The following is a 115,343-nucleotide window of genomic DNA, read 5'->3' as shown; positions in this document are numbered from 1 at the left end:
AAAGGTGCAAGTATTATCACATGCTACTAGAATTAATGCTCTGTGCTTGCTGTACCTACGTAGATAGAAGTTGCTAAAAACTCATTTGAGTAGCGGTGTATACTTTTGAAAGTTGGGTAACTATAACTTTCTAATTATTTAGGTTAGATTTTATCAAGGTTAAAATCTTAAAAATATAGTGTAGCTCAACACTTGTTATTTCTAAGCCGGGTTATTATGATAGCGCGTATCGAAATAATCAACTACTAAATAAATCAAGTGTTTAGATGTATTTATTTAAGGTTTGTCGACACTATAGTGAATCATTAACCCTGACAACCTACTAACCACAAAGCTCCGCGACTTTGTTTGCTTAATTGCGGCGTGGTCAGCGGCGCAGCTGTCGTGCGTAACATGCCAGATGAGTCAGATAAATTATCTAAACTAATTCCAGCGCTCGCGAGTAGGGCGGATAATAACTGAAATTTCACCGCATAGTTCATATTTTGTGCATGCTCATGGACGAGGCTGGACGTTACCATGCCGATAACTTCGCCAGTCGGCAGTAATAAAGGGCTGCCACTAGAGCCTGGCTGAATAGGCGCAGTAAATTGCAGATAGCGAATATCATCGCCAAACCCTGTCAGTCCTGAGATGCAGCCTTGCGTTACTTGTAATTGGCTACTCAATCCTGATAACGGAAATCCCAAGGTGGTGATGGTTTCACCCAAATTATCAGTACAACGCTGTGCTAAGGGTAAATAACTTGGCAGTGGCTCACTTACTTTAATAATGGCTGAATCACTACCAATATCGCTGAGTACCACTTGCGCCTCATGATCGGGCTGCCCTTGCTGACGCACACCAATCATCGCCGCCGATTCAATGACATGATAACAAGTCAGTAAATGATAGGGATCGATAGCAAACGCTGTCCCTGTCCAAGTTTCACCATACTGAACTTGTCTGGGCGGACGCGCATCACTGTTAGGATAACCTTGCTGCTGTGCGCGCTGGGCATCTTGGATAAGGGCATGCGTATCTGGCGGACGCATATCAAGGCTCACTTGTACATGATGCTCAAGACTTGCCAGTCCTTGGGTGGAGCTTTCACCAAGGGCACGGCATTTAAATTGTCCATTGCGTCGGTATATCTCTAATATGATCGCCGCCTTGACATGGCGCTCACTTGTGGTAAATTCATAACAAATATCGCCCTCATTGAGGGTTAAGTTTACCTTGCTCAATTCAACGGCAGGTAAGTTTAGGCTTGGCTCATGATAAACATAAGCAATCAGTTGTAAAAAGCTTGCACCTTGTTTATCAAACAATGCAGGCAAATCCAATTGCCATGCATTTGGATTATCTTTGCTATTGAGCTGCGCCCATTCCTTCGGTTCATGAAGATAAGCAGGACTACAAGCGGCTTTTCGATGCTCATCCAAAGGCAGCCATAGTAGCCCAAGCTGCTCGCCAAACTTTGACTGATTTGTCGTCGAAAAGGCGACCGAAAAATTCGATGTCGCGATGACCGTATTTTCCCCTAACACTAACGTGGTTTGTGCTGTCATCGTTTGCCTCTTATTGAATATATTCGGTTGCCATGGATTTATTATTGTAGGTTTATTGCCGTCAGCTTTTTATATTATTATTTTGACTTATTCAGTGATGTCTTCTTCAACTTTTACACCGACCATAATAGAGCGTACTTGGCAGGGGGTTATTTGTTGCGCGATATCAGCCAGTATCGGTTTATCGGTTAAGCCCAGCCAATAGGCAAATCCAACTTGGGTCAAATCCACACCGCTATGGGTGGTGTAGTCGATGCCACCAGAAGGGCGACTATTAATCTCAAGCACACGGTGCTGACCGTCATCGTCGGCTTTGGTTTGGACACTGACGATGCCATCGCAGCCAAAGGCTTTTATTAGTGGAATGACGACATCCATGACCGCTTGCTCGTAGCCGATATGCTGAATTTTCCCCGTTTTATAACGGGTGACAGCAGCCAATACTTCGCCATATTCACAGACGACATCGATAGAGTACTCTTGCCCTGACAAATAAGGCATTAGCAGCATGGGAATTGGGCGTTCCTGCACCATGACACTGTTTGCATAGGCATTAATAAATTGCGTGGTATTGATTTTTTTATCTTCAGTAAAATATAAATGCTCAAAGCTATCGTACTGTTCCCCATCATTTTTTGCTAAATCTAGTCGCCAAAACCCTTGAGCGAAAATACCCGTAACCGGTTTGACGCATAATGGTTGGTGACCGTACGTAGCAAGTAATGCTTCAAGCTCTGCGACATTATCAAAGCGCCACGCCTCGGCAACGGGAATATCATGCTCATGACACTGCTGCATAAAGGCAAACTTATCATCTATCACTTCTAACGCTGCCACACTCGTTGCACCCGTCAATAAACGAATGCCAGCCGCGTTAAACGCCTCACGCTTGTCTTCGTAATCAATACCATTGCGTCCAGTGAGCAACACTTTTACATTGTTTTTCTGCGCTTGTTCTAACACAAACTGCCAACGCGGCATCAATGGCTCAACAGATTCCAGCACTGCTTGCTCATCGTTATCTGCGGTGCTAGTAGAAGGCTCGTGGTAAACGCTGTCAGCAAATTCAAAAATCTCAGGTCTATTGTGGCGGTGTGAAGCGATAATGTTAAACGGAGTATCAGCGTGATTTTTTAGGGTTTGCAGGCTGGCTAACATATCACGCTGGCTTGACTGACCTTCAGCTAACCAAACGGCAGGTGATGCGGCAGTTGATGTTATATGATCGTTATCGTTAGCAGGGGTTTTCATAATTCTCTCAGCATTATCGTAGGTTTTAGATATAATTGAATAATTCACTATCGTCATCGCAACACCATCAGGAATATAAGCAAGCCTCAAACAGCAATAAAAAAACAAGCCGTAATATTGCTAATAGTAGGGGCTATTATATACAAATGCTAAGCGTTATAAATGCTGCTGACAAAATAGCATGAAGGATTTGTAAAAATATTTTTTAGGGTCATTGGCATGTTATTGAACGGTCGTACGCTTTAAAAATCAGCTGCTATCCATGCTACTATATGACAATTATTAGCATAACAAACACACGCACATAATAAATAATTCAAAGGATGTATGATGAGCCAAATCCAACCTCAACAACTGATTGCTGGTGCCAATGCGCCACTGCCAACAGATCATATTAGCATTCGTATTTTAAGCCAAAGTGCAGTCGATTGCGCGGCATATCGCCTGACAACTGACGGTAAAGTACGCGGCGATGGCGACATGATATTTTATGGGCAGACACGTAGCGATGATGGCAGTGTGAGTTTCCGTGGTCATGATAGCGATGGGTTTTTTGATATTAATTTACCTGCGCAGCCTGCAAATATTGAGAAGATAGCGTTAGCGTTTTCTAGTGCGCAGCCGCTTGCGCAAGTTGGCGATGTCGATATTCAGGTATTGCAAGGCAGTCAAGTGCTGATGACTTGCCAATTAAGTGCAGCTGGACGTAATGAAAAAGCGATTATTTTAGCGGAATGTTATCGCCGCCAAGGTAGCTGGAAGTTCCGTTTTATTGCCCAAGGCTTCGAAGGAGGGCTGAAGCCTTTGTCTGAGCATTTTGGTGTAGAGATTGCTGATGAAGCGCCCGCTCAAAGCCCTGTACAAGACCAGTCACAAGGTCAAGCTCAGCCCATCAATACGCAGCGCCCAATTAATACGCAGAAAGCAGGTAGTGCACCTCAAACAAGCACGCCGCCGCCAATTCCTACAGCTTCTCCAAATCCGTCAATTAACCTAAGCAAAATCACTTTAACCAAAAATCAGTCTAGCATCAACCTAAAGAAACGTGATGACTTTGGTAAAATCTCTGTTAACTTAAACTGGAACCAAAATCCGACTGCCAATCAGCAAGCACCCAAAAAAGGCTTGTTAGGCGATCTTTTCAAACAACATAAAGCGGGCGGTATTGACCTTGATGTTGGGGCGATGATTCATCTAAAAAATGGTGAAAAAACCTTGATTCAGGCCTTGGGCAATCGCTTTGGTAGCTTAACATCAGCGCCTTACGTTTGTTTGCGTGCTGATGATAGAACGGGGCAGGTGAGCGGCGGTGAGTGGCTAGATATTAACGGTCAGCAATGGTCGCAGATAGAAGAGGTGTTTATTTTCGCCTTTATCTATGAAGGCGCACCCAATTGGGCGCAAACAGATGGTGTCGTGACCATTCATGTACCCGACCAACCACCGATCGAAACGCGTTTGACAGAAGGAACAGGTAATCTACCAATGTGTGCGATTGCGCGCTTGGTCAATCAAAATGGCAGTATCAACGTTGAGCGTATTAATGAGTACTTTAAAGGCCATCAAGAAATGGACAAAGCCTTTAATTGGGGCTTTAGTTGGAAGCGTGGTAGTAAGTAATAGCTTCGATAATATCCTGTAATGCAAAAAAGCCAGCCCATCTAATGATAGATGGGCTGGCTTTCTAAGAGTCATTAATTATTAGTTGTATTACTTGCTCTTTTTATTTTTTAGAAGTGTTTTTATTTTCATACCTATCTAATTGACTTTGTAACTGTGTTAGCTTTTTATTAATCATTTCACGATTTTTTGCTGACTTCATCCAATTGGGTAGTCTTGAAGGCATGCTGGCATTACCAGCATCGGCTGTTCTTTCTCTTAATGTTGCATTGATATAACTATGTAATTCAGTTAAATGGTTCTGATTAAATGCCCAAATTTTGCCAAATCGGCAGGGTACTTGTAAGAAAAGAGGAAGCCCAAAATCAGCGTCAATAGCTAACCTTGCATCATAACGTTGGTATTTATTCGCTCTTTCTACGGGTACTGTATTGGTTTTACCACAATTTGAGCAGTCAATAGCAATAGTAGAGGGTAAAGCTTGTTTATAGGAGGATATTATTTCTTCATTAGCAGTCAATCGTGTACCACAAAAGCTACACGGGCAATCTCCTATTAAATTACATTGACCTACCCAGTCGGCTTAATCTTCATTTTTTACTAATGATAATTGGCAGTGTTTACAGACAAATTTAGCACACCAAACTTTGCGTTCACTTTCTATTCTGTATTGATGTTCATTTTCAACTTTACCTACAGTGCCACATTCGATACAGCATACTATACTTTGCTCGGCATAATAAGTTAGCCTGTAACCGTTATCAATGTGTCTTGCTTGCATATCTCTTTCACACTCTGAGCTTATTTTATTCATATTATAATAATCAAAAAAACAGCTCAACGAAAGTCGTTAAGCTGTTTGTATTGAAAGTAATGAAATTTAAAAATAGATCAAAGATTATGCGTGCGGCGTGATGGCAGGCATCAAGTCATGAAAAGTACGACCAGAAGCCGTTTCACCAATTGCATGCATTTTCCACTCATTATTATGACGATATACTTTTGCCATAATCATCGCGGTATGCCCACCTTGCGCTGATAAATTGTAGCGCGCGACTTCCTGATTGTTATTGGCATTGACGATACGACAAAATGCATTTTCTACCGTTTCAAACGTTTGACCAGTGAAACTATTGACCGTAAATACTAGAGAGACGACATTGGCAGGGATTTTTGAAAGATCGACATTGATAACTTCGTCGTCACCATCGCCGTCACCAGTGCGGTTATCACCAGTATGGACGATACTGCCATCTTTTGATTTCAGCTGACTGAACCAAATCGCATCGATGGCTTGTTTATTGGTATCAAACATGATGCACGAGGCATCTAAGTCAATCGAGTCGCCGCCGCTACCACCACCGAATAACTTGCCCAGGAACCCACCTTTTTTATCTTGAGGGTTTTGAGCAACGTCCCAGCCTAGACCCAGTTTTACTTGGGTAAGCTCGCCGCCCGCTTCTTTGCTTAGGGAGATTTTCTGACCTTTTTGTAAACTAACTGCCATGTGATATTCCTTATACTACAGTGTTATAGTAATTGTGAGTAGAGGGTTAAATAAAGTCTATGATGACGAGGAGTCGTTGTAACATAAAGCTTTAAAAACATAATAATAGCTATAAGATATTGCCAAGCAAACTGTTATTGCCGCCGCGACCGCCTGAGCTAGTACCTAAGATGCTTTGTAGCCAGCCTTGGTAACTATCACGATTACGAGAGCAGATAATGACTTTGCCTGAGCCTGAGAAGTTTAAAACCATACCTTCGCCACTGGTGACCGAATTGATAATATTGCCCATGAAGCCTTTTTTCTTACTGGTGGCGACTGAGAGTTTGTATTCCAAACGCGAGTCCCAACAGACTACATGACCGTTATCAATGATGACGTCTTTACCAGGTTCGACATCAATCTCAAACAATGAGCCAAAACCCGATACCACTACCTGACCTTGACCTTGCGTCTGCATCACCATAAAGCCGCCAGTATCACCAAAGACTGCGCCACCTAGATTACGTTGAATCTTAGCCTTCACATCGACACCCGTTTGCGCTGCGACAAATGCGCCATCGCTTAATGTATATTGCTGCGCACCGCAATCAATGATTTGCATATCACCGTCGAGCGTTGGCGCAAGTAAACAATCGCCTTCACTGTTCACGGCTTCAATCTGCTGCTGAAACAAGGATTCATCATTGGCAAAACGGCGCATGAGTGATTGCATCAGACCGCCTTGCAGCTTACCTTTTAGCTCAAGGTTTGATTCCATCATCACCATTGCATTGGCTTCACAATAGATGGAGTCGCCTTTTTTGAGGTTACAATGAAGAAATGGTTCAATGGTACCGATCAAGCTAAACGTGGCGGTCATAGGGTGCGAATCCTTATATCAGTATTCTATATGTTTGTAAGTCATGTCTGTAAGTCGGCTTAACCATAGATTTTCGCTAGCCTATTACTTTTAAAGCCATCAAATGCGATAGTAGGGCACACTTGATGGCTTTTCGGGCTTATATTATTAGCGCTAAATGTTAGTCAGCTCTTAAACATTAACGCCATAAGAAGCCGCTAATGGTCCAAGACCACCGCTGAAGCCTTGACCAACGGCACGGAATTTCCAGTCACCACTATGGCGATATAATTCACCAAAAATCATCGCAGTTTCGGTGCTACCGTCTTCTGATAAGTCATAACGTGCGATTTCAGCATCGCCATTGTCGTTAACGACACGGATGTAGGCATCACCCACTTGACCAAAGTTTTGATTGCGGCTTTGACCTTCATAAATAATCGCACAGATAGCGACTTTGCTTACGTCAGCTGGAATGCTAGCAAGGTTGATTTTGATTTTTTCATCATCGCCGTCGCCTTCACCAGTACGGTTATCACCTGTGTGCTCAACCGCGCCATTGTCTGACTTTAAGTTGTTAAAAAAGATGAAATCTTGGTCATTACGTACTTTGCCTGCTTCATTGACCAAAAAGCCAATTGCATCTAAGTCAAACTCTTGACCGTCAGTAGCACGTGGATCCCAGCCAAGACCGACTGTAATATTGGTTAAACCCGGCGCTTCTTTTGATAAGTTTACGTTGCCGCCTTTTGTTAAGCTAATAGCCATATAAATATCCTTTTGATTAATAATTGAGTGGATTGAATGATAAAAAAAATAAACTAAAATAGTGCAGTGGTCGATATATAAATGCAAGCAATGAATAAATTTACTCGTATGCCACGCCCTGCATATCATTACGATTTACTATACTAAGCGATTGCTTACTAAGCAAGGCGTATTTTGTGTGATTACGATATGATTACTAAGGGACATATCAACGCTGCAAGTCTGATACTTTTTAACCGTCCGAGCAACAGTCGTTAAGGTGTTGTTATCAAAAAGTAAATTAGATCGTTAGGCAGTGCAACATAAAAAAGCACTTATTCAACGGGTGTCAAATAAGTGCTTTAGAGCAAAAACGGGTCATACCAACTGCTTTGGTACAACCCGTCTATTTTTAAACTAACTTTATCTATCCACTTTATACTGTTTGATATTAAAAATTTTTGCTTGGGTTTTTAACATCGAACGAGCATCAAGTAATTGATTTGGCTTCTCGCTTACGATAATTGAGTGAAGCGACAAACGCCCAACCAATAAAGGTAATACCAATCAGACCAGTGATAAGCTCTGGTACATGGAATTTCACTGATAGCAGCATGATGATAGCTAAAGCACCGATAGCATAATGCGCGCCATGCTCAAGATAGACATATTCATCCAAGGTGCCTTTGTCGACCAAGAAGATAGTCATCGAACGTACAAACATCGCACCAATAGCCAGACCTAGCATAATAACGATTACGTCATTAGTAATCGCAAATGCGCCAATCACGCCATCGAAACTGAATGAGGCATCAAGGACTTCTAGATATAAGAAACCGATAATACCACCTTTCATAATCGCGCTAGTTGCAGCACCAGTACTATTACCTTGAGCGTCTAGTTCTTCTTCAAGATCACCCTCTAACATACCAGAAACCACTTGTACGCCAAGGTAAACTAAGATGCCCCATACGCCAGCGATTAGGACCGCAGCTGATTGCTCAGGCTTGGCAAATGATACGGCAATCATCAAGACGATAAGCGCGACAAACACGCTCATGGCATCGACTTTGCCTAATTTTGCCAGACGGCTCTCAAGCCAATCGAACCAGTGTACTTCTTTTTCATCAAAGATGAAGTTTAAGAAGACGAGCAATAAGAAAATACCACCAAATGCTGAGATTTCAGCATGATGCGCCAATAGTCTGGCTGAGTATTCTTTAGGATCGTTCAATGCCAAATCGATTACTTGCATCATACCAAGGTCGGCAGTAACAGCGACGATAACAATAGGGAATACCAAGCGCATACCAAAGACGGCGATTAAAATACCCACCGTTAAAAATATCTTTTTCCAAAACTCATCCCAGCCTTTAAGGACTGAGGCGTTGACCACCGCATTATCAAACGATAATGAAATCTCCATGACGGCCAAAATAGCGGTAATAGATAGGGTGGTTATCATACCGCCCATACCGCCATGTGAATATCCCCACCATGCCGCGACCGCTAGGGCGATGGCGGTGAAAATAAAGTCTAAATAAAAATGTCTCATGACACATCCTGTCTGGTTGCATAAAGCTAAGGTCGGCCTACTATAGGCACAAACCACAAAAAAAGCGGTTATCGCTAACCACTTTTTTTGCATAATTCTAAACGAAACATAAAGCATTACTAGTCATTTAGCTATGAATAATTGTGACTATTTTGCAACCATATTTTACAGCCATTATCATTGCTAATGGTGAGTACAAATAGAGGGCTAATACTTGCTTTATATTTTGAGTTTAATGGTCATATAGTAGTCTAAGCATGAATAAGTTATCACATTAGATAACAACGCCATACTGTTGACACATGGCTTGCAAGCCGCCTGAATAGCCTTGACCAACGGCACGGAATTTCCACTCACCGTTGTGACGATAGACTTCGCCAAATACCATTGCTGTTTCCACAGAGTAATCTTCTGCCAAATCAAAACGTACGACTTCAGTGCCTGTCTCTTCATTCACGACACGAATAAAGGCATTGGCAACTTGACCAAAGTTTTGACTACGAGCCGCCGCATCATGAATAGTAACAGTGACGACAATTTTGTCCACATCAGCTGGGACTTGGGTGAGATTTACTTTAACGACTTCATCATCTCCATCACCTTCGCCAGTGCGGTTATCACCAGTATGCTCAACCGCGCCATTATCAGACTTAAGCTGGTTATAGAAAATGAAGTCATGGTCGCCGCGTACTTTACCTGCTGTATTCAGTAAAAACACACTGGCATCAAGATCAAACTCAGCACCAGAAGTTGCGCGTTCATCCCAACCAAGACCGATAAGCAGCTTGGTCAAATTTGGGTCAGTTTTGGTAAGCGATAAGTTACCGCCTTTATTAAGTGATAAAGCCATGGGGTTATCCTTGTTATTAGAGTGATTAAGGGTTTAATAGTTAAGTTATATAAATAAAAACAATCGCAATAGTGGGATTAAAGCGCTCGTAAATCTACGCTTCACGGTTGCTTAGCTATTACTTAGCTAGTATTTAATGACGCTCTATCATAACAACAAAAAATGACCCAATCAAAGCCGATTGGGTCATTGTTATGTGTACGACAAGACTGACTATAAAAGATGGCGTCTAAATGCGGTGGTTAACCTTTATATCCATCCATAAACCTAAATTATCAGCCCTGACGATGACGAATCTCAAAGCTTTGATGAATAGGCTTTTTAATATCAAAATCAAAACCAATGGTTTTTTGCGTGATATCAATAATTTCATAACGCTCAGTTAACTGCTCATCGAGCTCAAAGCGGGTAAAGTTATTTGAAAAATACAAAATCCCGTCAGAGGTCAAGCGATTCATCGCGCGGTTGATAAGAGCAGAGTGGTCGCGCTGCACATCAAAGGTACCTTGAAACTTTTTCGAATTCGAAAAGGTCGGTGGATCGATAAAGATGACATCAAATTGTTCAGTATTGTCTTTAATCCATTCAAAGATATCGGCTGCGACGAATTGATATTTATTGCGGCTAACGTCCAGACCATTTAATACAAAGTTTTGCTTACCCCAGTCTAGATAGTTCTGTGACAAGTCAACGCTGGTGACTTTTTTCGCGCCAGCAAGCGCTGCATGTACACTTGCCGTACACGTATAAGCAAATAAGTTCAGTACGGATTTATTACGACTGTTGTCTTTGATACGGGCACGCATATTACGGTGATCAATGAACAAACCCGTATCTAAATAGTCCGTAAAGTTGACGTAGAAATAAGCACCATCTTCACGTGCAACATGAAATTTACCACGCTTTTCTGTAGTGTTCTGTTTGCTATATTGGTCATTACCAGACTGGCGTGCACGGGTCTTGATAAATATTTGTTCACGGTTAATACCAAAAACTTCACGAATACCCATTAATGCCAAGTTGAAGCGTTTTTTAGCAGTCTCAGGTGGAATGGTTTTTGGTGGCGCATATTCTTGTACGTGCACATAGTCGCCATATAAGTCGACGGCGACTTTGAAGTCGGGCAAGTCAGCATTGTAAACGCGCAAATTACTAACCTTGTCTTTTTTAGCCAACTTCTTCAGCTTGGACAGGTTTTTTTGCAAGCGGTTGATAAAGTCTTGTCCCTCTTCCACTTCAATTTCACGTTTTTCGAAGCGACTAACGAGATTGCCCGTTTGTCCCGCAATCAACGTGCCATAGCGGAAATAAACGGTGATAGCACCATTATGACAGCGTAAGGTTTTTGGTTCTTTAATCGGTAAGATATCAACTTGCTCAACATTAGATGCCAATATGCCAAGCATCGGATCGACGCCGCTACCAGCAAAGCTATCTTGCAAAATAAGTCCAATCGCCTGATATAACGGCTTAATCATCTCTTCGTCACCCAAACGCTCACCATAAGGTGGGTTGGTGATGATTAGAGGATTGCTCAATCGACCGTCATCGACCAATGGCTTCAGGACAGTGCTCAGCTGGTCAAGCGCACGCGTCTCAAGATCAAGCAGTGGTAATAAATCTTGCAAACCTGCGGCAATCAGGTTTTTCTCTGTTGCTAAAATCGCGCCGCTATCAGCATCAAACCCCAAAATCAGCGGTAATGTATCTGGTTGCTCATTAGCAATTGCTAAGGCTTCGCGAAAACGTGTCTGGGCATCATCGATCATCTGTTGCCATAAGGCATCGTCATGATGCCGCCATTGGTAAAAACCAAATTGATTGGCGGCTTTATCGATACCCACAGCATAATCGCAATGCATGAGTAGTGCTTCAATAATAAAGGTGCCAGACCCACACATTGGATCAATTAGCGCATTATAAAAAGGTGCATTATCAGCTTCATTTTTCTTGTGCCAGCCTGCACTATATAGTAGAGCCGCTGCCAAGTTTTCTTTGAGTGGCGCTTCAGTCATTGCCACGCGATAACCACGGCGATGCAAACTGGTGCCTGATAAATCTAAATACAGCTCAGCTTGCTTATCATTCACAGTTGCAAATATCGAAAAATCTGGATTTTTACTATCGACGTTAGGACGGCTGTCGTAAACTTCATTGAACGTATCTGCAATCGCATCTTTGATACGTAGCATCGCAAACTGTTGACTGACGGCGACACGCTTGTCGACCGACAGACGAATGGCAAAGGTTTGCTCTAAACTAAACTGCTCAATCCAATTGACCGATTTTGCCAAGCCATAAAGTTGCTCAGCCACATCGTATTCGGCATTGATATTTTTGCGTTTAATGAGCATTAATACCCGCGAGGCGACACGTGACCACAAACAAATGCTATATAAGTCACGCAAAGTACCAGTAACTGCCAGACGGCCTGTACTTTTGATTTCACTTGCAATACCAAAACTTGTCAGCTCAGTTTGGAGTGGTGCCTCAAGCCCATCGGCACAGGTGATAATAAGGTCAAGCGACAATTCTGGTGAAGCTGCTGTTAGAGGTGCGGGCGCGGTTGTTTCGGTCATACGGATACCTGTGGGCTAAATTGATAAGTAATGCACATCATAAAATAAGATGTTTAACCGCCAATTTTACCATAATTCAGGGCAGGATGGTTTAAAGTGGTGGTGTTTATCAAAGAGAGATTCAGCAATGTCATCTTTCACAAAATCATGCTTATCATACTAAAGATGAAAACCTTGAGCCTAAAAATTGTGGGGTAAATTGTCCAAGGGATAAATAATCTAATGAGCTTATTTATCCGCTTTGCTCAGTGGTGGCGTTTCTGACACGACCTGCGTTGTAGTTGCAAAAGGTTTAGTGGCAATAGGATAATCCACATCCTTTGGCATAAGCAGACGCATATGAGGGTAAGGAGTAGAAATATTAGCGGCATCAAAGGCACGCTTGATATCTTCTTTTAGACCTTCTTTAATTTTGGGCATGCGCGCGACAGCAGCAGGCTTGACCCAAAAACGCACAATAAAGAACACTCCGTATTCACCAATTTCATCCACGGTGGCCGAGGTTTCAGGACGGCTGAGTACTACATCGGTATCAGTAAGCACCTGCAAAATTTCCTTGCGAGCAGTATCGACATCATCTTCAAAGGCGATACGCACACGAATATCGAAACGTATGAAGTTCTTGGAGGTTAAATTGGTCACCTCAGAGGAGGCAACGTTAGAGTTGGGAATAATGACGGTGATGTTGTCTCGAGTCAAAATATGGGTGGTGCGTAATGCAATGAGTACGACGCGACCCTCATTGTCATTGATATGAATCCAGTCGCCAACCTGAAAAGATTGTTCGAGTAAAATGGTAATACCCGCAATGAAGTTAGCAAGCGTTGATTGGGCAGCAAAACCGACTGCCAAACCCACAATCCCTAAACCTGCGACCAATGAGACGATATCGAAACCAAATTGCGCCATGACGCTGGCAAGTCCGAGTACCAATAGCAGCACTGACAAGATGTTTTGAAGCAGCTGCTCTATAGAAGCATTGAGACCATAATGCTGTAACACCTTATGGATAATCTGTCCAGATGACGCCCAAAGTACATAATAAATCCCCGCCCATGTACTGGCTTTTGCAGTGGCTTTGATAGTCTCTGGTTCAAAGTAAATCTGGCTCATAATGGCAATCAGGCTGGCAACTATCCAGATATAACGCAAGACTGAACGAACAATCTTGGTACGGCGCTCATTCAGGCGGATTTTTGTCCTACTTTGCTTAAGGATGTAAATGGCAAGCCAATAAAAAAATCCCAACACTGCCAGCAGTATTAGGATTTTGATGGCAGTACTAGCGAGCTCTACCGCTTGAGACGACCAATCAAGTGACTCTTCATCGACAGAGCCGCCAAGCGCAAGGTAGAGGCTAGTATGCAGGTCACGAACAATCTCTTTAAAAAAATCAGTAATACTAGCGATTGCCATTTTTTGGTCCATGCAGAGTTTTTTAAAGTATCTCAAGTCGTCAGTGCTACCAAACACAACATGAGTGATGATTAATACGAGACATCCTTGTTTTGAAAGTGTAGCTGAGCTGATGCTTAAAAGCTATCTTCCTGTGTGTCTTGGTACTGATAAGGTATTGCCATTTTGTGTTGAACATCGCGTAACGCGGTACGTAAGCCTTCTAATATCGTAGGATGATAAAAAGGCGTATCGAGCATGGCCTTAACACTCAAATCATTGGTAATCGCTGCCGCTAAAATGTGTCCAATATACTCGGCATCAGGACCCACCATACTAGCGCCTAAGATTCTATCAGTTTTTTTACAGCCATAGATATGTAGCAGGCCACAGTTGACGCCCATCACGCGACTACGGCCTTGATTGTCGAAGCTGACGCTACCGATGACATATTCTAAGCTTGTATCCTGCTGAATGTCTGGTAGAGACATGCCGACGTTAACGATTTGTGGTGAACAAAACACAATCGAGAAGGGCGTGGCGGGCGGGCGAATATGAGCGGCGTCTTCATTCTCGCAGACCATACTTCCAGCGCTATAGCCTTCATCGCTGGCCACATGCAATAGTGGAAGGTTGGCGTTGGCATCACCAACGATATAGACATCTAAATCACGAATCTGACCTGTTTTTTTATTCAAGTGCTTTGGACGATCTTTGTCGTCAAGCTCAACGCCTAAATGTTCGACTCCCAGCGGTTTGATATTATTACGGCGACCAGTGGCAACCAGTACATACTCACCTTGCCATTGTTGCGACTCTCCGGCACTGTCTTCATAATTAATAAACGCGGTTGAATGGTCATTATCCGTGGCTATTTGCACGCCGACATCGTTGATTTTGCTGCCCAAATGCATGGTCAATTCGCGGCTTAAGCAATCGATAGCTTTGTTATTGATATCATCGTCTTTGAGACCTGCAACACGTTTGACACGATTAAACAAAGTTACTTCTACGCCTAAGCGTTTAAAGGCTTGCGCAAGCTCTAATCCGATAGCACCTGTACCGACGACGGCCATTGTTTTGGGTAAATTTGTGAGCTCAAAGATCGTATCAGAGGTGAGCATGGTGTCACCAAGCTTATCTGCCCAGCCATCTGGAATAAATGGAGAGCTGCCCGTGGCGATAATGATTTTGTCAGCGGCAATCAGCGCATCATTGACTTCAATGAATCCTTGGTTATTGATATGAGCGCGTCCTGAGATTTTTTTGTGATCAGGCCAGCTATCTACTTGAGCTTTGATGTAGCTAGCAAAATGAGCACGCTCGTCCCGAACGCGCTGCATGATTTGCTTGCCATCTATCTGGACGGTGGCATGGACGCCAAATTCAGCAGAGTGATTGGCTTCATACGCACGATCAGCGGCGGCAATCAATAGTTTGCTTGGCATACAGCCGACCGCAATACAAGTGGTCGTCCAGAATCCGTCATTAATAATAACAACATCATCACGGGTTTTACTGGCTTGACGAAAAGCATTTTGCCCAGCAGTACCTGCACCGATAACGGCAACAGATACTTGGCGAGTAGCTTTGGATGCTGTGTTATCCGCTGCAGTATCGGATTGTTTATTCATATTACTCTCAAGTTATAAGATGTTTAGTATTCAGGGCTGTTTTTTAGATGAGTTTTTTAAGAGATTCCTCTGATAAGAGATTGCTCTAAAAGATAGTCATTCAAAAACTACTTTTGGCCTCTGTTATCCAGCGTTTATCGTAATGATTATTAGCGTCTATTTTAAAATTCTTTTTTATGACTCTTAGTTTTATTGGTTAAGGTGCTAAGGTTTCAAGCAAACGTTCAGTGTAGCCTTTGGCACGTAAATTTCGCTGAGCATGGGTCAGCTCGCCATCTTTGTTAAAAACGAACGCTGAGCGGACCAGCCCTAACGTTATTTTGCCATACATGTTTTTTTCCTTAATCACGTCAAAGTATTGGCATAGTTTTTCATCAGTATCGCTGATAAGGGCAATGTTTAAATCATATTTGGTGATGAATTTCTCATGAGATTCAACACTATCACGTGAGACGCCGATAATGTCATAGCCTAAATCATCAAACTCATGGAGATGAGCAGTAAATTCGGTTGCTTGAGTGGTGCAGCCTGGCGTACTGTCTTTTGGATAAAAGTACAGAATAAGCCCTTTATCAGTATTGGCAATCATCTCTTTGAGATTGATTTCATCATGGATAAAGTTGCCGGCAAGCTTTCGTACTATCGTCACTGGAAAGTCAGGTAAGGTTAGGTTTTCTGTGGTTGGTTTTGCCATTATAAAATCCTTATTCGTTTTTGTTTATGTCAGTACTTATATTCGTGCTTATGTCGATTGGTAATCTATACTGTGTTCTTATTATAAGCAGATTAGCAGCGATTCATAATCAGTTTTACACTTTGCGCCTGTATTGACAACAAAAAAGACTGGCAATAGCCAGTCTTTTGTATATCAAACGAGATGTGTATTATGCTGGTTTTTGTGGCTGTTTTAAATCTAAGCCAACAGTACATTGCTGCAAATCTTTTTGCATTTTTTTGACGTAAGGCAGTCCAGACGGATCTTTTTTGTCTTGGGCATAGCTCTCAATTTCCCACATCTGACCGATGGTCATGTTGCTACGCACACCAATAGTGCAATTGCATAGTTTGGTCGCATCGCCTTTGTCAGCGACTTTATATTTGACCGCACCATTAACGCAGGTATTGATGTTATTTTGCTTAATATCGGCAGCGTTTGCTTGTGGCATCACAAAAATGGCAGCTAAAGCTAGGGGTAATAATGGCAACAACTTCATAAATATCCTCTTACGGGTAACATCAATTTTCTAAATTTTGTACTCAAAGTAAAGCAAAAGTACTCATAGTCCGTTGACTAATGTGGTTACTTATATCTTGTGATAAATGCAATCGCTCATACCATAACAAGTATGTGAGTTAAAATACAACGGCGGCGTGCTGTGTTAATGCAAGCGAATGTTTCGCTAATGTTGATTGCTATCACGCTTTCATGCAAGTGCAATCCCATCATTCATTAAGATTGATAATGGGTTGGGTCAGTGATGCCAGCCTGAGCAAATCCTTGACGGCGTAAGGCACAGCTATCACATACACCGCAAGCAAGACCTTGTGCATCGGCTTGGTAGCAAGATATGGTTTGCCCATAATCGACGCCCAATGACAATCCAAGCTCAATGGTTTTTGCTTTTGACAGTTGCTGTAATGGCGTTTGAATGGATAAGTGATGACCGGTAACGCCCGCTTTGGTGGCAAGATTGGCCATATGCTCGAAGGCGGCAATATACTCTGGACGACAGTCGGGATAGCCTGAGTAATCGACTGAGCTAACGCCAATGACGATATGATTGGCATCGGTCACTTCAGCAACGGCTAGCGCATAAGACAAAAATATCGTATTACGCGCAGGCACATAGGTGTTGGGAATAGCGTCGTTATCGATCTCATCACGCTTTTTATTAGGGAACTTATCCGTATCGCCATCAGGAACAATCATACTGTGATCTGTCAGCGAAGAGCCACCAAGCTGAGCGATATCAATATCAATAATCCTGTGATTGACCTCGGCAGTCTCAGCGATGGCTTTTGCCGCGACCAGCTCACTATTGTGGCGTTGACCATAGTTAAAACTGACCGCAGTCACCGACGCATAACGTGCCTTGGCCCAATACAAACAAGTCACCGAATCAAGCCCGCCTGACAGCAGCACAACGGCATTTTGGCTTTTATGCAGAGCATTTAAGTCAGTATCGAAGGCTTGATTATTAGAGGCGCTTTGCGAAGTAACATTAGTCATAGTGGTATCTATTATTGGTTTGCGAAATTGGTTTGCGAAAAACGCCTATTTTAGCAAAAATACGCTCATTACAGAACCACGAAGCCATTATAAATACGATATGAAACCTTAATCAGCTCAAATAAGAAATTTTTTTATAAAAGTGTGGAGCTATCAGCAGTGCTATGGTCGAATGTTCACCATACCTTAAGCTAAGCCATAAAAAATACTGAATATTTAATCTGATAGTTTAGGGCGTGTTGAACATTCAAAGTTTCAACCAAAGATAAGCACAAGCGAGAGCCACCGTATTCTCATAACTTTGCTTGAGCTTATCAAATCTAGTTGCAACCGCCCTGTAGTTTTTTAACTTAGCAAAAGCATTTTCTACTAAGTGTCGAGCCTTGTACAAGTGCCAGTCCATATGGTTATTGGTGGACTTAGTATTCTGTTTTCGAGGAATATTATTGAAGCAACCTGCTCGTTCAATATGCGCTCGCAGTGGATCAGAATCATAGCCCTTATCGGCACATAGTATGTCTGTACTACTTAAATTAATCTCATCAATTAAGTCTGGAGCCACCTTTACATCGTGAGTCGTGCCATCTGATAGGATAAAAGTAATAGGGTTGCCATGAGCATCAACTGCTAAATGAATCTTGGTTGCGCGTCCTGCCACACTTTTACTAATGGCTTGTTCCACCTCATTGCTACCATTACTGTGCTGATGTGCTTTAATGTGTGTGCCATCGATAAACACCCATTCACAGTCTGAGTCTTTAGTTAATAAAGCGAACAGTGCAATCAGTTTATTGCTACGAAACCAGCGCTGATAAGCCTTGTAGACGGTATTAGGCTTACCAAAGTAAGGTGGCAGATCACGCCAAGGACAGCCAACACGCATCCGATATAATACGCCTTCAAAGGTTTGTCTAAGATTCCCTTTGTCATAGATATTAAGTTCTAGTAATATAGGTCTTAGTCTTGTCCAGTGTTGATCTTTGAGCATTGTACGAGGCATAGCAAACGATGTCTTTTTTGTGTGAGAACTTAAAGACTAACCGTTTGCTATTTTTTTGCTACTATTTTATTCCCAATGTTCAACACGCCCTAATCTCATCTTTTCAATCTGTTAGCAAATTTTGTTATAATCGCTGCTTTTAGAGCCACTGTGCTATTACCTCCTTGCTAAAGGCTTTATGCTTCCATTTTTTAGCAAAATTCCCTTGTAAAGATATTGAGTAACTTATGACCGCAGCAACCTTGTTTACGCCACAAATTACGCCTGAAACCGATGATATGTCAGCTGATACAGGTTTGGATAATCATGCTTGGGACACTGATGGCGATAGTATGGAATATGAGGATGTTGCTGCCGATCATACAAATGAAGACAGTATCGCCGCTGCACCGTCAACGTCTACTGAATCAGCAGAGTTCCGTAAGCTGCAAAAGAAGCTACGTAGACAAGTCTCTTGGGCGATTCGTGATTTTAATATGATCGAAGACGGCGATGTGGTGATGGTCTGTGTTTCAGGTGGCAAAGACAGCTATACCTTGCTGGATATTTTACTATTACTCAAGCGTATCGCCCCGATTAACTTTGATATCGTCGCGGTCAATCTCGATCAAAAGCAGCCCGGTTACCCTGAAGATATTTTGCCGGCGTATTTGAACGAGCAGGGTATCGCGCATTATATCTTAGAAAAAGACACTTATAGTATCGTTAAGAGCGTGGTGCCAGAAGGCAAAACTTATTGCTCGGCGTGTTCACGTCTGCGCCGCGGCTCGTTATACGGTTTTGCTAAGCAGATTGGCGCAACCAAAATTGCGCTGGGTCATCATCGCGATGATATGTTGGCGACTTTCTTTTTGAATTTATTTCATGGCGGCACTCTTAAATCGATGCCACCGAAATTGCTCAGTGATGACAAGCAAAACCTACTTATTCGTCCACTGGCTTATGTCGAAGAAAAAGACATCATCGAATATGCTCGCTTAAAAGAATTTCCAATTATTCCATGCAACTTATGTGGCAGCCAAACCAACTTACAAAGGGCCATTATCAACGATATGTTGCGGGAATGGGATGATGCTCATCCGCAGCGTTTGGCCTCTATTTTTAAGGCCATGCAAAATGTTGCGCCCTCGCAATTGGCGGATCGTGAGTTATTTGACTTTGAAACCTTGAGTCTTGATCGTGATGACAATGAGCGTTTGTTTGAAGGGGATAACATTCAAGCTGGGCAGACCGAGAGCTTGACTGAAATTGGCTTACCTGTATCGCCAAAAACCCAAGCGTTCAATCCGAAGTTTGATCGTAAGCTGCTTTCGACAGAGTCTGATAATTCAGCAGAAAATAAGCATACGAATCAGAAAATTCCAACAATAAATCCTGTTATTTAACGATTCGCTTATTCGATAATATTAAGTGACATTTATAAAAAATAGCATAAACCGTTAGTGTAAAAAACCAGCTCATTATTGATAAATGGCTGGTTTTTTTTATGTGTTAATAAATTGATTATTAATCATGGTTATAAAAGTAGTTTTTATAAAATCAACTTTCTGCAAAAACAGGTAATGGGTCAAAGCTAACTTTTGAACGTGGTAATTTCGCCACATCTTGCATGCGCCAGTCATCTTTACCATCACTACTTACTTGTAGATAATATTTTGCTTTTAAAGGATCTATATCTACCTGCGCACTGTATTTATTGCCTTCGACATGTTGAAGTACGACATCGTGATCTTTTTTGATATCGGTTGCATGCGAGATAGACAGCTCTAGTTTTTCAGGATAAGCCAGAGGACTACCATTCAGCAGTTTACCTGATTGCAGACTCTGTTCAGGATAATTTAGATAGAATACAACATCACCATTATCTGCAAACTGCATTTCGCCGTGCAAATCTAAGTCATAAGTCAGTTTGTCACGTGATACATCATGATAAAGCGTCTTACCATCCATATACCAGTCGTCACGTACCACGCTATCCCGAATTTGATAAGAGTAATAAACAAAAAAGATACAGGCCACTACGACAAATGCTGGCATGCCAATAACAAAAATAACCACCATGTAATTCTTATACCATGGCTGAGTATCTTGATGCTTAAAATTTGATGCTGGAGTAGACATAAAATACCTATTAATCAGATATCTGTTTATCAGATATCTATAAACTGTATCAATGGATAAGCTGACAGCGAAACAGCTGCCAGTTTAATGATAAATCGTCCACCTGCTAGCCACTGACTCACAGGTGAAATATAGAATTATATACTAGGGCGCATCCTCAGTCTGAATGAAAGCACCTAAATGGATTAAAAATGGTTAAATTTTGCCAAACAGCTGGTTAATATGCCGATATTATCTATACTATTTTCCCAGTTTGGCTGCCATTTATTGCATTTCTATTACCACTTTTAAAATGAGGACCTGCCCTCGCTAAGCTATTAATTGCTTATAAAAACCTACTGCCCTTGAGTAGTAAATACGTTTTGTTTACTGACTTTATACTGACCATCTTCACTGGTCACATTTAGGGTCACTGATGTTTGTTCAAAATCGATAACCTTAGGATCGCCATAAATACTCACAGGCATATCAAAGCTTTCACCTGCTTCTAATGGTACATCATTGAACCGCAGCTCCAAGCTCAAACCTTCTTGTGGAGCAAGGGTTATTGTATAGGTATGCGGCTCTTGTGTTTTATTAGTCAGCTTGACGATATAGCTGTTTTCAATCATGCCTTGATTATTCACTGAAGACAACTGATTACGGTCACGGCGAATATCAATCTCTAACGGTACACGGTCCGTCAATGCATAAATAACGCCACCACATAAAATAGTAATAACGGCTAAATAAGCAAATAGACGTGGACTGATGACGCGGGTATTTTCTTTTTCTGACAACTGTCGTTCTGTCGTATAACGAATGAGTCCACGTGGATACCCGACTTTATCCATAATTTCATTACAAGCGTCAACACAAGCCGCGCACTGTATGCAAGCGACTTGCAAACCATCTCGAATATCAATGCCAGTCGGACATACCTGCACGCACATGGTGCATTCAATACAGTCGCCTAAATGTTCAGGATGCGTGCCTTTTTTTCGTGCCCCGCGAGGCTCACCGCGTTCATAATCATAGGATACGACCAAGGTATCTTTATCAAACATGACGCTTTGAAAACGACCGTATGGGCAGATTTGGATACACATCTGCTCACGCATATAACCTGCATTGACGTAGGTAGCAAAGGTGAAAATAAACATCGACACCCATACCCATGTTGGCCAATCAGGAATAGGAATAAAACCAACGGTTTGCCAGCTTTGATATAAATAATCTGTTCCAGCGACATAACTGACAAAGGTTGCCGCGGTAATCACTGAAAATACCAACCAAATAAAATATACCAAAGAACGTTTAAAGGCTTTTTTTGCGCTCATCGGTTCTTTATCAAATTTGATACGCTTGTTGCGATCGCCAATCACCCATTTTTCAACATATTGATAAAGATGTGTCCAAATCGTCTGAGGGCAGGCATAGCCACACCAAACACGCCCCGCATACACAGTCACCATGAATAAAGTGAATGCGGCAATAATCGCAAAGGCGGCAATGAAGTAAAAATCTTGGGTCAAAAAAGTCATGCCAAAAATATAGTAATGCTGCGAGGGAACATCAAGCCATATTGCTTGCCTACCATTATAACGTAACCATGGCAACAGCAGAAAAGCGGCTAAAAGCGCATACATCGTGACGACACGAATGTTTTGATAAAAACCGGTGACAAACCTAGGGTGAACTCGATGCTTGGTCGCATCAAGGTCAATTTGCTGTACAGGGATTTTATTGGGTTGTGGTGCTGACATAAACGTGCCTCTTTTAAAAAAGAATCAGTTTGCTGGCATGATGAACAAACATCTTTAATCATCAGATGTATGAGTGTGTGATGTTATCAATGTCAGTAAGTAGCGGATAAAATATTGAACAGAAAAATATTTTAACCCATCTACCAAATGATCGATTGCAAATAGCTTAATGAGAATGGATGACTATCTTCTAAATTCGCCACTAATAAGTGGTTTTTAGGTATTATCATTTTAGCATTCTCCCTACTATAAATGGGGTAATAATCTTAAAAACCAATCAATATATCAGCATAATGATCGATATATTGGTCGTGCTCTATGTAGTATTTAGCTACATTTTATTTACCACTCAAATTTTGACAATGCGGTAGCAGTTAATAAACTCTCATCGAAGAATTTATAAAAAAAGGAGAACTGCAATAACAGTTCTCCCTTTATCAAATCTTATCCACTGATGCTATGACAACCATCTTTAAATATTAGTTAGCCGTCGTTTCTACAGTGGTTGCTACTTGAGTAGCGGTTGGTGCTTTAGCAGCAGGTTGAGGGGTTTTATCTGATAATGAGTAAACATAAGCTGCAATCAGCATAATACGCTCATTACCCAGTTTGGTTTCCCACTCAGGCATCACACCAGCACGACCATAACGTAAGGTTTCGCGGATGGTCTCACGATCACCGCCATATAACCAAATGTTATCTGTCAAGTTTGGCGCGCCAGTAGAAGTCATACCTTTGGCATCTGCACCATGACAAAGTACACAGTTAGTCGGCTCATTGAAGATGGCCTCACCTTGAGCGACTTGAGCTTTATCAAGCTCGTAACCAGGTTGGTTGCCAGATATTGACAGCACGTATTCAGATACCGCACGTACCCCATCTTCACCGATTTGATCACGCCATGCAGCCATACCACCAACTCGACCTTTATGTAGCGTGGTCAAAATGTTTGACGCTTCTCCGCCATATAACCAGTCATTGTCAGTTAGATTTGGATAGCCTACCGCACCTTTGGCGTTAGAGCCATGACAGACCGCACAGTTCTGTAAGAACAAACGACTACCAACCTTTAAAGCATTCGGGTTTTCTGAAAGCTTTTCTACATAAGGGGATAGTTCTGCAGTTTTCTCATCAATTTGAGCTTGCAGATCTGCTGGTGGTGTTTCACTGCGACGCATCGTTGCTTGTAACTCAGCAAGTGCCGCTAAGGTCTCTGTCGCACCACTAGCATCCGCTTTTGCTAAGATGTTTTTCTCAAAGTTATCCGTAAATACTTTGTTATTACTCTCAAGCTCGCTATATAGCTCGTTCTTAGAGGTCCACGGTACCGTTTCGCCATCGACTTCTACAGTGGCAATACCTTCCCATTTTGATGGGAAAATACCTGGGAAAAATACCCAATAGGCAACACCCCAAGCGATAGAGCCAAAAAATATTACGAGCCACCATTTAGGTAATGGCTTGTCGTACTCTTTGATACCATCATAAGCGTGGCCTGTTGTACCGTCATCTTCTAGTTCTGGCTTGTACTTCAATACCATTAGTAAGACACCGAGGATAGCAGCCCAACACATGATACTTAGTATGGTAATCCAAGAACTCCAAAAAAATGTCATCGTTTATCCTTATTGCGCTGCTCTTCAGACAGAGATTTTATATCCTCGTCATCAAGCGCAAGTTGTGCATCTTCTTCGAAGCGTTTTTTGTTTTTTGGCGAATACGCCCACCATGCAACACCTACGAAGGCAACAAAGGCAGAAACGGTCGCAATTGTTTGTAATTCACCAATACCCATTAGCGCTGTCCTTCCATCGCGGTGCCCAGTTGCTGTAGATAAGCAACCAAAGCATCAAGTTCAGTGGCACCAAGTACAGCATCTGGTGCTCCTTCGATATCTTCTTCAGTGTAAGGTACACCAAAGCGATCACGGAATAGACGCATTTTAGTTTGAACGTTTTCACCATTCACTTCGTTGGTAGCAAGCCACGGGAAGCCAGGCATTACTGATTCAGGTACTAGTGAACGTGGCGCAATTAAATGCTGCTTTTGCCAGTCTTCAGAATAACGACCGCCAACACGTGCTAGATCAGGTCCAGTACGTTTTGAACCCCAAAGAAAAGGGTGATCCCACGTAGATTCAGCAGCACGTGAGTAAGGTCCATAACGTTCAACTTCAGCACGTAGTGGACGAATCATCTGAGTATGACAAACGTGACAACCTTCACGAATATAGATGTCACGACCCTCAAATTCTAGTGCAGTCCATGGCTCCATAGAGGGCAGGGGAGCATTCACCCCACCTTCTTCAGGACCCTTGTTGTCATATATCAATGGTACGATTTCAACTAGCGTTGCAAAGCTAATAGCAATAACGATACCGATAACCAACAAGCCTGTATTTTTTTCAATAATTTCATGCGGTGTACCAGACATGATCGCTCCTTATACGTTAGCTGCTGAAGGTTTATCAACACTAGGTTCATGATCAGTAGGATCTGCGATATCGACAGGCTTACCTTCTGGCATTTTAAGTGTTTTATAAACGTTATATGCCATCACAAACATACCCGATACATACAATAGGCCACCAAAAGCACGACCAATATATGGGAAATGTGAGAACTCAACTGTATCAACGAAGCTATATACCAATGTACCGTCTGGATTAGTAGCCAGCCACATCATGCCTTGGCCAATACCTGAAATCCACATAGATACGATATAGAAAATAGTACCCGCTGTCGCCAACCAAAAATGCGTGGTGATTAAGCTGATAGAATACATCTTAGGTTTGTTATAGATACGTGGTAACAGTACATATAGCGAACCAATGGTAATCATACCTACCCAACCAAGTGCACCTGAGTGTACGTGACCGACTGTCCAATCCGTATTATGCGATAACGCATTCACTGTCTTAATCGACATCATTGGACCTTCGAACGTCGACATCGCATAAAACGACAATGCCACAATCATAAAGCGAATGATCGGATCGGTACGCAGCTTATCCCAACTACCTGATAGTGTTAGTACACCGTTAATCATACCACCCCAAGATGGCGCAAACAGGATGATTGAGAATACCATTGCTAGAGACTGTGTCCAATCTGGAAGCGCTGAATAATGCAAATGGTGACCACCAGCCCACATATATGACGCAATCAATGCCCAAAAGTGAACGATAGACAAACGGTAAGAATAAATAGGACGACCAATCTGGACTGGAACGAAGTAATACATCATTCCTAAGAAAGCTGCCGTTAGATAAAAACCTACCGCGTTATGTCCGTACCACCACTGCACCATCGCATCGGTCGCACCGCCAAATAACGAGTAAGACTTAAATGCGCTAACAGGAATCGCCATGCTGTTTACGATATGCAGTAATGCAATCGTAATAATAAAGGCTGCAAAGAACCAGTTAGCCACATAAATATGTGAGGTTTTACGTTTGATGAGCGTACCGAAAAAGACAATGGCATAAGAGATCCATACCAAGGCAATCAAAATATCGATTGGCCACTCAAGCTCAGCGTATTCCTTGGTCGATGTTAAACCTAAAGGTAGGGTAATAACCGCTGATACGATAACGGCTTGCCAACCCCAAAAGGTAAACCAAGCTAAATAAGGAGCAAATAACCTTGTCTTACAGGTACGCTGAACAATATAGTAAGACGTTGCGAACAGGGCAGAGCCACCGAACGCAAAAATGACCGCATTGGTATGTAGCGGTCTTAAACGACTAAATGTCAGCCATGGAATGTCAAAGTTAAGTGATGGCCATGCTAACTGTGAAGCAATGAACACACCAATACTCATGCCGACGATGCCCCATACCACGGCCATTATCGTAAAGAATCTTACGATAGTAATTTCGTACTCACGGTCAACTGGGGCGACTGCTGTGTTTTGTAAACTCATTGGATGATTCCTTTACAGCCCGAATTATCAACAGAATTAACTAACTCTCCGCGCTATCTGCATCATAAAAGTAATAGTCAGATAAAAATAGAATCGCGGCACATGCTGTTTTTTTTCTCGCTTATCACCACAATATTATTAACTATCAATCTAAGCTTTCGCTTTATATCAGCTGGTATTGAGGCATAAAGGCGTTTTAAACGCACGACACTCACAGCTGGTCGATAGTAGGATTGTTAATAAATCATTAAAGTGGATAAGAAGATGCGCCGTTTTTGAGCATCAAACATCTAAAGAGGTGAAGTATTTATCTTAATTATTACCAAAAATTCTGTACTAATGAAGATAGATACCAATATCCATAGGGCCATAAAAACTTACTGACCATAGACGTATGCTAGCGGCGGCTGACAAAAAAACATGTTTGCGTAATGTTTAGTTAAAACTCCCGACTCTGTTTAAGGGTATTGTAACGCAATCCTAATCAAATATCATCAGAACTATGCGGCAAAATACAAACTCTTTGGTAAAAATCTTAGCAAGCAACTTATTATAGCTTTGCAATTTGTATATTTTATACCCAATTTTATCACGATTCTAGAAATACATTTTGGTGATAGAGGGACAGTAATTACTACGCTTAGATATCATGACCAGCAGCATTTTTGTAACAATGGCCGCATAAGCACTCTAAATAAGTTTTACTTATCATCAAGTCGACCCTTATAATGAGGCTAAATATAAGTGATGATAGCAGTTTTTGTACTGCTATTATGAGCAACTATTTTATCACTTGATATCCAGTCAGGCGAGTGAGCCAAACAACGGTAGCCTGAAATAACATCAATTAAGGACAATAATATGGCAGTTTTTTTGACAGATGAGTGGTTTGAGCAAGTTGAGCAAATGGGTAATGAGGCAGGCGAGCTAAATTTGCCGCCAGCACTGGCGAATATGATCGTCAACCTAAAAGTCTCTGATACTGAGCAAGACATCGAAGCAAACTTTGCAAACGGTTTATTGCATCGCGGCTTGAACGATGCAGCGACAACTACCTTGTTGCTTGACCGCAGTATCTTGCAATCAATCATCACTGATTTCGATACCAATGAAATTATGGGTGCCTTTATGGGTGGTAAAATTCGCGTTGAAGGCGATATGTCACAACTGATGGCAGTACAAACGGCACGCCCAAGTGCTGAACAAAAAGAGCTATATACTCGTATCAAATCAATGACGACCATGGCTTAATTTCATATTTTCAGGGTTTTATCCCGACGATTGTAAAAAGACAAAAAGCCCCTAATGCTTATTAGGGGCTTTTTATTTGATGATACATTTAATGGTCATTATTAAAAGTAGCGGATGACTCGTAAAGTAGTTAACTGGCTTTTGATTGCTGCGCTGCACTTTGCTGGTTTTCTTTATAGATGGCAGCTTGTAGCCAGACGTTCGCTTGTACGTAGTCATGCACTTTAATAGAAGCCGTCTCTGGCGTGTTGAGCGCGCCGATACGAATCACGAAAGGATCGGCATCTTGTTCGCGTAGTATCACGACATCAAACAGAATAATGGATTTATCATTAAATACGGTTTCTTGCTTGCCGAGCACCTGACCTTGGCACCATGCTTCATCTTCTTGTCCCAAAGTATCACCAAATAGATAGGCGCACATGTGACCCAAGTTGATCTCAACTGGCGCCATTTGCGCTTTGGTCTCTGGTTTCCATTCTTTGATTTGCTCTTGCAGGTCATCGGGTATTTTTCCATCATTGGCGGCAACGATGTCGTTAAATGCACGGTGGTAGCGGATCGCTTCTTGATCTTCAACCATAATGACTTCGTTTTGCTCACTTAGCTTAATCTCATGTGCCCAAGCACTAAAGTTCACAAAGTAAGACGTGTCTCGCTGATATAAATGGCGATTGGTGGTGTAGAGCTGGTCAAAGGCGTAAATAATACTGCCATCAGCGGTACGCAAGCGTAATACAGCATCGTGTGAATTGTCATTGGCAATGATGCGCTCAATCTTACAATTGAGTCCATACGGGCTATCGACACAAGGATAAGCATTGATAAAGCATTCAGGCTTACCATTTTTCATGGCTAATACTTGATTGATATGACAAGGCTGGTTTTCAGACAGCAATAGGCAGCTGTCTTGAGCGCTGACATTACTATTGAGACCTTTAGGCATGGCCGCCTTTTCGATCATTTTTTGTAGCCATTCTGGCACGTCATGACTCATGTCATCGGTCAGAATACTCCAATGATCGGCGTGACCTGCAGATTGCTCATCAGTCATGGTGATTTTGGTGGGAGATTGGACGTTTTTATATTGATAATTAATGGTCATGAAGATACTCAAAATTAGTCAGCGTGAGGTTTGGACCTGAAACGGCTATTGCTGGCTATCATAAGGCTTTATTTAACACGATAGATTTATGATAGTTGGCAACGTTGTCATCAGTAAAGGGTCAACAAACCACAATGAATGGTTAATGACAATTGTCCTTAGCATACAATATATAGGTATTGACGCAAGTAATAGCAAGCCCCTCATAAAAAATAGTAACAAAAGCCAGTTTTTTATTAAAAAATACGCCCAGTTTTTGCTAATGACTGGCACATATCAGCCAAATTGTGTCAAACTAGCTCCCTTTTGACGGCTGTCTTTGGCTCGTCTGAAACCCTGTTTTTGTGTTCGATTTATATGTGACTATGGCAAGTGCAGGTGTGAGATGCATTTGCTGTTGCTCGTTTTATAGTATATATAAAGTCGCACGTAGATAAGATAAAGAGTTTGAATATGTTTCGTCCTTTAGCGTTGTTTATCGGCTTACGATACACCCGAGCAGAGCGTAGTAATGGTTTTATCTCTTTTATCTCGCTGATCTCGATGATTGGTTTGACTCTTGGGGTTGCCGTATTGATCACGGTGCTATCAGTCATGAATGGTTTTGATCGGGAGTTAAAAACCCGTATTTTGGGTATGGTCCCGCAAGCAACGGTCGTTTCCACCGAGATTATCAGTGATTGGAAGCAATTGGCTGATAAAATTAAAGAAGATCCTGAAGTGGCAGCTGTAGCGCCCTTTATTCAACTGCAAGGGATGTTGACGTCAAACGGTCAGGTTGCAGGGATTATGGTCACTGGTGTCGATCCTGAATACGAAAAAGATGTCTCTATTATCAATGAACATATGGTTCAAGGCAGTATTGATACTTTACAAAGTGGTGAGTTCAATATTGTACTGGGTGAAGAGATGGTACAGTCTCTAGGGCTGCAACTGGGTGATAAAGTGACGCTAGTGCTGCCAGAGGCATCGCCTTCACCAGCTGGCGTGATACCACGATTCAAGCGCTTTACCTTGACAGGTATTTTTACCATCAGTCCAGAAGTCGATAGCCTCATGGCATTTATCCCGATGGGTGATGCGGCAAAACTGTTGCGTCTGCCAGATGGCGCGCAGGGTGTGCGTATGAAGCTCAATGACATCTTTACCGCTCCGATGGCAGCAGAAAAAGCCGCCGCTATTGCCCCTCAGAAACTGTATCCTAATGATTGGACACAAACGCATGGCAACCTATTTGGCGCGATTCAAATGGAAAAAGCCATGGTCGGATTGCTGCTATTTTTAATTATCCTAGTGGCTGCTTTTAATATTGTCTCCAGTCTAGTAATGCTCGTAACTGATAAAAAAGCGGATATTGCGATTCTAAAAACTTTTGGTGCGTCTCCTCGTTTGATTACCCAAGTGTTTATGGTGCAAGGTGTGGTCATCGGTGTGATTGGTACGATTGCTGGTACGATACTGGGCGTGATATTTGCGCTTACAGTGAGTGATATTTTAGGCTTTATTAACCAAGTCTTTAATTTGAACTTGTTTGATGCGTATTTTGTTAATTATTTGCCATCAGAGTTGCGTGTACTAGATGTGGTATTGATTACAGGTGCGTCTTTCGTACTGAGCTTTTTGGCAACCATTTATCCAGCACGCCGAGCGGCTAAGATTCAGCCAGCACAGACGTTGCGTTATGAATAAATGATTTTATATGTCGCTTAAGTTTTTATATACAGTTTAAGTTATTACCAATGCTTGTTAGGTAAAATTAATTTTAATGCAAGTTTAGGCTGATATATTGTTTGTAGCACTGAATAAAGCATCAATACCAGTATAAATAGAATAAAGGAAAAGCCATGTCTGCCATTTTAGAGGCGAAAAATATCAACAAGATATATGATGAAGGGGCGGTTAGTACGCAAGTATTGACTGGCTTGGATTTGACCGTCCATGCTGGCGAGCGCATCGCCATCGTTGGCACCAGTGGTTCAGGCAAGAGCACTTTGCTACACTTGCTTGGTGGTCTTGATACGCCAACCAGCGGTGAGGTCTGGCTACATGGTCAATTGTTAAATAGCATGAATGAAACTGAGCGCGGTGCCATGCGTAACAAGCATTTGGGATTTATTTATCAGTTTCATCATTTATTAGCCGAATTTACTGCCATTGAAAACGTTGCAATGCCGTTACTGATGCGACCAGAGGTCTCAACGACTTCAGCAAGAGAGCAAGCAATTGCGATACTAGAAAGTGTCGGACTTGAGCACCGTCTGGCGCATAGACCTGGTGAGCTATCGGGCGGCGAGCGTCAGCGTGTGGCTATTGCCCGTGCTTTGGTTACGAAGCCGTCGCTTATTTTGGCAGACGAGCCAACTGGTAATTTGGACTATGACAATGCGCAAAGCGTGTTTGGACTATTATCAGAGCTGCAAAATACCATGCAAACCGCACTATTAATGGTGACACATGATCGCAATCTCGCGGCGCTGGCGGATCGTCAGTTATTGCTACGTAATGGTCATTGGGAGCAGTATTAACTGTTTTTTAACGCTTTAAGTTTAATAGCGTAAATGGTTATGGTTGCTAACTAGTAGGGTGTGTCCTGATTTAAGTCAATTGATATCTACATGGGCTAAACTTTATCAAACGTCGTTGAACTGAACTGCTGATTAATATTTACTATGATCTGTGTTATTTCTCTTGTTTAACGGTAATTTGTCTTGCTTTTATCATCATTATTAAATGAGGATATACCCTAGAAAGACAAGATTATGTTCAACAGACACTAAGTTTTTAATAAAAATAAACGCAAAATGGGGCTGAAAAATGCCGCCAATTTATTAAAGAAGGATTATTATGATGGATAGAGATGACGACCCAATCGCTGCTTTTGGCAGTGCCGAAGAAGGCAATGAACCGTTAAAACCCTATATGGATGTGACGTTATTCGAGACAATTGATAAACAGGAACAAATAGATCTATTAACACCCGTTTTTGATGCCATTACTTTGGCTGGCGTTGATTATGATCTAAAAGCTCAAGACAGTGCAACGGGCAAACGTTATACATTGCTTAAAGATGAAAAAGTGGTTGAAGTTTTCGAGATGAACACTAGCCTTACGGACAACATCCTTGCTGCCATAGAAAAGAATAAAGAAGCAGAGTGACTGGTATCAACAGAGAAAATGGCTTTTGTTTTTAAGTCATAGCCAGCTTAAGGTGATATCGAGACATAGCATAGAATAATCGAGGACAGATGGTAACCTAGATTGCTGGCGTTAGCGAATGGTTGAAAGTAAAGGGTGGTTCGCTACGTTATGGTTACCATGACTTGAGAACAGCAGCATATATTAGGTTTTAGGTGATTTATCAGAAGGTTCTTGCTGACGTTTTTGCCAGCTCACGACGGTTTTATATCGCCAAACAGCCTTAAATGCCAGTCCACAAACGATGCTGGTCACAATCGCTAATATCGTCAACCCTATGCAAAAAGCAGCAATCGATACCGTGCCGCGATAGGTAATAAATGGATTTGCACCATCTGATAGTGCCCATAAGCTAAAATCAGCAATCATCCTGCCGATAAGCCGCAAACTAATCATCGGTACGTCAAGGATTTTGGCACCGATATAATAGCCTGCATAAAAGATGGGCAAGCTCGTGAGTGGATTGGTAATCCAAGTCAAGCCGAGTGCCATGGGAACATTGGCACGAAAAATCAATGAGCCAACTAGAGCCAGTAGCATTTGCCCTGGCAATGGGAAAAATGCACTAAGCACCCCGATATAGACCGCTTTATTTAAGCTATGTCGATTAAAGTGCCATAATCGTGGATCAGCCAAATGCGGTGCGAACAGTTTTAAGGTGCGACTTTCTAAGATTTTCTCTGGCGTAGGAAGTAGGTCTTTCAGACGTTTTTGGGGCACAGGATCGCCTTTTGTAATCGTTAGCTAAAGTCCGCTCAATCTCATTGATGGTCTGCTATAAAGTAATATTATTCATAAAGTGTACAGCTGAGAATATAGAGGATAATGATGTTAGATTATCATCATCGCAATATGTCAGTCAGTATAGGGTAATAGTTATATAAATGCTATTGCATGACGTATCAGTTGTTGTTTCTGGTTTTAGTATCAATCTGTGTTTTAGCATTCCGGTACATTTTCGTCGTATTAAGTGGCTATTTATCATAATAAATGGCTTTATTTAGGCAAAAACTAATATTCACCTCATCAAGCAAGGAGCGCTGGTGTACTGGTTGATTGGTAGCTTGATTATTATCGCCATGATGGGCGTTTTGGCAGTCGCAGATAGTATGGCGATACCCACTAGTTCATCGTTAATGGATATATTGAATACTCCCACCTTATCTTTGTCGCTCATTATTTTTGCTATTATACTGATTGTTATTGCCCAGTTTAATGTACCTTCTGCAAAACCCAGCCATTTATCGCAACATACTGCGGGTCTCTCTTCACGTAATCCTTCATATAATATTTCACATAAATCTAAACTCTTCTTTCGTATCTTGACTCATGTTTTAGTTGCTGTATTGGCAATTGGATTAATCATTGGCAGTGGGCTGCAAGCCCTGATTAGCCATCAGCAAGCAGAACTAACAGAAATCACTGAGCCAATGCGTGTACAAGCATTAGTCACCATCGAAGGAATAAGTGACAGCGTTTATGACGTCGCCACGGACAGTGGCTATCGACAAGTTGCTGTCATTAGTGATATATCACCCTTGGTGTCGGCGTTGGCGGTTGAAGATTTAGATGCCATGACCAGTAACTTTCTAATAGATGAAAATAATAGCCTAAGCAATAATAGATTGTATGAAAATAACTTAAATAACAATAAAAATAACAATAACAATAACAATAACAATAACGGTAAGGATGGCACGTACCGTGTATTGCTCAATGGTTATCCAAAAAATCCATCAAAACAATCATCCAAGAAAAATTTGGACAACAATCCGTTTGACCGCTTAAATTACTTACAACCTGGCGATCAGCTGTTTATGAGTTTAGCCCTTGCACCACTGGCGACCTCTGAGCAAGCGTTGAGCAATCCATCTGGTTTTGACAGTTATCGCTGGCTGCGAGGTCGTCATATTGATGGAGTCGCTAATATATTGACCGTTGGCACATCAAATGTCACCAATACTGAGGTATCAAAGCCAGCATTTTCCTCTTCTTCATATCTGCAGCGTTTTCAGACTTATATCAACCAAGGACGTTGGCAATTACGCCAGTATTTTTATCAAGATTGGTCAACACAGACCACAGCAGCGCAACAGGCAAAAGCGGTCACTTTAAGTTTGCTCACAGGTGATCGCAGTTTAATCAATCGCGATACCAAAGATCTATATCAGCTGGCTGGTATTTCACATTTGCTGGCTATCTCTGGCACTCATGTATTGTTTTTAGCGATTATGCTGGCGGGTGCGGCGGTGTTGCTTTTTGATCGGTTATGGCCAAGGATTTATCGTTATGTACCGCGTTGGCAAGTGCGCTGGTGGGTGATGATCGCTGCTGCTTTTATTTATGCGTTATTTACTGGTTTTGATGTACCTGCTGCTCGTACCGCATGGATGTTATTCGCGATAGGTTTGGTACGTTTAACATTATTGCCGGTTAGTACGATGCGGGTGTTGTTTGCCTTGGCAGTGTTGATGGCATGGCTTGATCCCTATGTATTATGGCAGGCAGGGTACTGGCTATCTTTTATCGCAGTGGCATTACTCCTTAAATATGATGATGCATCATATACGCAATCAGCTGTCGTATCAGAAACGGCATCTGCTCATAATGCCAGTGTAGTAGAGACTGCGTTCAAGCATATTTGGATAATAGGCAAACGTGTATTCAAATTACAATTTTGGCTATTTATTACTTTATTACCTATTACATTGCTATTATTTGGCAAGGCGTCGCTGTGGGGTCTTGTCATCAATCTATTTGCTATCGGTTTATTTGGTTGGGTGATTGTGCCACTTAATCTGTTGGCAGGGCTTTGCTATCTTTTATCACCTGCTATTGCTGATAGTATTTGGCTGCTTGTTAGCGCCATTGTCGCGAAATTGCATGAACTGATAACGTGGTTAACCTCATTACCAGTATTGTCAGAAGCGTGGCTTTATACCCCCGTGAATGTCGCCATATTGCTGATGGTACTATTAAGTATGTTGCCATGGCTACTACCACGAGGATTTATCAGTCGTTGGCTGGCACTGCCGCCGCTAACCTTATTAATGATGACAGTATATGCCAATCAGCAATCACTAACGACGATACCGACCTTGTATATCTTACCAACGGGTGACCCCTATATAAGCGCTGCTTTGTTACAGTATCCTGTTACCAATAATAAGCAGTCATCCACAACAGATACGCATAAGAACAACATCAGCTGGCTATTTTTATCTGACCACAGACCCAATGTCGCACGAACGATGCCCAGTAATCTAACGGCGAATAAGCTGTCGATGACATTGGCGCAGCAGCTGGGTAGCTTGTCAGTTGATACATTAGAGGGTATGGTTGTGCAGAGTAGTAGTGCTGGATTGACGGATACGCTTGCTACTGATAAGAAGTATTTAGCTTCTAATGCTAATGCTTCTACTAATGCTTCTGCGCTGTTGCCTTTGACGGTTTTTCAGCTTAATCAGCGTTTACCTATTAGTCAGTATTGGCAAGCAGGACGCTCTGATCGTTGGTCTGCATTTCAGCAAGCCTATAAAGTCACTAGCCAATCCAAGGACATGACGAATATTAGTGTGCAACGCTGTGAACAAGGCAAAACGTGGCAGTTGGGCAATGGTGATTTGTCCATACAAGCATTGACAGGGTGGAGCAAAATAGACAGTCCGAGTGTTTGGGATTGTACGGTGGCTATAGATGCCAGCTTGTCCATAAGGGTGTTAAAATATAATGCGGCTGATCCACTCAAATCAACACCTGCTACTGTGCAAACACTCACATCAATTAGCCAGCCACCGACTCATCAAGCCAATATGCCTCAGGCACGTCTGATATTAAATGCAGATACCCATCAGCGTATTTGGCAAATGTGGATATTGTTATGTCCAGTTGAAATACCTGAGCAACCACGCCCTTTTCGTAATGTGATATGGCTAGGACATAGCACATCACAGATAACTGCTGAGGTGATAAATCGTCAAACCATCAATGAAATGATCACTTATGATGACAAAATGCCAGAAGCAACGTTGTCTCTCAATGCAGCAGTAGATACTACCAATACGACGCCATAAAAATATCGCTTATCTAATCAATGTTACAATATAGTGATATTTCCCAGTTATACTATTGAACCATGATTGAAATACCACCATACTTAGCAGCCTATGAATATAGATGACTGTGACCGTATTTGGAGTGAGAAGCAGCTCCTTATTACTGACTGTATTTCTATCTTCTCTTTTTATTGCTTTAGACTGTTTCTGACTTAGGAAGTTATATGCCCAACTGGCCACCAGACCCTAACAAACGTCCTGACAATTCGGCAAATCAGCCAGTACCGATGTCGCCGCCAAGCCAGCCGAGTGGACAAGAATGGCGATTGCTTGAAAACACTTTATTGGCTAGTGTGGTCGAGCAACGCCGCGCCCGTCGCTGGAGTATCTTTTTTAAACTATTGACCTTTGGTTATATTTTACTGATATTTCTGACGCTTGGTCGTAGTTGCAGCAGCAGCGCGCCAACGGGTTTAGATGGTGTTGACACGAGCAAGCCGCATTTAGCTGTGGTTGAGCTACAAGGTGTCATTAGTAGTGGCGATGTGGCCAACGCTTATGATGTCAATGAGGCATTGACCCGTGCTTTTGAAAATAGCAATTCAAAGGCGGTAGCATTGGATATCAATTCACCTGGTGGCTCACCAGTACAGTCTGATGAGATTTGGCAGACTATGATGGATTTGCGTAAAGAATATCCAGACAAAAAACTCTATGCAGTGATTGGTGATATGGGTGCTTCTGGCGCATATTATATTGCTTCTGCGGCGGATGAGATTTATGTGAACCCATCAAGTTTGGTTGGCTCTATCGGCGTGATTATGCCAAGCTATAACATCAAAGGTTTGATGGATAAAGTTGGCGTAGAAGATCGTACGATTACTGCTGGTGAATACAAAGACATCTTAAGTTTGTCACGTCCGTTAACGGACTATGAAGAAAAACATGTCGAAAAAGTATTGGACAACACCCACAAGCATTTCATTAATGCAGTGAAAGAAGGGCGCGGTGATCGTCTCAAAAATCCTGAACAAAATAAACTGTTCTCAGGATTATTCTGGACAGGCGAGCAGTCGATTGAGCTTGGCTTAGCCGATAAGAAAGGCAGCATCGCTAGCTTAGAAAAGCAGTTAGAGCTGGATAATGTCATCAATTATAGCCCAACAGATCCGTTCCAATTATTCATGGACCGCTTTGCTGTTAAATTGGGGGCGGGCATTGGCTCTAGTGTCAGCCTTGATGTTTTACCGCAAGAAGAAGGTAATGCGCAGATGCGTTAAGCGTTTTATGTTTGAGATTTACTGTGTATGATTGTTGAGGCTGAGCGTATGATTATGCTCAGCCTTAATTGTATATGAGATTCAATGATTATAAAAAATACCCTAAATAGCGACTTAAATCGAAGAGAGCTTGTCATGAGTGATGAAATTAATTTGCCAACTTTTACTGCTTTACCTGTCTCTACAATAACCAACAAACCTGTCCTGCATTTTGCTCATGCTAATGGGATGCCAAGTGCGGTTTATCAACCATTTTTTGAGAAGTTAGCAGAATTTTTTACTATTGAATATATTGCCATGCTGGGTGCAACGCCTGATTATCCAGTCGATGATCATTGGCGCAGCCTTACACAGCAGATTATTGATAGTGTCAAAAATACCTGTGAGAAGCATGGCGTGTCGCAAGTAGTGGCAGTGGGTCATTCGCTTGGTGCGATGTGTACCTTGCAGGCATTGTATCGTGCGCCGCAGCACTTTGCCCAAGCGGTACTCATGGATCCGCCTTGGATTTATGGCAAAGTGAGCTTGCTATGGCATTTGGCAAAGACGGCGGATAGATTGCCGATGATGAATAACCGCCTGATGGATAAATTGTCACCAGCTGGCGTGTCTAAGCATCGCCGTGATGTCTGGGAGAGCCGCGCAGATGCGTACGATAAGATGCGGCATAAAGGCTTTTTCAAAAACTTCGATGAACGTAGTTTTCAAGGCTATATCGAGCATGGGCTACACGAACGTGCGGATGGCAAAGTGACATTGGCGATTCCGAAAGCCAGTGAGGTCGCTGTCTTTCGCACCAATCCATCTTGGTATTGGCTGGCACCAAATCATGGACCAAAGCCGCCTGTTACTTTGATTATCGGTCAAGACAGTATCTTTTTAAAACGCCGATTTCCGCAACAAATAAAGTCGCGTTTGGATATTCCTTATGAGACCCATGTCGGTGGTCATATGTTCCCACTTGAGTATCCAGAGTCGGTCTCTCAGCAAGTATTATCATTGATTGAGCAGCAACTACCAACATAATCGCTGATGACTATTTCTGCTCATTATTGCTTATGCTAGATGCGATCTGACAAAATATCCGTTTGAGTAATGACTTTATGCTAAAAAATGCTACTGGTTCGCACAATCTTAATACACTGCCTAAGCGCACGCCGCTATTTTCACGATTGGGTGTATTGCTACTGACTATTGGTATACTGATGGCATTTTTTATCAGTCAGCTGCTAGGCGTATATATCGCTGGCAAGCTAGTATTACCGGCTTCTAAAAATTCAACCATGGCTGATATCTTCTTTTTTGGTAGTAACGATGGCACCGTGGTCAGCCTCTCTATTATCATAGGCTGCGTGCTATTGATTGCTATTAGCCTTTTAGTGATCCGTGTAAGAGGCGGCGATAGTGGGCAGTATTTAGCGCTAAAGCCGTTCTCATTTGCGGTGGGTATGGGATTGCTTGGGCTGCTATTGATATTTATGATTGGCAGTCAGGCATTGACTTATTTACTTGATAAATCGCCACTGCTCTTCGTTGACCCTTTATATCAGTCTGTCAGCTCAGTATGGCTGTTGATATTTGCAATGGTCATTGTTGCGCCAATCTATGAAGAGCTGATATTTCGTGGTCTATTATGGTCAGCGATCGCAGAGCAATTTACCTCGTCAACTTATTCAAAGCATCGAGGGGCGATCGTAGCAAGTGTCGTCACCAGCTTGATATTTGCGGTGATCCATGTGCAGTATGGTATTTATGAAATCAGTACCATCGTGGTACTGGCATTGATATTTTGCTACGCGCGTATCAAGTCAGGCTCGCTGTTGCTGCCGATATTATTGCATATCGTGAATAATGGGGCGGCGATGTGGCAATATATTGCGCAAACCGCCTAAATAAATAATGGTATTTCGGCGTTATTATTACACTTTTATAGCTGTCATCATAATGATGAATTTTCTTAAGCATCAGGATTTAGTAGTAACACCTCATCCGCTGCCCGTTTAATATCATCGATTGTTAGCTGAGGTTTGCCACTTAACGCCTGTCGCCATTTGCGCGCACCCGTCAGTCCTTGAAACAGCCCTAAATAATGTCTTGTCATCGTTGGCAGTGCTTCACCTTTAGCAATCTGCGCCTCCATATACGGATACAGCTGCGCTAGAATATCTGAGCGCTTAGGTGCTGGTTCGTTCCATAAGCTATTGGTTTCTGCTAATAGGTAAGGGTTGTGATAAAACGCGCGACCAATCATCACGCCATCCACATGTTGCAAATGTGCTTCGATGTCTTTAACGGTATCGATGCCGCCATTAATCTCGATATCAAGCTGTGGAAAATCTTGTTTGAGACGATAGACATCCTCATAACGTAGCGGTGGTATCTCGCGATTTTGCTTGGGGCTAAGCCCTTGTAGCCATGCAGTACGTGCATGGACAATAAAGCGTGTACAACCCGCTGCTGCCACTTTTTCTACAAAATCTACCATAAACTCATAACTGTCAAAATCATCAATACCAATACGATGCTTGACGGTTACTGGGATATCGACCGCCGCTTGCATGTGCTTAACCAAATCGGCAACCGTGTGCGGCTCTGCCATGAGGCAAGCACCAATCTTATTATGCTGTACGCGATCAGAGGGACAACCAACATTGATATTGACCTCACTATAACCATGCTGCTGCGCAAATTCAGCACATTGCGTCATCTCGCTAATATCTGCGCCGCCCAGCTGTAGTACAAGCGGATGCTCAAGCGTATCAAAGCGCAGATGCCGTGCTCGATTGCCATGTATCAGCGCGCCCGTACTGATCATCTCGGTGTACAAATAAACATGCGGATTAAAAAGCCGAGCAAAATAACGATAATCCGTCGTTGTCCAGTCGATCATGGGTGCAACGGAAAGACGTTTGTTGGTCATATCAACCATGGTTTTGAGCCTTAATATTTTAATATTGGTGTCTTAAATAAATGAACAAGGTGCAATGTATGAGACATACGATTGCACCTTAATTTTTAATTTCAATCGTTAAGCAGATAATAGGCAGCTATTAACTAAATAATGTGGTCGATTTTTTTGAATTCAGGCAAATTATAAAAATAAATACCCATTATTATGCCGATAAAACCGATAAATGCAATGTAGAGCGCTGGTGAGAAACTCACATACAAAGTGGCATAACCCAGTCCAAAAGGCACAAGCACTCCAACAATACCGTAGGCGATATTATAACAAAAAGCCATTCCTGTTAGTCTTACATTGGTCGGAAATAACTGTACAAGGATGGCAGGTATCATCCCAACGATGCCAGCACAAAAGCCTAAAAGCGCATACATAATGAGGATGTAGTCACCGCTGGCTTGCAGATGGTAGAAAAAGGCAAACATCTGAGCGATTAAAAGAATAGAGCCAACTGTCAGAATCTTACCGAAGTTTTGATGGTTGGATATTATCCCATAAAAAATACAACCAAAAACCATGAACACAATACCCAGACTGTGTGAGAATCCAAATAAATCGCTGTCTAAGGTAAAACGTAATTCAATCAAATCGGGTAGCAACAGCACAACAACGGTCGTGATGCTAGAAACAATAAGCGTGAGAACCATGCCGATAAATAGCGAATGTTTGCAATGCTTAAAGAGTAAATTAAAGGGTTTGGCAACATAATCGCTTGGTTTTGAGTTTTTCATTTCCAGAAAAAAGGGTGACTCATCTATCCATCGCCACGCCAGTAATGGCAATAAACTCAGAATAGCCGCGATGAAAAATGGCAAGCGCCAGCCGTAATTAGCCAATTGCTCAGTCGTCATAGAATTGGTTAACCAAAGAAAAAAGGCATTAGAAAACAGCACGCCTACATAAAAACTGGCGGTGACATAGCTACAAGATACTGACGAATATTGGCGCGGTACATGCTCTGCCACAAAAACCCAAGCGAGTGGCACATAAAGACCAAATGCCATGCCTTGTATCAGCCTCAAGACTATAAATAAGGTTGGTGCAATCAACCCCCATTGCCCATAGGTCGGTAAGCATGCCATCGCCAACAAGCTGACCGCCGTCACTAATATACTAATCAATAGTATGGGTTTTCGGCCTTTGATATCACCATAACGACCAAAGATGATACCGCCAAGTGGGCGTGCCAAATAGCCAATTGCAAATAGACCAAGCCCTTGCACCTTTGTAATAGCTGGGTCGATATTAGCAGGGAAAAAAGCGGTCGCCATGATATCTGCTAGATATAAATAAATCAAAAAATCAAAAAACGCGACTGCGCTGCTAAAGCAGATAAACAGTACGGTGTTTCTGTCTTTAGAAGACATCATTGCATATTGAGAACGAGAAGGCATAATAGGTCGCGCATCCACATATAATAGTATTCGTTAAGCCGATTATTATCTGGATAACCGGCTATAATAAAAAACGACAAATCAATATGAAAAATAATGATTTGCCGAAAAAATAAAGACGTTTGAGCTAAAATTTATTGAGCAACAAGCATCGGCATTAAGAGCACTTGAATGAAAAGTGCTCAAACTAAAAAGTGCTCAAACTAAAAAAAATGGGCAAAAGAATCACTCGATAACGCTGTTATTATGTACATATGACCAGGTTTTAGAGTATTTTTGATGGTGGCAGCTATAGTAACCAATCAATAGGTAGCCATGACATGATGGTCAGCCAGACATGATCGCTGATATCGACGCGTGGCTCTGAATCGTAAACCACTTTTTTATCGTCTTCCATAGTATGCCACTGTAGCTTACCATTATCTGATAGTTTGACTTCATAAGCTTGGTTTAGCAGGTCATCGCTCAGCGCACCATGCAATTGTTTTGCCAGCTCATCATCATTGATGATCACACCCATTTCTGTATTGATATTGGCAGAGCGAGGGTCGACATTATAGGAGCCAATGAATACTTGATAGTCATCAACGGCAAACGTTTTTGCATGTAAACTGGTTGAGGATTGACTACGAGCTTTCCAAAGCTTGTTTTCGCGTTTTTCTTCAGAGGCAGTGGATTTTAGCTCGTAGATTTTGACACCAGCGCGCAGCAAGTTAGGTCGCCATTGACTATAGCCAGAATGCACAGCAGTCACGTCGGTCGCATCAAATGAATTGGTCAAAATCTTAATCTCGATACCAGCTTCAGCCAATTGCACTAAAGTATTGACACCATCTTTGGTGGGTACAAAATAAGAAGAAATGATGGTTAGCTTTTTGGTTGGGCTGCCTAATAAGGTACGCAATTGATGCACCAAATTGGTATCCGCTGGTACCGTTTTAGTCAGCTTGCCCACATCATCACTCAAAAACTGCATGTCTGTCCAGCGAAAAGGCACGCGTTTATTGACCAAGTCACTGTCTATCGTTGACTCTTCTAGCGCTTCTTTATACACCGTCAAATGATTGTCGCTACCTTTTTCGTCCTGACCGAGCTTGTCCAGTGCCGCTAGGAAATCAGGCGCTGTATTGTTGTCAGGTTTCACTAGCGTTTCGATGTCAAATGACAAAGGCGACGACCAATAGCTTGAAAAACTGTTGTCAATATCTGCGACGACTTTACCGATGAGTAAAACATCCAAATCCGCAAATTGACTATTTTGGTCATTGCTTAAATATTCATTGCCAATATTACGTCCCCCAATGATGGTAATCTGCTTATCAAAAGTCATGCTTTTATTATGCATGCGGCGATTGATACGTGGCAGACCTGTGACGTAGTTTAATGTTTGAAACTTACGGTGCATCAGCGGATTGATGATTCGTACCGCGATATTCGGATGACTGGAAAAACGTAATAAATGCTGATCGAAAGTGGCATCATTATTAAAATCATCTAATAGTAAGCGTACAATGATGCCGCGTTCAGCCGCTTCCCACAGATCTTTCAATAGTAGCTGACCAGCTTGGTCATTATGCCAAATATAATACTGCGCATCGATATTACGTGTGGACATGTCCGTTAATATGCTGCGAGAAGCAAAAGCATTGGCACCAGTTACAATGGGGTGGTAGCCAGATAAATCTGGGTGAATATCATTCTGCTCGCTAATCGATGCTACCAAATCAACGTCATTGGTTGCTACTGTGTCACTTTGTCCAGTTTCTTGATTGTCTTCTTGCTGATATAAGTCATGTACTCGTGCTGATAATGCTTGGCTCTCAGGTAAGTGTGGCTGTTTTGGCAAAACCTGACATCCACTAAGACCTAAGGTTAGTCCGAGTGTTAGACTCAACGATAAGTTGCTTGGTTCTATACTGAACATCGACATAAATGAATTACCTTAGTGAGCCTTACATAAAGAAGTATTTGTTAGAAAGTAAGCGTGAGGGCATGTCCTCATTTTTAGTCCATTAAAAAGACTATCAATTGAATGAAAGACATGCGCTAGTGCATCGTTTATTTTACCGATGATAGCACTGATTACGAAGCGTATAACAATATCGCCCAAGGCAAAAATTAAATCGCCGCTAAGCTTATCAGCTGTCGTCATCTATGCCTATTATAAATACGTTATTTTTGTTAGATTCAGCGACTTATTCAATCATTATTTACTTATCGTCTCTCTTTCATCTGTTATTGAGAAAGAGATAGATGTGTATTCAAAAATAATATTTAGCCATCGCTTGAAACCAGCTGTGTGGAATAAGTTGACATGATATGATAACGCTGATGCATTCGGTCAATAATCAGAAGAATAAGCAGTCATTTTATATCAATCAAAATACCAATCAAAGCAACGGAATATTTATGAGTCAGTCGCAAGCCCATGATGATAAAAATGTAGATAAATTAGATCCAAACTGGCGCAGTGACGCGCTCAACTTAGATCTCGATTATGGTATGCAAACCATTGCTGTACGGGCAGGGCAACATCGTACCGATGAGGGTGAGCACTCAGAGGCTATCTTTACTACCAGCTCGTACGTGTATACCTCAGCGGCAGATGCCGCGGCACATTTTAATGGAGACAAGACGGGCAACGTGTACTCACGCCATACCAATCCAAGTGTGCGTACCTTTGAGCGTCGTTTGGCAGCGCTTGAAAACGGTGAGCGCGCAGTGGCGACAGCCTCTGGCATGGGCGCGATTTTGACCATGTGCTTGGCATATCTGAAAGCGGGCGATCATTTGCTTGCTGCCAATCAATTATTTGGCTCATCGATTGGTCTATTTAATAATTATATGGCAAAGTTCGGTGTGGAAGTCAGCTACGTTGATTGCTTCGATAATGAGGCGTGGGCAAACGCCGTTCAACCAAACACCAAAGTCATTTATTGCGAAAGCCCTAGCAATCCATTGGCACAGATTTGTGATATTGGCTTTTTAAGCCAGCTGTGTAAAGCCAATGATATCTTATTGGTCGTTGATAATTGCTTTGCTACCCCAGCTTTGCAGCGTCCGCTTGATTTGGGTGCCGATGTGGTGATTCATTCTGCAACTAAGTATCTAGACGGTCAGGGTCGAGTACTCGGCGGCGCATTGGTCGGCAGTGATAAGCTCATGCAAGAGGCGTTTACCGTGGTACGCTCAGGCGGTATCAGTATGAGTCCATTTAACGCATGGGTATTTACCAAAGGGTTAGAGACGCTGAAACTGCGTATGCAAGCGCATTGTCAAAATGCTAATCAAGTAGCAGAGTTTTTGGTCAATCATCCCAATGTTAGTGCCGTACATTTCTCAGGTTTGAGTGATCATCCTGCTCATGAGCTTGCGACGCGTCAACATCATATGACAGGTGGCTATGGTGCTATCATGGGTTTTGAAGTGAAACCGTCGGCTAGCTCTGATTCAAAAGCTGCCGCGTGGCATGTCATTGACTCGACCCAAATGGTCTCTATCACTAATAATTTAGGTGATGCTAAAACGACGATTACTCATCCTGCAACCACCACTCATTTTCGCTTGAGTGCAAAAGAGCGCGCAGAAGCGGGCGTCAAAGATGGTCTTATTCGTTTGTCAGTAGGCTTAGAAGATGTAGAAGATATCATCAAAGATTTGGCGCGTGGTTTAGACAGTTTGTAAAGATAACGGTATAATCGCAGTTAGCACTTTATATTAGGGCGTGTCCTTATTTCAAAAATGGTGATAAAAATGAAATAAATTGCCGTCAAACGAGGAAAATAGCTGGTTAATATCGGGATATTAACCAGCTATTTAACGATGTTTGGCAAAATTTAGCCATTTTTAGCCCGTTTAGATATGATCAATTGAATTGAGGACATGCCCTAGTAAAATATCAATCATTTATGATTAAAAAACAAAAGAGGTAACTATGAATATTCAAGCATTAATGCAACAAGCACAAACGATGCAAAAGAAAGTCGAAGCAAACGTTGAAAACGCTAAAAAAGAGCTTGCGAATAAAGAAGTACAAGCTGAAGCGGGCAGTGGTCTGGTAAAAGTCACCATGACGGGTCGCCATGTGGTTAAGCGTTTAACCATCGATCCAAGCTTGCTTGAAGATGAGCCAGATATGATCGAAGATCTTATCGCTGCTGCCATCAATGACGCCGTTCGTCAAGCAGATGCGCTATACGAAGAAACCATGGCTGGCGCGACCTCAGGTATGGGTCTACCACCTGGTATGCAAGGTATGTTCTAAGTCGTTATTTTTTAAGCCAAACACGACATATTAAAGACAAAATGGGGTTGTTATCGACACGATACGACCCCATTTTTATAGCTACGATTTATAAATTAAGTTAAATAAAGGAAGATGCTTTGCTGACAGCCAAATTTGATCAGCTGGTTAAACAGCTGCGTATTTTGCCGGGTGTGGGTCAAAAAAGTGCCCAACGTATGGCGCTGCATTTGCTCACCAAAAAACGTCCACAAGGCATGGCACTTGCCCAAGCGCTTGATGAGGCGATGCGTGATATCGTCGAATGCCAGCGTTGCCACAGCTTCAGTGATGATCAAATCTGTCCGCTGTGCCAAGATCCGCGGCGTGATGATGCCTTACTATGTGTGGTTGAGACCGCAGCAGACGTGATGGCTATCGAACAAACCGCAGGCTACCGTGGCCGCTACTTTGTGTTAGGTGGTCATTTATCGCCGATTGATGGCATTAGCGCTGATGATTTGAATATTGAACAACTGGTCTGGCGGGTCAAGCAAGAGCCTGTTGAAGAGTTGATATTGGCGACTGGTACGACTGTCGAAGGGCAGACCACCGCGCACTTTATCAGCGCAGCGGTTAGTCGTCATGTTAATAAGGTCACACGTTTGGCACAAGGTGTACCAATGGGCGGCGAGCTTGAATATCTTGATAGCATGACCCTTGGACAAGCGATGCAAAATCGTTCATTTTTATAGCACACTGACATTTTTTCTATAACTTCTTTATAAAAACCAAGTCTTGTCCATTTTATTTCATGAAATTGTTATAATTGATTCACTAGTATCTTATTATTTACTTTTGTTGAGACGCCCTTTAGCGTTTTATTTTTTCCTATTTATGCAGGTATCTGCCCGTGTCCAACCATGCTCCAACAGCTTCAACTGCTGCCATCCAATCAAACCTTGCAGACAACATTACCATTGCTGCTTCTGATGATTTATTAGAATCATCAATTAATTCTAAAATAGAGTCAGCAGATCTACCGTCAGAGCCAGATATTGATGCGCTGCTAGATAGTGCCGACGAAGCTGCTGTCACGTGGGTGCGTGCGCAAAATGGTTTGGCTGAAGTTATCGATGCATTGGCGACTTGTGGTCGGGTGGCGTTAGATACCGAATTTATCAAACGTGATACTTATTATCCGCGCTTGGCATTGGTGCAGCTGAATACCGGCAATCATATTTATTTATTAGATGCCCCGCAGTTGCAACTGACCGAACTGTGGCAGGCATTAGCCAAAGTTGATGTAGCGATTTGGCATGCCTGTGGTGAGGATTTAGGGATTTTTTATCTACTCTCTGGTTGTCCGCCATTGACTAATATATTTGATACGCAAATTGCGTTGTCTTACTTAACGGGTCAATTGCAAATGGGCTATCAGCAAGCGCTTGACGACCAGCTAGACATGCACATTGATAAAGAACAAAGCCAGTCTGACTGGCTGCAACGCCCATTATCAGATGAGCAAGAGCAATATGCGATTGATGACGTACGCTTTTTGCCAGCACTCTATTTGAGTCTTGAATATGCGCTAAAAAAGCAAGGTTTGTATGATTATGTATGGGCAGATTGCCAGCTTTATGCCAGTGATTTGTATGATGCTCAGCATGTTGAAGACAATGCAATGTACCTAACAATGGCAGATTATCGTTATACTTCACAGCAGATGGCGATACTGCAAGCGGTTGCGACGTGGCGCGAGGAGCTGGCGCGTTCGACCAATCAGCCACGTACGTTTGTGATTAAAAAACAAGCAGTACGTGAGATCATCACTGAAAGACCAAGTAATATGCGAGAGCTTGCGCACAAAACCACGATGCATCGCAGTATGTTACGCTTATACGGCGAAGAGCTGCTAAAAGTGATAAATCAAGCAAAAAACTTGCACCCTGCTGAATATCCTGACTGCCTATTACCGCCGTATCGCTCAAAAAATAAAGTACTGTCAAAAGCAGTGCAGCAAGCGATCGATGATCACGCACGAGCTATCGGCGTACCTGACAATGTATTGATGCGTAAGAAGTGGCTCGGACAATTGTATGAAGTAATTGCTTTTGATAAAGATTTAAGCGAGTTGCCAGAAGGCTTAAAAGGTTGGCGGAATGACTGGGTCATGAACACCCTGATTCCAGTCATCAAAAAACATAAAACTGAGTTGCAGCAGGGTATGGGTATCAATGTTAGATAAGCCATAAGATTCTATCATTGATAAAAGATGATGCTTTTCTCAAGACGTAAGCTTGTTATGCTCGAATTGTCCATGTTGTAAAAAGTACTTGGTTTGCGCGGCCACGGTTTTATCGACCAGCATCCCAGTATGCGACACTGGTAATACGATATGATCCGTGGCTGCCTCTATTTTGGTTTCTGCTACATATACGGTGCCATCATGTAGCAGATGTTCTACTGATGGCATATTATCTGCTCGACGCAGTTTGCGATTATGATACTGCAAAAACAACTGTCCTAGGCCATAAGGACGATTACCCGCAATTACGCCTAAGGTAATATGCTCGGGTAGGGGTGCGACCGTTCCATCTAGCGCATCGACGTACGAGCACCCCACCACAGCTGGGGTCAAGCGCCAAATGTAGTCAGCACATACACTCCCTACATGCGGTGTCCCAAGTGTCACGCAGCGTCCTATCTGCCATTGCGGATATGTAGTGACAAAATCACGAATAATCAGGCCGCCCAAACTATGACCGACCAAATCTATCGGTTGGTCAGGGTGATGATGGTTTTCTAGCCAGCTATTTAGGTGGGCACTATTGGTTTTGATACCGTCACGCATACTACGATAGCCAAATTGATGAGTGTTAAATCCTGCTGCTTGCAAGCGTTTGGCCAGTGGTCGCATGATCCAAGCGGTTTGGTGCAGACCATGAATGAGAATGACGCAGTTTTTTTGTGGCATGGCATTTTCCAACAAAGTAAAAATAGTTTTGGTAACATATGAAAAAGAATGCTAAAAACATGAAGAACCAGTCTTTATAACTCATATAATCTATGTATATTAAATCTAGCTCAAGTTTGACTCATTTTACGGAGTTCTATTCCCAACCTTATATGGCAATATATAATAAGGATAATTGAGCAAACCACTGCCCAACCTAGAAAGCTTAGTAAGTACTTATCCCAATGTTTATAGATAACAAGTTGGTAGTTGTGATTCAGCTTTCTGTTTTCTGCAATTTCTTGATTTTCTAAGTAATCTATAAAAGCGCCACTATCATCATATCCAAAGCAGTTTTGTTTCCACCATTCATTAGAATGCTGAGTTTTCCAAATTACTTCTCCATAACTACCATATAATTGAGCTTTGCACAGCTTTTTTTGGAAGTTGTTACTAACTGCGCTAGGACTTCTGTTAAAAACTAATACTCCTAATATATTAGCAGTAGTAATAGGTTGGTCATCAAATAATACAGTCTTCTGGTCAAGTAGGTTTACTTTAACAATTTGGCAGATTGCTATTTCATCAGGTCGTTTTTTTTCACAGCTGATGTTTAACTTATAGTCATTAAAATAGATACTGATAACTGTGGCTAGAGCAGCAAAAAACATGATGCCTGCTATGAGTATGACACCTTCAAGCTGAATGGGCTCGTGATTAGACACTGTCGTATTTTTATTTGCACGAGTCATTTTAGCTATTCCACATAAGATTAAATGAGAAGATCATTATAAAGCGTTTGCTTATAGACACAATTATAATTTTAACTAACTATAGTCGATTAAATTTAAAAAGAATTAAGTGCTGCTGAGATAAGTTTTACGTAGCATCTACAGTGACGAAGTCGCACAGCAAGCAAGGAAAATATGTATTAGTAGCAGGCTATTCTGATCATCTTTTGTTTTATTTAGAGTTAATCATGCTAAGAGCATAACAAGTCAGATAAAGTACATACAAAATAAAAACCTCCAAATCAGCTGCTGACTTGGAGGTTTATTTTTATATCAACTGTTCATACTTATTTGAAAACTACATATAGTTTTCGATACTTGGGCAAGAACACATGAGGTTCTTATCACCATAAGCGTCATCGACACGTGCTACGCTTGGCCAGAACTTATGGGCGCGGATATAAGGCAGTGGGAATGCTGCTGTATCACGGCTGTATGGGTGCGTCCATTCGCTGTTGGTGACCATCGCCGCGGTATGCGGTGCGTTGACTAGTGGGTTGTCTTCTAACGTCCAACCTTCTTCGCCAGCTTTGGCTTTCATTGCTTCGGCTTTGATAGATTTTAGGGCACTGATGAAACGATCTAATTCTTCTTTAGATTCAGACTCAGTTGGTTCAATCATCAAGGTACCCGCAACTGGGAAACTCATCGTTGGTGAGTGGAAACCGTAATCCATCAAGCGCTTAGCAATATCGCTTTCACTGATGCCAGTCTCTTCTTTCAAGGGACGAATATCGATGATACATTCGTGCGCGACGCGACCGTTTTTGCCCGTATAAAGGACAGGGTAGTGGTCTTTTAATTGAGCAGCGACATAGTTAGCATTTAATAGTGCAAGCTCAGTTGCTTTTAGCAGACCATCACGACCCATCATGGCAATGTACATCCATGAAATTGGTAGGATGCTTGCTGAACCATAAGGGGCTGCCGATACGGCCGAGCAGTCTTTTTGTGCATTATGCACAGGGCTCAATGTATGGTTGGCCATAAAGGGTGCTAAATGCGATTTCATGCCGATAGGGCCCATACCTGGACCGCCGCCGCCATGCGGGATGCAGAAGGTTTTATGCAAGTTCATGTGCAATACATCAGCGCCAACGTCAGCTGGTTGCATCATGCCAACCTGTGCATTCATATTGGCACCATCCATATAAACTTGACCGCCATGTTTATGAATGAGGTCACAGATCTTACGGATGCCTTCTTCAAACACGCCATGCGTCGATGGATAAGTAATCATCAATGCACCTAGATTGGCGCTGTTTTCTTCACACTTAGCAGTTAGATCATCGATGTCAACGTTACCATTGTCATCGGTTTTGACCACGATTACTTTCATACCCATCATCATAGCTGTCGCAGGGTTGGTACCGTGCGCTGACTGAGGGATTAAACAAACATCACGGTCAGTTTCACCCAATGATTCGTGATAACGGCGAATCGCTAGCAGACCAGCATACTCACCTGAAGCACCAGAGTTTGGCTGCATAGACACATCATCAAAACCAGTAATGGCTTTCAGCTGGTCTTGCAAGCTATCAATCATGGCAACGTAGCCTGTGACTTGGTCACGTGGTGCAAAAGGATGCACATTAGCAAATTCAGGCCAAGTAATCGGTAGCATCTCACTGGTGGCATTCAGTTTCATGGTACAGCTACCCAATGAAATCATGCTGCGGTTCATTGCCAAATCTTTGTCTTCAAGCGATTTTAAATAACGCAGCATTTCATGTTCGGTATGATGTGAGTTAAATACTGGATGCGTCAAGATAGCGTCAGTACGCAAGTGTGCACTATCAAGAGAAACACGAGCGTCTTCTGGTAGGTCATGTGCTTTACTGACAAACAGTTGAGTTAATACATTAAAGTCATGCTGATCGCTGGTTTCACTAAACGCGACGCTTAATTTGGTTTCACCAAGACGCCATAAGTTATAGCCTACATTGTCCGCATTTTCGAAAATTTGAGTAGCCAGTTTTTCTGATCCACAATCAACGACGACGCTGTCAAAGAATTGGTCATGTACGACATTTAAGTTGCTGTCGTTAGCATTTTTGATGACATCAGCAAAGGCAGTGGCAAATGCATGAATACGAGTCGCGATACGCTTTACGCCGCCTGGACCATGATAAACAGCATACATACCGGCTAGGTTGGCGAGCAATACTTGTGAGGTACAGATGTTTGAGTTGGCTTTTTCGCGGCGGATATGCTGCTCACGAGTTTGTAGTGCCATACGTAGGGCAGTATTGCCTTGCGAATCTTTAGAGACGCCGATGATACGACCAGGTGCTGAGCGTTTGGCTTTGTCAGAGAAGGCAAAGTAGGCGGCATGTGGACCACCAAAGCCCATTGGAATACCAAAACGCTGCGTGCTACCTAAAGCGACGTCTGCGCCCATATCTGCTGGTGATTTCAATAGCACCAAACTCATGATATCACTGACGACACTCACATAAGTTTTGTTTTTCTTCACCGAAGCGATGACGTCGGTTAAATCTTTAACATCGCCTTCAACACCGACGTACTGGAATAGCGCACCAAAATAATCGCCTGATTTAGCCAGCTCGAAATCACCAACCACCACTTCCCAACCAAAGTACTTGGCACGGGTATTAATAACATCTAAGGTTTGTGGATAGATACGGTCATCAACAAAAAACTGCGTCGATTTGCTTTTGCTGACACGCTTTGACATTGCCATGGCTTCTGCGGCTGCGGTTGCTTCATCAAGCAATGACGCGCCAGCGAGCTCAAGACCAGTCAAATCAATACATACTTGTTGGAAGTTAAGCAAGGCTTCTAGACGACCTTGGGCAATCTCTGCCTGATAAGGCGTATAAGCTGTGTACCAGCCTGGATTTTCAAGGACGTTACGCTGAATGACCGCAGGCATACGTACTGGCGAATAGCCTTGTCCGATATAGCTCTTATTAACAGTGATGTCATCTGCCATGGTACGCAATTTGGCAAGCGCGGCATGTTCACTCATCGCCACTGGCAAATCTAGCTCTTTATGCAAGCGCACTGGCTCAGGCACGGTATCATTGATGAAGCTCGCCATGTCTTGATAACCAACGGCACTGAGCAGGTCAGCTTGCTTGGTCTCATTAGAGCCTAGATGACGATAGACAAATTCAGCTTCGTTGAATAAACCTTTAAAGGTATCAAACGTTGGGTTTTGCGAGATAGTCATGACAATCCTTGGTTAAGGGAGTAATAAAGGGATGGATAAAATAACTAGTAATAATAACTAATGACGGTTTAAGATTTTATACGTAATGAACAAATTGCTTTTGGTCAAAGCGGAACTGGCTGTTGTAAACGCCATTATCAGCGCGTTCGCCAGCACCAATCATCATAATGATATGTTGATCGTCGCTTAAATTTAATAAGCGCTTCATGGCAGGCTCATCAAAACCACCCATCGGACAGCTATCAAAGCCATGCGCGCGTAGTGCAAGCATTAGGTTTTCAGCCGCAAGGGCTGTATTGTTGGTTGCCCAGTTTTTGGTGTCTTCAAAAGTATAGTAAGGTGATTTAATCGGACCTTTTACCCGTCTGACCACTTGAGTCGCACTCCATTTAGCCGCTGATACCACATTGGCAGGTCCTCGTAAGAAGTCCATGGTCACGACTTTGTTATAATAGTCTTTGACTTTTTTTGGTACTGGCTTATCAGGGTATTCGCGCAATATTTGCTTGGCATGATCATGCCACACATCGGTGCGAGCAACGACTGCGATTAAACGAGCGGCGCTTTTTGCTGCATTTTGATTCATGCAGTTTTTCACCGCACGTTTGCGCTTGTCCGCATCATCAATCACATAAAATTCCCATGGCTGTAGATTGCTAGAGTTTGGCGCAAGCATGGCCAAACGCAAACAGTCTGCTAACACATCATCAGGTATCTTTGTATCGGTAAAGCGGCGGACTGAACGACGTGATTCAACCACTTCGCGAAACGCTTGCAGCTGCGGTGTATTATCAGGCGTGGCAAATTTTTCTTGAGAACTTGCTTGAGCGTTTGCTTGATTATCAGTGTCAGGGGTCATATGAGAATCCATGCTGGAGATTAAGTGATCAACTTGGGGCAGTATTGAGTACGTCTCTTTAATAGCGCCTGACAAGTAATTGATATGAATAAATCAGATAGCGATTGGACGCAATAAATTGAGCGATAAGCATTCTAAGAAAAAGCGTACAGATATCAGCTGACGCCAATATCTGTCATAACAAGCTATGTTTTTTAAGGTTATAAGTAGCGGCATTTAAATAAAACACCGCTTTTAAAGCGAGAGAGTGAAGATGCTATTACAGCTCGTTTTCGTATTCATCAGCAGTTAGCAGTGCTTCATAGTCAGCGATGTTGTCAGGCTTCATTCTAAAGAACCAACCTTCGCCATATGGGTCAGAGTTAATGATTTCTGGATCGTCTTCTAGGGCTTCGTTGATGGCAACGACTTCACCTGAGATAGGTGCATAAACGTCAGAAGCAGCTTTTACTGATTCAACTACAGAGATTTCGTCATCAACAGCGATGATGTCGCCCACGTCTGGCAATTCAACAAACACCACGTCACCCAATAGGTCTTGAGCATGGTCAGTGATACCAACAGTGATAGTACCGTCGTCTTCTAAGCGTAACCACTCGTGGCTGGCGATGTATTTTAGTTCTGCTGGGATATTGCTCATGGTCTCTCTCCTAAATGATAGAGGATGGTTAACAAAAATAGTGGACGTTAATAATAGGGTTTATAATGCCTACGAGTCAAACTGCTGTTTGCCATTACGGACAAACGGTAGCTTAAGAACACGCACATCAACGAACTTGCCTTTGCCGCGCAGATCGACCTGAACGCTATCATCATCTGATACGCTGGCAGGTACACGGGCAATCGCAATTGAATTTTTTAGACTAGGGGAGAATGTACCACTGGTGATAATGCCAGTTTGTTCATTGTCAGTGCCTTGATTGATGGTGACGGTCATGCCTTCACGCAATACGCCGCGTGTCGTTAGCAGCAAGCCAACTTGCTTCATGGCAGAGCTATCGTCTTTTGACTGTTGGCGTTTACTAACTAAAGCATCACGACCGACAAAATCACGCTCGTCTTTAAGCGCGAGTGTCCAGCCCATGTTGCACTCGTAAGGACTGACGTTGTCGTCCATGTCATGACCATAGAGGTTCATGCCAGCTTCCATACGCAAGGTATCACGCGCGCCAAGACCGGCAGGTTTTATGCCATTGGCTTTTAATTGTTCAAAAAATGCTGGTGCATCATCACCATGCATAATGACTTCGACGCCATCTTCGCCAGTGTAGCCAGTCCGAGCGACGAACCAATCTGCGCCTTCGATGTCTGTTAAATCAGCACCAACGAAAGGCTTAAGGCCAGATAAGGTATCTGCCCAGCTAGGTTTGGTTTGCGCGAGTTTTTCAACAGCGTTTGGTCCTTGCACGGCAATCATCGCAAGCTCTGGACGCTCGGTGATGCTGATGTCAAAACCTTCGGCGACTTTGTCAAATTGTGCCATGTCTTTATCACGAGTAGCAGCGTTTGAGACGATACGGTATTCAGTAGCGTCTTCGTTCATTAGATAAACGATTAAGTCATCGATGACGCCACCTTGCTCATTGAGCATGCCAGAATATAGCGCTTTACCGACGGTTTTGAGTTTATCGACATCATTGGCCAGTAGCTTTTGTAGCCATGCTTTGGTATCGCTACCTTTAACATCAGCGACGACCATATGTGAGACATCAAACATACCAGCATCAGTACGCACCGCTTCGTGCTCTTCGATTTGCGAACCATAATGGATTGGTAATTCCCAACCAGAAAAATCCACCAGCTTGCCGTCACTATCAACGTGAGACTGATAAAGAGGTGTGCGTTTAGGGGCTGAAGTGTTGGCGCTTTGAGCAGTATTATCTTGAGTAGTGGTCATAACAAATCCTTATGTGGACATCAGCTGCATTCGATAACCAGTCGTAAAAACAAGTATCAAAGTATGAGGGCTGATGTGCCTTATCATAGTAGCGAGAAGCAATATTGCAAGGTGCAAACATTGCAACCAAGGGTAGCACAGAAAAATAGCGCAATCCGCCAAACAGACGCTGAACGTCGGTTTAAGCAAAAGCCCTATCTGTCCTGTAACCTGAGATTTTCAACACGAACCATCATTGCACGTTTTTAAAAGCATCAGCCTTAAAAAAACAAATTAAATGATGTCGCATTTTCTCCCCTTCGGTGGGTAAGGCGTCGTCCGTCCTTACCGCTCTCCAGATTTGTTATGCCTTATGTTTGGATGTGCTACGCAATTGATGGTAGACAGTGAAACAGTCGTGACATGTGTTTTTCAGTCCTTTTACCTGAGCGATTGGCAGGGTGGATGCGCCTTCGGTGGTCAAGTAGCAACTATCAGCGCCAGCTCATTAATATGAACGCACCTGATATTGTGCTCAAGACTCTCTCCTGAAAAACGCTTTTATTATGAAAGGTTCACCGCGCTTTTACAAGTCATCTAGGCGATTAAAGTGAATAATTTTGGCAAAAATGATTTTTTGTGAGAATAATCAATACCGTATCGATAAGTAAAGCGTTTTACGTTTGGTAGGCAGTAGTCAATTTAGCATGAATGCCCATCGTAAAACGTAAAGCGACTACTGATATTCACCCAAAATATGCTAATCTATGGCGATAGTTTCTGATAGGTCATTATTATGCATTGTGATATTTATAAATTCCCCAAACATAACGATATGTATGTCTATATTGCCCGTCCTGATTATCCTGACGATACCGACGAGATTAAAGATTGGCTTGGCGTATTACCAAAAGATTTCCGTGCCAGTTTAGGGCGCAGTAAATTTGTGATGCACTTGGACTTAGCCAATACACCGACGCTTGCGCGCGTTGATAAAGCAGAGGTACTGGCAAAATTACAGTCGCAAGGGTATTTTGTACAAATGCCACCGCAAGATGTGATGCGTCGCCAAGCGGAATTACGTGCGCGTGAAGCACAAGACAATATTTATGATTAATGGGTATTTTTGAAGCGAGTTTTTAATCAGCTTCTTTTGGCTATGTTGCATGACAGCCAGTAAGAAAAAGTTTACGACACATTTGCGCTCATGCATTTTGGTAGAAAGTCGTGATAAACTAGCAGGCTATATGAGTGACAAGACAAAAAATACGTGGCGAGGCAAAAGGTCGTGTTTCAAGTGCTTATGTCTTAATTGCTTTTGACGATAATGTATTCGATATTATGGTTCGTTGAAACAGCACACTGTCTATCGTTAAGCGCGTAAACGCGCTGCACAATTTATAAACGCAGGTAACTACACACGCATGGACTGGTTAAAAGGTATTATAAACAGCTTACCGCTGGAAGCCATTAGTGATATTCTCGGCGAAATTGCTATTTGGTGGGGACAGCTGGTAAAAGACGTGCCACCCGCAGACTTACCGATGTATGCGTATCTGGGTGGTGTCGTTATTGTGTTGGTATTGTGGTTGCTGGTCGCTCGTATGCTGCCGCGGCCGTTGGGCGGTATGAGTTGGATGATATTGTTTGCTGTGTTATTGGCACCAGGTACTGCCCTTGGCGATCCAAGTGTGATTGCCCCCGCTAGTATCGCTGTGGTTTATGCAATTATGATGAAAGATACGGCAGGCGCGATTACCAATATGCTGCCGATACTTGTGGTGTTAGTGGTCGGCTTGTTTGTGGGCTTCGTCTGGCAGCTTATTCGCGGTGCTTTTGAATCAAGTCTAGACAAAGCGCGCAGTCGTACTGCAGAAGATACACAAGCGACCATGCAGCTGACGACTGGCAATTATTTGACAGAAGGCACGACTTTAACCGATCAAGTCACTGTTGCTGAACCGTCTAATAAAACGCCTTTAGCGGCTAATCCTAAAGCAGACGTTAGCTTAAAAAAAGACAGTAGTTTAGCTAAAAAGCCTAATATGGAAAAGCTTGATAAGTAGTAAAGTAACATTAATAAAGTGTCATCAGAAAAATGACGTCAGTAAAGTGATATTAAAATTTCGCTAGCGATGGTTGGAGCTTTGCTTTTATAGTAGCTATACAAAAGACGCTATCAATAAAAATACTGTGAATGAAAAGCACCATAAAAAAGACACCATGCGTGTCTTTTTTTATGAAAAAACGTTTTATGACTGTGCCGATCAACCGTCAAAAAGCGTTCAAGGCATCTATTGTTTTTCAACAACTGCGAACGCATGAGTATTTTGGCAATCAATCATGCTGTGCTAATCTAAATGATTATTTATTTGCCATCAATTGCCTTTAAGCCTTTTCTGGCTCTTGATAGCCCTAATCTATAACAATAACTGAGACTTGATTATGAGCACGACTGATAAAACGAAAAAAAGCTTTACTGGTACGCAAAATTATATTGCCACTGACGATTTGCAGTTGGCGGTCAACGCCGCGATGACGTTACAAAAACCACTATTGATTAAAGGCGAGCCAGGCACTGGTAAGACATTATTGGCGGAGGAGGTCGCTGAAAGCTTAGGGCTGCCACTGATTACGTGGCACATCAAGTCAACCACCAAAGCGGAGCAAGGGTTGTATGAGTATGATGCCGTATCGCGCTTGCGTGACTCGCAACTGGGTGATGATAAGGTTTATGAGATTGGTAATTATATCAAGCCCGGTAAATTATGGGAGGCATTCACCAGTAACGAGCGCAGTGTGTTGCTGATTGATGAAATTGATAAAGCTGATATCGAGTTCCCAAATGACTTGCTGCATGAGCTTGATAAAATGTCTTTTTATGTCTATGAGACAGGCGAGACCATCACTGCTGCACAGCGTCCTGTGGTTATTATCACCTCAAACAATGAAAAAGAGCTCCCAGATGCTTTCTTGCGTCGCTGCTTTTTCCATTATATTGACTTTCCAGAAGAAGAAACCATGCGTCAAATCATTGACGTGCATTTCCCTAATATCCAAGAAAAGCTAGTCAATGATGCGCTGGATATTTTTTATAAGCTGCGTAATGTTCAAGGGCTTAAAAAGCCACCATCAACGTCCGAGCTTGTCGATTGGTTAACTTTGCTACTGGCTGATGATATGGCACAAACAGAGTTAGAAGAAAACTTGCGCGGTGAGAAGTCTATTCCACCATTATATGGCGCGCTGCTTAAAAATGAAGCCGATGTGAGCTTGTTGCAACGCTTTGCTAATATAATGCGTCGTTAAGCAACAGACTATTTTCAAAATGACGACACGCCCTAATAAAACGGCTTCACTCGTCACCATATCAGCCAATAAGCGATGCGACTCTTATGTTTATCAAATTGTTCTATACCTTACGTACTTATGGTGTGCCAGTCAGTACGCGTGAGCTGCTTGACCTAAATGCCGCATTAGATCAAGGGCTGATGATGCAGCCGCATCCTGAAAATCCAGAGCTGTCTACCTTTGCCAGTCGTGAGGATATGTACCGGCTGATTCGGCTTTGTATGGTCAAAGACGAGCGCCATTTTGATAAATTCGATCGAGCAATGGCAGATTATTTTGAAGGCGTCGACAGTCTAGATATGGATGAGCTATTGGCTAAATTTACGGACATTCCTAAAGAATGGCTCGATTTAAAGCTTGATCCAAAGAATTTGACCGAAGAGCAGCGGCGCTTGCTGAAAAAATACGGCTCATTAGAGGAGCTGATGAAAGCGCTTGAAGAGCGTCTCAAAGAGCAAAAAGAGCGTCATCAAGGCGGTAGTAAGTGGGTTGGTACAGGCGGTACATCGCCATTTGGTGCCTATGGTGACCATCCAGAAGGCGTGCGCGTTGGCGGTGAATCACGTAAACGTAGCGCCGTAAAAGTCTGGGAGCAGCGTAAATACCGCAACCTTGATGATGACAGTCAGCTTGGTACCCGTCAAATTCAAATGGCACTACGAAACTTGCGCCAGTTTGCCCGTACCGGTAGCGCCGATGAGCTAGACATTCATGAGACTATTAAACGCACGGCAAAAAAAGGCGTGCTCGATATCCATATGCAAGCTGAGCGCCGTAATCGCGTCAAAGTATTGATGCTGTTCGATGTGGGCGGCAGTATGGATGTCCATGTTGAAGCCTTAGAAAAGCTATTTTCAGCGGCTAGAAATGAATTTAAAACCTTAGAGTTTTTTTACTTTCATAACTGTTTGTATGACTATGTTTGGAAGGACAATAATCGTCGCCATAGTGCGCCGATGCCAACGTATGAGCTGCTCAATAAATACGGTCGTGAATATCGCGTTATCTTCGTCGGCGATGCGTCAATGTCGCCATATGAGCTGATGACAGTTGGTGGTAGCGTTGAATATATGAACAATGAGGCGGGTATTGTTTGGTTAAAAAGGGTATTGGCGCATTTTGATAAAGTCGCTTGGCTCAACCCTGAGGATCCAGCATACTGGCAATATACCCAAACCATCGTTGAAATTAAGAAACTATTCGACAATAAAATGTATCCGATGACCTTACATGGGGTAGAAGAGATGACCAATTATCTAGCGCGCTAATTTTGACGTTTGGATAAAGATACGCCCTAACTTAGAAAACCTGTTAATCCTCATGTTTTTTGATAAAAGCAGCCGTTATGACAGCATAGCGGCTGCTTTTTTGTCGAAAATAATCAGTTTTGCAGTCACACGGCATTGGTATGCTAAGTAAAGTGTGATAACATTCATTTAAAATGAATGTTATGGAAGCGTTCTGACTGGTTCGGCGAAAAATTTGATGACAAGAATTTGATAATCTTTTGTAAAAATCAGTCGTCGTTGCTTATTTAAGCACTTCATTTTTCATATGTTAATCAACCAATCAATGTAATGAACTTATGCCATTTTCAATCATTTTAGTAGCAAAAAGCGCGTGCAAGTACTACATTCAGTAGACTACACGAGTTTGACGGTGCTCCTCAGATATTTTGGAATTGGTATTAATAAGAGAGACAGTATGGCTTCACCAAAGACTTTAGAAATCGTCACCGCAACTGTTCCCGTCCTTGAAGAGCATGGAACGGCAATCACCACGGTGTTTTATAAAAATATGTTTGAAGAGCATCCCGAGCTGTTGGACATATTTAACGAAACCAATCAAAAATTGGGTCGTCAACAGACGGCTCTAGCAACGACCGTGTTAGCTGCTGCTAAACACTTGGATAAATTGGCGACGTTATTGCCACAAGTCACGCAAATCAGCCATAAGCATCGTGCTCTACAGATTTTGCCTGAGCATTATCCTATCGTTGGTAAGCATTTAATCGGTGCAATCAAGGAAGTGCTGGGCGAGGCTGCCAATGACGATATCATCGATGCTTGGACTGAAGCTTATGATGAGATTGCCTCAGTATTTATCCAGATTGAACATGGCATGTATGAGGAAGCAATGTGGCAGGGTTTTGCGCCTTTTGTAGTGACTAAAAAGGTAGCAGCTGCTACGGATATTGCGGCTTTTACAGTTGTACCAGTCAGTGATAATGCAGAAAGTCATCAAGAGATCGACCTGAGCAAATTGACTTTAGCCGCGGGTCAGTACATCACGGTGAAAACAGATCCAAAAGACAGTGACCATGTTGCCCTGCGTCATTACTCTTTGTACTCTGCTAGTACCGATGCAGGCATTCAGTTTGCGGTCAGACGCGATAACCGCAATGAGCATCATGGTTTGGTCTCTAACTATATGCACGACCAATTAGAAGTGGGTGACACGGTTTTATTATCGGCACCAGCAGGTGACTTTGCGCTCAATCCAGACTTGGTACAGCAAAATGAGATTCCGCTAGTATTGATGAGTGCGGGTGTTGGTGTAACTCCTGTGCTATCTATGTTGGAAGCACAAGTATTAGCCAATCCAAAACGACCTATTATCTGGGTTTATGCTTGCCAAAATGATGCGCATCACGCTTTCAATACTGAAGTGGAGACGCTGTTAGAAAAGGCTGAGACTGTAGAGAGGCATATTTTCTATTTTGAGTCTGGACAACTATTAGATGAGGCGTGGCTTGCTCAATTACCTAAGCCTGCTGATATTTATGTCTGTGGCTCGATGCCATTTATGGAAAGCATGATCGATGGGCTAGTGACGCTAGATCACGGTGTTGATAGCGTTCATTATGAACCGTTTGGTCCCAAGATGAGTTTGGGCGGTTAATTTCAGCTATTGTTAGCCATTAACTGTTGCTATTAATAAAAAAAGCACTTGGATGACAAAGTCGTCTCAAGTGCTTTTTATTCAATGCAATTTATCTTATTTTTATCACTATTTTAAAAATGGATACATCGCCTAATCTTTATTTTCAACCAATCCAACCATCACACCCATCTCTTTTTTATCATGCTTATCAATGCTGGGCGCATATAATGCCGACGCAATCCCGCCATCTAAAAACAGAGCATTCGGACAGTTTAAGTCATTCTTAAATAACGATGCAAATTGATAAAATGTCACCGGCTCATCGCTATTGACAAATTTTATGTGGCCGTCATCACAAACACCTGCGCCATTACGAATCTTGAGTGAGGTGCTATCAGGATTAAACTGTGGATGTATCTCGTTATTGATAACCAACATAGGACCTGATTGGGTGGCATACCAAGGCTTCGCTTCGCCACTGTTAAGCTGCTCGTTTAAGGCGGTACTTTCTGTGATATGTACTTTTCCAACTTTATCCCACCACAGCACACCATTGGGCAATAAATGGAAATTGCCACCGCCTTCTTTAAGATTTAGCGATTTGATCTCTTCACCATCAATGATGGTATAGCCAATCGGTGCATAGTTCTCATTGTACATGCCAGCATTCATGGCAAAGTTCAGCGCTTGATTGGAGGGCAATGTGGCTAATAACGTCTCGAATGTGAGCAACGATTTCGTACTATCAGGCTGCTGCCAAAACAATTTCAGTGAATAGCGGCCATCCATCAAGGCTTGAGCGTCAATGCTACAAACACTATAAGAAAATGGTGCATCCTGAGTCTGGCATGACCAGTTTTGTGTCTTGTTGTCAGTAGCATCAGTGCTTATCGGTTGGCAAGCACTGACACTTATCAAGAGTAGGGCGACTGCTCCTAAAGGTAAGGGAAGAGCGAAATTTGGCATCAATGATATATCTTTTATAGTATGGAGTGAGATATAAATAGTCAGGGCTCACGGATTTTTAATCGCTAAATCTCAATCATTGTTAAGTGGAACATCGCGAAAAGTATTGTTGACGTTGCCGATTAACTGCCCACCGCCAGTGATACTTGCAAAGTTGCCAAGGCTCTGTTCCACCGATGTGGTGGTTTCCCTACCTTTATCCCGTGAGTCTTTATTATAAGCAATGAGGGCATCATCATTGGCTAAAAAGCTATCTGGGTTCGCCATGACCCACATCTGATTAAACACATCTGCGCGGGCGCTATTATTGAGTAGCGCTCCCTTATCTGTAAAATAAAAGAACTTCGATAATAGTTTTATCTGCCCATCATCGAGGCGGCGCGCGATATGATACGGTTGTAATTGGCTTGGGTGTTGTAAGCCGACCGCACCGACGATACTGGCTAAGGATTTCAGGGTGTTTTTATGGAAGCTTGCGACGCGCTCAGCTTTGCTAGGGACGTCCAGCGCTTTTTGACGATACGGGTCTTGGGTGGCAACGCCCGTCGGGCAAGTATTGGTATGGCACGAGCGTGATTGAATACAGCCAACAGCAAACATAAAGCCGCGCGCTGAATTACACCAGTCTGCGCCCAAGGCAATCATACGGGCAATATCGAAACCAGAGACGATTTTACCGCTCACGCCAAGTTTGATCTTATCGCGAATGCCTGCGCCGACTAAAGTATTGTGTATTAATAAAAATCCTTCAACCATCGGCATGCCGACATTGTCCATAAATTCGACAGGAGCCGCGCCAGTACCCCCTTCTGCGCCATCGATGACGATGAAATCAGGATAGTTGTCGGTTTCGATCATGGCTTTCACAATCGCCATAAACTGCCAAGGCTGACCAACACAAAGTTTGAAGCCCACAGGTTTGCCGCCTGACAACTCACGCAGTTGTTGCCAAAAAGCCACCAATTCTCGCGGGGTGCTAAAGGCTGTATGCGACGAGGGCGACACACAATCTTGACCTGTCGGTACTTGACGGGTATTAGCGATTTCTTGGGTGATTTTCTCCGCGGGTAGCACGCCACCTTTACCAGGTTTTGCCCCTTGGGATAATTTGATTTCAATCATTTTTACTTGCGGATCAACCGCTTTTTCGGCAAAAGACTGCGGGTCAAAATTGCCACTATCATCACGGCAACCAAAATACCCTGTACCTAGCTCCCAAATCAAATCACCACCGAACTTGCGATGATAAGGGCTGATAGCCCCTTCACCCGTATCATGAGTAAAGCCGCCCATTTTTGCGCCTTGATTGAGCGCCATAATCGCGTTAGCTGATAAGCTGCCAAAGCTCATCGCCGAGATATTAAATACCGACATATCATGCGGCTGCTGACACCGCTCACCGCCAACCATAATACGAAAATCTTTGTTTTCTAGAGGTTGGCTAATCGCTGATTGTAAAAACCATTCTTTACCATTGGTGTATAAATTATCTAGCGTACCAAAGGCGTTAGTGTCACTGACATTCTTAGCACGTTGGTAAATTAGCGCCCGCTGCTGGCGTGAAAACGGTACTTGCTCTTTGTCATTTTCTAGTAAATATTGACGAATTTCAGGACGAAAATCTTCAAGCACATAACGAATATGTCCGGCAACTGGATAGTTTTTCAAAATAGCATGCTTTGATTGTATGACGTCATAAATCCCCAAGCATACCCCAAACCCACCGAGAATAATTAACCACCAATTTAGCAATAGTAGACCTGCTAAAAATATTAATATAGCAGCGCCAAAGGTGCTATAGCGCAGCAATAAGCCGACCAAATACGGAGAGTTGGTTTTAGGTTCAGGATTTAGATTGGTACGAGATTGGGGCATGGCTACACTCAACAGTAATACATAAATATTAAAAAGGTGACAATGATTCAAAGAGAGAGTAGGGTAAAAACCACCCTCTTATGACCATTATTGTTAGACACTGACAAAGCGCTCAGATTTATCGCCTACATCATACACATATGATATCACTGCATAGCAGTAATTGGGTAACAGAGTGCTACTGTTGATGTTGCTAGTGGCGTGATTTTAACAGATAACTTGTACCAAAGTTTTCTGCTCATCGATTACTTTAAGCTTAATCTCAACGGGCAAAAATTGCTGAATGAGCCATGCTTGGGTTTCAGTGTGCTTACTAACAACACGCGCGGTAAACTCGCCACCGCCTGCTAAAGCCAACGGTAAGAGTAATTGATCGGTTAAGTATTCATCGACCAGTGAGTCGGTGTTAAATACATAACGTTTGACTAAGCCTGATAAACGACAACCTATCTTTTCCGCTGAGCTGCGTTTTTCTCCTAGTAAAGTGAACACCTCGGCGTGATATTCTTCATGATTTTGGGTGTCAGAAACCTCATGAGTGACTTGTGCATAGCAGCTATTGCCTTCACCTATACCTTGCAATTTATGACTATGAGTGGTTATCAGCGTTTCATCAATTCCCGATTCGACCAATGATGCTTTTGCGCTGGCAAGCTCACGTTTGCAAATGTCGTACTCTAGATTGAGCACGCTCGCGACCAGCTCTATACCGATAAGCTTACCGCGTTTAGTCAGGTTAAATTGTGAAGCGCTTGCATGGCGCATAAATGGCGTTATCGTCGCTTTAATCATGCCGCCACCAATAGGCGCAAACCCTGCTTGTACACACTCGATATCCATGTGCATACCCAATTTCGCTAATGCAGGGACGAACGCTTGCTGCAAAAAGTCCGTGGTTGGCGCGAGTGGATTGTGCGTACCACCTTTGATAGTCACGGTAGATGGTGATGCTGAACCAGTATTGGCAAAAAGCAGGGTGGGTAAAAGCGTTTGTAGCACCAAACTGGTGCTGCCTGCTGAGCCAATATCAAAATTATAATCGCCCGATTTCACTGTGCTTGGCGTAAAGGTGAACGCCATACTGCCCAAAACTGCACCTGTCACGGTGGCATTTGATATTTGCTGCGAGGCTTGTACACACATCAAGTGCTGACGCATCAATCCTGATTTGGTTCGCCCAGCGCGAATATTGGTGATCTCGATTGGTGTGCCTGTGAGCATGGATAAAGACAATGCAGTACGGATAATTTGTCCACCGCCTTCGCCTGTACTGCCGTCGATTTTTAGAGTTTTTGGTTTTGTTTTAGTCATGAGTATTTATTATCTTTATTGGCAAATGAGTAGGGCCTCTGCGAGCTTCATTTTGGTACTCTCTTATTCTTCATTTTCTAAGTATATTTTTTTTGTTCAAGAAACTTATTTTGAATTAAAATATCAGGGATATTGTTAAGAGCTTCCTTCTCGGCTTTGATCCTAACTGCAAAGACGAAGGAAAAAATGGCTGAACGTGTCAATTGCAGGACATGCTCGGCGCTCTCAACAAATTCGGACTCTGAAATAAAAACTGGTTCTTCATAATAGGCTAATGAGGTTTCAATATCTTCAGGTTTTTCATTCTCATAAACAAATACAAAACTATGCTCCAAGGCATTTCGCCACTGCTTGTAAAAACTAAGCTCACCTTCTAGCTTGTGATTTAAATCACAAGCTATGCTATATAAACCAATCAAACCTTCATTATCATAAGCTTCGAACTTTTGACGTCTGTCTTCGTTTTCAAGTTCCCAAAAGGTATGAAAATATGAGGGCCTGACTTTACCTTTATTGGTTTTAAGTTGTAAATCAAACAACAAAGCAATGGCATTACCTATCTTATCTAGTATACCAAAGCAAATTCGAAAAGCAGTACGAAGCTTTTCGATGTTTGTTCCTAGCAGCTCGTTGTCATATAGCTCCGCATAGCAAGCATCATCGTCAATATCGTTATCTTTCTTATCAGATTGATGTTCATACAACATTAATCTAGCAAGTCCAAATTCGGATTTAAGCCTATTTAATACCTTCTCCATCGGTAATATAAAATCTCCAGCAACTGCTCTAGTGGGCACTGGGATATTCAAGTTATCACGCGCACTTCCATGACACTTACAATATAAACCATGTTCACTAAGGCTTAAAAAATTATCTAAACACCATCTACGATATTCTGACAAAGATTGATATTCCTGTTCGTCTAAATGTTTGTCATCTTCTATATCTATACCCAAATCCAAACAATAATCTTCGATCTCTTTTTCCGTGTGTTTAGCCTTATTGAAAAAGTTATTTTGCCAGTCATAAGGAAATTCACTCGAAACACTAGCATGATAATAGCCTTGAGCTACCTCTTTATATTGTTGGATCGAGAATACTTCTGTAATCTGATTTAATAGTGCTAAACATTCACTGCGATTTACCCAAGATTCTGGAATGTCTAATCCCATACAATTGACCTTGTCAAACAAACTTAATGCTTCTGAAAATCTATACTGCAGATATAGATTTATTCCCATATTAACCATAACCTGTGGCGACAAAACATCTTTATTTTTTCTACGAATCATAGTTGCTTTGAGAAGTAATGACCCTACTTCTGAAAATCTTTCTATCTTACTGACATCAGTTTTACAGTAGTTATTGGAATCACTTTGAGTCAAATTACCTTTAGCGTTTGCTAAGCAGTAGTAATAACTATCACGAGTTAAACAGTGTTCAAAGCTATTAGACTCCATTATTTCCAATCCGATTTGAGAAGACTCTAGGTTGGAATCCCTATTACCTAAATCAACAAATAGTCCAGCAAGTCTAAAAAATGCGTAGGAAAAACTAGGGTCACTGAGATCATGGACTTTTTCTAGAAGCTCCTTTAAATATAAGCATAACTTATAGCTTTGTTCAAACTGCCCTTTATTAATCATTTCAGATGCATTATCTAACTGCAAGTTTGTATATATAAGCTTAGACTGGATGGAATCTTCCATAATTTTATCCTTGTGATATTAGAAAATAATAGTTCCTACCTATCCTTTAACACAAACCACCTGACGCAGCGTATGTACCACTTCTACCAAATCACTTTGCGCTTGCATCACGTCATCAATATTTTTATAAGCCGCTGGAATCTCATCAATTACATCCGCGTCTTTTCGACATTCTACGCCCTCGGTCTGCGCAATTTGATCGGCAACTGTAAATACTTTTTTGGCCTCAGTACGTGACATGATACGACCTGCACCATGCGAGCAAGAGCAAAACGACTCTTCGTTTCCTTTACCGCGCACGATGAATGATTTGGCACCCATCGACCCCGGAATAATTCCGTACTCGCCAACGCGGGCACGTACTGCGCCTTTGCGGGTCACAAATACTTCTTCACCATAGTGCTCTTCTTTAGCCACATAGTTGTGATGACAGTTCACCGCTTTTACGGCAGCATCAAAGGGCTTAGGTATGATGTAGCGTAGTGCTTTGATGGCTTTTTCCATCATAATTTCGCGGTTTTTAAAGGCAAAACGCTGCGCCCAGCCAACCGCAAACCAATAGTCATCGAAATGTTCTGTACCTTCGGCAAAGTAAGCCAAATCTTTATCTGGCAAGTTGATAAACCACTTGCGCATGTCCTCACGTGCCAGCTCAATAAAGTAGCGACCAATGGCATTACCCACACCGCGTGAGCCTGAGTGCAGCATGATCCAAACTTGGTTGGTTTCATCAAGGCACACCTCGACGAAATGGTTACCCGTACCCAGCGTACCCAAATGGTTAAGGTTATTGGTATTTTTAAGTTTAGGGTGCTTTTGGGTTAGATAATTAAAGTCATCAACCAGCGTTCCCCAACCGTTCATTACGGTGTCGTCAGGGTTTGCCCACGCGCCGACATCACGGCGTGATCCGCGACCACGCGTTTTACTACGACCATGCGGAATGGCTTTTTCAAGCTCGGTACGCAGACCAAGCAAGCTATCAGGCAAATCGTTCGCGGTTAGGGTGGTTTGTACTGCCATCATTCCGCAGCCAATATCGACGCCAACGGCAGCCGGAATAATCGCTTCTTTGGTTGGCAATACCGTACCGATAGTCGCGCCAATACCGACATGCACATCGGGCATCACTGCAAGCCATTTATATACAAACGGCATTTTTGATGCTTTGATCAATTGATCGTGTGCTTTTGGATCGACAGGCACGCCCTTGGTCCAAAGTCTGATAGGCGTTCCACCGTCTTGAATGATGTTATGAGTGGTTGGTTGCATGTTGTATTCCTTAGCGTTGCAAAGTTTGTTTATTATTGAAGATAATTCTTACTTTATATAATGCTAAGGACATGCCAAGTTTTTAAGATATTCAGTATTTAATCATAAGTAATTGATAGTAAATGGTTTAATTTTTGTATTTTTTTCGAATAAAAATATTTATTTAATCATGAGTTAAAAATATATAGAAATATATCTAACTGAATAGAAAATAATATATTATTTACTAATGATACTCAGTGATAAGTAATATTATGAATAGTGATCCAAATAACAGAACCGCCGTCATCGGCTTCCTCGGCACTACCTTAGATAATGGCTTTAATGACAAGCGTTGGCAACGATGGCGACCAACCGTGAGCTTAGGTATACATGATGAGCTATTGGTCGATGAGCTGCATATCTTATACAGTAAACGAGATAAGCGGCTGTTTAAAATAGTAGTTGATGACGTCGCAAAAGTGAGTCCTCAGACTAAAATAATTGGTCATCATGTGGCGTTGAGCAGTCCGTGGGATTTTGCCGATGTTTATGCTGAGCTGTATGATTTTGCTACAGGGTTTGATTTTCAGGATAGTACCGATTACTTGCTGCATCTGACCACGGGTACGCACGTGGCGCAGATTTGCTGGTTCTTGTTGGTAGAGGCGGGCTTTATTCCCGCAGATTTGATTCAGACATCACCTTGCCCAAGACCTGACCAAGCTGATCCGCAAGGTCGCTATCAAGTGATTGACCTAGATGTCTCGCGTTATGATGGTTTACGTGAGCGTTTTGAAGCGGAAAAACAGCAACATTGGCAAACCTTGCAAGCCAATCTAGTCACCCAAAACGCCGCTTATCAAAAGCTTATCTCCGATATCGAAAAAGTCGCTACTCGATCAACTGCTCCCATACTGCTGATGGGCGCAACAGGGGCGGGCAAGTCTCAATTGGCAGGCCAAATCTACGCGCTCAAAAAAGCCAAAGCTAACAGCACGCAAGGCAAAAACACGCTTGAACAATTCGTCGAGGTCAACTGCGCCACGCTGCGTGGTGATACCGCCATGAGTGTGTTATTCGGTCATGTAAAAGGTGCATTTACGGGAGCTGCAACGAGCCGAGACGGGCTGCTAAAATCAGCCGATGGTGGTTTGTTATTCTTAGACGAGATTGGCGAGCTTGGGCTTGATGAGCAAGCGATGCTATTGACCGCACTTGAGGAACAACGCTTTTATCCGCTCGGTAGTGATACGCCGATTAGCGTGTCATTTCAGCTGATGGCAGGCACCAATAAAGACTTGCGCCAAGCAGTCGCAAATGGCGAGTTTCGGGCGGATTTGTTTGCGCGTCTCAATACGTGGACGTTCTTTTTGCCATCACTCAAAGATAGGTTGGAAGATTTACCTGCCAATATCGATTATGAGCTAGCGCGTTTGGGTAACGAGCAACAGCAGCACTATCGATTTACGCCAGAAGCAAGGCAGCGTTATGAAACTTTTGCAATGAGTCAGGATGCGACATGGCAGGGGAATTTTCGTGATTTGACCGCCAGTATAATTCGTTTGACTACACTTGCTGAGAGTAAAGTGATTCGCAATGATGATGTGCAAGCGGAGATTGAGAGGTTAACTTATCTTTGGGAATTACCTGACAGTTCAAACGGCTCTAATAGCTTAAATGGCGGTAATGTCAGGACTAAAAATAGCCCCGATACTACTCTAGATAGTGAAACCATCAAGCAGGGTAGCCATAATATTTTAAGAAAATATCTCGATGAAGAGATTCTGACAACTATTGATCCGTTTGATGCGGTGCAACTGGCGTATGTGATTGAGGTGTGTATACGTCATAAAAACCAAGCAGCGGCTGGGCGATATCTGTATGCCAACTCACGCGATAAGCTAAAAAATCCAAATGATAGCGACAGATTGCGTAAGTATCTGATGAAATTTGGGCTGCGGTTTGATGAGTTAAAAGGAAGCATTTTTCATAAGATAAAACCCATCAACTAAGCCAAGATACTCGTACTATAGCTTTATGGTTTATTCTCTTTTAAACCCCACCACCAATCCGCTCCGCCAACGCCTGCAATTTTGGCACAATCATCGCTGCATAATCGTCGCTTTGCCAGTTCGCACTTGGCACACTGGCATTAAGCGAATACGCATACTGTCCAGTCGCGACATCAAAAACCCCAACCGCTACTGCCAATATATCAGTAGAGAACTCCCCATCAGACACCGTATAACCATATTTATCATAATGCTCTGCCGCGCTGTCTAGGGCAGTTTGGGCATGGTTATAATCTTCTGTAGATAAATGCTCTTTTAAGTTACCTTCAATGACAGCCTGTCTTGCTGGCGAGCTAGCCGCATAAAAAGCGCGTCCAATCGCAGTACGGGCGACGGGCACTGCCGAGCCAACTTGCAAATTGACCGATAGGCGAGCAGGGCTACGACAGCAGGCATGATAGCGCATCTCTCCTTCGACTTCGGTCGCCAGATTCACTGATACTTCATTCTCACTAGCAAACTGTCGCAGTAAAGGCTCAGCCGCTGCGACCATATCATGGCGACTCCATGCGGTAGCACTTAGACGTACAGCACTACTGCCTAGTTGATACTGTCCGTGCTCAGTGACACGTAAAAATCCAAGTGTCATCAAGGTATGGATAAGGCGAGTAATAGTTGCCTTTGGCAGATCGGTCATCTGACATAGCTGCTGATGGGTGAGCCGCTCATGATGTTCAAACGCTGTCAGTATGATTAGTCCCCGTCCCAATGCAGTCACAAACTGTCGATCATTATCGTCTTTACTTTGCTCAAGAATGGTGGTCATTCGATCGAGTAGCGGAGTAGCTGTTGATATGTTTTTTGTCATTTTATGCTCATTTTTTTGGATAAAGGTTTACAGCGACCCAAAACTTTGTTTTAATGAATTTAAATTATGAAACTAAGTTTCGCACAGCGGAATTGGTAAGTCAATAAACTATTAAGCTAATTTATTCATTAATCACTACTCGTCGGTCAGGATGACTGATATCAAGGAGATCCACATGGCAACATCTACGCGTCCAAGTTTCGATTGGGAAGATCCGTTTTTATTACGCGACCAGTTGACTGATGAAGAGCGCATGGTCACGGACAGCGCTCGTCAGTTTTTCCAAAACGAGCTCATGCCTGGCATTGTTGAAGCCAATCGTAACGAGAATTTTGACCGTAATATCATGCGTCAAATGGGTGAAATGGGTCTGCTTGGTGTCACGATTGAAGGTTATGGCTGTGCTGGTTTGTCTAGTGTCGCTTATGGTCTAATCGCCAAAGAAGTTGAAGCCGTTGACTCAGGCTATCGTTCAGCGATGAGTGTACAGTCAAGCTTGGTCATGCATCCCATTTGGGCATACGGCACTGAAGAACAAAGAGAGAGGTATCTGCCTAAGCTTGCCACAGGTGAGTACGTCGGCTGCTTTGGTCTGACTGAGCCAGATTCAGGGTCAGATCCAGCCTCAATGTCGACTCGTGCACGAGCGGTTGATGGCGGTTATGAGCTGACGGGTAATAAGATGTGGATTACCAACAGTCCTATCGCTGATGTATTTGTGGTTTGGGCAAAAGATGATGCTGGTGAAATTCGTGGTTTTGTTTTAGACAAAGGCATGAAAGGGTTATCAGCGCCGAAGATTGAGGGTAAGTTTTCATTACGTGCTTCAGTCACGGGTGAGATTGTGATGGACAAAGTATTCGTTCCTGAAGCCAATGCTTTCCCAGATATCCGTGGTCTAAAAGGTCCATTTGGTTGCTTAAATAAAGCCCGTTACGGTATCGCTTGGGGAGCGATGGGGGCAGCTGAATTCTGCTGGAAAGCAGCACGCCAGTACACGCTAGATCGTAAACAGTTTGGTCGTCCGCTCGCGGCAACGCAGCTAGTACAGTTGAAGCTTGCCAATATGCAGACTGAAATCACGCTAGGTCTACAAGCCGCGTTACGTGTGGGTCGTCTGATGGATGAAGACAATGCGGCGCCTGAGATGATTTCACTGATTAAGCGTAATAACTGCGGTAAGGCGCTCGATATCGCGCGTATTGCTCGTGATATGCATGGCGGTAACGGTATCTCTGATGAGTTCCACATTATCCGTCATGTGATGAACCTAGAAGCGGTTAATACCTATGAAGGTACGCACGATATTCATGCGCTCATCTTAGGTCGTGCGCAGACTGGTATTCAAGCGTTCTTTTAAACTGAATGTAATTTAAATGCAGAGATTTAAAGAGAGTTTTGACTAACGTACGTTATTGTTTGGCTTTTTAATAAGCTGTTATAGATAGTAGCGTGCGTTTCTGATTTTTATACATCGTTTTTATGCATGGTTGTTATTCATCATTTATTTATCAGTCTTTATTATCTAAAAATTTCAATGAAAAGTACCAAAAGATAAATGATGCATAGCAATTTTTTATCAAAAATATGCCACACAATAAGGGATTATTATGACGGATATGGCAAAAGGTGCATTGCATGGTATCAAGGTGCTTGATTTATCGAGAGTGTTGGCAGGTCCTTCTTGTACTCAAGTACTCGCAGATTTGGGCGCTGAAGTCATCAAGGTTGAGCGTCCGCATATCGGTGATGAAACGCGCCATTGGGCACCGCCAACATTCAGCGATGACACCTCTGCTTACTACGCTACCATCAATCGTAATAAAAAATCACTCACGGTCGATATTAATACCCCTGCAGGGCAAACCATTATCAAGCAACTTATCGCGAACAGCGATATCGTTGTTGAGAACTTTAAGGTTGGTGGTCTTAAGAAGTACGGCTTAGATTATGACAGTCTGAAACAAGACAATCCGCGCCTGATTTATGCCTCATTGACGGGCTTTGGTCAGACAGGACCAGATGCCAAGCGCCCCGGTTATGACTATATTATTCAAGGTTTATCAGGCTTGATGAGTATTACGGGTCCGAGCGATGGTGAACCGCATAAGGTTGGCGTGGCAGTGGTTGATTTGTTTGCAGGTTTGCAGCTGACGATTGGTATTCAAGCGGCTTTGATTGCTCGTGAGACTACTGGGTTAGGGCAACAGGTAGACGTTGCACTTTTAGATAGTGCGCTTGCCATGCTGGCTAATGTTGGTATGAATCATTTGGCATCAGGTCAAATCCCGCCCAGACTGGGCAATCAGCATCCTAATATTGTGCCTTATCAAGTATTTGCAGGGCAGGGTGACGCGCACTTTATTTTAGCTTGCGGCAATGACAGTCAGTTTGCCAAACTGTGCGATATACTTGCAGTTAATTGGCATATGGATGAGCACTTTACGACCAATCCTCAACGCGTTGCCAACCGCGAGCTGCTGTGTGATGAGCTGAGTAATAAATTTGCCGAGCAACCTCGTACTTATTGGTTAGAGGTGTTGGATAAAGCGGGTATTCCGTGCGGTGCGATTCATAATATCGCTGAGGCCTTGGTAATGCCACAAGCGCTGGCACGCGAGATGGTGGTTGATTTTGCCACGCAAGGCAGTCCGGTAAGAGCACTTGGTAGTCCAATCAAACTATCTGCATCACCCGTCACTTATCGGTCACCGCCACCGAAGTTGAGCGAGCATACTGACAGCACGCTTACTGCTTTAGGCTATGACAGCGACATGATAGCCAAGCTTAAAGCCGATGGGATTGTTTAGTTAGGCATCAAAAAAAGCGCCATTGGAAAAAATGTTAAACAAAGGAATGTTGAGCATGAAAATATATAGCCATGAAAACCTAAGCTTGCACAGACCACTCCCTTATTTTTCTTATGGAAAGATGCATGAGCCGTTAGAGATACCAGAGCGTATGGTTGAGTTCTTAAAAGCACCAGCAGCGTTAGGGTTAGAGGTGACGACAGCTACCGATATTGGCATTGGGCCTATATTAGCGGTTCACGATTTTGGTTACGTTGAGTTTCTCAAACATGGCTATGATGACTGGATAGCAGTCGAGGAAGACTTGGGCGCGCAGGTACAGACGGGGATTTTTTTGCCGTATGACAATCCCGGTATCGGTATCATGGCAAAAGCAGCAAAGTATCAAGCGGATGATAGCGCGCCTATCAGTGAGCATTCTTGGACATCTATTTATTGGTCGGCGCAGACTGCACTCAATGCAGCTGAAGCATTGCTGAACGATGATTTGTCAGATACCGAGCGTGCCGAAAGTCATATACAGCTTTGCTTCTCACGGCCGCCTGGTCATCATGCTCGCAAAAGCGCCGCTGGCGGATTTTGCTATCTAAATAATGCAGCCATCATCGCTGAACATCTACGCCAGAAATATGCAAAAATCGCCATTATCGATACGGATATGCACCATGGACAGGGTATCCAAGAAATATTCTATGACCGTAAAGACGTGCTTTATACTTCAGTACATGGTGACCCCGTTAACTTCTATCCCGCAGTGACAGGGCATGCGTTTGAAAGGGGCACAGGCGTGGGTGAAGGCTATAACGTTAACTTTCCAATGCCGCACGGCACCGATGAAGCTGGGTTTTTTGAGTATGTTGATAAATCTATCGAAGCGATGACACTATTTGACCCGGATGTCATCGTTCATGTCTTAGGATTCGATGTTTATGAAAATGACCCAGAAGCAAGATGTGCCGTGAGTACGCAAGGGTTTAAAATATTGGCACAAAAGATGAAAGCGCTAAATAAACCACTGATTGTTTTAGTCGAGGGCGGTTATTACTTGCAAAAGCTCAATGACAATTTGCAAGCATTTTTATCAGGGCTTATTTCAGAAGATTAACAGTTACCACCAAAATAACTGAAAGAGTTTGAAGCAAGCAAGAAACTAGCAGTGTTTTAACTTTATTTATTATCGATAAAACCCAAACGCTGCTCAATTTGCTCGGCTAATTCAATCAGCACAGCACTGACCTCAGCACGCTTGGACTCATATTCGCCTTGCAAAAAGCTAACTGCCATACCCGCAACGGCATTGCCTGACGCATTGCGAATATAAGTACCCAAACAATACATCCCTTCGCGAAGTTGCCCATCATCGAGTGAGATGCGACTGTTTTGAATGGCGGTCAACTCGGTGGACAAATCGCTAAAGTTATCAACACCGTGTTGGGTAATAGGCGTAGGGAAGCCAGTAGCGTAGATAGATTTGATACTGTCCATAGAGAATGTTGAGAGCATGGCCTTGCCCGTGGCAGAGAATACCGCTGGTACGCGAACACCAGCGCGAAAGGTAAAGCCAAGCGGGGCAGGCGCTTCATGACAGGCTAAAAACACCACTTCACCTAAATCAAGCTTAGATAAAGTAACTGTATGTTGAAGAAGAATCGGATACTGGACAATAAGGTCTTTAAATAATTGGATGACGCCTTGCTGCTGCTCATACTTACCTGCCCAATACATCAAATAAGAGCCTAAATGAAAGCGGCTATCGCTGTCTTTATAGATGACATGCTTAGCCAAAAGACTTTGCAAAATATTGTGGGTTGAGCTACGTGGTAGATTGAGCTCTTTAGCAATATGAGCTGCGGTTAAAGGCTGTGAGCTATCAGTAATTAAATCTAAAATCTGAAAGGTTTTGTCCAAGGCAGGAACGGCAGTTGAGCTCATAAGGAACCTATAAAAGTCAGTAGAATTGGGAAAATATAAAAATAACACGATAAATCATCATTAAAATGAGAATAGGGGTTGCAAATGGCTGGCTATCATTCTTATAATGATGTCTCATATATAGAATAGATGTTCAGTATATTGAACGCTTAACAAGTTATCAATAATTATTTAAATCATAACCTTCTATTTATTGTCATTCACTTATCGCTATAAATCTGCGAATCCTATTTGCAAACCTCAATTGACAAGGAGCGTCACAATGTCACAACTGTCACAGTCTACGCTACAGCTATCGAACCCAGATCTACTTAAACAGCAGTGTTTCATCAAAGATGGCTGGCATGCCGCTAGTGATGAATCGACTATTGATGTGAGCAATCCTTTCAACGGCGATATCATCGGTACGGTACCAAGCCTAACGACCGACGATGTGAACGACGCGGTTACCGCCTCTCATGAAGCCCAAATCCTTTGGGCAGCCAAAACCCCAAAAGAGCGTGCTGAGCTACTACAAAAGTGGGCAGACCTCATCGATGCCAATAAAGAGGACTTGGCTATCATTATGACCGCTGAGCAAGGCAAACCTCTAAACGAGTCACGCGGTGAAGTGGGCTATGCCAATAGCTTTATCCGCTGGTTTGCCGAAGAAGGCAAGCGTGTTTATGGCGATGTTATCCCTGCCAATCAGTCACAACTGCGCCATGTCGTCCTAAAGCAGCCCGTTGGCGTTTGCGCAGCGATCACGCCTTGGAATTTCCCAGCAGCGATGATTACCCGTAAAGCCGCGCCAGCATTGGCAGCAGGCTGCACGATGATTATTAAACCTGCGACTGAAACGCCATTTTCTGCATTAGCACTGGCTGCATTGGCTGAACAAGCAGGTATTCCAGCAGGCGTTATCCAAGTAGTGACGGGCAAATCATCAACCATCGGCGATATCCTAACGGGCGATGCACGTATTCATAAGCTTTCATTCACAGGCTCTACCGAAGTCGGTCGTACCTTGATGGCTCAATGCGCGACAACCATCAAAAAACTGTCATTAGAGCTGGGCGGCAATGCGCCATTTATCGTCTTTGATGACGCTGATCTGGAAAAAGCGGCTGAAGGCTTAATCGCCTCTAAATATCGTAACGCTGGTCAAACTTGTGTTTGTGCCAACCGTGTCTATGTGCAAGACAGTATTAAAGATGAATTCCTAGATGTGTTTGTGAAAAAAGTCGCTGAGCTAAATGTCGGTAACGGCATGGATGCAGGCGTGGATATTGGTCCTTTGATTAATCAAAAGGCGCTAGAAAAAGTGCAAGCGCTACTTAAAGATGCTTTAGACAAAGGCGCGACACTTATCGCTGGCGGCAGCACCAATGACGCCTCCAAGCTTACTTACAATCCAACGGTCATTACCGATATCAGTGCTGCGATGGATATCGCGCACGAAGAAATCTTTGGCCCTATTGCCACTATCTTTACCTTTAAAGATGAGGCCGACGTTATTCGTCAAGCCAACGATACTATCTACGGCTTGGCTGCCTATTTCTACAGTGGCAATTATGCACGTTCATGGCGTGTCACTGAAGGTCTTGAATACGGCATTATTGGTCATAATACGGGTCTGATTTCTACCGAAGTCGCCCCATTTGGCGGTGTCAAGCAGTCTGGCTTCGGCCGCGAAGGCTCAAAATACGGCATTGAAGAATATGTCGTGACCAAATACTGGTGCTCTGACGTCAGCTAATCGTTTAGCGACATGCGCTCTCTTTTAAGGTTTTAATTGTCACACCGTATCGAACGGGATTCAGCACCATGAATCCCCTCTATAGCTAACAACTAACAACTAACAACTGTTAACTATTAGATAAACCATTCCTCAAAACCGCCATTCAATCATTGGCACTTATGTTAAAAATAAAGAAAAGGACATTCCCATGACGACTACCAATAAATCACTACTTGAGCGCCGTAAAGCTGTTTTACCAACAGGACTTGGCGTTGCCTATCCCATCTTTGCAGAAAAAGCCAAAAACTCAGAAGTTTGGGATGTTGAAGGCAATCGTTATATTGACTTCGTTGGTGGTATCTCAGTACTGAATACTGGTCACAGCCATCCAAAAATCACCCAGCGCGTGCATGAGCAACTTGACAAGTTTACCCATACTGCGGCGCAAATGATCAACTACGAATGCTATGTGGATCTTGCCGAAAAACTTTGTGAAAAAGCCCCTATCAGCGGTGAGAAAAAAGCCTTCTTTTTAACCACTGGTGCAGAAGCGGTCGAAAACTGTATCAAGATTGCTCGTGCGAAAACTGGTCGCCCAGGCATCATCTCTTTCGTTGGTGGTTGGCACGGTCGTACTTTAATGTGCATGAGTTTGACGGGTAAAGTGCTGCCGTACAAAAAGAACTTTGGTCCAATGCCAGGCCCTGTATTCCATGCGCTATTCCCAGCTGAAGAGCTAAATGTCACAGAAGCACAAGCATTGCATAGCCTTGAGATGATTTTCCAAGCGGATATCGATCCTAGCGAAGTAGCGGCGATGATTATCGAGCCAGTACAAGGCGAGGGTGGTTTTCATCAAGTCACCCCATCATTTGCTAAATCTCTACGCGATATCTGCGATGAGCATGGCATTGTCTTGATTTTTGATGAAGTGCAATGTGGTTTTGCCCGTACGGGTACGTTGTTTGCCACCGAGCAGTTGGGTGTTGAGCCTGACTTAATGACCAGTGCCAAGAGCTTGGCGGGTGGTTATCCTATCTCTGCCGTTATCGGTCGCGCTGATATCATGGATGCGCCGCAAGTCGGCGGTTTGGGCGGTACATACTCTGGTAACCCACTGGCTTGTGTGGCTGCACTCGCTGTCATGGAAGTCATCGAAGAAGAAAACCTACTTGAGCGCAGTATTGAGATTGGCGACAAAATCGAAGCTTTCTTAAAGGGCTTAAACTTAAGCAGTATCGGTCATATTCGTCATAAAGGCGCGATGCTCGCGTTTGAGTTAATCGATAGTAATGGCAAGCCTGATGTGGAAGCGACGACTAACCTAAAAGCGAAAGCATTTGAGCAAGGTTTATTATTAGCGTCTTGCGGTATGTATGGCAACGCCATTCGCGTGATGGTGCCATTGACGGTTGAAGATGAAGTGCTCCAAGAAGGTCTAGATATTATCAAAGCTATCCTAACCGCTTAATAAGTATTCAGTATTTATTTATAGTGAAATACATCACTTTTAATCAAGCCTCGATCTTGGTCAGAAGGTTATCTTTAATAGCACAGCAAGATTGCCCATATGGCACTCGCTTTGAGTACATTTTTTACAACGGCGCCTTGCAAGTCAAGACGCCGTTGCTGTTTGTACTATTTGAATATGAAACAAGTAGTGCCGAACAGCCTGGATCAAAAGGTATATATGATAATTATGATGGGTACTATCCCACTAAACAAAAAATAGTGTGACCGTCAAGGGTTAACACGGATGACACACAGACAAGGAGCAGGTTATGTCTGAATTAAAAAAATCGTTAGGGACGCTAGATATTATCGCCTTAGCATTCGGTGCTATGGTTGGTTGGGGCTGGGTAGTCTTGGCTGGTGGTTGGATTTTATCTGCGGGGACGTGGGGCGCAATGCTGGCGTTCTTGATAGGCGGCTTGGCAGTGATACTGATTGGTGTGACTTATGCCGAGCTTGCCGCATCGATGCCGATTACGGGCGGTGAGCATACCTATACGCATAGAGCACTGGGGGTAAATGTCTCCTTTATCTGCTCATGGAGTATTCTGTTTGGGTATTTTTCGGTGGTCGCGTTTGAGGCGGTTGCCTTGCCGACAGTCGTAGAGTATTTCATCCCCAATTACAATCAAGGATATCTCTGGACCATCGCTGGTTGGGATGTTTATGCCACTTGGGTGGGCGTTGGGATGCTGGGCTCAGTCATCGTCACTTGGCTAAATATCCGCGGTATGGAAGTCAGTGCGTGGTTCCAAAAGACGGCCGTATTGGGCATCTTATTTGTTGGTACGTTGCTGTTCATTGGCGCAGTCATGTTCAATCCTGAAGGCTCGAACTCAGTACAAGCACCTGCATTCATCGGTGGTATTGGCGGTATGATGGCCGTTATTGTCATGGTGCCGTTTATGTTTGTCGGCTTTGACGTTATTCCGCAAGCGGCAGAAGAAATTGATCTAACTCGTCCTAATATTGGTAAATTTTTGATTTTATCGATTGTCGTTGCGGTAATGTGGTATGTGGGTATCGCTTGGAGTGTTGGCACGACCTTGCCACTCTTACAAGCCGAAAACTCAACGCTCGCCACTGCGGATGCGATGACCAATGCTTGGCATGGCAAGTGGGCAGGTATTTTATTAGTCATTGGTGGGGTACTGGGTATTTTATCAAGTTGGAATGCCTTCTTGATTGGTGGTAGCCGCCTACTTTATGCCATGTCAAAAGCACGTATGTTGCCCGCCTTTTTAAGCAAGCTGCATCCAAAGTATAAGACGCCGTCGAATGCCATTTTATTGATCGGTGGCTTGGCGACACTAGCACCTTTGTTTGGTCGTAAAATGCTGGTTTGGATTGTCGATGCTGGTGGTTTTGGTATCGTTATTGCTTATACCTGTGTCGCTATCTCATTCTTAGTACTCCGCTACCGCGAGCCTGATATGGTACGCCCATTTAGAATACCAGCAGGTAAGCTGGTTGGTATGATCACGATTGCGCTAAGTTTTGGAATACTCATGCTGTATATGCCAGGTATGCCATCCGCGCTAACCCCTATCGAGTGGTGGATTTTCTTTGGCTGGACAGTCTTAGGTATTGCGTTATATGGTTATGCAAGGGTGAAATATCCAGGTATTAGCGAGTCAATTATGGCAGAAGAGCTACGTGAATTAAAAATCGTCAATCAGTTGTGGTTAAAAGATAATCCACCTAAGCAATAGTTTTTTCGATGGGTTATTTTTAATAAAATTGTCCTACAAAAAAAGCCTAACAGTCAATGTTAGGCTTTTTATTTTTCTAAAAATGACTCTATCGATTACGACTTATCACGAATCAATTTATAATTTAAAAACTCAGTAATACCAAGAGTGCCAAGCTCGCGACCAAATCCTGAGCGTTTAACGCCGCCAAACGGGGTATTGGCTTCGCTACCAGAAGGCGCATTGATAGTGACCATACCGACTTCTAATTTGTCAGCAATCTCAGCGGCTAGCGCAGCATCTTGCGTTTGGATAGAAGCGCCAAGTCCGAAAGGCACATCATTAGCTATCTTGATGGCATGATCGATATCACAAGCTTTGTAGACGACCGCCACAGGACCAAATAGCTCCTCACGATAAACATCCATAGACTCAGTTACATCTGTCAATACCGCAGGCTTAAACCACGCACCCGGCTTGTCTTTGACCATGCCGCCTTCGACCAATACGGTCGCGCCTGCTTGAATGGCGCTATCGAGCTGTTCTTGCAAGTTAACTGCGGCTGCCTTTGAAGACATTGGACCAATGAAAGTATCTTCATTAAGTGGATCAGCGAGTGTCATGTTACTGACGGCATTAGTAAACCCTTCAACGAATTTATCATACACAGATTCGACGACGATAAGGCGTTTGGCAGCATTACACGCTTGTCCTGTATTGCCAAAACGACCAGAAATAGCCCCTTTTATAGCTTGTTCGATATCCGCATCAGCTGCAACGATAAAGGCGTCTGAGCCGCCAAGCTCTAGCACGACTTTTTTCAGCGCGCCGCCTGCTGTTTTAGCAACCGCTTGCCCAGCTCGCTCAGAACCTGTTAGCGAAACGCCTTGTACGCGGTTGTCTTCGATGATAGTCGCTGCTTGCTCATTGGTGGCAAACACATTGTTATAGACACCCTCAGGTAAGCCAGCATCTTTTAGGATATCAGCGATGGCTTCTGCAGTCTTAGGACATTGCGGCGCATGCTTTAGAATAACGGTATTGCCTGCCATAAAGTTTGGCGCGACAAAACGTGCCACTTGATAGTGCGGGTAGTTCCACGGCATGATACCTAATAAAGCGCCCACAGGACGTTTTTCTACCGAAGCTGACCCTGAATCAACATCAATGGTACTAGGTGCTAGTAGCTGCTCAGCGTTGTCTGCATAGTAGCGATAGATATCGGCAACTAGACCAATTTCACCTCTTGCTTGTGCAACGGGCTTGCCCATCTCATTGGCAACGACGCGGGCCAGCTCATCTTGACGTTCAAGATAGATATCGGCAATTTTATGAAGTATGGCACTGCGTTCATCCAATGAAACCTGACGCCAGTCTTGATAAGCGGTATCGGCTTGTGCAATAGCGTTCTGGATGTCCTGCTCAGTTGCCGTAGGGTAGGTGGCTTCTACTTCGCCAGTGGCTGGATTATTAACTTGATAATCGCTCATAGCTATGTCCTTTTTTAAAATATTATTGGGTTCAAAATCCATTTGGGTCTATATTTTTATGCGGGTGCTTTTGGTTAATGCTTTTAATTGATGATTTTGGCTGCTGCTGAGTAATACAGTGAATATTACCACCGCCAAAGACAACCTCCTTTGTGCGTACTCCCACTACCTGATGCTGAGGAAATACTTTTTCAAGCTGCTCGATGGCTAATGAATCATTTTCATCATCATATTGCGGTACGATGATAGCCTCATTACAAATTAAAAAATTGGCATACGAGGCGATACAAACATCGCCAGTATGACGCGCCTTAGCATCGTCAGACTGCTCAATATCATAGTCCTCAGGTAAAGTAACAGGTTGCTTGGTACAGCAAAGCTTATGGACTTTTAGTCGGCGACCTTTGGCATCGGTCATATTAGATAGCTGTTTATAGGCTTTTTGCGTTGCTTCATAAAACGGATGCTCAGAATCATCAGTGTATAAACAAACGACTTCACTAGGGCGTGCAAAGCAGGCAATATCATCAATATGACCAGTGGTTTCGTCAGGATCGATACCGTCATCAATCCACAGTACTTTTTGCGCATTAAGATAGGCTTCTAACTTGTCTTCAATTTGATCTTTGGTTAGGTGCGGGTTACGTCCAGGACTGAGCAAACACATACGTGTGGTCAGAACCGTGCCTTCACCATCGACATGAAATGCACCGCCTTCTATCACAAAGTTATCCGTTCGATAGCGTTTGATATCTAGATGGTCACATAAGCGTTCAGACAGCTTATCATCGTCATCCCATGGCGAGTATAGTCCATCATAGTCGCCGCCCCATGCATTGAATGTCCAATCACAGGCGCGTAGCTCACCTTTATCATTGATTAAAAATGTCGGGACAGTATCACGCGCCCAAGCATCATTGCTGGGCATGGATATGACGTCGATGTCAGCAGGTAGACTATCGCGGCATGATTGATAGTCATCAGGATTGACCAGTACGCCAACCTCACAAAATCTGTTGATTGCCAATGCGACATCAGCATAAGCTTTCTGAGCAGGAGCGGCTTGTTGTCGCCAGTTATCAGCACGGTATGGCCATACCATCCATATTTTTTGTATAGGCTCAAATTCTGCTGGCATGTAAAAGCTGTCTTGTTGTGGTGTTGTGCCAGTGATTAATCGGTTCGGTAATAATGACATATAGAGCACCTTATTTGACGATAGCGCGAGTGAGCTTGCTTGTTAACAAACTTTATCCATGAGTCAGCAACGTGCCATACATCGATGGACGACGATCACGGAAAACGCCCCATTGCTGACGTTCGATAGCCAGTTGATCTAAGTCAAAAGTCGTACTAAGTATCTCTTCTTTATCTTTAGATGCTTCTTGGATGATCTCACCGCGACCATCCGTGATAAATGAGCTACCATAGAATTGCATAGTGCTGTCGTTGCCATTTTGGCTGATGGTTTCAGTGCCAATACGATTGGCTGCTATGACTGGCATGAGATTAGCGGCAGCATGACCTTGCATACAGCGCTGCCAATGGCCTTTTGAGTCGATGTCCAATGTTGGTTCATCACCAATCGCAGTCGGATAAAACAGTATTTCTGCACCCATTAATGCCATGCTACGAGCACACTCAGGGAACCATTGATCCCAGCAAATACCGACACCGATTTTGGCATACTTGGTTTGCCAAACCTTGAATCCAGTATCGCCGGGGGTAAAGTAGAATTTTTCGGCATAAGGAATACCATCTGGTATATGCGTTTTACGATAAGTGCCAAGTATCTCGCCATCGGCATCAATCACGGTCACGCTATTAAAAAAGGTATTGCCTGATTTTTCATAAAAGCTAATCGGCAATACTACCTCTAAGTCTTTAGCCAACTGTTTGAAGTGATTGATGGCCGCATTATCTGCAACTGAGGTCGCAAGGGTAAAGTAATCAAAGTCATGAACTTGGCAGAAGTAAAGCGTCTCAAACAACTCTTGTAGCAAAATGATATTGGCGCCAGCGTTGGCGGCTTTGGTGACCAACTCAGTAGCAGTGGCAATATTTTGTTGTATATCCCAACCACATGCCATTTGAGTCGTAGCAACGGTAACATTGCGCATGATCTAAATCCTTATCGTATTTATTAGTGACTACCATATAAAAGGGCTGTTTTTATTGACTAACGAACCATCTCTCATTGCCCGTTAGTCAATGATTAAAATAATAGCGCTAAGGTTGGCTTAAGCCATCATATAACCCAATCCTAAGAAGGTGACGACGGATAAACCCGCACCGAGCATAGCATAGGGGAACTGGGTAAAGGCGTGCTGCATGGGGGAGCAGCCAGCACCTTGCGCGGCAAGTAGCGATGAATCACTAAAGAAGCAAGCATGGCTACCAAATGATGATGCTGATAACAATGCGCCAATCATAAGAGGAGTGCTAACGCCTAATGCAATAGAGATTGGAAAGACAATCGGCATGGCAAGGACATACAGCCCCCAGCTTGATGATGTGGCAAAAGTTAAGAAAGCCATGACGGCAAAAATGACGGCAGGGAAAATAATAATCGTCATATAAGGCGTGATAGCCTCAATCACATATGAGGTCATACCAAGCTCATCATTGATGGCTTTTAAGAAAAAACCGCCGATGACGGTTGAGAGCGGATAAAGCATGACTTTAAAGCCTTTAAAGATGGCTTCAACTTGCGTCTCAAAACTTAAAATGCCTTGCATCCAATAGACAACGACGGTCACAAAACAGGTCAATAATGCACCGCGTAATAGATCGATTTCGAAGTAGACCGTAGAGACAATCAACAAAATCATTGGGAAAGCAAAGTTTGCGATATTGGCTTTGAACGATAGCTTACGCTTGGCTTGGACGTTTGAGATCAGTTGCTCTTCGACAAAGGCTTCAGGAACAGGATTACCCGCTTTGGCGCGTGCCTCGGCTTTTTTCATCGGTCCCCAGTCACCCAAAATGCCATACGCGACCAAGAATACAATCAAAAGTGCAAACCAAGCATATGCCATATAAGGAATCGCGCTGATATAAAGCCCAATACCTTCACCATCGCCAGCCACGCCGTTTTCTTCTAAAAGACCTGCAAAGTAGACCGCCCAAGTAGAAATAGGCACGATAATACACATCGGTGCGGCAGTTGAATCGACGATATAAGCAAGCTTTTCACGAGAGACGTTATAGACGTCAGTGAGTTTTTTGACGGAGGTTGATACTGCTAGACAGTTTAAATAATCATCAATGAAAACCACCACGCCCAAAGCAAAGGTGGCCAATAATGACTGACGGCGCGACTTAATGATTTTTTGTAGCCATTCACTAAAGCCATCTAGACACCCGCTAATCTCAAGCAGTTGAATGAGACCGCCCATTAGACCACAGACAAGAACAATCCAAATAATGGTCTCATTACCTAGCACCATCGACATGTTGTCTGCAAAAGGGGAGACTAAATCAAAAGGGTTGAGCATCACAAGGCCAGCGACACAGCCTGCGATCATGGATTCGAATGGTCGCCTAGAGACAATGGCAGTGACTAATACCAATAATGTTGGTAGTAAAGATAAGGTGCCCCAAGATTGGTCTGGGGCACGGCTGGTAGATAGCCAAGCAAAAGCCAGATAGATGACGACGGCTACTATGACGGTGAGAAATACTCGCTTATTATGATACTGTCCTTCGACAGCATCATTGAGCTTCATGTTCATATTTACGCTCCCTGTAAAACCTCATTGTTTTTTTAAACAAGCTCTATTCTATGGTTGACGCGCGACAGACAGTAGGACAGTAGCGAATCAATTGTCTATCGCGCCCCATCACAACAATCCGTTGCTATGATAGGTCACTGTAACGGCCGCTTTTAAAATAAAAACACCTTATTCAATGTTTATTATCCAAAGTTTTTATGCGTTTACATGCCAGTGGTATCTTTTAGCGCATACCACCATGAGCCCATAACCGAGTAAGGGACTCGCAGCGCTCGACCACCTGGGAATGGAATCCAAGGAATTTGTGCAAAAGCATCGAATTCTTTGGTTTTACCATTGATGGCATCGGCTAATATTTGTCCAAATAGATGCGAGCCTGTCACGCCATGACCACTATAACCATGGGCGAAATATACTCGCTCATGTAGTTTGCCCATTTGTGGTACGCGGGAAAAAGACAACGCAAAGTTCCCACTCCACGCATAGTCAATTTTGACATCACGTAACTCTGGAAAAATCTTAGTCATGTTTGGTCTAATTTTAGCTGTGATGTCGGCGGGGTCTTGACCACCGTAGACTGTACCGCCGCCGAATAACATGCGCTTGTCTGCTGAGAGGCGATAGTAATCCAAAATGTAGCGGACATCTTCGACACAAACATCGGTTGGCAGTAACTGATCTGCTAAATCACCCAGCGGCTCGGTGGCGATAATTTGCGTCGATACAGGCATGACACGGTCAGTCAGTTTAGGGATGACTTTATTGAGATAGGCATTGCCGCATAGCACCGCTTGCTTACAAGTTACGGTGCCAAACTCGGTGATGACTTTGATAGCATCGTCAGCATACTCAATATCAACCACTAAGGTATTTTCATAAATAGTACCACCGCCTTGCTCAATGGCCGCTGCTTCACCTAGAGCAAGATTCAATGGATGGAAGTGTCCACCGGAGTGATCGATGACTCCGCCCACATAGGCATCTGATTTTATATGCTCTTGGATACCGCGCTTATCGAGCATCTCTCTATCATGCATACCATGGCTCTCCCACAGTGCATGCGTTTCTTGCAAGTCTTTTAGCTGTCCGTTATTTAATGCCGCAAAAATATTTTTTTCTTTGAGATCACAGCTGATATCGTAGTCTCTAACAAAACGACGAATGATTTTGCCACCGCGGGTCACGAGTTGACCGACGAAGTTTGCATTTTCTTGACCATAAGACTTTTTGATTTTTTGTAGGCTGGCATTTAGACCATTGACGATTTGACCGCCATTACGCCCTGATGCGCCCCAACCAATTTGCGCGCCTTCCAGTACCACGACTTCATGATCGGTTTCAATGAGATGCAGGGCAGTGGATAAACCGCTGTAGCCGCCGCCAACCACACATATTTCCACTTGGATGTCATTTTTTAGCGTTGGTCTATCCGGCTTAGGATTACGACTGGCCGCATAATAGCTATCAGGATATTGCCCTTTGTCTGAATAATGCGGGATATTGCGCGTATTATTCGAGGATAGGTTTTGGTTCGTTGCTGTGTTGCCGTTTAAATTGCTACTTGAGTTGCTATTTGACATATCAAACATCCTGTAAATAGGTGAGGTATTCAAGGTTGGTCACTTGCTGAGCAAAGCGTTTGGCTTCTTGCTTTTTGACCGCGATCAATAGCTCAATCATCTCGCTTGGGAACAGCGAATCAATCACATCACTGCTTTCAAATTTGCGGATAGCGGACAGCCAGTCAAGTGGCAAGGTTTTAAGTTCTGCTTCGTCGTAAGTAATGCTATTAATGGGTTCTGGCGCTTCCAGCTTGTTTTCGATGCCATACAGCATACCTGCCAGTACCGCACTACAGACCAGATAAGGATTGGCATCTGCCCCAGAGACACGGTGCTCGATACGGCGTGCTTTTGAGTCACCACCGGGGATACGTACTGCCGCCGTGCGGTTTTCATAACCCCATGACACATTGTTTGGTGCTAGCGTACCGGGTGTAAAGCGGCGATAAGAATTCACATGTGGGGCAAATAGCAACGTGCAATCTGACATGGTCTTTAACAAGCCAGCGACTGCATGGCGCAAGATATCTGAGCCTTCATCTGACTCATCATCAAAGACATTATTGCCGTCTTTATCTAATAAGCTGCAATGCACATGAAAACCATTCCCCGATTGTAGACCAAAAGGTTTTGCCATGAATGTCGCGGTGAGTTTACGGCGAGCAGCGACGGCCTTGACGACCTGTTTGAACAAAATGGCATCGTCAGCGGCTTTTAGTGGATCATCTACGTGTAATAAATTAATTTCAAACTGACCACAGCCATTCTCTGCCAACGCGGCATCTGCTGGGATATCGAGCTTTTTGCACTGTGCATAAACTTCGTCTAAAAATTCATCGAATTGTAATAGATCATTGATACTCAAAATTGAGGTTTTATTCAGTCTTAGCCCGCTTTTGGGGCGGATAGGTGGTCTTGGGGTTTCGCCTTCAGTATAGTCAACCAAATAAAATTCCAGCTCAGTGGCCATCACTGGAGTCAAACCAAGCGCTTTGAATTTTTTGCTGATGTAATCCAAAACGTGTCTGGCATCACCGTAATAAGGCTCGTTATTTTCTGTATAAAGCCAAACAGGCAATAGCGATGAAGGCGCACTGGTATTGAGAAGTGGATAGGCGGCACGACCAGTAGGACGGGCAATGGCATCTATATCGCCATTACATTGAGAAGACTCGATGACATCAGCACCCCAAATATCAACGCCTAAGATAGATAAAGGCAATCGTATCGCACCGTTTTCTGCTTTTTCCATTTGATTGAAAGGGATGCGCTTACCACGAAGTAAGCCATTAATATCACCTGCCGCAACATAAACGTATTCTGTGTTGTTTGCAGATTCGACCATTCCATTGGTTGTCGTCATGTCTATTCTTCCTATGAATTTTTAGAATTACTGGGATTATTGTCAATACGGATACTGCTGGCGCATCGTCTTTTAGTGATATTTCTAACCAATGCTTGGTAAAACAGCGATTGATTACCTCTTATTTAAACAGTCTCTATGTGTCTCTTTATATTTCTCAAAACAAATTTTATTAATAATATGAATTCTTTAGATTTCGCTGTTCTTAGCCCTTAACATCGAGATATAAACGTCAACCCTTGTTTAATGTCTCGCTGATGACTTCCAATATAGGTGTGAAAAATATAGTTGTCAATTTTTATTTAAAATTATATTAAATTAATGCATTTATTCGATTTTATTATTAATATCGGCAATATTGAAATTTATAGTTTACATTTTATGAGGTGCTGTGTTAAATTTCAGCTAAATAAAGGATTGAGCAATATAGACGATGAGGTCTATTTGTTATAACTAGGGAAGACGGTATGAAAAATTCTAGACCTATTATTGCTATTGTTTCTTGTCATAAGATGGTTGATGGGCAGCCAGCACAAGCGGTGTATCAAAAATATATCGATGCCGTGAATTTTTATGGTGGCAATCCCATACTGCTGCCAAATACTGCTGCCGATAGCGAAAACTTTGAGGCGCTACTGAATATCGCAGATGGGATTTTGTTAACGGGCAGTTATAGTAACGTGGCACCAACGCGCTATGGCGCGACGCATATCGAAGCGAAACAAGACTTGGGTCGTGATGAGCTTAGCTTTAAGTTATTGGATTATGCAGACAAGACTGGCACTCCGCTATTGGCGGTTTGCCGAGGTTTGCAAGAGATGAATGTGCATTTTGGTGGCACGCTACATCCTGATTGGCGGGAAGTAAAGGGGTTTTATGAGCCACATTTAGAGGACAATACTCAGCCACTTGAAGTGCAGTATCAGCCAGTTCATGACGTGATTATTCAGCCAAATGGCAGGCTTGCTGCCTTTGGTGAAAAATGGCACGTTAACTCGCTACATAAGCAAGCAATCCATAAAGTAGGCGCGCGTTTATTGGTTGAGGCTCTAGCGCCTGATGGTTTGGTCGAAGCCATCAGCTTGTTGCAACATCCATTTATGATTGGTGTACAATGGCATCCTGAGTTAAATTATGCACAAGACGACTTGTCCAAATTTCTATTCACGGAATTCATTCACTATGCCAGCAAACCCCAAACTGAATAGCACTACTGAAGGCAATGTAGACAATGCCAGCACTGACATTGATATTAATAACGGCATTGACGCTGATGTTGCCAGTGATAAAGCGGCTGATATCGATACAGATGACGACATCAGTGGTGATGATGAAGATGAGCTGACAGACTCTGAGACAGCGATGTCAGCCGAAAATGACGAGTCGCCAGAAGAGGATATCGGTAAAAAGATCAATCAGCTGCGCCTCGCAAAAGGCTACTCGCAACGTAAGCTTGCGAAATTGTCGGGATTAACCAATACTTCTATCAGCTCCATTGAGCGCAATAAAGTCAGCCCAGCAGTGAATACGCTAAAGGCGATTTTAGCGGTGCTGGGTTCTGATTTGACCACGTTTTTTAGTGATGAATGGAAGGAACCAAAGGCGAGAGTCGTGGTAACGCCAAAGGATTTGTTGGAACTGAGCGAACCGAGTAGCAGAGTGTCACTAAGACAGGTATATAACTGTAGTACCACCAAGAATTTGGGTTTTTTGATTGAGGTGTATCAACCGAACAGCTCAACGGAAGAAAAAATCGCCCACGAAGGTGAAGAGATTGGCACCGTTATTGAAGGCAAGATTCTTATCCGTATTGATGAGACGACGTATCTATTAAACCAAGGTGATAGCTACGTGATTGATACCATTCGCCCGCATACTTTTATCAACCCTACTGATGGCGTGACTCGCATTGTTAGTGCGCACACCCCGACGACTTATTAGGTGAGCATTTTAATAGCCATTTAAGTTGATGTTTAAATAACCATAGTGATTTTCCGCGCGGCTTCTAAAAATAGAAGCCGCGTTTTTTTGTATGAAATAATTCATTGTGAAAACACGCCCCAGCAAGCTGTTAGATATTAGCCTAAGTAATAAAGTGATAGGCTTACAGGTCTTTATGATCTTGAAGCGTGTCTGAGTCAGTAAGCGGATTTAAGGGACTCATCGCTTTAGGTTTTTCTTTGATAAGCTTTACTTTGGTTTGTTTATCGGCTGGTTCTAGCGCGACATAAGCAGACTCAGGCTTCTTACTAGTGGGTTTAGAGGATTTTTTTAGCGTCTTTTTAATTCTTTTGACAGCAGCGGCATCGCTCGCAGCTTGTTCCTCTGCGAGCGAGTCGTCGTATAAACCTTGGTAGACAGCGAGGGTTTCTTCAATCATCTCACGCATGGTGAATTTGTTGGTCATTTCAGGGCGCGTAACGCTTTCTAATTGGTTTCTGACTGCTTTGCATAGCGCATTGGCATTGTATTTTTTGACCAACCCTTGAGGATATAGCGGTTGTAAAATCTCACTAAATGCGGCCTGATCCCAACCAATAACGGGCGTGCCTAAATGAATCGCTTGTAAGGCGTTGATGCCGATTGATTCAGGCTCATTAGCAAGCGCCATCACGATATTGGCGGCTGAGAGCCATTCACGCATGTCATTACGTTTGCTACCTACATAAGTAATTCGATCAGCCAACCCTAATGTATTAGTGCGTTGACGAAAATCTTCGTGTGCGACGTCACCATCTCTATAATCATCATCCATGATAATGACGTGGATGTTAGGGAACTGCTCTTGCAAGTTGCCCAAAATATCAATCAGCCATTCCTGACCATATTCGTTGCCAATAATGGTTGGAAATACCAGCCACTTTTTATGCTCAAGCTCAGGATATTCAGCAAAAGTATGCCGTAGCCAATAAACAGATGGATTATGACGATAAGGATAGCGGCGCGTATCGATACCACGGTAGATGCGTTTGATGACTTTAGGGTCTGCATCTTCTCGGCGCAGGCCTTTTTTTAGATAATTGGTCACACTATCGGAGACGGTAATGATGGTATCGACATCGAGTAAGGCTTGAGAATATTTATTGATCGGATAAAAACCATACATGGTTGACACTAGCTTTGGTATCCGCTTGACGCGGGCGCGGCGCAATGCCAAATGCAGTATCCATGCAGGTGTGCGTGAGTGCACATGGATCACGTCAGGGTCGTACTCTTCAATTAAACGCCGCAGCGCCGTGACTTGTAGTAACGACAGCCAAGACTTTTTATTCATGTGTAGCTGATGATAGTTATTGCCATCACGCTTTAGGCGTTTGACCAGATCATTATCTTCATCGGCGCTAGAGACGATGATGGAGGTATGGCCATTTTTGACCAATGCGCGCCCAAGATGAAAAATACCGCGCTCGGATTCATCATGCTTTAAAGACGATAATAGGCGCATAACTTTCATAATGGCATTGGTGACCAGTTCATAATAACAAGTGGCTATTGTCAGTTAAAAGCCGCCAAAACTCAACCATCAAGATAAAAAGATAAGGTTATATGGTCGAGTTTCTAAGAGAGAGACGCATAAAGGCTTGAATAGAAGGATAAAAGTCATTAGCGACGTTTCTGTAAATGCTCAGCATTGGGCAGTACTTGTTTTTCGCTTAAGTATTTCCAATAGCGCTGCGGCAAGTATTGCTTATGCAAACGTAGGTTTTTACGCTCTTTGATGTTGACGTTAGTAAAGTAACCTTGCCAAAATTTTTGATAGCGCTGCTCATCCTCGCTATGAATACTGGCAGGATTGCGCAGCACGGTATCATCTAAATCAGTGATAGTTTGCAAAGTCGCAGGTCGTGATGGCGTGCTTTGGCTCTTGTCATAATAAATGCCATAGCCACGGGATAAATCATAAATCGCCCAGTGTTGGTCTTGGTAGCGCTGACGAAAATGCTCACCAATCAAAGGCAAGACATTAAAATCAGGCTCTACTCGCGCAAAATAGATATCGTCAGTGGTATGCTCAAAACGTACAAAGGCTTCCATACGATGCTTCTCACGACCAACAGACTTGACCGTTTGCACCAGCTCTAAAACATTAAGATTACCCAAATCCTCCATGATAGAGCGATTAGGGTAGTCAATGGCATATTTGACTACCTGAAATAAAATCGTACCGATATTGTCTTTTTCGGATAAAAATCCCCAGAGAATATTGCGCATACCGGAACGACCTAAGAGCTGATTAAGCTTGGTCAGTACGCGTTCGGCATTGTCTTCATCAGTAGTAACGCTAGTCGCTTGTGCGATTAATGAAGGTACATAGCAGTCTTGGGCGATTAACTGTAGAGAATCATCGTTTTGCAGTTTATTGGCATAGACATAAAATACCGCACTCAGCCAACCCTCAAAACTTGGCTCATAAAGCACGATGCTGGGTGTTAAGTGACCGACAGTATAGTCGTGGCTTTGCAGCAGTTGTGACATCTATATTCCTATTTAAAATAGTAATCATTGAAACAATGCTAATTACAACAGTGCTATTTAAAACAGCGCCAGCTGTCCATTACGTTGATCTTTATACTTGGTCTGCGTCTGTGCCAATACATATTGCCGGAAGTTATCACGCGTTAAATGCGCTAAATGTTCGTTTTTTCCGGTAGTTGCGATGAAGTATTTGGCGCGATTGACAGCCGCGCCCATTTTTTTGAGATGATAAAGTGTCAACTGGTTAAACTTGCGCGCCTTCACTATCTTTTTAGCCGTTTTGGTGCCGATACCGGGAATGCGGACAATCATCTCATAGCTTGCGGTTTGAATATTGACCGGAAAATGCTCGCGATGGCGGATTGCCCAAGCAAGCTTTGGGTCGCAGTCTAAATCTAAAAATGGCGAGTCTGGTTCAACGATTTCATGCGCGCCAAAACCATAAAAACGCATCAGCCAATCCGCTTGATACAGACGGTTTTCACGTATCATTGGCACAGGCGTCCCAATCGCTGGCAGGCGACTGTCAGACAACATCGGCACATAGCCTGAATAGTAGACGCGCTTCAAATCATATTGCTGATAAAAATGACTCGATAGCTGAATCACTTGCAAGTCAGTCTCGTTACTCGCGCCAACAATCATTTGACTGGTTTGACCTGCTGGCACAAATTTCGGTGCTTTTTTATGGGTTTTACAGCTCTCTTTGATCGTAATAATTTCAGTTTTAACGGTTTCCATCGGTGCTTTTAATTCATCATGCGACTTCTCTGGTGCGAGTAAAGCCAAGCCAGATATCGTTGGAATCTCGATATTAACGCTGAGACGATCGGCGTATAATCCCGCTTCTAACAGCAACTCTTTTGATGCACCCGGAATGGTCTTTAAATGGATATAGCCATTAAAGCGTTCACGTGTCCGCAATATCTTAGCGACCTCAACCAGTCGCTCCATCGTATAATCGCCACTCTTAAAAATACCTGAGCTAAGAAATAACCCTTCGATATAGTTACGGCGATAAAACTGCATGGTTAAATCAACCACTTCCTCGACGCTAAAAGCAGCACGCGGCGTGTCATTGCTTTTGCGTGAGGTGCAATAAGCGCAGTCGTATATGCAATGATTGCTTAAGAGGATTTTTAACAAGCTGACGCAGCGACCATCTTCAGTATAGCTGTGACAGATACCAGTTGCAGAAGCATCGCCCAGACCACCGCCTTGGTTTTTGCGCGTGCCACTCGATGATGAGCAAGAAACATCATATTTAGCAGCATCCGCTAAAATATTGAGCTTGCCTTGTAGTCGTTCATAATTGATGGTGGCCATAAAATTACCAATTCATTTATTGGCTATTATTTTAGCAAATTGTCTTGTAAGTCACTGTAATTATTGAAGAAATATTTATTTCATGCGACAACTGTTGTCGTGCTATTTATGAAATTTTTTTAATTATGAGAGCAGGGATTAGGCAAGGTTTGAACCACTTCTTCTGAGAAGTATTCTTTGACAATGAGACGTCCTTTTTTATCAAACTCGACGTTGTACTTGGGGTAAGCTGCAAAAGCGTCAGGGTCATAGGTTGAAGGAAAATCGATTTCTTTATCTGAAAAAAATCGGCTAGCCGTCCATAATTGTTTATCATTATTATATCCAACGCTACACCGACTGTTTAGGTCAAAGGTGAAATAACGGCCAAAGTATTGCTCCTTGCCGCCACGACCAAATAGCATATTAGCACCGCACGGGTTGCCACAGCCGATATAGACATGATAAGTATCTTTATCGATTTTTTTGAGCGAAGTATGGTTCCAGCCGTAATGACCTATTCCATTCATAAGCACGGTTTCTATTACTTCGCCATTATTTAACGTTTCGCTTTTAAGGATATAACCATCATCGCAATACTCATAACCGTCTTTACTCATATATGCAGTACAAATTTTTGACATATAAAAGCTAGCGTCAAATTTTGGTTCGGCAGCTTCAGCCCAAGATATAGAACTAAAAATACAGCTATAAATGATAAAAGCTAATGAATAGAGAGCAGTAAATTTATACATGGAAATAATGACCGGATACTTGTTTTGAATTAATTGCACTATAGCAAAAGGTTAGTTGTTAAGGAATAAGGAACACTCATCAAAAAGGTCTTGCTGACTAGGAAATTAGCCGGCAAGACCTTTTATTAATTTTAATTTTAAGATTTATTAAATAACAATATTTTCAAATCTAAACTTTCAAATCTAATTTTTACTGAACCTTCGCACGTATAACAACCGTTTGCGGTGCGTTAGCAGGAAGATCTACTAAGTTCCATTTGAGTCCAGAGTAATTTTCTGTGATGACTACAGTGTTGCCAACTTGTTGGATAGTCTGATAACTGTCGCCACCTGTTGTCGCAAGCGTTGGTAGTGGGCTATTCAATGATACCAATTGCACGCCATTTGGCAGTGATACCATGGCATTGATGTCAGTGACGGGTTGTGCCGTGGTATTGGTATAAGTGGTGTGGTATTCGATGATGTCGCCAGGTGCGATATGGTTCGCAGGTACAGCCACTTCGCGACCATCTTTATTTTTTAATATTTTCATCACTTTGGTTTGTGCATTCACCACGTCAGGCGTACTAAAAGTCGGGGTCAGTTGCAGAGCATCTAAAGACGTAGATACTATTTGCGTCGTTGCAGGTTGGTTCGTTACTACGGTTGTCGTTGGTGTATTGATGACTGGCAATTGGGTAGCCGTCGTCACAGGCAATACTTGTGTCACGCTAGTCGTCGGCACAGCTATGACATCAACCTTGCTGGTTTGATTGGTGACTTGGTTGGTCACAGGTACGCTCGTAACCGTGGTGCTGCCTTGGGTGACGACCGTATAGCGTGGCACATTGGTTACTTGAGTCACCGCATAAGGCATGCCGTCTTGCATAGTGATGCCATGTGGTGTCGCTGTAATGGTCGCGGTTTTACCGTCAGAATACTGCTCAACGACGGTAGTACTACTACCAGCAGACGAAATGGTGGCGATCTCAGGCGCAGCATGTGCGGTAGATACTGTCAATAAAGCGCCTGCTAAGATTGTTGGAATAGCAGTGCTTATCACGCTTTTTTTGACGAGGCTGTGCTGGGTAAACGCCTTCTTATTTATAGTCAGTAACGCTGGCATATCGATGTGTATGGTCATAATAGATTCCTTTAAAATAACAGTAAATAAAGCCGCTAATGTAGTAGCAGAAAGCAAAGCGTAAAAAATAACGCTTAGAAAACAACACCTAGAAAAGAAAAACCCCCGTCAAATGATCATGTAAACCATGTCAAATAACGAGGGTAAAGATACTAATGATAGCCAACGTTCGCTATCTCTCCATCATTATTTTAGTCAGTTGCTAAGCACTGATGTCTAATGCTTATAATGAGACACTTGTAATAGTCACAAGGCTCAGCATCTATACTCGAGCAATTATGCGCTAAAACAAATAGACTAAAAAAGCAGCGTTGTGTAACTTCTGCTCTATTCATAATGAGGTTGTGTACTACTTTCTACGCTCATTTGCTAGGCGAATTGCCAGCTGATTCACGTTAAAATACTGCTGTCATCAAAAGCTTTTTATTTATCAAAGAATTGCTATCAAAGGATTTCTATTCAGATATTTCTCAAATCGGGAAAATTAATCGTAAATCACTTTCATGATTTCGTATTCGACCACGCCTTTTGGCGTTTCAATACGTGCTTCATCGCCTTCAGACTTACCAATCAAACCACGTGCGATCGGTGAATTGACTGAGATTTTACCCGCTTTAAAGTCTGCTTCATCATCACCAACGATTTTGTATTGTTTTTCTTCTCCGGTGTCCATGTTTTCGATAACGACGCTCACGCCGAATATCACACGACCATCTTTTGGCAATGTTGCAGGATCAATCACTTGCGCGCCGCCAAGTTTGGCTTCGATATCACGGATACGCGCTTCACAAAAACCTTGCTGTTCGCGAGCAGCATGATATTCAGCATTTTCTTTCAAATCGCCATGTTCACGGGCTTCAGCGATAGAAGCAGTGATGCGTGGACGGTCGATGCTTTTTAACTGTTTTAATTCGGCTTCTAGAGCCGCATGTCCTTGCGGAGTCATGGGATAACGTTGCATGTTTTTTCCTTAAACCAATAACACCACACCATCTCCTACTCTTAGTGAATAGTGAGATGGTGTCAGTGTTGTTGCAATGAGTATGTGAAGATATAAAAAGAATGAGGTTTAGACTGCGTAACAACTAAACACGCGCTTATCTGTGAGCATGGATACACTGACAAACAAGGCACTTTAACCTTACGTAATAAAAAGCATAGTCGCAGTTTAGCCACTATGCTTTTTAGGTCTATCTTTTTAAAACTTTATTTTTTTAAAGTACTGCTTTTTTAAGCCGTACGTTTTTTTAAAGCCCTATTGTTATATGAAAATCGATAACAAGTTTTGCATCCGCTGTTAAACGAGCGTTGCCGTTATGCTTAATCTACTGAAATTATGCTGCTAAGTCAATAGAGCTAAGCAATAGTCTTTGCTTGTTCGTGCAAATCTTGTAGCTTATAGACCTCAAACGGTAGGTCAATGGCATAAGATTTACAAACCGCGTCTGCCGCCCCTAAAGTCGTCACATAAAATACTTTACCTTGCAGGGCGCTACGGCGGATAGAGAATGAATCCTCTTGTGCCTGTTTGCCTTCAGTAGTATTGATAATAAGGTCGATTTTACCATTTTTCAAGGCATCGACGATATGCGGGCGACCTTCGGTAACTTTATTGATTTGCTTGCACTCAATACCGGCGTCGCTCAATATTTTTTGCGTACCAGTGGTTGATACAATGTTAAAACCAAAGTCGACAAGCTGGCGAGCGATAGGGGCGATTTGTGCTTTGTCACTATCACGTACTGAGATAAAGACAGTTTTGGTTTCGCCTTCGGTCGGTAGACCTGGCAGACGCTCATTACTACCGATAATGGCTTTATAAAATGCTTCGCCAAAGGTTTTACCAACGCCCATCACTTCACCGGTTGATTTCATCTCAGGGCTCAAGATTGGGTCAACGCCAGGGAACTTCGCAAACGGGAATACCGCTTCTTTGACCGCGAAAAATGCCGGAACGATTTCAGTGGTAAAGCCTTGGTCTTTTAATGAGGTGCCAGCCATGCAGCGTGCCGCGATTTGCGCTAGTGAAGTACCGATACATTTAGAGACAAACGGCACGGTACGGGCAGCGCGAGGGTTCACTTCTAAGATATAAATCGTTTCACCTTTTACGGCAAACTGTACGTTCATTAAACCTACAACACCAAGCTCTTTTGCCATGGCAACCGTTTGCGCGCGCATCACATCGCACAGCTCATCAGACAATGAGTAAGGTGGCAATGAACAGGCTGAGTCACCAGAGTGCACGCCAGCTTGTTCGATATGCTGCATGATACCGCCAATCACGACGTCTGTACCGTCGCTAACGCAGTCGACATCGACTTCGATCGCATCGTCTAAGAAGCGGTCTAATAGTACGGGCGCTTCGTTTGACGCTTGTACCGCAGTACGTAGGTAATGTCTGAGCTCATCTTCGTTATATACGATTTCCATCGCGCGACCACCAAGTACATATGATGGGCGTACTACCAACGGATAGCCAACGTCTTTTGCCTTGACCAAACCATCTTCTAAGCTCGTCGCTAAAGCATTGGTTGGTTGGATAAGGTTCAATTGCTGAATCATATGCTGGAAGCGTTCGCGGTCTTCAGCGCGGTCAATCGCATCTGGGCTAGTACCAATGATTTTGACGCCAGCAGCTTCAAGAGCGCGCGCCAGTTTCAATGGCGTTTGACCACCAAACTGTACAATCACGCCATCAGGATTCTCGATACGGACGATTTCAAGTACATCTTCTAAGGTGATTGGCTCAAAGTAGAGACGGTCGGAGGTATCATAATCGGTCGAAACCGTTTCAGGGTTACAGTTGACCATGATGGTCTCGTAGCCGTCTTCGCGCATGGCAAGGGCTGCGTGGACACAGCAATAGTCAAACTCGATACCTTGACCGATACGGTTAGGCCCGCCACCGATAACCATGATTTTCTTGTTATTCGTTGGGTTGGCTTCACATTCGCTATCGTAGGTTGAGTACATATAGGCGGTGCTGGTGGCAAATTCTGCCGCGCAGGTATCGACGCGCTTATAGACTGGATAGACGTTTAAGTCCCAACGTTTTTTACGTAGTTGCTTTTGTGAGACACCAAGGAGTTTTGCTAAACGCAAATCTGATAAACCTTTACGCTTAAAGCTGCGTAAGTTCTTCTCAGTTAAACCACCAAAACCTAACGCTTTAACTTGTGCTTCAGTTTTCACGATATCTTCGATTTGTACCAAGAACCATGGATCAATTTTGGTTAAGTTGAATACTTCATCGACGCTCATACCGATACGGAAAGCATCAGCGATATAATAAATACGTTCAGGCGTTGGAATGGTCAAACGATTGGTAATCTCGCTACGTGCCTTTTCAATGCTCAGATTACCGTCTTTGATAGCAGCAAAGTCAATTTGTTCATCAAAACCATCATTGCCAGTTTCCATCCCACGTAAAGCTTTTTGCATCGATTCTTGGAAGTTACGACCAATCGCCATGACTTCACCAACCGATTTCATTTGGGTTGATAACACACTATCTGCTTGTGGGAATTTTTCAAAGTTAAAACGTGGAATTTTTGTGACCACATAATCAAGCGCTGGCTCAAAGCTGGCTGGCGTTTTGCCACCAGTGATGTCATTTTGCAATTCATCAAGCGTATAACCAATGGCTAATTTTGCCGCGATTTTAGCAATCGGGAAGCCCGTCGCTTTTGAGGCTAGGGCAGACGAGCGTGATACACGTGGATTCATCTCGATGACGACCATACGACCAGTATCAGGGTTAATACCGAACTGAACGTTTGAGCCGCCTGTTTCAACGCCGATTTCACGTAGTACTGCCAATGAGGCATTACGCATGATTTGGTATTCTTTGTCGGTCAAAGTTTGCGCTGGCGCAACTGTGATTGAGTCGCCAGTGTGCACGCCCATTGGGTCAAAGTTCTCAATCGCACAGATGATGATACAGTTGTCGTTTTTGTCACGAACCACTTCCATCTCATATTCTTTCCAACCGATTAACGATTCATCGATGAGCAATTGATGGTTTGGTGATAAGTCAAAGCCACGCTCACAAATCTCGATAAATTCATCGCGGTTATAAGCGATACCGCCACCTGAACCACCCATGGTAAATGATGGACGAATGATACAGGGATAGCCCATTTTTTCTTGTGTTGCAAATGCTTCTTCCATGGTCTCAGCGGTTTCAGCGCGCGGGCATTCAAGGCCGATACGCTTCATGGCTTTATCAAATAAGTTGCGATCTTCTGCCATCTCGATTGAATCTTTGGTCGCGCCAATCAACTCGCAGTTATACTTGGTCAAGACGCCGTGTTTGTCTAATTCTAAGGCACAGTTTAGAGCGGTCTGTCCGCCCATCGTTGGCAAGATGGCGTCAGGGCGTTCTTTAGCAATGATTTGCTCAACGGTCTGCCAAGTAATTGGCTCAATATAAGTCGCGTCCGCCATGGTAGGGTCAGTCATGATGGTCGCAGGGTTTGAGTTGACCAAGATGACGCGATAGCCTTCTTCTTTTAGCGCTTTACAGGCCTGTGCACCCGAATAATCAAACTCACATGCTTGACCGATGACGATAGGACCTGCGCCTATGATAAGAATGCTTTTTATGTCGATACGTTTTGGCATAGTTAGGGCTACCTTCGTTAGTATGATATTTTAATTGATTTATATTCGGCTAAACTCGTATTTGAACAGTGCTATATTTTAATAAAACAACACTTTAATAAAACGATATTTTGCGTGGCGCAGCTTAAACCATCATGCGTGATCTAAGCTGTATAACGAATACTTACTGTTTGCTAATGACTGATACTTAAAAGCTGATTAACTGCTTAAGCTTTAGCCGCTGCCATCATATCTGCAAACTTATTAAACAGTGGCGCACAATCATGCGGGCCGGGGCTGGCTTCTGGGTGACCTTGGAAGCTAAAGACAGGCTTGTTGGTCAGCTCGATACCTTGGTTGGTGCCGTCAAATAATGAGCGATGGGTAGATTTAACGTTATCAGGCAGCGTGTCTTCATCAACCGCAAAACCATGGTTCTGACTGGTAATCATAACTGTGCCAGCTGCTAAGTCTTGAACTGGATGGTTGGCGCCGTGATGACCGGTTTTCATTTTAATGGTGTTTGCGCCGCTAGCTAGACCAATCAACTGATGACCTAAACAGATGCCAAAGGTTGGCACATCAGTTTTTTCAATGATATGACGCACGGCATCGATAGCATAGTCGCAGGCTGCAGGGTCGCCAGGACCGTTTGATAAAAAGATACCATCTGGATTCATCGCCAGCACATCTGCGATAGGCGTTTGTGCAGGAACGACGGTTACATGACAGCCGCGATCAACCAGCATACGCAGGATATTGGTTTTGCTACCGAAGTCGTAGGCGACGACATTGTATTTAGAATCGATGTGAGTGCCGAGTTGCTTAAAGAAGCCGCCAGTACCGCTATCATGGCTGCCAATGGCATCACGGTTAAGTAAGGTATCTGATAAATCCCACGTACCTGCTGTCCATTCGAAGCGCTCTTTCGTGCAGCATTCTTTTGCCAAGTCCATGCCTTCGATACCAGCAAACTCTTGTGCTAATTTGATGGCTTGTTGCTCGTCAGCAGCGCTGATTGTCTCGCCGTCTGAGGCGGTCATAATACAGCCGTTCTGTGCACCTTTATCACGTAGTAGACGAGTTAATTGACGGGTATCAATCTCAGCGATTGCAACGGTATCGTTACGTGATAAATAGTCGCTTAATGATTCTGAGTTACGGAAGTTTGATGTGACCATTGTAGCATCACGGATGATAAGACCGTCTGCCCATACCTGATGACCATTGCCAGACTCAGTGTCCTCGCTATTGGTACCGGTATTGCCAATGTGCGGATAGGTTAGGGTGACCAGCTGGCGCGCATAACTTGGGTCGGTTAGGATTTCTTGGTACCCTGTCATGGCTGTATTAAACACCACCTCACCGACACGATGACCGAGACTGCCGATACTCACACCGCGAAAAATCGTACCGTCTGCTAATGCCAAAATTGCTTGTATTTCTGCCGATGAATTCAAGGGTTGCCTCCGCTGTTATTAGTGAGTGCCATGATTTTCATGATTAAATGTTAGATTAAAAATGGCTTTTTTGTATCGCAAAAATTGCTATTAATGGATACTAAAAAACACCTAAACCCAAAATTTTTCCACAAAAAAGCGAGAAGACATTATTGATGGAAACTACAAAACCCACTAGATAGTGAATAGGTAACTTGCATCATGTCCGCTCGCTTAGGCACAGATTTTGCGCATTATATACAATCTGCCCGCAGATAGCCAGCCGATTTTTAGATTGAAAAGTATGCCTTTAATTATTAGCCGTTAATAGCGCTGGATTTTCCCTTTTGGCTTTGCCACAATGGACAGCAAATCGAGATATCTGGTCTTTATGATTCGCTTTCATGACTAATTTTCATGACTGACCTATTTCATTACTATATATAACAAGGAGCCGTTATGATTTATCAATATTTAGACAAGGTACCCGAATTCGCGGTACCTTTTCATGGTTGGGTCGCAGACTCAGCACGAGTGATAGGCGATGTCTATTTGGGTCATCAAGCTAACGTGTGGTTTGGGGCAGTGATTCGCGGTGATAATGAGCGCATCCATATCGGCGATTATAGTAATGTGCAAGAAAACAGCGTCATTCATACTGATGCAGGTATTGAGGTCAAAATCGGCAACTATGTCACCATTGGTCATTTAGCGATGCTGCACGGCTGCGAAGTCGGTGACAATAGCTTAATTGGTATTGGGGCAGTGGTATTGAATAATGCCAAAATTGGCAAAAATTGCATTATTGGTGCTAAGGCATTGGTCACTGAAGGCAAAGAGATTCCAGACAACTCACTCGTCATGGGTGCGCCTGCAAAGGTGGTCAAAACCTTAACGGACGAGCAAGCAGCGATGTTGAAATTATCAGCGATGCATTATGCGGAGCGTTGTCAAAAATTTAAAACGGGCTTAACAGAAGTAGCCATGCCTGATTAAGCAGAAATTTATAAAGAATCCTTGAATTGTCTGATATTGATCTGTTGTTTTTATATGAATCAGGCAAACCTTCCTTACATAGAGGCTTTTTATGCTAACAATTTATGCCATGAGCATCATAACCAGCCAAATAATGGCAAAAATGATAATACCAATAATCAGTCCACGAAAAATATCATGGCGTATAGAGTAGTCATTAAGGTAAGCATTATGATTGGTTGTTTCATTGATATTGAGCGCATTGACGCTTTCAGCGCCAGCATTTTTACCAACGATAAAACCCATGATTGCGCCCACGACCAACATAAATGGGGTGAATAACAAAAAAACGTCGCCATTACCTATACCAGCTATTGAGCGAATGACAACAATGGCAAAGTCGATCAGTAAACCGCCAACTCCGTACATCACACCATTTAAGAGCGCATACAGTATACGGTCGAAAGGTGATTGATAGCTTTCACCCAGCTGACGTTGTCTGATTTCTTTGATCGAACGGGCAGGGCGACGCGTTTTACTTGGCAAAACATTTTTGACATCAGGCGCTTCCATGCGATTCTCTATTTTTATGATGAAGTAAGCAAAACAGATACTAGGGCGTGTCACCATTTTTAGCCCATTTGGGCGCTTTCGTTCAGAGTGAGGACACAGCCTAACCACAAGTTATATAAATAAATTTACCATAATTTTGTTTGGTAAACAGTAGCATTCAAGAAAAATTATTGAGAAATTTTTTATATCATTATCTATTTCCAAAGCGGAAGTTATTAAAAACCAGTTGTATTTCTGTCCTTCAACAAACAATAATAAGGTCTCATTATGCAGGCAACACAAGCACAACTTTCTCCAAAAGAGCTGGCACTTTTTGATTTAGATCATACTTTGCTCGACGTCGATAGCGACTATTTATGGGGCGAGTATATCGTCAAACACGACCTCGTCGATGAAGCGCAATACCGCACGGCCAATCAAAAGTTTTACCAAGACTATATCGAAGGTACGCTTGATGCGACGGAATATAATGAATTTGTGGCGCAGTTTTTAAGTAGCTTGCCGATGGATAGATTGCATGAGCTACGCGAAGATTATATTAAGACGGAAATCGAGCCGCACATTCGCCCAAAAGCGATGGAAGTGCTCTGTCAGCATGTTGAAAAAGGTCATGAGGTGGTGATTATTTCTGCAACCAATGATTTTGTGGTATCCGCCATTGCCAAGCGTTTTGGTATCGAAGGTGCCAATGTGCTATCAACGCCGCTTGAGATAAAAAATGAGCGCTATACGGGTAAACTTACCGACAAGCCAAACTTTAAAGAAGGTAAGATTTATCATCTTAATAAATGGATAGATAAGCAAAAATCAGCGGGTGTTGAGTTTGATAAAACTTATGCTTATTCAGATTCCAAAAATGACATTCCGCTGCTTGAGTGGGCGGATGTGGCTATTTGTGTGTCACCTGATGACGCGCTGCATGCGCATGCGTTAGCCCATCGCTGGGCGGTTGAGGATTGGTCGATTTAGGCTGTTTAACGTTATTTAATATAAAGCCAGTCATAATTAGCCAACTATTTATCGTCAATCTCATTTAAAATAGCGCCATATCAGTGAGATATTTATTTAAAAAGACAGGAAACTTTATGGAAATCAATCCGTATCAAGAACGAATCAAAGATTTATCAGAGCGTGGGCAGGACTTGCGGAGGTATCTTTGACTTCGATGGTAAGCAAGAACGCTTAGAAGAAGTCAATTTAGAGTTAGAAAACCCCGAGCTATGGAATGATCCAGAGCGTGCGACTAAGATTAATAAAGAAAAAAGCCAGCTTGATGGCGTCATCGATGTTGTGGTGTCGCTTGAGAGCACATTGGAAGATGCGTCTGCCATGCTGGAGCTGGCGGTAGAAGCAGAGGATGAATCCTTGCTGGCGGATGTGCAAGCAGAGCTCGACAATGCGGAGAAACGCGTTGCTGATTTAGAATTCCGTCGCATGTTTAGTGGTGAGATGGATCCTAATAACTGCTACTTAGATATCCAGTCGGGTAGTGGCGGCACCGAGGCGCAAGATTGGGCGGAGATGCTGTTGCGTATGTATACCCGCTGGGCGGAATCGCATGGCTTCAAAGTTGAAGTTATTGAAGTGTCTTCTGGTAGCGTGGCTGGTATTAAATCAGCAACGATTGAGATTAAAGGGGATTACGCTTTTGGTTGGTTACGTACCGAAATCGGCGTGCATCGCTTAGTCCGTAAATCACCATTTGATAGCAATAACGGTCGTCATACCTCGTTTGCTGCCGTTTTTGTGTCGCCTGAAATTGATGATAATATCGAGATTGACATCAATCCAGCAGATTTGCGTATTGATACTTATCGTTCATCTGGCGCAGGTGGTCAGCATGTGAACACGACTGATTCTGCGGTACGTATCACCCACGAGCCAAGTGGCGTGGTGGTCACTTGTCAGAACGAGCGTAGCCAGCATGGGAACAAAGCGACGGCGATGAAGTTGTTACGTGCTAAGCTTTATGAGCTTGAGATGCAAAAACGCATGGAATCTCAGCAAGCGGTCGAGGATGGCAAGTCAGACGTCGGTTGGGGCAGTCAAATTCGCTCTTATGTACTCGATGATTCACGTATCAAAGACTTGCGTACTGGCGTTGAAACCTTTAATACTGGTGCGGTACTCGATGGTGACCTCGATCAGTTTATCGAAGCGAGTCTAAAAGCGGGATTGTAAAATAAAATAGTAATTAATATTTAATTAAGGAAAATTATGCCAAGTGTTAACAGTTATTTTGATAATAAAGTCACTTCTATTGCCTTTCAAACGGCAACTAAGCCTGCAACAGTTGGCGTGATGGAAATTGGCGAGTACGAGTTTGGTACCAGCGAATTTGAAACCATGAGCGTGGTCAGTGGTGCATTGACGGTCAAATTGCCAGAAAGTGATGAGTGGCAAACCTTTAATGCGGGTGAGCAATTTACCGTTGAAGCCAATCAGAAGTTTCAAGTAAAAGTGGCAGTAGAAACGGCTTATTTATGTGTTTATGGTAAATAAGCATTTTTAGAGTAGTAGTCAACAGATTAACGCCAAGTGTTTAACGCTTGGCGTTTTTTTTATGATTGCATTTTGAGATAAATTTGAGTCATAAAGTATTGGACAACCATTATAAGTTCTTACGATACTGCACCATGTCTGTTTGAGTGGCGATGGCGTCATAGAGTTTGCGCGCCGTGGTGTTGCCCTCTTGTGTCGTCCAATACACACGGTTGCAGTTTTTACTACGAGCGAACTCATACACCTTTTCAATCAGTACTCGTCCTAAGCCTTGTCCGCGTAGCTGTTCATTGACATATAAATCTTCTAAATAACAACACTCAGTGGTATTCCAAGTATTGGGGTGTAGCACCACATGGGTGATACCTACTAACTTGTCGTCCTGCCAAGCACCAAAACCATAAATCGGCATGTTACTATCGAGCAAACTGTGCCACGTGTTTTGGATGGTACTTGATGGCAAACTGGTCTCATAAAATTTTAGATAGTTTTGCCACAAAGGTAACCAAAATTCGTAATCGTCTTTAGATAATGCTGCTATTTTTATAGAGGTATTTTTCATTGTATTTTATTCAAATTAAATTGTGATTGTTATCAAATTATGGCTCAAAAGCTCATTATTTAGAACCCTTTTTAAGCGTGTTTTTTTACACATTGATTACACTTTGCTCTTGGCAAATAAACAGCAAAAATAATCGTAATTCATTATGCTAAAACGACTATTTTATCAATCGAGTATGTATTATGGCGACGCTAAATGACCAAACAACCACGCAAGACATACGCCATGATTATGAAAAACTCGCTCGCCTTGCTAATCTGCGCTATGTCAGTGATGATGAGCTTGGGTTTACGCGTAGGCGTTGGGGGCGCGGGTTTACTTATAAAGATGCCACAGGCAAAACGGTCAAAGACAAAGCCTTGCGACAGCGTTTTAATGCGCTAGTGATACCGCCGATGTGGTCAGAGGTTTGGATATGCCAAGATGATAAAGGGCACTTGCAATCGACGGGGCGCGATGACAAAGCACGAAAACAGTATCTGTATCACCCTGAGTGGGATCGCGTACGTGACCAAGCCAAGTTCGATGCCATGATAGGCTTCGCTAGAGCATTGCCGAATCTACGTGCACAAGTCGAAAAGGACTTGAAAGCCAAATCATTATCCCGTGAAAATGTCTTATCAGCAGTGGTCAAACTATTAGAAACGACATTGATTCGTATCGGTAACAGCCGCTATGCCAAGCTCAATAAAAGCTATGGTTTGAGTACTTTACGAAGTAAGCATGTGAGCGAAACTGATAACGGACTGGCGTTTGATTTTGTCGGTAAAAGTGCCAAAGAGCATCATATTGAATTGCAAGATGAGCGTTTGATTGAGATTGTACAGGCATGTTCTGATTTACCTGGTTATCAGATTTTTAAATATTTAGATGACGATGGTCACAAGCAAGTCGTCGACAGTAGCGATATCAATGACTATCTACGCATGCATACTAGCGGTCATAGTCATAGTCATAGTCATAGTCATAGTCATAGTCATAGTCATGACAGTGAGATGTATAGCGGTAATTTATATAGCGCAAAGGACTTTCGTACTTGGATGGCCAGTGTCCTTGCTGCCAGTTACCTGCATGATGAGCTACAAAGCGCTCAGGGCAAAGCAATATTAGCCAGTGAACCTGATAGCAAAGAACGTCAGCAACTGGTGACTGATATGGTAAAAAGCGTCGCTGATGAGCTGGGAAATACGCCAACGGTGTGCCGATCTTCTTATATTAATCCCATTATTATAGAGCGCTTTTTGGCGGGGCAGTTCTTTGAACCTTATAAACAAGCGCGCCGTGGTCGTACTAAACAGCATCAAAGTTATGAAGAAAAGGCGCTGCTGGGATTTTTAAGTGGCTGCTGAGTGCTTTGAAATAAAGTTCCATCAAGAGTTTGTGATTGAATCATAAAAATGATACGTTATGTATTGAAATAAATATTAAAATGCGTTACTAATAGAGTCTATGCACATTGATATGTGCGAACAAGCAGAAAAAACAGTTGCTAGGATATGCCTGTTTTTCTGCTGACAATTCTCTTATTTCGCTCGTTATCTGCTATTGCTAAAGGATTAGCTTATGAACACCTCTTCTACAGACCTATCAGTTGTAAATACCACTTCAAATCATACTGCACACCCGCCAATGAGCTATAGCGATTACTATCATAACTTTGATATGAACGCGCTATTGACAGAGATATTTGGCGAGCATTTAGACGATCGCTTGAACGCTTATATGGCATGTTGTGGTCGTCATGTGCGTGATGGTCGCGGTGATAATATTGCACTGGTGCACGAAGATACGTCGGGCAATGTAACGCGCATGAGCTTTGCTGAGCTTGATAAGGCAAGTGCACAAGTCGCCAATTTATTGTTGTCTTATGGCGTAAAAGTTGGTGACCAAGTGGCGACCATGTTACCTCGCACCCCTGAGCTGCTTACCATTGTACTCGCGACTTGGCGGATCGGTGCAGTTTATCAGCCATTATTTACCGCTTTTGGCTATGATTCGATTAAGTATCGGATTGACAAAGCCAGTACCAAAGTGGTTTTTACCAATCAAGAAAATCGTGGCAAGTTTGACGACTTAGCGAAGCAAACCAAAATGGTGCTGGTTGGTAGCAAAGTAGATGCGCAAAGTTGGGGTGATGATAACTACGCTGAAAAGGTCGCAACGCAGTCGCAAACGGTAGACGCGGTTTCATTAGATACCGATGCACCCTTTCTGCAAATGTTTACCTCAGGTACAGTAGGTAAATCAAAAGGCGTTAGTGTGCCATTAAGCGCGCTCTCAGCGTTTTATCTTTACATGCGCTATGCGATTGACTTGCGAGCGGATGATAATTACTGGAACATGGCAGATCCAGGCTGGGCATACGGTCTTTATTATGCGATTACAGGACCTTTGTTATTAGGGGTAACAACGTATTTTAATGAAGCGGGCTTTGATGCTGCCAATACCCGCGACTTTATGGTACGTCATAAAATTAGTAATTTGGCATCCTCACCGACAGCGTTTCGGATGATGAAATCGAGTGGCGTCTTTGAAGCTGCTCACAATGACAAGAGTAATGACAATGAGGCTAAACTATCACTACGCTGTGCCAATTCAGCAGGCGAGACCTTAAATACCGAAGTGGTCAATTGGGTTGAAACCTATTTGAACTGTAAGGTCTGCGATCAGTACGGGCAGACCGAAACGGGTATGACTTGCTGTGAGCATCATGCATTGACACATGAATGTCCAGTTGGCTCGATGGGCATGGCGCTACCGGGGCACACATTGGTAGTGTTAGATGATGACATGAATATATTAGCTGATGGCGAACAAGGACAGCTTGCCGTAGTGGTCAGTCAATCGCCCGCGTTTTATTTCCGCGGTTATAGCTGGAACGAAAAAGACGCCTTCGCTGATGATTACTATTTAACAGGCGATGTGGTTGAGCGTCACAGTGATGGCAGCTATTGGTTTTCAGGGCGTGATGACGACATTATCATTACCGCAGGTTACCGAGTTGGACCAACCGATGTTGAAAACACTGTGCTGGAGCATGAGGCAGTCGCAGAGTCTGCTGCTGTCGGTGTGCCAGACGAAGTGCGTGGTCATACCATTAAGTCGTATGTGGTACTAAAAGACGGTATCGAAGGCACGGACGAGATTGCCAAAGAGATTCAAGATTTGGTGCGCAGACGTTTATCAACTCACGCTTATCCACGTGAGGTTGAGTTTGTAAAAGAGTTGCCAAAAACCCCAAGTGGTAAAATTCAGCGCTTTTTGCTGCGCAGTTTGTCTGCGGCTTAATGAAGCAATGCACTCATATTGTCAGGTTAAGATAAAAATCGATGACTGATAAAAATAACAGTAAAAACATTAATAAAAGGGATAATTATGCACATTGAACAACAGAGCTTTTTGGTCACAGGCGGTGCATCAGGTTTGGGAGAGGCAGTGGTTCGTGCTATTGTCAAGCAAGGCGGTAACGTCGTCATCGCAGATCTTAATGAATCAGCTGGTCAAGCGTTGGTGGCGGAACTAGGCGATAACGTTCGCTTTACACGCTGTGATGTGACCAGTGGTGATGAGGTGCAAGCGGCTGTGGATACGGCTGAAAAAGAATTTGGCGGTTTGCAAGGGTCTATCAACTGTGCGGGCATCGCTGTGGTACAAAAGCTGCTGGACCGTGATAATAACCCAGCAGATCTCGATGCTTTTAGTCGCGGCGTCAATATTAATCTTGTCGGTTCTTTTAATGTCGCGCGTTTGGTCGCAGCCAGTATTGCAAAGCGTGTAGCAAATGCCAATAACGCAGACGGCTCCATAGAGAAGAACGCTGATAATGGCGTCATTATTAATACGGCTTCTATCGCAGCTTTTGATGGGCAAGTAGGACAAGCAAGCTATTCATCGTCAAAAGCAGGTGTCGTCGGTCTGACCCTGCCGTTAGCACGTGAGCTGGCACGTCATGGTATTCGCGTGATGACTATCGCGCCGGGCGTCTTTGCCACACCGATGATGGAGACTATCCCTGAAAAAGCGCGCGAACAACTAGAGGCGGGCGTACCTTATCCTAAGCGTCTGGGCAATCCCAATGAGTTTGCCAAGTTGGTCATGCATATCATTGATAATGCCTATCTCAATGGAGAAGTCATTCGCTTAGATGGCGCAATTCGTATGGTGTAATGGCATTAACGAAGTTTCTATGTTCAAAAGATCCTAATGTTATTCATGAAATTTTCACAAAAACTGGCATGGTGCTTTGGTAAATTAATAGCGTGGTATGTTGCCATTTCACTCTTTAACGCCAAACGGAGTTATTAAAGCCTATGTCATTTTTTCCTCTAAACTTCAGCAAAAAGCCGCGTCGATTGTTTGTCGTGATAGGACTGGGACTGACCACCATTATGAGCACCAGTGCGATAGGGTATGTCAAAACAGCCTCCTCGGATGCAAAAAGTACAGGCAATAATGGTCAGCCTATTTCTAGTATGGTGGTTATCGATAAAGTTTTTGTCGATAAATCCGATCGTATTTTGCAGCTGTTGAGTGGTGATCAAGTCATTAAGTCTTATCGCATTGCGCTAGGGGATAGTCCGGTTGGTCATAAACAGCAGCAAGGCGATGAGCGCACACCCGTGGGGGCGTACATCTTAGACTATAAGAATGAGAACTCTATTGCCCATCGCTCCATCCATATAAGCTACCCCAATGCTGCGGACAAAGCTCGGGCACGATCACGCGGCGTTCATCCTGGTGGTGATATTATGATTCATGGGCAGATGAACGGCTTCGGTCATCTAGCGTGGATTAACCAACAACGTGATTGGACCGATGGTTGCATTGCGGTCACTGATAATGAGATGGATGAGATTATGGCGGCAGTTAAGGTTGGCACATCGATAGAAATTGTAGAATGAGCGTTATGTTAATGCTGGCTATCGTGTAGTACATTTCTAGCAGTTACAGCGCATTAAAATCTTTGCTATAGCTGTCTCTTGCTTGCCTTTCATTGTTGAGCAAGCTTCTCTTTTAGTTGTTTTTTTTATTTATTCTCTTGAAATACTCTCTTAGTGTGCCTATTGATAGTTTGTGATAATATCATTGCTATGAGTAAGGTTTTTGCATATATAAAATCTTACTATTTTTCAGTATTTACTAATAAGTCATAGATATTTATTGACAACTTGCATAAGTAGGTTGAAATCTTGTATGTTATACCCTATATATAACAACTAACGGTGATTGAAACACGATAAAATTGACGATAAGCGCTATGTTTTAAATGCTGCGCGTTCGGTATTTTATGTTGCATCCACTGACTGATAATACTAATTATAAAAGGACACAATTATGAGGTTCGAAAAATTTACCCAGAAACTACAATCTGCCATTCAAGAAGCACAGAGCCTAGCATTGGGACGTGACCATACAGGTATTGATCCTGTGCATCTGCTTGCAGTATTGCTACAGGATGAGTCTAATTTATCTATCTGCCAACAAGCAGGCGCGTCTATCCCTGCGCTAAAGAATGGTGTGGCAAAGGCGCTCGACAATCAAGCAACGATTAGTGAGCCAACAGGTGATGTGAATTTGAACCCAAATTCGGTTAAAATTTTGAACTTGGCAGACCGTCAAGCGCAAAAAGAAGGCGATGATTTTATCGCTACTGAATGGGTGATGTTGGCGCTCGCTGAGCAAGGTGAAACCAAAAAGATATTTGAGAGTGCGGGCGTAACAGCGAGTAAATTAAAAACAGTCATTGAGCAATTGCGAGGTGATGATACCGTGAATAATCAAAATGCTGAAGATCAGCGTGATGCGCTGAATAAATATACGATTAACTTAACTGAGCAGGCGGAACTTGGTAAGCTTGACCCTGTGATTGGTCGCGATGAAGAGATTCGTCGTACCATTCAAGTACTGTCACGTCGTACCAAAAATAACCCCGTACTGATTGGTGAGCCAGGTGTTGGTAAAACGGCTATCATTGAAGGTTTGGCACAAAAAATCATCAATGGTGACGTACCAGAAGGACTACGCCGCAAAGAAGTGTTGTCGTTAGATTTGGGCTCATTGATTGCGGGTGCAAAATTCCGTGGTGAGTTTGAAGAGCGACTCAAAGCGGTACTCAGCGATTTATCAAAGCAAGAAGGCAATGTTATCTTATTTATCGATGAGTTGCATACTTTAGTAGGTGCTGGTAAAGCCGATGGTGCGATGGATGCCGGTAATATGCTAAAACCTGCGCTTGCGCGTGGTGAGCTACACTGTGTCGGTGCGACAACTCTCGATGAGTATCGCCAGTATATCGAAAAAGATGCGGCGCTTGAGCGTCGTTTTCAAAAGGTACTGGTCGATGAGCCAACGGTCGAAGATACCATTGCGATTTTGCGTGGTCTAAAAGAGCGTTATGAGCTGCATCACGGTGTTGATATCCAAGACAGTGCGATTATTGCTGCTGCGCGGATGAGCCATCGTTATATTACCGATCGCAAGCTGCCAGATAAAGCGATTGACTTAATTGATGAAGCGGCAAGTCGTTTACGTATGGAGATGGACAGCAAGCCTGAAGCCTTAGGTAAGCTTGATAGTCGCTTGATTCAGTTGAAAATGCAGCGCGAAGTGCTCAAGAATGAAGAAGACGCTGGTGCGCAAGCCGAGCGTAAAGTGCTTGATGCACAAATTGAAGAGCTAGAAAAAGAGTACGCTGACCTTAATGAGATTTGGCAAGCAGAAAAAGCATTGGTCAAAGGCAGTCAGCAGCTAAAAGACGAGCTTGATAAAGCGCGTATCGCCTATGACAAAGCCAGTCGTGAAGGTGATTACGAGACCATGAGTAAGCTGCAGTATGAAACGATTCCGCAGCTAGAGCGCCGCATTACTGAGTCTGACTTGGCAGAACAAAAAGAGCAGACAGGCGAAGGTAGTGGTGTAAAACTACTACGTAATAAAGTCACGGATAATGAAATTGCCGAAGTCGTAGCGGCAGCAACAGGTATTCCTGTGAGTAAAATGATGCAAGGCGAGCGTGACAAGATGCTAGCGATGGAAGAAAAGCTCCATGAACGCGTCATCGGTCAAGATGAAGCAGTCGAAGCGGTCGCCAATGCGGTACGCCGTAGCCGTGCTGGTTTGTCTGATCCGAATCGCCCTTCAGGTTCGTTCTTATTCTTAGGACCAACGGGTGTCGGTAAGACTGAATTGACCAAGTCACTGGCGAACTTCTTATTCGATAGTGAGGATGCGATTGTTCGTATCGACATGAGTGAGTATATGGAGAAGCACAGTGTCAGTCGTTTGGTGGGTGCGC

At 43.2% G+C, this 115,343-nt stretch carries 92 protein-coding genes and 2 riboswitches (1 of these 94 cut by a window edge); of the genes, 37 read left to right on the top strand and 55 right to left on the bottom strand.

Annotated features, from left to right (window positions below; translation table 11 throughout):
• Positions 1-305: 305 nt before the first annotated feature.
• A complete protein-coding gene (locus AK822_RS09495) occupies positions 306-1,550 on the bottom strand; it encodes a trypsin-like peptidase domain-containing protein (protein ID WP_060491459.1) in 1,245 nt (414 codons plus the stop codon).
• Between the two features lie 87 nt (positions 1,551-1,637).
• Entirely contained in the window at positions 1,638-2,801 is a 1,164-nt protein-coding gene (locus AK822_RS09490; protein ID WP_060491458.1) for an ATP-grasp domain-containing protein, read from the bottom strand.
• A 330-nt stretch (positions 2,802-3,131) separates the two neighbouring features.
• On the opposite strand from AK822_RS09490, the gene AK822_RS09485 reads away from it, so the two are divergent.
• Positions 3,132-4,421, top strand: coding sequence for a TerD family protein (locus AK822_RS09485; protein ID WP_060491457.1), 1,290 nt, complete (start codon positions 3,132-3,134; stop codon positions 4,419-4,421).
• Between the two features lie 103 nt (positions 4,422-4,524).
• Here the strand turns inward: AK822_RS09485 and AK822_RS09480 are convergent, their stop codons facing one another.
• The 13 genes from AK822_RS09480 to AK822_RS09420 all read right to left on the bottom strand — a co-directional run bounded on the left by AK822_RS09480 (position 4,525) and on the right by AK822_RS09420 (position 18,759).
• On the bottom strand, positions 4,525-4,941 hold the full coding sequence (locus tag AK822_RS09480; RefSeq protein WP_060491456.1) for a hypothetical protein: 417 nt from the start codon (positions 4,939-4,941) through the stop codon (positions 4,525-4,527).
• 378 nt (positions 4,942-5,319) lie between these two features.
• Complete coding sequence (locus AK822_RS09475; RefSeq protein WP_045445366.1) at positions 5,320-5,928, bottom strand: TerD family protein; 609 nt, start codon at positions 5,926-5,928, stop codon at positions 5,320-5,322.
• 109 nt (positions 5,929-6,037) lie between these two features.
• Positions 6,038-6,790 (bottom strand): TIGR00266 family protein, encoded by a 753-nt coding sequence (locus tag AK822_RS09470; protein ID WP_060491455.1) that lies wholly within the window; start codon positions 6,788-6,790, stop codon positions 6,038-6,040.
• 171 nt (positions 6,791-6,961) lie between these two features.
• Positions 6,962-7,537 (bottom strand): TerD family protein, encoded by a 576-nt coding sequence (locus tag AK822_RS09465; RefSeq protein ID WP_045445372.1) that lies wholly within the window; start codon positions 7,535-7,537, stop codon positions 6,962-6,964.
• A gap of 469 nt (positions 7,538-8,006) precedes the next feature.
• Complete coding sequence (locus AK822_RS09460) at positions 8,007-9,071, bottom strand: DUF475 domain-containing protein (RefSeq protein WP_045445375.1); 1,065 nt, start codon at positions 9,069-9,071, stop codon at positions 8,007-8,009.
• Between the two features lie 274 nt (positions 9,072-9,345).
• On the bottom strand, positions 9,346-9,921 hold the full coding sequence (locus tag AK822_RS09455) for a TerD family protein (protein WP_055123872.1): 576 nt from the start codon (positions 9,919-9,921) through the stop codon (positions 9,346-9,348).
• Positions 9,922-10,196: 275 nt separating this feature from the next.
• A complete protein-coding gene (gene rlmKL, locus AK822_RS09450; RefSeq protein ID WP_060491454.1) occupies positions 10,197-12,500 on the bottom strand; it encodes a bifunctional 23S rRNA (guanine(2069)-N(7))-methyltransferase RlmK/23S rRNA (guanine(2445)-N(2))-methyltransferase RlmL in 2,304 nt (767 codons plus the stop codon).
• Positions 12,501-12,728: 228 nt separating this feature from the next.
• A complete protein-coding gene (locus tag AK822_RS09445) occupies positions 12,729-13,916 on the bottom strand; it encodes a mechanosensitive ion channel family protein (RefSeq protein ID WP_226950312.1) in 1,188 nt (395 codons plus the stop codon).
• 116 nt (positions 13,917-14,032) lie between these two features.
• Positions 14,033-15,529, bottom strand: a complete 1,497-nt coding sequence (locus AK822_RS09440; protein ID WP_060491453.1) for a dihydrolipoyl dehydrogenase — start codon at positions 15,527-15,529, stop codon at positions 14,033-14,035.
• Positions 15,530-15,725: 196 nt separating this feature from the next.
• Positions 15,726-16,223 (bottom strand): peroxiredoxin, encoded by a 498-nt coding sequence (locus AK822_RS09435; protein WP_205628044.1) that lies wholly within the window; start codon positions 16,221-16,223, stop codon positions 15,726-15,728.
• A 190-nt stretch (positions 16,224-16,413) separates the two neighbouring features.
• Complete coding sequence (locus AK822_RS09430; protein ID WP_045445384.1) at positions 16,414-16,743, bottom strand: hypothetical protein; 330 nt, start codon at positions 16,741-16,743, stop codon at positions 16,414-16,416.
• A gap of 236 nt (positions 16,744-16,979) precedes the next feature.
• Positions 16,980-17,696, bottom strand: coding sequence for a 7-cyano-7-deazaguanine synthase QueC (queC, locus tag AK822_RS09425; RefSeq protein ID WP_167541684.1), 717 nt, complete (start codon positions 17,694-17,696; stop codon positions 16,980-16,982).
• Between the two features lie 310 nt (positions 17,697-18,006).
• Positions 18,007-18,759 (bottom strand): IS5 family transposase, encoded by a 753-nt coding sequence (locus AK822_RS09420; RefSeq protein ID WP_060490363.1) that lies wholly within the window; start codon positions 18,757-18,759, stop codon positions 18,007-18,009.
• Positions 18,760-18,986: 227 nt separating this feature from the next.
• On the opposite strand from AK822_RS09420, the gene ttcA reads away from it, so the two are divergent.
• Positions 18,987-20,144, top strand: a complete 1,158-nt coding sequence (ttcA, locus tag AK822_RS09415; protein ID WP_060491450.1) for a tRNA 2-thiocytidine(32) synthetase TtcA — start codon at positions 18,987-18,989, stop codon at positions 20,142-20,144.
• A 154-nt stretch (positions 20,145-20,298) separates the two neighbouring features.
• On the opposite strand, the gene AK822_RS09410 is transcribed toward ttcA, so the two are convergent.
• From AK822_RS09410 to ccoN, 6 genes are all read right to left on the bottom strand, one after another.
• A complete protein-coding gene (locus AK822_RS09410) occupies positions 20,299-20,880 on the bottom strand; it encodes a FixH family protein (protein ID WP_060491449.1) in 582 nt (193 codons plus the stop codon).
• A 335-nt stretch (positions 20,881-21,215) separates the two neighbouring features.
• A complete protein-coding gene (gene ccoG / locus AK822_RS09405; protein ID WP_060491448.1) occupies positions 21,216-22,625 on the bottom strand; it encodes a cytochrome c oxidase accessory protein CcoG in 1,410 nt (469 codons plus the stop codon).
• Between the two features lie 479 nt (positions 22,626-23,104).
• Positions 23,105-24,241 carry a cytochrome-c oxidase, cbb3-type subunit III gene (gene ccoP / locus AK822_RS09400; RefSeq protein WP_060491447.1) on the bottom strand — a complete coding sequence of 379 codons (1,137 nt, stop codon included), beginning with the start codon at positions 24,239-24,241 and terminating at the stop codon, positions 23,105-23,107.
• Positions 24,238-24,420 (bottom strand): CcoQ/FixQ family Cbb3-type cytochrome c oxidase assembly chaperone, encoded by a 183-nt coding sequence (locus tag AK822_RS09395; protein WP_010199605.1) that lies wholly within the window; start codon positions 24,418-24,420, stop codon positions 24,238-24,240. Before AK822_RS09395 ends, ccoP begins: the two co-directional genes overlap by 4 nt.
• On the bottom strand, positions 24,420-25,058 hold the full coding sequence (ccoO, locus tag AK822_RS09390) for a cytochrome-c oxidase, cbb3-type subunit II (RefSeq protein WP_045445396.1): 639 nt from the start codon (positions 25,056-25,058) through the stop codon (positions 24,420-24,422). The genes AK822_RS09395 and ccoO overlap by 1 nt, the downstream gene beginning before the upstream one ends.
• Positions 25,059-25,067: 9 nt before the next feature.
• Positions 25,068-26,549: a cytochrome-c oxidase, cbb3-type subunit I gene (ccoN, locus tag AK822_RS09385; RefSeq protein WP_045445398.1), complete on the bottom strand. Its 1,482-nt coding sequence runs from the start codon at positions 26,547-26,549 to the stop codon at positions 25,068-25,070.
• Between the two features lie 861 nt (positions 26,550-27,410).
• Here ccoN and AK822_RS09380 point away from each other — a divergent pair.
• A complete protein-coding gene (locus AK822_RS09380; protein WP_055123882.1) occupies positions 27,411-27,800 on the top strand; it encodes a hypothetical protein in 390 nt (129 codons plus the stop codon).
• Positions 27,801-27,930: 130 nt separating this feature from the next.
• Here the strand turns inward: AK822_RS09380 and AK822_RS09375 are convergent, their stop codons facing one another.
• The gene (locus AK822_RS09375; RefSeq protein WP_055123883.1) at positions 27,931-28,905 is read right to left on the bottom strand and encodes a hypothetical protein; all 975 of its coding nucleotides are present in this window, start codon (positions 28,903-28,905) and stop codon (positions 27,931-27,933) included.
• Between the two features lie 453 nt (positions 28,906-29,358).
• On the opposite strand from AK822_RS09375, the gene AK822_RS09365 reads away from it, so the two are divergent.
• The 3 genes from AK822_RS09365 (at position 29,359) to AK822_RS09355 (ending at position 32,061) form a co-directional block, all read left to right on the top strand.
• Positions 29,359-30,594: a lipoprotein-releasing ABC transporter permease subunit gene (locus tag AK822_RS09365; protein WP_060491446.1), complete on the top strand. Its 1,236-nt coding sequence runs from the start codon at positions 29,359-29,361 to the stop codon at positions 30,592-30,594.
• A gap of 155 nt (positions 30,595-30,749) precedes the next feature.
• The gene (gene lolD, locus AK822_RS09360) at positions 30,750-31,430 is read left to right on the top strand and encodes a lipoprotein-releasing ABC transporter ATP-binding protein LolD (RefSeq protein WP_045451357.1); all 681 of its coding nucleotides are present in this window, start codon (positions 30,750-30,752) and stop codon (positions 31,428-31,430) included.
• A 319-nt stretch (positions 31,431-31,749) separates the two neighbouring features.
• Entirely contained in the window at positions 31,750-32,061 is a 312-nt protein-coding gene (locus AK822_RS09355; RefSeq protein ID WP_228139006.1) for a hypothetical protein, read from the top strand.
• A gap of 183 nt (positions 32,062-32,244) precedes the next feature.
• Here AK822_RS09355 and AK822_RS09350 read toward each other — a convergent pair whose 3' ends face one another.
• A complete protein-coding gene (locus AK822_RS09350) occupies positions 32,245-32,820 on the bottom strand; it encodes a DUF2062 domain-containing protein (RefSeq protein ID WP_227694148.1) in 576 nt (191 codons plus the stop codon).
• A gap of 323 nt (positions 32,821-33,143) precedes the next feature.
• On the opposite strand from AK822_RS09350, the gene AK822_RS09345 reads away from it, so the two are divergent.
• The 4 genes from AK822_RS09345 to AK822_RS09330 all read left to right on the top strand — a co-directional run bounded on the left by AK822_RS09345 (position 33,144) and on the right by AK822_RS09330 (position 39,327).
• Positions 33,144-36,173 (top strand): ComEC/Rec2 family competence protein, encoded by a 3,030-nt coding sequence (locus tag AK822_RS09345; RefSeq protein ID WP_060491443.1) that lies wholly within the window; start codon positions 33,144-33,146, stop codon positions 36,171-36,173.
• A 206-nt stretch (positions 36,174-36,379) separates the two neighbouring features.
• Entirely contained in the window at positions 36,380-37,435 is a 1,056-nt protein-coding gene (sppA, locus tag AK822_RS09340) for a signal peptide peptidase SppA (protein ID WP_045451362.1), read from the top strand.
• Between the two features lie 135 nt (positions 37,436-37,570).
• Positions 37,571-38,461: an alpha/beta hydrolase gene (locus tag AK822_RS09335; protein WP_060492255.1), complete on the top strand. Its 891-nt coding sequence runs from the start codon at positions 37,571-37,573 to the stop codon at positions 38,459-38,461.
• 77 nt (positions 38,462-38,538) lie between these two features.
• Positions 38,539-39,327, top strand: coding sequence for a CPBP family intramembrane glutamic endopeptidase (locus AK822_RS09330; protein ID WP_060491442.1), 789 nt, complete (start codon positions 38,539-38,541; stop codon positions 39,325-39,327).
• 65 nt (positions 39,328-39,392) lie between these two features.
• Here AK822_RS09330 and dusA read toward each other — a convergent pair whose 3' ends face one another.
• From dusA to AK822_RS09315, 3 genes are all read right to left on the bottom strand, one after another.
• On the bottom strand, positions 39,393-40,364 hold the full coding sequence (gene dusA, locus AK822_RS09325; RefSeq protein ID WP_060491441.1) for a tRNA dihydrouridine(20/20a) synthase DusA: 972 nt from the start codon (positions 40,362-40,364) through the stop codon (positions 39,393-39,395).
• Between the two features lie 125 nt (positions 40,365-40,489).
• Positions 40,490-41,791 carry an MFS transporter gene (locus tag AK822_RS09320; RefSeq protein ID WP_045451556.1) on the bottom strand — a complete coding sequence of 434 codons (1,302 nt, stop codon included), beginning with the start codon at positions 41,789-41,791 and terminating at the stop codon, positions 40,490-40,492.
• Between the two features lie 289 nt (positions 41,792-42,080).
• The gene (locus AK822_RS09315; protein WP_060491440.1) at positions 42,081-43,721 is read right to left on the bottom strand and encodes a phospholipase D family protein; all 1,641 of its coding nucleotides are present in this window, start codon (positions 43,719-43,721) and stop codon (positions 42,081-42,083) included.
• 479 nt (positions 43,722-44,200) lie between these two features.
• Between AK822_RS09315 and AK822_RS09305 the strand changes: the two genes are divergently transcribed.
• From AK822_RS09305 to AK822_RS09290, 4 genes are all read left to right on the top strand, one after another.
• On the top strand, positions 44,201-45,475 hold the full coding sequence (locus tag AK822_RS09305; RefSeq protein WP_060492254.1) for an O-succinylhomoserine sulfhydrylase: 1,275 nt from the start codon (positions 44,201-44,203) through the stop codon (positions 45,473-45,475).
• 250 nt (positions 45,476-45,725) lie between these two features.
• The gene (locus AK822_RS09300) at positions 45,726-46,055 is read left to right on the top strand and encodes a YbaB/EbfC family nucleoid-associated protein (protein ID WP_045445429.1); all 330 of its coding nucleotides are present in this window, start codon (positions 45,726-45,728) and stop codon (positions 46,053-46,055) included.
• Between the two features lie 119 nt (positions 46,056-46,174).
• Positions 46,175-46,768 (top strand): recombination mediator RecR, encoded by a 594-nt coding sequence (gene recR / locus AK822_RS09295; RefSeq protein ID WP_045451374.1) that lies wholly within the window; start codon positions 46,175-46,177, stop codon positions 46,766-46,768.
• Between the two features lie 158 nt (positions 46,769-46,926).
• Positions 46,927-48,261 carry a ribonuclease D gene (locus AK822_RS09290; protein WP_060491438.1) on the top strand — a complete coding sequence of 445 codons (1,335 nt, stop codon included), beginning with the start codon at positions 46,927-46,929 and terminating at the stop codon, positions 48,259-48,261.
• A gap of 39 nt (positions 48,262-48,300) precedes the next feature.
• On the opposite strand, the gene AK822_RS09285 is transcribed toward AK822_RS09290, so the two are convergent.
• The 6 genes from AK822_RS09285 to gcvT form a co-directional block, all read right to left on the bottom strand.
• On the bottom strand, positions 48,301-48,990 hold the full coding sequence (locus AK822_RS09285; protein WP_060491437.1) for an esterase/lipase family protein: 690 nt from the start codon (positions 48,988-48,990) through the stop codon (positions 48,301-48,303).
• A gap of 110 nt (positions 48,991-49,100) precedes the next feature.
• Positions 49,101-49,721 carry a hypothetical protein gene (locus tag AK822_RS09280; RefSeq protein ID WP_060491436.1) on the bottom strand — a complete coding sequence of 207 codons (621 nt, stop codon included), beginning with the start codon at positions 49,719-49,721 and terminating at the stop codon, positions 49,101-49,103.
• Between the two features lie 337 nt (positions 49,722-50,058).
• On the bottom strand, positions 50,059-52,956 hold the full coding sequence (gene gcvP, locus AK822_RS09275; protein ID WP_060491435.1) for an aminomethyl-transferring glycine dehydrogenase: 2,898 nt from the start codon (positions 52,954-52,956) through the stop codon (positions 50,059-50,061).
• Between the two features lie 76 nt (positions 52,957-53,032).
• Positions 53,033-53,815, bottom strand: coding sequence for a nitroreductase family protein (locus tag AK822_RS09270; RefSeq protein ID WP_060491434.1), 783 nt, complete (start codon positions 53,813-53,815; stop codon positions 53,033-53,035).
• 259 nt (positions 53,816-54,074) lie between these two features.
• A complete protein-coding gene (gcvH, locus tag AK822_RS09265) occupies positions 54,075-54,455 on the bottom strand; it encodes a glycine cleavage system protein GcvH (RefSeq protein ID WP_011280078.1) in 381 nt (126 codons plus the stop codon).
• Positions 54,456-54,524: 69 nt separating this feature from the next.
• A complete protein-coding gene (gene gcvT, locus AK822_RS09260) occupies positions 54,525-55,712 on the bottom strand; it encodes a glycine cleavage system aminomethyltransferase GcvT (RefSeq protein ID WP_060491433.1) in 1,188 nt (395 codons plus the stop codon).
• A gap of 188 nt (positions 55,713-55,900) precedes the next feature.
• Positions 55,901-56,060, bottom strand: a riboswitch (glycine riboswitch).
• Positions 56,061-56,114: 54 nt separating this feature from the next.
• A riboswitch (glycine riboswitch) is annotated at positions 56,115-56,252 on the bottom strand.
• A gap of 235 nt (positions 56,253-56,487) precedes the next feature.
• On the opposite strand from gcvT, the gene AK822_RS09255 reads away from it, so the two are divergent.
• The 5 genes from AK822_RS09255 to AK822_RS09230 all read left to right on the top strand — a co-directional run bounded on the left by AK822_RS09255 (position 56,488) and on the right by AK822_RS09230 (position 61,943).
• Positions 56,488-56,808 (top strand): YcgL domain-containing protein, encoded by a 321-nt coding sequence (locus tag AK822_RS09255; protein WP_045451381.1) that lies wholly within the window; start codon positions 56,488-56,490, stop codon positions 56,806-56,808.
• 307 nt (positions 56,809-57,115) lie between these two features.
• Positions 57,116-57,757, top strand: a complete 642-nt coding sequence (locus tag AK822_RS09250) for a hypothetical protein (protein WP_060491432.1) — start codon at positions 57,116-57,118, stop codon at positions 57,755-57,757.
• Positions 57,758-58,136: 379 nt separating this feature from the next.
• A complete protein-coding gene (locus tag AK822_RS09240; RefSeq protein ID WP_060491430.1) occupies positions 58,137-59,000 on the top strand; it encodes an AAA family ATPase in 864 nt (287 codons plus the stop codon).
• An 86-nt stretch (positions 59,001-59,086) separates the two neighbouring features.
• Positions 59,087-60,310 carry a vWA domain-containing protein gene (locus tag AK822_RS09235; protein ID WP_060491429.1) on the top strand — a complete coding sequence of 408 codons (1,224 nt, stop codon included), beginning with the start codon at positions 59,087-59,089 and terminating at the stop codon, positions 60,308-60,310.
• A gap of 436 nt (positions 60,311-60,746) precedes the next feature.
• Positions 60,747-61,943 carry a globin domain-containing protein gene (locus AK822_RS09230; protein ID WP_060491428.1) on the top strand — a complete coding sequence of 399 codons (1,197 nt, stop codon included), beginning with the start codon at positions 60,747-60,749 and terminating at the stop codon, positions 61,941-61,943.
• A gap of 132 nt (positions 61,944-62,075) precedes the next feature.
• Here the strand turns inward: AK822_RS09230 and AK822_RS09225 are convergent, their stop codons facing one another.
• From AK822_RS09225 to AK822_RS09205, 5 genes are all read right to left on the bottom strand, one after another.
• Positions 62,076-62,891 carry a phosphodiester glycosidase family protein gene (locus tag AK822_RS09225; protein ID WP_060491427.1) on the bottom strand — a complete coding sequence of 272 codons (816 nt, stop codon included), beginning with the start codon at positions 62,889-62,891 and terminating at the stop codon, positions 62,076-62,078.
• A gap of 72 nt (positions 62,892-62,963) precedes the next feature.
• Positions 62,964-64,766: an FMN-binding glutamate synthase family protein gene (locus AK822_RS09220; protein WP_060491426.1), complete on the bottom strand. Its 1,803-nt coding sequence runs from the start codon at positions 64,764-64,766 to the stop codon at positions 62,964-62,966.
• Between the two features lie 207 nt (positions 64,767-64,973).
• A complete protein-coding gene (gene rtcA / locus AK822_RS09215; RefSeq protein WP_060491425.1) occupies positions 64,974-66,077 on the bottom strand; it encodes an RNA 3'-terminal phosphate cyclase in 1,104 nt (367 codons plus the stop codon).
• A gap of 77 nt (positions 66,078-66,154) precedes the next feature.
• A complete protein-coding gene (locus AK822_RS09210) occupies positions 66,155-67,786 on the bottom strand; it encodes an LA2681 family HEPN domain-containing protein (RefSeq protein ID WP_060491424.1) in 1,632 nt (543 codons plus the stop codon).
• A gap of 39 nt (positions 67,787-67,825) precedes the next feature.
• Complete coding sequence (locus AK822_RS09205; protein WP_060491423.1) at positions 67,826-69,058, bottom strand: RtcB family protein; 1,233 nt, start codon at positions 69,056-69,058, stop codon at positions 67,826-67,828.
• A 254-nt stretch (positions 69,059-69,312) separates the two neighbouring features.
• On the opposite strand from AK822_RS09205, the gene rtcR reads away from it, so the two are divergent.
• Positions 69,313-71,052, top strand: a complete 1,740-nt coding sequence (gene rtcR / locus AK822_RS09200) for an RNA repair transcriptional activator RtcR (protein ID WP_087945618.1) — start codon at positions 69,313-69,315, stop codon at positions 71,050-71,052.
• Positions 71,053-71,092: 40 nt separating this feature from the next.
• Here rtcR and AK822_RS09195 read toward each other — a convergent pair whose 3' ends face one another.
• Entirely contained in the window at positions 71,093-71,920 is an 828-nt protein-coding gene (locus AK822_RS09195) for an IclR family transcriptional regulator (RefSeq protein WP_060491422.1), read from the bottom strand.
• 175 nt (positions 71,921-72,095) lie between these two features.
• Here AK822_RS09195 and AK822_RS09190 point away from each other — a divergent pair, with 175 nt between their 5' ends.
• The 3 genes from AK822_RS09190 (at position 72,096) to AK822_RS09180 (ending at position 75,835) form a co-directional block, all read left to right on the top strand.
• Entirely contained in the window at positions 72,096-73,280 is a 1,185-nt protein-coding gene (locus AK822_RS09190) for an acyl-CoA dehydrogenase (protein ID WP_060491421.1), read from the top strand.
• 250 nt (positions 73,281-73,530) lie between these two features.
• Complete coding sequence (locus AK822_RS09185; RefSeq protein ID WP_087945617.1) at positions 73,531-74,730, top strand: CaiB/BaiF CoA transferase family protein; 1,200 nt, start codon at positions 73,531-73,533, stop codon at positions 74,728-74,730.
• Between the two features lie 55 nt (positions 74,731-74,785).
• Complete coding sequence (locus AK822_RS09180) at positions 74,786-75,835, top strand: histone deacetylase family protein (RefSeq protein WP_060491420.1); 1,050 nt, start codon at positions 74,786-74,788, stop codon at positions 75,833-75,835.
• A 62-nt stretch (positions 75,836-75,897) separates the two neighbouring features.
• Here the strand turns inward: AK822_RS09180 and AK822_RS09175 are convergent, their stop codons facing one another.
• Positions 75,898-76,662: an IclR family transcriptional regulator gene (locus AK822_RS09175; RefSeq protein WP_060491419.1), complete on the bottom strand. Its 765-nt coding sequence runs from the start codon at positions 76,660-76,662 to the stop codon at positions 75,898-75,900.
• A 262-nt stretch (positions 76,663-76,924) separates the two neighbouring features.
• Here AK822_RS09175 and AK822_RS09170 point away from each other — a divergent pair, with 262 nt between their 5' ends.
• From AK822_RS09170 to AK822_RS09160, 3 genes are all read left to right on the top strand, one after another.
• Positions 76,925-78,400 carry an NAD-dependent succinate-semialdehyde dehydrogenase gene (locus AK822_RS09170; RefSeq protein WP_167541673.1) on the top strand — a complete coding sequence of 492 codons (1,476 nt, stop codon included), beginning with the start codon at positions 76,925-76,927 and terminating at the stop codon, positions 78,398-78,400.
• A gap of 190 nt (positions 78,401-78,590) precedes the next feature.
• On the top strand, positions 78,591-79,853 hold the full coding sequence (gabT, locus tag AK822_RS09165; protein WP_060491418.1) for a 4-aminobutyrate--2-oxoglutarate transaminase: 1,263 nt from the start codon (positions 78,591-78,593) through the stop codon (positions 79,851-79,853).
• Positions 79,854-80,163: 310 nt separating this feature from the next.
• Positions 80,164-81,606 (top strand): APC family permease, encoded by a 1,443-nt coding sequence (locus AK822_RS09160; RefSeq protein ID WP_060491417.1) that lies wholly within the window; start codon positions 80,164-80,166, stop codon positions 81,604-81,606.
• Between the two features lie 95 nt (positions 81,607-81,701).
• Here AK822_RS09160 and AK822_RS09155 read toward each other — a convergent pair whose 3' ends face one another.
• The 6 genes from AK822_RS09155 to AK822_RS09130 all read right to left on the bottom strand — a co-directional run bounded on the left by AK822_RS09155 (position 81,702) and on the right by AK822_RS09130 (position 89,734).
• Positions 81,702-83,075, bottom strand: coding sequence for an NAD-dependent succinate-semialdehyde dehydrogenase (locus tag AK822_RS09155; protein WP_060491416.1), 1,374 nt, complete (start codon positions 83,073-83,075; stop codon positions 81,702-81,704).
• A 31-nt stretch (positions 83,076-83,106) separates the two neighbouring features.
• Complete coding sequence (gene aguA, locus AK822_RS09150; protein WP_060491415.1) at positions 83,107-84,273, bottom strand: agmatine deiminase; 1,167 nt, start codon at positions 84,271-84,273, stop codon at positions 83,107-83,109.
• A 52-nt stretch (positions 84,274-84,325) separates the two neighbouring features.
• A complete protein-coding gene (aguB, locus tag AK822_RS09145; protein WP_205628081.1) occupies positions 84,326-85,198 on the bottom strand; it encodes an N-carbamoylputrescine amidase in 873 nt (290 codons plus the stop codon).
• 117 nt (positions 85,199-85,315) lie between these two features.
• Positions 85,316-86,809, bottom strand: coding sequence for a Na+/H+ antiporter NhaC family protein (locus AK822_RS09140; RefSeq protein ID WP_060491413.1), 1,494 nt, complete (start codon positions 86,807-86,809; stop codon positions 85,316-85,318).
• Positions 86,810-87,012: 203 nt separating this feature from the next.
• Entirely contained in the window at positions 87,013-88,389 is a 1,377-nt protein-coding gene (locus AK822_RS09135; protein WP_228139005.1) for an NAD(P)/FAD-dependent oxidoreductase, read from the bottom strand.
• Position 88,390: 1 nt separating this feature from the next.
• Complete coding sequence (locus AK822_RS09130; RefSeq protein WP_060491412.1) at positions 88,391-89,734, bottom strand: glutamine synthetase family protein; 1,344 nt, start codon at positions 89,732-89,734, stop codon at positions 88,391-88,393.
• A gap of 467 nt (positions 89,735-90,201) precedes the next feature.
• Here AK822_RS09130 and AK822_RS09125 point away from each other — a divergent pair, with 467 nt between their 5' ends.
• Complete coding sequence (locus AK822_RS09125; RefSeq protein WP_060491411.1) at positions 90,202-90,942, top strand: gamma-glutamyl-gamma-aminobutyrate hydrolase family protein; 741 nt, start codon at positions 90,202-90,204, stop codon at positions 90,940-90,942.
• The gene (locus tag AK822_RS09120) at positions 90,917-91,675 is read left to right on the top strand and encodes a cupin domain-containing protein (RefSeq protein WP_060491410.1); all 759 of its coding nucleotides are present in this window, start codon (positions 90,917-90,919) and stop codon (positions 91,673-91,675) included. The genes AK822_RS09125 and AK822_RS09120 overlap by 26 nt, the downstream gene beginning before the upstream one ends.
• 163 nt (positions 91,676-91,838) lie before the next feature.
• On the opposite strand, the gene AK822_RS09115 is transcribed toward AK822_RS09120, so the two are convergent.
• From AK822_RS09115 to carA, 8 genes are all read right to left on the bottom strand, one after another.
• Entirely contained in the window at positions 91,839-93,188 is a 1,350-nt protein-coding gene (locus tag AK822_RS09115; RefSeq protein ID WP_228139004.1) for a glycosyltransferase, read from the bottom strand.
• Positions 93,189-93,337: 149 nt separating this feature from the next.
• Positions 93,338-94,210 (bottom strand): TIGR03915 family putative DNA repair protein, encoded by an 873-nt coding sequence (locus tag AK822_RS09110; protein ID WP_060491408.1) that lies wholly within the window; start codon positions 94,208-94,210, stop codon positions 93,338-93,340.
• A gap of 57 nt (positions 94,211-94,267) precedes the next feature.
• Positions 94,268-95,536: a putative DNA modification/repair radical SAM protein gene (locus tag AK822_RS09105; protein ID WP_060491407.1), complete on the bottom strand. Its 1,269-nt coding sequence runs from the start codon at positions 95,534-95,536 to the stop codon at positions 94,268-94,270.
• Positions 95,537-95,655: 119 nt separating this feature from the next.
• Complete coding sequence (locus tag AK822_RS09100; RefSeq protein ID WP_060491406.1) at positions 95,656-96,270, bottom strand: hypothetical protein; 615 nt, start codon at positions 96,268-96,270, stop codon at positions 95,656-95,658.
• A gap of 190 nt (positions 96,271-96,460) precedes the next feature.
• A complete protein-coding gene (locus AK822_RS09095; protein ID WP_228139003.1) occupies positions 96,461-97,393 on the bottom strand; it encodes a hypothetical protein in 933 nt (310 codons plus the stop codon).
• 484 nt (positions 97,394-97,877) lie between these two features.
• Positions 97,878-98,354: a transcription elongation factor GreA gene (gene greA, locus AK822_RS09090; protein WP_045445504.1), complete on the bottom strand. Its 477-nt coding sequence runs from the start codon at positions 98,352-98,354 to the stop codon at positions 97,878-97,880.
• A 395-nt stretch (positions 98,355-98,749) separates the two neighbouring features.
• Positions 98,750-102,019, bottom strand: a complete 3,270-nt coding sequence (gene carB / locus AK822_RS09085; RefSeq protein WP_060491405.1) for a carbamoyl-phosphate synthase large subunit — start codon at positions 102,017-102,019, stop codon at positions 98,750-98,752.
• 206 nt (positions 102,020-102,225) lie between these two features.
• Complete coding sequence (gene carA / locus AK822_RS09080) at positions 102,226-103,458, bottom strand: glutamine-hydrolyzing carbamoyl-phosphate synthase small subunit (RefSeq protein ID WP_060491404.1); 1,233 nt, start codon at positions 103,456-103,458, stop codon at positions 102,226-102,228.
• A 438-nt stretch (positions 103,459-103,896) separates the two neighbouring features.
• On the opposite strand from carA, the gene AK822_RS09075 reads away from it, so the two are divergent.
• Complete coding sequence (locus AK822_RS09075; RefSeq protein ID WP_060491403.1) at positions 103,897-104,433, top strand: gamma carbonic anhydrase family protein; 537 nt, start codon at positions 103,897-103,899, stop codon at positions 104,431-104,433.
• Positions 104,434-104,535: 102 nt separating this feature from the next.
• Here the strand turns inward: AK822_RS09075 and AK822_RS09070 are convergent, their stop codons facing one another.
• Positions 104,536-105,042, bottom strand: coding sequence for a hypothetical protein (locus AK822_RS09070; RefSeq protein ID WP_157292388.1), 507 nt, complete (start codon positions 105,040-105,042; stop codon positions 104,536-104,538).
• Positions 105,043-105,252: 210 nt separating this feature from the next.
• On the opposite strand from AK822_RS09070, the gene AK822_RS09065 reads away from it, so the two are divergent.
• The 3 genes from AK822_RS09065 (at position 105,253) to AK822_RS09055 (ending at position 107,487) form a co-directional block, all read left to right on the top strand.
• Positions 105,253-105,954, top strand: coding sequence for an HAD family hydrolase (locus AK822_RS09065; protein WP_060491401.1), 702 nt, complete (start codon positions 105,253-105,255; stop codon positions 105,952-105,954).
• 116 nt (positions 105,955-106,070) lie between these two features.
• Positions 106,071-107,166 (top strand): peptide chain release factor 2 gene (gene prfB, locus AK822_RS09060; RefSeq protein ID WP_157292386.1). Its coding sequence is split into 2 segments (ribosomal slippage): positions 106,071-106,142 and positions 106,144-107,166, totalling 1,095 coding nucleotides; the frame shifts between segments, so codons are not numbered across the junction.
• Between the two features lie 36 nt (positions 107,167-107,202).
• Positions 107,203-107,487: a pyrimidine/purine nucleoside phosphorylase gene (locus tag AK822_RS09055; RefSeq protein ID WP_045445514.1), complete on the top strand. Its 285-nt coding sequence runs from the start codon at positions 107,203-107,205 to the stop codon at positions 107,485-107,487.
• Positions 107,488-107,596: 109 nt separating this feature from the next.
• Here AK822_RS09055 and AK822_RS09050 read toward each other — a convergent pair whose 3' ends face one another.
• Positions 107,597-108,049: a GNAT family N-acetyltransferase gene (locus AK822_RS09050; RefSeq protein WP_060491399.1), complete on the bottom strand. Its 453-nt coding sequence runs from the start codon at positions 108,047-108,049 to the stop codon at positions 107,597-107,599.
• Between the two features lie 182 nt (positions 108,050-108,231).
• Here AK822_RS09050 and AK822_RS09045 point away from each other — a divergent pair, with 182 nt between their 5' ends.
• From AK822_RS09045 to clpB, 5 genes are all read left to right on the top strand, one after another.
• On the top strand, positions 108,232-109,398 hold the full coding sequence (locus tag AK822_RS09045; protein ID WP_060491398.1) for a DNA topoisomerase IB: 1,167 nt from the start codon (positions 108,232-108,234) through the stop codon (positions 109,396-109,398).
• A gap of 214 nt (positions 109,399-109,612) precedes the next feature.
• A complete protein-coding gene (locus tag AK822_RS09040) occupies positions 109,613-111,337 on the top strand; it encodes an AMP-binding protein (protein ID WP_060491397.1) in 1,725 nt (574 codons plus the stop codon).
• 87 nt (positions 111,338-111,424) lie between these two features.
• The gene (locus AK822_RS09035) at positions 111,425-112,216 is read left to right on the top strand and encodes an SDR family NAD(P)-dependent oxidoreductase (protein WP_060491396.1); all 792 of its coding nucleotides are present in this window, start codon (positions 111,425-111,427) and stop codon (positions 112,214-112,216) included.
• A 143-nt stretch (positions 112,217-112,359) separates the two neighbouring features.
• Complete coding sequence (locus AK822_RS09030) at positions 112,360-112,950, top strand: L,D-transpeptidase family protein (protein WP_060491395.1); 591 nt, start codon at positions 112,360-112,362, stop codon at positions 112,948-112,950.
• Positions 112,951-113,383: 433 nt separating this feature from the next.
• Positions 113,384-115,343, top strand: partial view of an ATP-dependent chaperone ClpB gene (clpB, locus tag AK822_RS09025; RefSeq protein WP_060491394.1) — the 5' portion only. 638 nt of this gene lie beyond the right edge of the window; only the first 1,960 of its 2,598 coding nucleotides appear in the window; its start codon is at positions 113,384-113,386; its stop codon lies off the right edge, out of view.

The organism is Psychrobacter sp. P11F6 (genome assembly GCF_001435295.1).
Lineage (GTDB): Bacteria > Pseudomonadota > Gammaproteobacteria > Pseudomonadales > Moraxellaceae > Psychrobacter.
The sequence above is the reverse complement of the archived record's forward strand: the minus strand, read 5'-3'. Positions and strand labels throughout refer to the sequence as shown.

Excerpts from the sequence above, each read along its gene's own strand:
- AK822_RS09495 (WP_060491459.1), bottom strand. The coding sequence starts at position 1,550 with ATGACAGCACAAACCACGTTAGTGTTAGGGGAAAATACGGTCATCGCG.
- AK822_RS09490 (WP_060491458.1), bottom strand. The coding sequence starts at position 2,801 with ATGAAAACCCCTGCTAACGATAACGATCATATAACATCAACTGCCGCA.
- AK822_RS09485 (WP_060491457.1), top strand. The coding sequence starts at position 3,132 with ATGAGCCAAATCCAACCTCAACAACTGATTGCTGGTGCCAATGCGCCA.
- AK822_RS09475 (WP_045445366.1), bottom strand. The coding sequence starts at position 5,928 with ATGGCAGTTAGTTTACAAAAAGGTCAGAAAATCTCCCTAAGCAAAGAA.
- AK822_RS09470 (WP_060491455.1), bottom strand. The coding sequence starts at position 6,790 with ATGACCGCCACGTTTAGCTTGATCGGTACCATTGAACCATTTCTTCAT.
- AK822_RS09465 (WP_045445372.1), bottom strand. The coding sequence starts at position 7,537 with ATGGCTATTAGCTTAACAAAAGGCGGCAACGTAAACTTATCAAAAGAA.
- AK822_RS09460 (WP_045445375.1), bottom strand. The coding sequence starts at position 9,071 with ATGAGACATTTTTATTTAGACTTTATTTTCACCGCCATCGCCCTAGCG.
- AK822_RS09455 (WP_055123872.1), bottom strand. The coding sequence starts at position 9,921 with ATGGCTTTATCACTTAATAAAGGCGGTAACTTATCGCTTACCAAAACT.
- rlmKL (WP_060491454.1), bottom strand. The coding sequence starts at position 12,500 with ATGACCGAAACAACCGCGCCCGCACCTCTAACAGCAGCTTCACCAGAA.
- AK822_RS09445 (WP_226950312.1), bottom strand. The coding sequence starts at position 13,916 with ATGGCAATCGCTAGTATTACTGATTTTTTTAAAGAGATTGTTCGTGAC.
- AK822_RS09440 (WP_060491453.1), bottom strand. The coding sequence starts at position 15,529 with ATGAATAAACAATCCGATACTGCAGCGGATAACACAGCATCCAAAGCT.
- AK822_RS09435 (WP_205628044.1), bottom strand. The coding sequence starts at position 16,223 with ATGGCAAAACCAACCACAGAAAACCTAACCTTACCTGACTTTCCAGTG.
- AK822_RS09430 (WP_045445384.1), bottom strand. The coding sequence starts at position 16,743 with ATGAAGTTGTTGCCATTATTACCCCTAGCTTTAGCTGCCATTTTTGTG.
- AK822_RS09420 (WP_060490363.1), bottom strand. The coding sequence starts at position 18,759 with ATGCCTCGTACAATGCTCAAAGATCAACACTGGACAAGACTAAGACCT.
- ttcA (WP_060491450.1), top strand. The coding sequence starts at position 18,987 with ATGACCGCAGCAACCTTGTTTACGCCACAAATTACGCCTGAAACCGAT.
- AK822_RS09410 (WP_060491449.1), bottom strand. The coding sequence starts at position 20,880 with ATGTCTACTCCAGCATCAAATTTTAAGCATCAAGATACTCAGCCATGG.
- ccoG (WP_060491448.1), bottom strand. The coding sequence starts at position 22,625 with ATGTCAGCACCACAACCCAATAAAATCCCTGTACAGCAAATTGACCTT.
- ccoP (WP_060491447.1), bottom strand. The coding sequence starts at position 24,241 with ATGACATTTTTTTGGAGTTCTTGGATTACCATACTAAGTATCATGTGT.
- AK822_RS09395 (WP_010199605.1), bottom strand. The coding sequence starts at position 24,420 with ATGGGTATTGGTGAATTACAAACAATTGCGACCGTTTCTGCCTTTGTT.
- ccoO (WP_045445396.1), bottom strand. The coding sequence starts at position 25,058 with ATGTCTGGTACACCGCATGAAATTATTGAAAAAAATACAGGCTTGTTG.
- ccoN (WP_045445398.1), bottom strand. The coding sequence starts at position 26,549 with ATGAGTTTACAAAACACAGCAGTCGCCCCAGTTGACCGTGAGTACGAA.
- AK822_RS09380 (WP_055123882.1), top strand. The coding sequence starts at position 27,411 with ATGGCAGTTTTTTTGACAGATGAGTGGTTTGAGCAAGTTGAGCAAATG.
- AK822_RS09375 (WP_055123883.1), bottom strand. The coding sequence starts at position 28,905 with ATGACCATTAATTATCAATATAAAAACGTCCAATCTCCCACCAAAATC.
- AK822_RS09365 (WP_060491446.1), top strand. The coding sequence starts at position 29,359 with ATGTTTCGTCCTTTAGCGTTGTTTATCGGCTTACGATACACCCGAGCA.
- lolD (WP_045451357.1), top strand. The coding sequence starts at position 30,750 with ATGTCTGCCATTTTAGAGGCGAAAAATATCAACAAGATATATGATGAA.
- AK822_RS09355 (WP_228139006.1), top strand. The coding sequence starts at position 31,750 with ATGATGGATAGAGATGACGACCCAATCGCTGCTTTTGGCAGTGCCGAA.
- sppA (WP_045451362.1), top strand. The coding sequence starts at position 36,380 with ATGCCCAACTGGCCACCAGACCCTAACAAACGTCCTGACAATTCGGCA.
- AK822_RS09335 (WP_060492255.1), top strand. The coding sequence starts at position 37,571 with ATGAGTGATGAAATTAATTTGCCAACTTTTACTGCTTTACCTGTCTCT.
- AK822_RS09330 (WP_060491442.1), top strand. The coding sequence starts at position 38,539 with ATGCTAAAAAATGCTACTGGTTCGCACAATCTTAATACACTGCCTAAG.
- dusA (WP_060491441.1), bottom strand. The coding sequence starts at position 40,364 with ATGGTTGATATGACCAACAAACGTCTTTCCGTTGCACCCATGATCGAC.
- AK822_RS09320 (WP_045451556.1), bottom strand. The coding sequence starts at position 41,791 with ATGCCTTCTCGTTCTCAATATGCAATGATGTCTTCTAAAGACAGAAAC.
- AK822_RS09315 (WP_060491440.1), bottom strand. The coding sequence starts at position 43,721 with ATGTCGATGTTCAGTATAGAACCAAGCAACTTATCGTTGAGTCTAACA.
- AK822_RS09305 (WP_060492254.1), top strand. The coding sequence starts at position 44,201 with ATGAGTCAGTCGCAAGCCCATGATGATAAAAATGTAGATAAATTAGAT.
- AK822_RS09300 (WP_045445429.1), top strand. The coding sequence starts at position 45,726 with ATGAATATTCAAGCATTAATGCAACAAGCACAAACGATGCAAAAGAAA.
- AK822_RS09285 (WP_060491437.1), bottom strand. The coding sequence starts at position 48,990 with ATGCCACAAAAAAACTGCGTCATTCTCATTCATGGTCTGCACCAAACC.
- AK822_RS09280 (WP_060491436.1), bottom strand. The coding sequence starts at position 49,721 with ATGACTCGTGCAAATAAAAATACGACAGTGTCTAATCACGAGCCCATT.
- gcvP (WP_060491435.1), bottom strand. The coding sequence starts at position 52,956 with ATGACTATCTCGCAAAACCCAACGTTTGATACCTTTAAAGGTTTATTC.
- AK822_RS09270 (WP_060491434.1), bottom strand. The coding sequence starts at position 53,815 with ATGACCCCTGACACTGATAATCAAGCAAACGCTCAAGCAAGTTCTCAA.
- gcvH (WP_011280078.1), bottom strand. The coding sequence starts at position 54,455 with ATGAGCAATATCCCAGCAGAACTAAAATACATCGCCAGCCACGAGTGG.
- gcvT (WP_060491433.1), bottom strand. The coding sequence starts at position 55,712 with ATGACCACTACTCAAGATAATACTGCTCAAAGCGCCAACACTTCAGCC.
- AK822_RS09255 (WP_045451381.1), top strand. The coding sequence starts at position 56,488 with ATGCATTGTGATATTTATAAATTCCCCAAACATAACGATATGTATGTC.
- AK822_RS09250 (WP_060491432.1), top strand. The coding sequence starts at position 57,116 with ATGGACTGGTTAAAAGGTATTATAAACAGCTTACCGCTGGAAGCCATT.
- AK822_RS09240 (WP_060491430.1), top strand. The coding sequence starts at position 58,137 with ATGAGCACGACTGATAAAACGAAAAAAAGCTTTACTGGTACGCAAAAT.
- AK822_RS09235 (WP_060491429.1), top strand. The coding sequence starts at position 59,087 with ATGTTTATCAAATTGTTCTATACCTTACGTACTTATGGTGTGCCAGTC.
- AK822_RS09230 (WP_060491428.1), top strand. The coding sequence starts at position 60,747 with ATGGCTTCACCAAAGACTTTAGAAATCGTCACCGCAACTGTTCCCGTC.
- AK822_RS09225 (WP_060491427.1), bottom strand. The coding sequence starts at position 62,891 with ATGCCAAATTTCGCTCTTCCCTTACCTTTAGGAGCAGTCGCCCTACTC.
- AK822_RS09220 (WP_060491426.1), bottom strand. The coding sequence starts at position 64,766 with ATGCCCCAATCTCGTACCAATCTAAATCCTGAACCTAAAACCAACTCT.
- rtcA (WP_060491425.1), bottom strand. The coding sequence starts at position 66,077 with ATGACTAAAACAAAACCAAAAACTCTAAAAATCGACGGCAGTACAGGC.
- AK822_RS09210 (WP_060491424.1), bottom strand. The coding sequence starts at position 67,786 with ATGGAAGATTCCATCCAGTCTAAGCTTATATATACAAACTTGCAGTTA.
- AK822_RS09205 (WP_060491423.1), bottom strand. The coding sequence starts at position 69,058 with ATGCAACCAACCACTCATAACATCATTCAAGACGGTGGAACGCCTATC.
- rtcR (WP_087945618.1), top strand. The coding sequence starts at position 69,313 with ATGAATAGTGATCCAAATAACAGAACCGCCGTCATCGGCTTCCTCGGC.
- AK822_RS09195 (WP_060491422.1), bottom strand. The coding sequence starts at position 71,920 with ATGACAAAAAACATATCAACAGCTACTCCGCTACTCGATCGAATGACC.
- AK822_RS09190 (WP_060491421.1), top strand. The coding sequence starts at position 72,096 with ATGGCAACATCTACGCGTCCAAGTTTCGATTGGGAAGATCCGTTTTTA.
- AK822_RS09185 (WP_087945617.1), top strand. The coding sequence starts at position 73,531 with ATGACGGATATGGCAAAAGGTGCATTGCATGGTATCAAGGTGCTTGAT.
- AK822_RS09180 (WP_060491420.1), top strand. The coding sequence starts at position 74,786 with ATGAAAATATATAGCCATGAAAACCTAAGCTTGCACAGACCACTCCCT.
- AK822_RS09175 (WP_060491419.1), bottom strand. The coding sequence starts at position 76,662 with ATGAGCTCAACTGCCGTTCCTGCCTTGGACAAAACCTTTCAGATTTTA.
- AK822_RS09170 (WP_167541673.1), top strand. The coding sequence starts at position 76,925 with ATGTCACAACTGTCACAGTCTACGCTACAGCTATCGAACCCAGATCTA.
- gabT (WP_060491418.1), top strand. The coding sequence starts at position 78,591 with ATGACGACTACCAATAAATCACTACTTGAGCGCCGTAAAGCTGTTTTA.
- AK822_RS09160 (WP_060491417.1), top strand. The coding sequence starts at position 80,164 with ATGTCTGAATTAAAAAAATCGTTAGGGACGCTAGATATTATCGCCTTA.
- AK822_RS09155 (WP_060491416.1), bottom strand. The coding sequence starts at position 83,075 with ATGAGCGATTATCAAGTTAATAATCCAGCCACTGGCGAAGTAGAAGCC.
- aguA (WP_060491415.1), bottom strand. The coding sequence starts at position 84,273 with ATGTCATTATTACCGAACCGATTAATCACTGGCACAACACCACAACAA.
- AK822_RS09140 (WP_060491413.1), bottom strand. The coding sequence starts at position 86,809 with ATGAACATGAAGCTCAATGATGCTGTCGAAGGACAGTATCATAATAAG.
- AK822_RS09135 (WP_228139005.1), bottom strand. The coding sequence starts at position 88,389 with ATGTCAAATAGCAACTCAAGTAGCAATTTAAACGGCAACACAGCAACG.
- AK822_RS09130 (WP_060491412.1), bottom strand. The coding sequence starts at position 89,734 with ATGACGACAACCAATGGAATGGTCGAATCTGCAAACAACACAGAATAC.
- AK822_RS09125 (WP_060491411.1), top strand. The coding sequence starts at position 90,202 with ATGAAAAATTCTAGACCTATTATTGCTATTGTTTCTTGTCATAAGATG.
- AK822_RS09120 (WP_060491410.1), top strand. The coding sequence starts at position 90,917 with ATGCCAGCAAACCCCAAACTGAATAGCACTACTGAAGGCAATGTAGAC.
- AK822_RS09115 (WP_228139004.1), bottom strand. The coding sequence starts at position 93,188 with ATGAAAGTTATGCGCCTATTATCGTCTTTAAAGCATGATGAATCCGAG.
- AK822_RS09110 (WP_060491408.1), bottom strand. The coding sequence starts at position 94,210 with ATGTCACAACTGCTGCAAAGCCACGACTATACTGTCGGTCACTTAACA.
- AK822_RS09105 (WP_060491407.1), bottom strand. The coding sequence starts at position 95,536 with ATGGCCACCATCAATTATGAACGACTACAAGGCAAGCTCAATATTTTA.
- AK822_RS09100 (WP_060491406.1), bottom strand. The coding sequence starts at position 96,270 with ATGTATAAATTTACTGCTCTCTATTCATTAGCTTTTATCATTTATAGC.
- AK822_RS09095 (WP_228139003.1), bottom strand. The coding sequence starts at position 97,393 with ATGACCATACACATCGATATGCCAGCGTTACTGACTATAAATAAGAAG.
- greA (WP_045445504.1), bottom strand. The coding sequence starts at position 98,354 with ATGCAACGTTATCCCATGACTCCGCAAGGACATGCGGCTCTAGAAGCC.
- carB (WP_060491405.1), bottom strand. The coding sequence starts at position 102,019 with ATGCCAAAACGTATCGACATAAAAAGCATTCTTATCATAGGCGCAGGT.
- AK822_RS09075 (WP_060491403.1), top strand. The coding sequence starts at position 103,897 with ATGATTTATCAATATTTAGACAAGGTACCCGAATTCGCGGTACCTTTT.
- AK822_RS09070 (WP_157292388.1), bottom strand. The coding sequence starts at position 105,042 with ATGGTGACACGCCCTAGTATCTGTTTTGCTTACTTCATCATAAAAATA.
- AK822_RS09065 (WP_060491401.1), top strand. The coding sequence starts at position 105,253 with ATGCAGGCAACACAAGCACAACTTTCTCCAAAAGAGCTGGCACTTTTT.
- AK822_RS09055 (WP_045445514.1), top strand. The coding sequence starts at position 107,203 with ATGCCAAGTGTTAACAGTTATTTTGATAATAAAGTCACTTCTATTGCC.
- AK822_RS09050 (WP_060491399.1), bottom strand. The coding sequence starts at position 108,049 with ATGAAAAATACCTCTATAAAAATAGCAGCATTATCTAAAGACGATTAC.
- AK822_RS09045 (WP_060491398.1), top strand. The coding sequence starts at position 108,232 with ATGGCGACGCTAAATGACCAAACAACCACGCAAGACATACGCCATGAT.
- AK822_RS09040 (WP_060491397.1), top strand. The coding sequence starts at position 109,613 with ATGAACACCTCTTCTACAGACCTATCAGTTGTAAATACCACTTCAAAT.
- AK822_RS09035 (WP_060491396.1), top strand. The coding sequence starts at position 111,425 with ATGCACATTGAACAACAGAGCTTTTTGGTCACAGGCGGTGCATCAGGT.
- AK822_RS09030 (WP_060491395.1), top strand. The coding sequence starts at position 112,360 with ATGTCATTTTTTCCTCTAAACTTCAGCAAAAAGCCGCGTCGATTGTTT.